This window comes from Methylobacterium aerolatum, assembly GCF_022179085.1.
Taxonomy (GTDB): Bacteria; Pseudomonadota; Alphaproteobacteria; order Rhizobiales; family Beijerinckiaceae; genus Methylobacterium; species Methylobacterium aerolatum.
The window spans coordinates 56,879-162,573 of record NZ_BPQE01000015.1; the positions used below are offsets into that span (position 1 = coordinate 56,879).

Sequence of the window (105,695 nt, forward strand, 5' to 3'; positions counted from 1 at the left end):
GCGGTCGATCTCCTCCTCGCGCTCGGGATGGGTGAGCGCGTCGCCGGTCGGCTCGCACAGCATCACGGGGTCGAGGACGGGATCCGAGCCCTTGCTGGCAAACAGAACCACATCGTGCCCGTGACGCCGCAGCGCCGTAGCGAGCAGATGGGTATGCATCTCCAATCCGCCGGCATGAGGTTGTCCGATCGGATACTTAAGATGAGCGAGGACTGCGATCTTCACGCGCGCACCGATACGGCAAAGGAGGAGAGTGGAAAGACCAGCCACGCGTCGATGACGAGAGGTCGGCCCGGGGCGGAAGCGGCGGTTAACACGCACATGTTCTCGTGGACGTTCCTGCCGCCGGCGGCGCCTCTCGATTCCACCCACGGCAAGTCTGTCCGTACGGTCTAGCCGCGCGGGTCTGAACGAGTGATGATCGTTTCGGTAAAGCGGGCGTTCAGGTGTCGACGCGCCACCCCGTCATTGCGCGCACGCTGCCCGGTGATCGCGAGTGGAACGAAGCAATCCAGGGGTGGAGGGCCGCTTTTCGACCGTAGCGCATCCCTGGATTGCTTCGCTTTGCTTACAATGACGGCGGAGGTTGCAGAGCCGAGGGCGTCGATCCAGACGGTGGCGTGACCCGAAACTGGAAAAACTGGGGCAGGAACAACCAGCTAGTGTGGGCACGCCGGGACGGAGTGAGTGCGTCGCTGCACTAGCCGAAAGCCCCGACCTCGTGCTGGATCATCCCTGAGATCTCGCGGACCTGTCCGAACATCCGGCGAATCGGCTGGAAGAGCGTGGCATGCTCCACCTCGTAGGTCCCCGTGTCGCGCGGCCCGGCGGGCTCGCCGAAGTTGAGACCGAGCGTCGGGTCCGGCTCGTTGGGGAAGATCTCGTCGAGGATCTTCAGGCAGCCCTCGATGTCGAGGCGCAGGAAGCGCTCCAGCATCTGCTCGCGGGTGATGCCCGCCTGGGGCCGGAACCCGGGGATGTGGACGGCGAGGAACCAGATCCGGTGGATCAGGGCGAGCCGCAGGGCGTGAAGCAGGGTCAGCCGGGCGGACATGCCCGAGAGGTCGGGCGCGGCGGCATGGAGGGCGAGCCAGTCCCGGGTGAGCCGCCCGAACAGGCGGCGCAGGTCCGAGGCGAGGTCGAGGCGCTCCAGGGCGCCCGCGATCACCACGAGTTCGTCCCGCCGGAAATCCTTCTGCGTCCGCCGCGCCCGCTCCAGCCACACCGCCGGATCGAGGGTGTCCACGTAGGCGCGCAGCACGTCGAGGTCGCCCACGGAGGCCGCGTGCTGCACGAGGCGGAAGGCGCGGGAGAAGCGCACCGAGTCCCGGCGCATGTCGCGGAACAGGTCCGGCCCCCGCGCCGCCGCCCGGCCGAGCCCGTGCAAAGAGTTCGCCAGGAAGCCGAGCTGGTGCAGGATCGCGTTGTTGGGGATCGCCCGCATCTGGCGCGGATGGGTGATCCGCGCCGGGCCGCCGGAATCCGTCTGGCGGGCGACGGGGCGGGAGCCCGTGCGGTCGAGGAGGCTCGGGCCGAAGGTGCCGAGCAGGGCGGCGTAGCCGGTGTCGTCGACCAGCGACTCCATCTCCTGCCGGACCACCGTGAAGAACTCCAGGGCGAAGTCCGGCTCGGAATAGATCGGGTCGTCGGCGGCCGCGGCCGTCCCGGTGGGCTTGGCCGCGCCCCTGACCTCGCGCTCGCTAAGGGCGTAGCCCGCGAAGGCATCCTCCTCGGCGATGTCGAGGGCGTAGACGTGCTCGGCGATCCGCGCGAGGCTCGCATCGGCCAACTCGCGGGTCCCGAAGAGCAGGTAGCCGTCGGTGCCCTGGAAGCTCGATTCGAGGCGCACCTTCAGCCCCGCCTTGCGGGCGCGGTCGCGGGCATCCTCGGGGGCGAGGTAGGCGAGGCGGTCGCGCAGGCTCGTCGGATGGGCGCCCCGGCCGATCGATTCGCCGTGGGTGTCGAAGATCGCGAGCTCCACCTCCGCGAGGCCGTTCTGCACCAGCATCTCGGTGATGCGCAGGCGCAGGCGCTCGATCCAGAAGGTCGCCGCGAGCTGGCCGACGTAGCGGCCGGAATCCGAGTAGCCGAACTGGACGGTCAGCCGCCCGATCCGCTTGATGTAGGCCCGCCAGTGTGGGTTGCGCAGGGCGTCGTCCAGCACCCGGATGCCCTGTTCCAGCGCGCTCGCCGTCTCGAAGAGGGGGGTGATCTCCAGCTTGTCGGCAATGCCGTAATGCCGGGCGAGCCACAGGGCCGCGAGCAGGGTGTAGCCGGTCTCCGTCTCGGCGATGAGGAAGCGCACCGGGTGGGTGCCGTCGACGTGCTTGAGGATCTGGGCGATCGTCATCATCAGGCGGGCGGCGGAGGCGCGCTCAGCGGCGAGCGCCCCGAAATCCACGGCCACCGGCCGCACGTCGTCGAGGAGCGAGTGGATCGTCGCGAGGTGCGAGCGGCGGCGGGCGGCGTCGGTGGGTTCGCCGTCGAGGTCGATCACCCGGCGGACGGCGTTGTGGATCTGCGAGGCGTTGAGCCGGAAATGCGGCAGGGCGTTCGACAGGCCGTGGGTCTCGACGCCGGCCCGCAGCACCGCGATGGCCCGGCGGTCGGCCTCGTCCTGTGTGCCCTCCAGCGCCGCGTTCAGGGCGGTGACGAGGGGCGCCGCGTCGGTCTGGGCCCGCTCCCGCTCGATGATCAGGGCCAGGGAGAACCGGTGCACCGCCTCCAGGGAGGGCTTGTCGCCGAGGCGGGGGGCGACGGCGAGCTGGCGGTTCACGGCGCTCAGCGCGCCCTCAGCGAGGCCCCGCGCCGCCCGGGCGGCGGGGATGTCGGGCAACTCGCGCATCACCCGGTCGAACTGCATCCGCTTCGAGATCAGGCGGTAGCGCAGGGTGTCCCACCATCCGATGTCGGTGCGTCCGTCCGTGTCGCAGCCGACCCAGCTCGCCACCGCGAAGGGGCGCGGGGAGAGTTCGGTCCAGCGCTCGGGCCAGCGGCGGCGGGCGGCATCGACGAGGGCGCCGTTGAAGGCGTCGAGGGCGAGGCGGGCGTTGTTGGCGGCGGCGCAGGCCTGCTCGAACTCCACGTCGAGGGAGATCGGCACGTCGGGCCGGGTCGACAGCGCGGCGGCCCTGTCCACGAGCTCCTCCCGGCGCCCGGTCTCGCGCGCGGTCGCGGCCTGGGCCAGCAGCGAGGCGACGGCCTGGGGCATCCCGAAGGTCGGGTGCGCGGTGAAGACCACGGCGAAGGCGGTGCGGTGGATCAGCCGGGCGAAATCCTCGAAGGCGCCGCTCCGGTCGGGCACGGCCGCCACCAGCTCGGACGCCACGGCGGCGGCGTCGGCTTGGTCGAGGCCCACGTAATCCCTGAGCCGCTGCGCCCGCGCCCCGAGGGAGGCTGTGCGCAGCCGGGCGAAGAGCCCGTCGAGGTCGGCTTCCGCGATCTCGCCCCGGTCGAAGGCGCGGGTGATGGCGAGGGTCACGGCCAGCACGGGATTGCGGAAGGGGTCCTCGCTCGCCTGCTCCCGCGCGCTGTCGATCAGCCCGAGGAGGTGCGCCTCCAACGCGTCGGAGCCTCGGCCGGTCTGATCGGTCATCGTGCGTTCCTGTATTCTTGCCCGCCTGCCATCCCGGCCCCCTACGCAAGAGGCGTTCCGCAGGTTCGGATGACGGGCCGCGCGCATCCGGGTATCACTGCAATCCTGATGGAGCGACTGCTGATCTTCCTCGCGGTCCTGATCGTCATCGCGATCGGGGTCCTCGTCCTGCGCACCGCCTCCCGGGGGCGGCGGCCACCGTTGCGCATGGACAGCGACTTCCACGACGACGCGACGGACCTGCTGGTCGGCCCGCTGCGCCGGCCGAAGGCGAGCCCGATCGACCGCTCGGCGGAGGTGATCGAGGCGTCCCCGCGGCCCCCCGTCGAGCAGCAGGAGCAGGGCCGATGAGGAGGATCGCGCGGGCCTGCGCCGCCTTGCTCGCCCTCACGGGGGGCGCGGCCGAGAGCGCGCCCTCGGCCGCGCCCCCCGTGCCTCCGGCAATGCCCGCCGCAGGCCCGGGCGGCATCACCTGCGACGCGCAGGCCGCCCGCTACGAGAGCGGCAAGGGCTTCGGCTTCCATGTGATACGCGCCGGCATGGTGCGCATCGACAACCCGCTGCGGCCGCTGACGCCGGACTTCACCCAGGTTTTGGAGGTGGTGATCGGCCACAAGCGGGCGACCGCCTACGGGCCGGATTTCACGAGTCTGCGACGGGGCGGCCCGCCGAACTCGCTGCAGGGCGTCCTGGGGGCGCCGATCCAGTGGGATCCGCAGCTGCCCATCCTGCCCGACAGCCTCGGCGTCGTCGGCGACGACGGGCGGCCCCTCGCGTCCCTCGGCTTCAAGGCCTGCGAGCCGGCCCCGGAGGCGCCGCCCGAGCCGCCCCCGAAGGTGGCGAAGGGGGATGGCAAAGGCGATGCGAAGGCGGCGAGCAAGGCCGCGAAGGGCGCCAGCGCCAAGGCGAAGGCGGCCAAGGCCGCCGGGCCTCAGACCGCCGGGGCCGGTGCGCTCGGCGGCGAAGCCGTGGGCGCCGAGCCGTCGGGCGCCCCCGCCGGCACCGGTCCGGCCGGCAGGAAGGCGCAGGTCAGGGCCCAACCCAAGGCGAAAACCCCGGACAAGACCCCCTCGGGCTTCACCATGCCCTCCGGCGCCCTGCCCGAATAGATCCCGCCGCCGCTACTTCTGCTTGGCGATGATCTTGTCCTTGATCGAGTCGTAGACGTTCTGCGGGATGATCTTCTTCTGAACGAGCTCGTCCTTGCCCTTGTAGGGGCGGCCCTTGATGATCGCGGCGGAGCGGGCGGCGCCGATCCCGGGGAGCTTGTCGAGGTCCTCGGCGCTGGCGCTGTTGATGTCGAGGAGCGGCGCCTTGGCCGCGTTGGGCGACCCGGCGACGGGGGCGCTCGGGGCCATCGGCTTGGCCGGGGCGGTGGGCGCGGCGGGGGCCGCCGTCTGCGCGAAGGCAGACCCGCCGAGGACGGGACCGGCGATCAGGGCCGAGGCGAGGGCGAGGGCGCGCAGGCCGGACAGGGTGGGCGTGAAGGAGGCCATGGGGGATTCTCCCGAAGTCACGGCCCGCTCGACGGTGCCGCCCCTGCGGTCTGCGCCTTCCGGTTTGAACCGGTGCTTAACGGTTCGGCGCCCTACCGATCGTCACCCGCGCGAGCGGCGGCCGATACTTGCTTTGTCGCGCCTGTGAGCAATCTAAGGAAGGCACGTATTTTCGAGGTGTGCCCGCCCCCTGCGCATGGACGCGTGGAATGGTATTCGTCACCAACGAGGCGGGGCTCTGCACCTTCCTCAGCAAGGACTGGACGAGCCTCACCGGCCAATCGCTGGCCGACGCGAGAAGCTTCGGCTGGACGCGTGTGGTGCATCCGGAGGACCGCGAGAGCGTCCGCAATCTCGTGCTCGCCGCCATCAAGGAGCAATGCGCCTTCAGCGTCCGCTATCGCGTGCGCGCGCCGGACCAGCGTCTCCTCTGGGTCCTCGCCGGGGCGGTACCCTCCTTCGGGCCGCCGGGGCGGACGTTCCTCGGCTTCCACGGGTCGGTGACGGTGCTGCCGGAGCCGCCGGAGGACATCGCCGCGGTCTCCGGGTGCCTGCGCCCGACGGAGCCCGGAGTGCGGCAGGGCTCGACCCTGGAGCGCGCGGCGGACCATCTGCTCGCCGCCCACAGTCTCGTCTCCGCCGCCGCCAGCGAATCGACGCTCGTCGCCGTCGAGCTGGCGTTGCGGCGCCTGGGCGAGGATCTCGCTGGCGAGGCGCTGACCGAGGGGATCGCGGCGGCGGGCTTGCAGTGAACGCTCGCGGTGCGGCGCACATTCGCCTGCATCGCCGCTCTAGCCAGAACGGGGCTCCGCCGCTATAAGCGCCGCCTCATCCGTATCCTGCGGTGTGTGTGGCGGCCCCTCGATCGAGGCACCGTCCGCGCGTCGCTTTGTCCGCCGATAGACCCGAAGGACCCGCGCCATGGCCGTTCCGAAGCGAAAGACTTCCCCCTCCCGCCGCGGCATGCGCCGTTCGGCCGATGCCCTCAAGGCCCCGACCTATGTCGAGGACAAGGATTCCGGCGAGCTGCGCCGCCCGCACCACATCGATCTCAAGACCGGTATGTACCGCGGCCGTCAGGTGCTCAAGGTCAAGTCGGCCGAGGCGTAAGCCGTCATCGCGGGAGGGCGCGACCAGCGCCACTGCGTCCATCGATCAGCCCCGGACAGCGCGCCGTCATCGGCCCCGCGCACCGGGGCTGATTCGTTTCCGGGGTACGGCAGGTCCGCGCGCCATCGGTAGCCGCGATATCCGCGGGGCACATAAAGACCGGGGCGGCGGGGCACCCGGAGTGCGCCGTGCCGGTCAGGCTAGGCGGCGGGCCATGGTCGCGTAAGAGGCGGCAGCTTGCCGGGTCCGGGCGAGGCGGGACGTCTGCAGGGTCGGGTCTGCCCCGACGAGCAGCTGCGTGACGAAGCCCGCCTCCGTGCGGCCGTCCCGCAGCCAGGCGGTGGAGCGGTCGTCCGTCTCGGCACGCCCGCCCCCGATCACCGTGAGGGCGCGCGACGGCGGCGTGGGCGACGCAGCCGCGCGATCGGCGGCGCGGCCGTCGATGACACGTTCCGTTCTGACACTTCCGACCGGCGTGATCCGTATCATCTCAGCACTCCCGCATGCCTCGATGGCGGGAGGAGCAAAGGTGGGGCCGCCGGTAACGGTTCGTCAACCTTTTCCGGTCACGGGCTGCGCCCGGCGTACCGTGACGGGCGCGGGCCTACTTCCGGGCGAGCTGTTCCAAGCGGGCCTGCATCTCCAGCATCTGCCGCTTCAGATCGTCGAGTTCGGTGCCCTGCACCGGAGCCGCCGCAGCCGGCGGGGTCACGCCGGCGCCGGGGGCGGCGAAGCCCGTGAACATCTTCATGGCATCGCCGAAGAAGTTCATGTTGGTGCGGACCTGCTGCTCGATGGCGTGCTGGAAGGCGGAGGGGCCGAAGCTGTGCGCGAACTTCTCGCGCAGCCCGTCCTGATCCTTGGCGAAGTTCGCCATGGAGAATTCGAGGAAGCTCGGCACCATGGCGCGCATGCTGTCACCGTAGAAGCGGATCAGCTGGCGCAGGAAGGCCACCGGCAGCAGATTCTCGGCCCCCGCCTTGTTCTCCTGCTCGAAGATGATCTGCGTCAGCACCGAGCGGGTGATGTCGTCCCCGGAGCGCGCGTCGTAGACGACGAAGTCTTCGCCGTTCTGCACCATCGTCGCGAGGTCCTCGAGGGTGACGTAGGTCGAGGTGCCGGTGTGGTAGAGACGCCGGTTCGCGTATTTCTTGATGACGGTCTGGGGGGACTTCATCGTATCCGCCATCGCAGAACGGCCTTTCTCCACTCGAACGTCCGGATGCCGCAGCGCACGACCTCGGCACCCGGCTGGTGCGCGTTTTCGCGCCCGCACACAACACATAAGAGCTTCGTCTCACGCAGAAAACAGCAAATTGCTGCCATCCCGTGCAGAATATTGCATCTGCGCGACGCAGATGCCCAGTTCCGGCGCTTCGCGGTGGCGGCGCCGCGGATTCCGGGCTTCGGGGATGCGAAACGGCGCGCCGCACGGCCGAAGCCGCCTTGACTTCACCGTGTCGGCGCACTTCATCGCTCCACGGCTCATGGAAGCGCGGCAAGACTGCTAATGCGACGCGCCAGCCGCGAGAGGAGAACGTCATGGCAGGCAACGAAGACATCGTCATCGTCGGGGCCGCACGGACCCCTGTGGGCTCCTTCGCTGGTGCCTTCGCGGCGGTGCCGGCCCACGAACTCGGGGCGACCGCGATCAAGGCGGCGCTCGAGCGGGCCCAGGTCTCGCCCGACGACGTGGATGAGGTCATCTTCGGTCAGGTGCTGACGGCGGGTGCCGGGCAGAACCCGGCCCGTCAGGCGGCGATCAAGGCCGGCATCCCCGAGAAGGCGACCGCCTGGGGCCTCAATCAGGTTTGCGGCTCGGGCCTGCGCACCGTCGCGGTCGGCATGCAGCAGATCCAGAACGGCGACGCCAAGGTGATCGTGGCGGGCGGTCAGGAATCCATGTCCCTCTCGCCCCACTGCCAGTACCTGCGCGGCGGGCAGAAGATGGGCGACATCAAGCTCATCGACACGATGATCAAGGACGGCCTGTGGGACGCCTTCAACGGCTACCACATGGGCACCACCGCCGAGAACGTCGCCCAGGCGTTCCAGCTCACCCGTGAGCAGCAGGACCAATTCGCGACCCGCTCGCAGAACAAGGCCGAGGCCGCCCGCAAGGAGGGCCGGTTCAAGGAGGAGATCGTCCCCGTCACCGTGCCGGGCCGGAAGGGCGACACCATCGTCGACACGGACGAGTACATCCGCGACGGCGCCACCGTCGAGGCCATGGCCAAGCTGAAGCCCGCCTTCTCGAAGGAGGGCACCGTCACCGCCGCCAACGCCTCGGGCCTCAACGACGGCGCGGCCGCCATCGTGCTGATGTCGGCTTCGGAGGCGCAGAAGCGCGGCCTCACCCCGCTCGCCAAGATCAAGTCCTGGGCGACGGCGGGCGTCGATCCGAAGATCATGGGCACCGGGCCGATTCCGGCCTCGCGCAAGGCCCTGGAGAAGGCGGGCTGGTCGCCCTCCGACCTCGACCTGATCGAGGCCAATGAAGCCTTCGCCGCCCAGGCGCTGGCCGTGAACAAGGACATGGGCTGGGACGACGCGAAGGTGAACGTCAACGGCGGCGCCATCGCCATCGGCCACCCGATCGGCGCCTCGGGCGCCCGCGTCCTCGTCACGCTCCTGCACGAGATGAAGCGCCGCGACGCCAAGAAGGGCCTCGCGACGCTCTGCATCGGCGGCGGCATGGGCGTCGCGATGTGTGTCGAGCGGGCCTGATCGATTTGTAACGGGGCCCCCTCGACAGCCTTCGAGGGGGCCCCAAAAGTTATCTTGCTTATCGGCGTGAAAAAAATGACGTGCGGAAGCCATCCGTACGCAGCAAGCAGGCGTGCGAACAGGAGGAAACGAGAATGGCTCAAGGACGCGTCGCCCTCGTCACCGGCGGCACCCGCGGCATCGGCGCGGCGATCTCGAAGCGGCTGAAGGACAAGGGCTACAAGGTCGCCGCGAACTACGGCGGCAACGACGAAGCCGCCCAGAAATTCAAGGACGAGACCGGGATCCCGGTCTTCAAGTTCGACGTGGGCGACATGGCGAGCTGCGAGGCCGGCATCAAGGCGATCGAGGCCGAGGTCGGGCCGATCGACGTGCTGGTGAACAACGCCGGCATCACCCGCGACGGCGCCTTCCACAAGATGACCTTCGAGAAGTGGCAGGCGGTCATCAAGACCAACCTCGACTCGATGTTCACCTGCACCCGTCCGCTCATCGACGGCATGCGCACCCGCGGCTTCGGGCGCATCATCATCATCTCGTCGATCAACGGCCAGAAGGGCCAGGCCGGCCAGACCAACTACTCCGCCGCCAAGGCGGGCGTGGTCGGCTTCGCCAAGGCGCTGGCGCAGGAGAGCGCCTCGAAGGGCATCACCGTGAACGTCGTGGCGCCGGGCTACATCGCCACCGAGATGGTGATGGCCGTGCCGGAGGACATCCGCAACAAGATCATCTCCACCATCCCGACCGGCCGCCTCGGCGAGGCCGACGAGATCGCCCACGCGGTCGAGTACCTCGCCAGCGACGAGGCGGGCTTCGTCACCGGCTCGACGCTGACCATCAACGGCGGCCAGCACTTCGTGTGAGGCTGAGACGGGCGGGGGCCACGGGCTCCCGCCCGATGCTTGATGCTTGCTCTTGCAAATACCGTCACTGAGAGCGACGCAGCCCAGGCACCCATGACGCTTTACCCCGGATCGCTTTGCTTGCACGAGTGGCAGCGCGACGAGAGGTGAGGCCGACATGACCGCTTACAGTTCCCTCGAAGCCCGGTTTTCCCGTCTGGCGGCCCTCGAAGGCGCGGCGGGCATCCTCGGGTGGGACGCGCAGGCGATGATGCCCGACGGGGCCGCGGAGTCCCGGGGCGAGCAGCTGGCCGTGCTGCACGGCCTCGCCCACGAGATCCTGACAGCGCCGGCCACCGCCGACGACCTCGCTGCGGCCGAGGCCGAGGGCGGGTTGGAGACGTGGCCCGCCGCCAACCTCTACGAGATGCGCCGCGCCCATACCCACGCCTCGGCGGTGCCGCAGGCCCTGGTGGAGGCGCGCTCGCGGGCGGTGTCCCGCTCCGAGATGGTCTGGCGCGAGGCGCGGCGCGATGCGGATTTCGCCCGGCTCGCCCCGTATCTGGAGGAACTGCTCCGCCTCCAGCGGGAGATCGGGCAGGCCAAGGGCGCGGCGCTCGGACTCGACCCCTACGACGCGCTGCTCGACGGATACGATCCGGGGATGCGGCGGTCGATCATCGACCCGCTCTTCTCGGACCTGACCTCCTGGCTTCCCGGCCTGATCGCGGAGGCCCGCGAGCGGCAGGAGTCGCGGCCGGCGCCGGTGCCGTTGGACGGGCCCTTCCCGATCGAGACCCAGCGGCAGCTCGGCCTCACCCTGATGCGGGCGCTCGGCTTCGACGAGACGCGCGGACGCCTCGACATCAGCCTGCACCCGTTCTGCGGGGGCGCCACGGACGACGTCCGTATCACCACCCGCTACGACGAGGCGGATTTCTCCCGCGCCCTGATGGGTGTGCTGCACGAGACCGGCCATGCCCTCTACGAGCAAGGCCGCCCGGCCGAGTGGCGGCATCAGCCCGTGGGCTCCGCGCGCGGGATGAGCCTTCACGAGAGCCAATCGCTCATCGTGGAGATGCAGGCCTGCCGGAGCCGGGAGTTCGTCGCCTACCTCGCGCCGCTCCTGCGTCACGCCTTCGGCCGGTCGGGACCGGCCTGGGAGGCGGAGAACCTGTACCGCCTCTACACCCGCGTGGTGCCGGGCTTCATCCGCGTCGATGCCGACGAGGCGACCTATCCGGCCCATATCCTCCTGCGCTACCGTCTGGAAACGGCGATGATCGCGGGCGACCTCGCCGTGGCCGACCTGCCCGGCGCCTTCAACGACGGGATGCGCGATCTCCTCGGCCTGGACGTGCCCGACGACCGCCTCGGCTGCCTGCAGGATATCCACTGGCCGAGCGGCGCCTTCGGCTACTTCCCGACCTACACCCTCGGCGCCATGGCGGCGGCGCAGCTCTTCCGCGCCGCGAGAACGGCGGAGCCGGCCCTGCCGGGATGCCTCGCGCAGGGCGATTTCGCGCCGCTGCGGACGTGGCTGCGCACCCACATCCACGGGCGCGGCAGCCTGCTCGGCACCGACGCGCTCCTCGCGGAAGCCACGGGCGCGCCCTTGGGCACGGCGGCGTTCCGGGCGCATCTGGAGGCGCGGTACCTGGGGGAGTGACTGTCGTGTCCCTTGGGGGCGTTGCGAAGCTCATCCTACGCTCGCCCTCATCCTGAGGTGCCCGCCTTGGCGGGCCTCGAAGAGAGCGCTCCAGATGGCCCTGCGATCCCTGGAGGTCTCCTTCGAGGCGGCTCCGCCGCACCTCGGGACGAGGTGAGGGCGGGGGTCAGCCGGGAAATTCCCCGAGGCGGGGGGCACCATCCCGCGGCTTAAGTCCACCGCAGCCATCCCGGACCCTGCTCCACGGCTCCGGGATAACGATCTGTTTTCAGCCATTCACCGCGCAGTGAATCTCAGTACACCCCGCCCGCCTGGGCGGCGCTGTCGGCGTCCGCCGGGACGGCGGCCGCGGCCGGAGCCGAATTGGCGGCGGGCGCGCTGTAGTCCGGCGGGGCGGTGCCCGGCTTGAACGCCTCCAGGATGGTGCCGGCGCCTTCGCCCGAGCCGGCGCGGGTGCCGGAGGCGAGGTTCACGCGGATCAGCTTGATGCCCGGCGGCACGCGGAACGGCGTCGGCGGCTTGTCCTTCAGCGCCTGCTTCAGGAAGTCCAGGGCGATGGGCGCGGAGAGACCGCCGCCCGTCGCCCGGTCGCCGAGCGAGCGGGGCTTGTCGAAGCCGATATAGATGCCGACCGCGAGATCGGGCGAGAAGCCCACGAACCACGCGTCCTTCGCGTCGTTGGTCGTGCCGGTCTTGCCGGCCAGCGGCTTGCCGATCTGCTTCAGGATCGTCGCCGTGCCGCGCTGGACCACGCCCTCCATGATCGAGACCATCTGGTAGGCGGTGAGCGGGTCGAGCACCTGCTCGGAATCGTCCACCAGCTTGGGCTCGTCCTGGCCGGACCACTTGTCCGCGTCGCAGCCGATGCACTTGCGGTTGTCGTGGCGGTAGATCGTCTCGCCGATCCGATCCTGGATACGGTCGATCAGCGTCGGGCGGATGCGGCGGCCGCCGTTGGCGAGCATCGAGTAGGCGGTAACCATCCGCATCACGGTGGTCTCGCCCGCGCCCAGCGACATGGGCAGCACGGGCAGCATGTCATCGTAGACGCCGAAGCGGCGGGCATACTCCGCGATCAGCGGCATGCCGATGTCCTTGGCGAGCCGCACCGTCATCAGGTTCTTCGAGTGCTCGATCCCGTAGCGCAGGGTGTGCGGGCCGCCGGACTTGCCGTCGTAGTTCGAGGGCGTCCACGCTTCCTGGCCGGGACCGGCCTCGATGGTGATCGGCGTGTCGAGGACAATGGAGGACGGCGTGTAGCCGTTGTCCAGCGCCGCCGAGTAGACGATCGGCTTGAAGGACGAGCCCGGCTGGCGCATCGCCTGCGTGGCGCGGTTGAACTCGGATTCGTCGTAGGAGAACCCGCCGACCATGGCGTGGACGCGGCCGGTGTTCGGGTCCATCGCCACGATGGCGCCGGAGACCTCCGGCCGCTGGCGCAGGCGGTACTGGTTCTTGCCGCCGTCCATGGCCTCCACGTAGACCATGTCGCCGGGGCGCAGGTTCGCCCGCCCGGCCCAGCGCATCCCCTCGGGCGGGATGACGCCCGTGTCCCGGTCCTTCGAGAACTGGCCGGAGGCCTCGCGCCGGGGCTGGAGCCCGACCTGGACGCCGCCCGCCGCGGAGGCGAGCACCACCGCGAGCCGCCAGGGCGCCACGTCGCCGAGCGCCGGCACCTCGCCCGCGGCCTGGCCCCAGTCCCGGCCCGCGAGCTCCACATGGGCCACCGGCCCGCGCCAGCCATGGGCCTGATCGTAGCGCACGAGGCCGTCCACCAGCGCCTTGCGCGCCCAGCCCTGCATCTTCGGGTCGAGGGTGGTGCGCACGGAGAGGCCGCCCTCGTAGAGCTTCTTCTCGCCGTAGCGCTCCGAGATCTCGCGCCGGACCTCCTCGGTGAAGTAGTTGGCGATGGTGCCGTTGGGGAAGGCCGGCCGGGGGTTCACGCCGAGCGGCTGCTTCTTGGCGTTCTCTTCTTCCTCGCGGGTGATGTACCCGTTCTCGCGCATCAGGCGGATGATCTCGTTGCGCCGGTCCAGCGCCGCCTGGGTCTTGCGGTAGGGGTGGTAGTTGTTCGGCCCCTTCGGCAGGGCGGCGAGGTAGGCCGCCTCGTTGATCGTCAACTCGTGGACGGACTTGCCGAAATAATCGAGGGCGGCGGCCGCGACGCCGTGCAGGTTCCGGCCCGGCACGATGGTGCCGAGGAAGATCTCGTTGAGGTAGAGCTCCAGGATCTTGTCCTTGGAGTAGGCGGCCTCGATCCGCAGGGCGACCAGCGCCTCCTTGATCTTGCGATCGTAGGTCTGCTCCGACGACAGGAGGAAGTTCTTGGCAACCTGCTGGGTGATCGTCGAGGCGCCCTGCCTCTTGCCCGACTTGGCGTTGGTGAGGAAGGCGCGCACGATCCCCTCGGGGTCGATGCCGCCGTGCTTGTAGAAGTTCTTGTCCTCGGCCGAGAGGAAGGCCGCCACCACGATCTTCGGCATGGCCTGGATCGGCAGGTAGAGGCGGCGTTCGCGGGCATACTCGGCGAGCAGCGACCCGTCCGCCGCGTGGACGCGGGTCATCACCGGCGGCTCGTAGTTGGCGAGCTGGGCGTGGTCCGGCAGGTCCTGGCTGTACTTCCAGTAGAAGTAGCCCGCGAAGACGGCGCCGACGCAGAACAGCACCGCGCCCGCGCTGAACAGAATCCCGAAGAAACGAAGGATCAGACGCATCCGGTGTTCCGCTCATGGCCGGCGAAGCCCGGAGCCGCGCCCTTCGCGGCGCGATCAGGTCCCGGACGCTGCCTTCAGGAGCCCGGCGAGGAGGACGTTACAACCTCGCGAACCGGGTCATCCGATCGACCCGTATCCACACCGTATCTATGGTGAAACTGGGGCGATGGCCGCCGATCGGCGGGCGCCCGCGCCCTGGCGACCGATACTCGTGCGGGTTGCAAAGAACTGGTCGACCGCCTTGGCCATCGAACCCGTCACCCCCGCGCGCCATTCCGGGTTCTGGAGCATCTCCAGGTCGCGCTTGCTCGACAGGTAGCCGAGTTCCACGAGGACGCTCGGCACGTCGGGCGAGCGCAGGACCACGAAGCGAGCCTCGCGGTGGGGCTTGGCGCTCATCTCCATCACCGGGCCGAGCTGGCCCATGAGGGAGCGAGCGAAGCCGGAGGAGAAGCCGCGCGTCTCCCGCAGGGTGAGTTCCTGGAGGATGTCGGCGATGTCCGGCGGCGCCTCCGACGCCTCGGCGCCCGCGGCGGCGTCGGCCCGGTTCTCGCGCTCGGCGAGCTTGGCCGATTCGGCGTCGGTGGCCTTCTCGGAGCCGGTATAGATCGTGGCGCCCCGCACCTGCGGCGCGGAGGAGATCGAATCCGCATGGATCGAGATGAACAGGTCGGCCTTCGCATCGCGGGCAATGCGGACCCGTTCGAGCAGGGGGACGAACACGTCCCGGTCGCGGGTCATCTGCACCCGATAGTGGCCGCCGGCCGAGAGCTTGCCCGCCAGGTCCTGGGCGAAGCCGAACACGATGTCCTTCTCGAACACGCCCGTCGAGGCGATGGCACCGGGATCGGTGCCGCCATGCCCGGCATCGATGACGATGAGCGGGCGAGAATCCGCCGGCTCGCTCACCGCCACGTGCGGCTGCGCCGGTGACGGATCGGAGGAGGCGGCGGCCTTGCGGAACGCCTCCCGCTCCACCTGCTTGAGGGGGATCGTCATGAGGACCGCCCCGTCGCGGGGCCGGGTCGCGGTCTCGATCCGGCCGACGATGGCGGGGGCGGCGAGGTCGATCACGATGCGCGAGCGGCCCGGCGCGAAGAGGCCGTAGCGGAAAGACTGGACCACGCCGTCGCGCCGCCGTCCCGTCTCGCCGTCGAGCTGGAAGTTGACCTCCGGCAGGTCGATCACGACCCGGTCCGGCCGCTCCATCACGAAGGCGCGGGCCTCGACGGCCTTCGACAGGGTGAGGACGAGCTTGCTCTGGGCGCCCTGGCTCGACAACTCGGCCGCGATGGCCACGGCCGAGGTCCGGCCGCGCTCGGTGTCCTGGGCCGGGGCGGGGAGGGCGAGGGCCAGGAGGGTGGCGAGCGCCGGGGCGGCGCCCGTGGCACTCCTCAGAGCGCCACCCAGGGTGGCCCTCAAGCCGGAAAATCGGATCACGTGCGCGCACTTCGGCATCGGACCATGTCGTTACCCATGCCCGTCGGAAGGGCAATAGGGGCGTGATGGTTAACGGATGCTTGCGGTCAACCGCAGGATCGCGCTCGTTTCAAGGCGAAGGCGTGCGCCGAAGGGCCCGCGCGGTGCGGAGCCCGGTCAACGGGCGGAGGCGGTCCGTCCGGCGGCGATGGTGAGGAGGCCCCAGCAACTCAGCGTCGCATCGGCGGCCCGCTGGAACTCACCGATCTGCAGGCGCACGATCTCGGCCATGCTGCGGGCACCGGCCAGCGCCCGCATATGCGCGGCGAAGGCTTCGCCCTCGGCGATGAAGTAGTTCACGACCGCCGTGCCCAGAGTCTCGGCCTGCAGGCGTGAAGTGGCGACGAGGGTCTGCGCAGCCTCGGGCATCACCAGCGGCGCGGGCGGCAGGACGGGCGGCGAGACGGGGACGGTCTGGGCAAGGATGTCGGAGGTGGCCTCGGCGGTATCGGCCAAGGCGTGCGCGGTGCTGGCGACAACCACGGCCGGCGACACGGCGGTGGCGGCCGTCCCGACCTGCTCCATGGTCTCCACCGCAGTCACCGTGGCGGCCTCGCCGGTGGCAGTAGACACCTCGACCGCGTGGCTCACGGCGCCCGGCATCTCGGCGGCCGATTCGACGAGAGCGGCCCCCTCGACACCTTCGGCGGGAGCCGAACCGGCCGGGGATTCGTTCGCCGACGTCTCGGCGGCTGCGGCCACGGCGTTCGTCGGAGCCCTGGAATTGACCGGAGGCTTGGCGCCCTGACGCGGGGGCTTGGACCGACGCACCTTGGACATCGCAACTCTCCCTTGCCGCGCGCGGGGGCACAGCCGTCGCCGGCCGTTCGCGGACAATCAGGGCCGGCCAGCGTGTGATGCGGCCCCGCGAGGGGCCCGCATCCTGGCCCGCCCGGGGCGGACCGGGGCTCCGTCTGCCCGAGGCAGACGAAGCCGGACGGGACTCAGCGAGCCGCGTTCTGGGCGAGGGTGGAGAACTCCTTCGCCTGGGTCTGCAGGGCCGTGAACTGGCTGCGCATGAACTCGGACTGGACCTCGAACGCCTCGCGCAGGTCCTTGGTGCGGACGAGCTTCTGCGCGTAGTCGAACGCCGCGTTGGCATTGTTCTGCGCGTGATCGAAACCCTTGGCGATCGCGGCGCTGAACGTCGACTGGAAGGTGTGACCGGCCGTCTGCATCTGCTCGCTGGTCTTGATGGCGTTGGCCATCATGGTGCCGACGGCGGTGCGGGCCTGATCGACGCTCTTCTCGGCGAAGTCGCGCATCTCGGTCGGGATCTCGAAGTTCGGGGTCTGCATGGGGGTCTCCAACCAGATAGAGATCGCTGGCGGGATCTGATGGCCCCGCCTCTGACGCGATCTACTTATGTTGCGCTGCAATAAAAGTCAACCCCGTTCGAAACCGGCGTTGTTGTGCAGGTCGCAAGACACCGGCAGAATTCGTAGCCCAACCGGATCCGGCTGTCTAGGCGGTGGCGCCATCGCGAAGGCCTGTCGCAAATCTTCGCGTGCCGAACCGTAGTTCCGGTCCCATCTTCGCGCTCTTGAAACAGCCGGTTTCACATCCGAAAGATCGCTGGCGAGCCCGAGCATTTGCGCGGCAGGCGCGACCTAAGCCGGAAACTGCATTCGGATGTCCATGGTCGGTGATTCGCCGCCGGGATATGAGTTCGTGACGATGGTGCGACGCAACCGAGAGACGCCCGCCCCGTCAGCGCATCGTGCCGAAGGCCGCGAATCACAGTCGCGACCGGAAACACCGGCAGCGCCCGGCGTTGACCGCCACCGGCACCGGCGACGGTGCCACGGAGGAGCACGGGCCATGAGCGACGACGACAAGAAGGACGAGGGTCAGGCGGGCTTCCGGCGTGACAGTGCCAGCCCGGGCGACAAGCAGCAGCCCGAGAACAAGCAGGAGAACCTCAACGAGCGCCTCGACGAGGCCCTGGAGGAGACATTCCCGTCGAGTGATCCCGTCTCGGTGAAGATCACGAAATAGGAGCCGCCGGCCCGGCACCGCCTCAGGTGGGGCGGGCGAAGCGGGCACAAAAAAGCCGGCCTCGGGTATGCCCGAGGCCGGCTACGGTAAAAGGGGTGGCGCCTTAGGCGGCGTCGAGCAGGCGGCGGGCGATGACCTGGGCCTGGATCTCGGCCGCACCCTCAAAGATCGAGAGGATGCGGGCGTCGCACAGAATGCGGCTCACCGGGTATTCGAGGGCGAAGCCGTTGCCGCCATGGATCTGCAGGGCGTTGTCGGCCGCCGCCCAGGCCACGCGGGCGCCGAGCAGCTTGGCCATCCCGGCCTCAAGGTCGCAGCGGCGCCCCTCGTCCTTCCGGCGGGCGGAGAAATAGGTGAGCTGCCGGGCGATGTTGATCTCCACCGCCATCATCGCGAGCTTGTCGGAGACACGGGGGTAGTTCACCAGCGCCTTGCCGAACTGCACCCGCTCCTCGGCGTAGCGCAGGCCGACATCCAGCGCCGCCTGGGCGACGCCGACGGCGCGGGCCGCCGTCTGGATGCGGGCGGATTCGAAGGTCTGCATGAGCTGGGCGAAGCCCTTGCCCTCGACCTCGCCGAGCAGGTTCGCCGCGGGCACGGCGAAGTCCTCGAAGGCGAGCTCGTACTCCTTCATGCCCCGGTAGCCGAGCACCTCGATCTCGCCGCCGGAAAGCCCCTGGACCGGGAACGGATCCTCATCCGTGCCGCGGGGCTTCTCGGCGATGAGGAGGGAGAGGCCACGGTGGCCCTTCTCCTCGGGCTTGGTGCGCACCAGCACGGTCATGATGTCGGCGCGGACAGGGTGGGTGATCCAGGTCTTGTTGCCGGTGATCTTCCAAGTGTCGCCCTCCTTCACCGCGCGGGTGCGCAGGGAGGCGAGGTCCGAGCCGGTGTTCGGCTCGGTGAACACTGCGGTGGGCAGGATGTCGCCGGAGGCGATCTTGGGCAGGAAGCGCTGCTTCTGCTCCTCGGTGCCGCCGCAGAGGATCAGCTCGGCGGCGATCTCCGAGCGGGTGCCGAGCGAGCCGACGCCGATATAGGCGCGGGACAGCTCCTCCGAGACCACGCACATGGCGGCCTTCGGCATGCCCATGCCGCCGTATTCCTCGGGGATGGTCAGGCCGAACACGCCGAGCTCGGCCATCTTCTCGATGATCGACATCGGGATGTAGGCGTTCTGCAGGTGCCACTCGTGGGCGTGGTCGGCGACCTCGGCCTTACCGAAGCGGCGCATCTCGGAGCGGATCGCCTCCATGTCCTCGTCGAGGCCGGAGATGCCGACGGTCGCGGCGCCGCCGCCGTCCCGCATCCGGGCGACCAGGGCGGCGCGGTTCTCCGGCGTGTTGCCCGTAGCGATCAGGGTTTCCACCGCCTCGGTGCGGAACTCCGCGGCCTCCTTGGCCGACAGACCGAGGGAGCCCACCGGGCGCACCATCTCGCCCTGGCTCATCGGGATGCCGGAGAACAGCTGGTCGAGGTACTCGCCGGCGCCGATGCGCACCAGCAGGTCCTCCGTCTCGCCGAACTGGCCGGCGGCGGTGAGGCGCTCGGCGTAGTCGCCGAGTTCGGCCACGGCCTCGGCATAGGTTGCGAGCCACGCAAGCCCATGAGCGGCGTGCTGCTGGGCTTCCAGCTTGGCCGAGTCGATCTTGCCGTCGGCCCCGATCAGGCGGCCGCGCACACGGCGGATGGCCTCGTCGGAGAGGCGCTTGGCGGCTTGACCGGCGGCCTTCGTCGTGGCGACGAGGTCGAAGGGCTCGGTCTGGATGGCGGGGGATGCGGACATGGCATTCTCTCGCGTCTGGCGTTTCTTATGTGGCCCTTCTAACCGTTTCCCGGCGAGAGCCGAAACAGATTCGATTACTGGACCGTTGAACCAAAGTTGAAGACGCCGATCAGCGCTTCACTTCGCAGCGGGTCTTCACGTAGGCACCGTCCTCACCCTTGAAGCCCGAATTGGCAGCGAGCACCGGCCCCTGGATCAGGCATTCCTGCAGGGAGTGGGCCGGCCCGGTGATGATGTCGAGGGCCGTATCGCGGGAGCAATCCTGTCCCTGGACGTTCGCGGCGCAAATCAGTGCGACGACGAGGATCTGGTTCATGGCCGTCCCCTTGAGGCGCCGGTCGTGGCGCAAGCACGGACAAGTGCGAGGCCGCGCCTTCCGTTCCCGGGCGCACTGACGCAGCCTTCGGCCTCCTCCGTGATCGCGGGCCACGGCGAAGCGGCGAACGGACCGGTGGCGCCCCGGGTGACGCGTCACCCGGGATCGCTGAAGCTCCAACCGCGAGGGCGGCGGGAGTATCGCGCCTAACGGCCGACCCGCACGCGCCGTCTCGCTCTCAGCCCCGCGCCAGGGCGACGAGGTCCGCCCCAGCCTCGATCTCGGCGGCGGGCGGCAGGCGGCCCTCGCCCAGGAGGTGGAGGAAGGCGGTGAAGGGGCCGTTGCGTCCGATGCTGCACGCCGCCGTCGCCCGGTCCCCGCGCACGTAGAAGGCGATGAAGTCGAGGGCGGAGGGATCGCCCTGCATCACGATCCGGTCGAAGCCGGGCGCGTATCCGCCGTAGTCCAATCGCTTGTCGCCTTGGTTGCTCCAGAAGAAGGGCGCGCCGGCAAACCGCTCTGTCGATCCGAGCATCGCGCGGGCCACATGCGCCCCGTGCTGCTCGGCGAGGCGCCAGTGCTCGATCCGGGCCGTCTGGCCGCTCGCCGTTTCGGGGAAGGCCGCGATGTCCCCGGCGATCCACACGCCCTCGGCGAGCCGCAGATCGCCGCCCACCGGCAGGCCGCCGTTCTCATCGGGCGTGACGCCGGAGATCACGCCCGTCTCCGGCTTCGCCCCGGCGCCGACGAGGACGATGTCGGCGGGCAGCGAGCCGCCCTCCTTCATCGCCACGGACTCGACGCGACCGCTGCCCTCGATCTCCGCGACGGAGCCCTGGCGGAAGGTCACGCCGTTTGTCTCGTGGTAGTGTTTGAGCGCCCGGCCGACCTCCTCGCCGAAGCGCTTGGCGAAGGGCACCTCCTCCCGGGCGAGCACGGTGACGGCGCAGCCGCGCTTCGTCAGGAAAGCGGCGGCCTCCATGCCGATGAAGCCCGCCCCGACCACGACCACGCGCTTTCCATCCCCGGCCGCCTCGCTCACGCGCACGGCGTCGTCGAGGCTGCGCAGGGTGAAAACGCCGTCGAGGTCCTTGCCGGGAAAATCGGGCATCGTGGCCCGGCTCCCGGTGGCGACGAGGATCGCGTCCCCGCCGACGTCCCGCCCGTCCGAGAGCGTCACCGTCCGGGAAGCGGGATCGACGCGGGTCACCTCCGCCGTGATGCGCTCCACGCCGTGGGCCTGGGCGAAGTCCGGCTCGATCACCGTCTTCTCCGGTGGGGTGGGCTTGGCCAGGAACTGCTTCGACAGCTTGGTGCGGTCGTAGGGTGGATGCGCCTCGCGGCCGACCATCGTGACCGGGCCGGCGTAGCCCTCCCGGCGCAGGGTCGTCACGCAGGCCACGGCGGCGGCGCCGGTGCCGACGATCACCACCCGGCCGGGCGTGGCTCCACCCGTCCGCGCTGGTTGCTTTACCGGCTCCGGCGTCAGGGTCGCCACCGCCTCGGCTCCCTCGATCCGGACGGGGTAGCGGGTCAGCCCGTCGAGGGCCGGGGGCTCCTCCAGGCCGCCGTCGGCGAGGGAGAAGGCGGCTTTGTGCCAGGGGCAGTAGATCCGCTTCCCGCAGATCTCGCCCTTGGCCAGCGGGGCGCCGAGATGCGGGCACTTCGCCTGGAAGGCCCGGACGCCCGAGGCGTCCCGGACGAACAGTACCTTGTCGTCGCCGGCCGCGCCCTCGGCCATGCCGCCCAGGGGAATCGCTTCCAGGGCGAGGCGGATCTCGGTCTGCGGCATGGCGATCTGTTCCCGTGGGCGAGGGGGCTCGGCTTCGGGGCAACAAGTCGCTCGGGCTCCCGCGGTTGCTCCCCGCGACGATGGGTGGGGGTCAGCCACGGTTCGCCACCGCGACGCCGAGGGCCGCGACCGCCATGCCGGCGAGCTGGAGCAGGGTCAGGGTCTCGCCGAACAGCACGTAGCCCATGGCGGCCGAGACCGGCGGGACGAGGAAGAACAGCGAGGCGACCCCCGCCACCGCGCCCCGGCGGATCAGGGCCAGCAGCAGCAGGATCCCCGCGACCGAATTCACCAGCACCGCCCAGGCGAGGCCGAACCACAGGGCGGGCGCCGGATCGAGATGCCCGCTGCCGAACAGCAGGGCCAGCGGCAGGGCGCAGACCGCGCCGCCCAGGAATTGCAGCACGGCGTTGGCCAGGAGGTCGCCCCCGCCGCCGGTGCGCTTCTGCCAGAGCGTGCCCAGGGTCAGGGCGGCCACTGCGCCGAAGCAGATCGCCAGCCCCGCGGGCGGGATGCCGGAGGTGTCCGCCACGCCGATCTTGGGCACGAGGACCATCGCGGCGCCGAGGAAGCCGAGCGCGATGCCGACGCCCCGGCGCAGGGTCACGCGCTCGCCGAGGACCGGCCCCGCCAGCGAGGCTGTCAGGAGCGGTTGCAGGCTGCCGACCAGGGCGGCGATCCCGGCGGGCAACCCGTGCGACACGGCGTAGAACACCCCCGACAGGTAGACCCCCTGCATCAGGAACCCGGCCACGAGGGGGCCGAACCAGCCCCTTCCCCCGGCGGGGAACCGCGCCCGGGACGCCAGGGCGATGAGCGCGAGCACGGCCGTCGCGCCGACGAACCGGATCGCGGTGAAGAGAAGCGGGTCCGCCAGCGGCGCCACCGCCCGCGCGGTGACGAAGCCCGTCGCCCAGATCACGACGAAGAGGCCCGGCACGGCGGCGGCCATACCGGGGCCGCGCCGGTCCGGCGGCGGTGCCGCCTCAGGGGCTGGTACGGCCCCGGCAGGGGGGGAGGCCGCGGAGCAAGAAAGGAACTTCACGCGGGGCTGAAGGCTTCGGAGCGGGAACGCGGCGAAAGGCCAAGCATGGCGACGCGCCTCCCGGCAACGGAAAACTTGCGGCCCCGCCCCGCCCCGGAGGCGTTGCCGCCATGCGTCACCGGAGGGGCGATCCGCCGGGAAACGGTGCGCGCCACATTGACGGATCGCCGCCCCGGCCCCCATCGACGGCGCGGCATTCGGAGCGGAGGCGGTCCAGGCCCGTGAAAACCCTTCGCACAGGACTGAACATCGCCGGACTGGCGGCGCAGCGCTTCGTCTCCCACGACGGCTGGGCGATCGCGAGCCACATCGCCCTGTCGATCCTGACCTCCCTGTTCCCGTTCCTGATCCTCCTGGCGGCGCTCGCGGGGCTGTTCGGCACGGCCTCGCTGGCCGACGAGGCGGGGGCGCTGATCTTCGAGGCATGGCCCCGGGAGATCGCTTCGCCCATCGTGGCGGAGGTGCACCACGTCCTCACCACCCAGCGGGGCGGGGTGCTCACCTTCGGCGCGCTCTTCGCCCTCTACTTCTCGTCCTCGGGGGTGGAGAGCCTCCGCGTCGGCCTGAACCGGGCCTACGGGCTCAGGGAGAGCCGGCCCTGGTGGCTCACCCGCCTCGAATCGATCGGCTACGTGGTCTGCGGCGCCTTCGCCATTCTGGCCTTCGCGCTCCTCGTGGTGCTCGGGCCGCTGATCTGGAGCCGGATGATCCTCGTCGCCCCCGGCCTCGAGCCCCTCGGGCTCACCGTGGCCATCGGCCGGATCGCGGTCACCGCCCTGCTCCTCGCCTTCGTGCTGGTGATCGCCCACAAGTTCGTCGCGGCGGGGCGCAGGACCATCACGGCCGTCCTGCCGGGCATCGCCGTCACGCTGGTCCTGTGGTTCCTGGCTGGGCTCGGCTTCGGCTTCTACCTGGAGCGCTTCTCGAACGCCTACGCCTCGACCTACGGCGGCCTCGCCACGGCGATGGTGTTCCTCGTCTTCCTGTACTGGCTCGCGGCGATGTTCCTGTTCGGCGGCGAGATCAACGGGACCGCCATCGCGGCGCGGCGCAGTCTCCTCCAGTCGAGGATGCGGGCGCGACAATTGGCAGCGATGGAGGGCAAGTCTTCCCCGGCGGAGATCGTCGCGAAACACGGCCGAGGCTAGTGCATCGATCCAGACGGAGGCGTCAGCCGGATCTGGGGAAATCGATGCAAAAACAAAATCCTCGTGCACGGGCGCACGAACGAGGTGTGTGCGCCCGTGCACGAGGGACACCCCCGCCGTCGCCGCCCCATATCCTGCGGCGGCGGCGCGCGAGCGTTTGACCACAACCCCCGGGGACGGCTAGCCCGGCCTCCCGCACAAACGACGAGGATCGCCATGACCGATGCCAATGCCGGGCTCGACGGACTTATCGTGCAGCCGTTCTCCCGGCGGGGCTTCGTGATGACGAGCCTCATGAGCGGCCTGACCCTCGCCACCACGCGGGTCGAGGCGCAGGTGATCCATACCGATGCGGAGGGGATCGAGGCCGGGGAGGTGGCGATTCCGGCGGCCGACGGGCCGATGCCCGCCTACCGGGCGGTGCCGAAGGGCGAGGGGCCGTTTCCGGTGGTCCTCGTCGTGGAGGAGATTTTCGGCGTCCACGACTACATCAAGGACATCTGCCGCCGCCTCGCCAAGGCCGGGTACTGCGCCGTGGCCCCCGAACTCTATGCCCGCCAGGGCGACCTCTCGACGATGACGGACGTGAAGCAGATCATCGCCGAGGTGATCTCAAAGACGCCCGACGCCCAGTGGATCGCGGATCTCGACGCGACGGTCGCCTGGGCGACCTCGTCGGCCAAGGGGGATCCGAAGCGCTTGGCCGTGATGGGCTGGTGCCGGGGCGGGCGGGCCGCGTGGCTCTACGACGCCCACCGCGCCGACCTGAAGGCCGCCGTCGCGTGGTACGGCCCCCTCGGCGGCGACCGCACCGCGATCCAGCCCCGCACCGCGGGGGACGTGGCGGCCGAGATCCACGCCCCCCTCCTCGCCCTCTACGGCGGCGCCGACACGGGCATCCCCGTCGCATCGGTGGAGGCGGCGCGCGACGCGGCCAGGGCGGCGGGCAAGGAGGTGGACTTGGTGGTCTACAAGGACGCACCCCACGGCTTCCATGCCGACTATCGGCCGAGCTACCGCAAGGAGGCGGCCGAGGACGGATGGGCCAAGGCGCTGGCCTTCCTCAAGGCCCACGGCGTCTGAGGGCCGCTCGGCTGCGAGGCGAGCGGCCGGGGGCAGTGCTGGCGCGTCGCGTCATCGTGTCTCGCGGCCGTGAGAACGGTTTTACCGTCTTGCGCCACAGCGTTTCCGGCTGTGCCGGACGATAGCCATAAATTTCTACCAGACGTTGGATCGTGCCTGTGTTCGGAATGACACGGCCGGGCCGCTGAATCTGTGCGAGGTTGCCGGCAGGATCTGTGCCTGCGCGGGTCCGGCCGCTGCGACGATGGTTGAGTGAACCGATCGCCGCGTCCGCCGTTCAGACCCAGTGGACATGCGGCTCCATGAGCAACGCGCAACAGCCCGGACGAAAGCCCGTCATCCTCGTCGTGGAGGACCAACCCGACGAGCGATTCCTCGCGGCCACGCTCTTGGAGGATACGGGCTTCACGGTGATCGAGGCCGAGACGGCCGACCGTGCCCTCACCATCCTGAACGACCGCGCCGACGAGGTCAGCGTCGTGTTCTCCGACGTGCGGACGCCGGGCCCGATCGGCGGGTTCGAACTCGCGCGCATCATCGGCGTCACCTGGCCCAAGGTGCGGGTGCTGCTCACCTCCGGCGATGCCGGCGATCAGCCGAGCGACCTGCGCGTCTCCGCGACTTTCATTCCGAAGCCCTGGCGGGCCGAGGACATCCTGGCTTGGGTGCAGGAGGCAGCTGGCCAGCCGCCGCATTCCGGCGGCCCCGCCGTGATCGGTCCGGGCGGGAGCCTGCTGCCGCAAACCTGACGGCTGCATAAAATTTCAGCGAGTTCGCTTGAAAAATCCGACCCAATACTAGCGGGCCGGTGAAACCTCGGGGGCGGCTTCGCGTTCGGACCATCTCAGTAGTTCGAATGCGCCGCGCCGCGGCCGCCGCCGCCGATTGGTCGTCATGAAGATCGTCACCGAAGATTATGCAGAGACGCTGGGGGTCGCGCGCGAGCGTTCGGGCAATGCCCTCGTCGCCGCCGTGATCGGCCAGGTGCTACGTCGCGATCTCGACGAAGACTTCGAGCTGCCAGCCCAATTTCTGGCCATGGTCCGCATCCTGGACAGGCTGCCGGAAGACCAGACGTCGCAATCCGGGCCGGGCTGAACTGCGCCGGGATCGCTGCGGCGCGAGCGAATTCCATTCAAGACGACCTCATCGTGCGCGAAGTGCGGGCAGCCCGCTCGTCACTCATCGCCTTCGGCGGCGAATCTGCTATGGGGACAACCGCCGGTGTCGCCGGTGCGGATGTACCCGTCAGCCGAGGCCGTCATGCGTGTGAAATCCCTGCGTGAACTTCTCGCCGTCGGCCTCGTGGCTGCCTCGGTCGGGGCGCACGCGGCGACGCCCCCGGCCCAGCCCGCCGAGGGCCCGGGCGGCGTGGGCGACCGCAAGGCCACGATCATGAAGCGCGGTCTCGGGCGGGCCGGCGCGCCGACCTATGCCTTCTACGCTGCCGCCCCGGCTCCGGAGGCGGGACGGCCCGTCGCGGTGTTCCTGCACGGCTGGGGCGCGGTGAACCCGCAGAGCTACGGCGGCTGGATCGATCACCTTGTCCGCCAGGGCTGGCTCGTCCTGTATCCCCGCTTCCAGGAGGTGAACCGCACGAGGCCCTCCGACGCGCCGGCCAACGCTGAGGCGCTGATCAAGGCAGCCCTGGACGAGGTGGCCACCGACAAGGAGGCCAAGCCCGACCTGTCGAAGGTCGCGTTGATCGGCCACCTCGCGGGCGCGCCGATGGCGATGGACATCGCGGGCTCGGCCCGCAAGTCGGGCCTCCCGGTGCCGAAGCTGATCTTCGCCGCCGTGCCCGGCGGCATCGCCAGCGGGCCGAAATCCCGCGGGATCACCCTTACCAACCTCGACGACATCGCCCCGGAGACGCTGATCGTCGCCATGGTCGGCGACAAGGATTCCCGCGCGGCCGACGCCGCCTCCAAGCGCCTGCTGCGCGAGGCGAGCGCGGTCCCGGCCGAACGCAAGCTGTTCGTGCGCGCGCTGTCCGACGACCACGGCTTCCCGGCCATGACGGCCACGCTCGCCGCCCCCGCCGGGGTCGACACCGCGTTCGACGCGGGCGCGATCAAGCTGCCGCCGGACCCCAAGGATGGACCCAAGCCCCCGCCGTTCCGCTGGTCGGCGGAGATGGCGCTCACGGGCGAGCAGCAGACTCTGGTCTCGCAGATCAACGCGGCACGGACGGACGCGCTGGATTACCTCGGCTTCTGGAAGACCTTCGACCTCGCGGCGGCGGCGGCCTTCTCCGGCTCGGATGCCGTGGCGCTCAAGGGCAATCCGCGCCTCGCGGACATGGAGCGCTGGAGCGACGGCTGGCCGGTGAAGCGGCTCTTCGTCGAGGTCCCCAAGCCCGTCAAGGCGCCCGCCGTGGCCAACGGGCAGGAGCCGGCCCGGCGCTGACACGCTCTGGCCTCTGGCGCGGCCTTTGCTAAGCTTCCCCTGCACGGCGGCGTGCGCCGCCCGTGCGCGAACGCGCACCAGAGGGGACGCGCCATGCCGGAATTTGTCGCGACGCTGCTCGCCACCGCTGCCTTCTGCGCCACGCTGCTGCTGCTCAACGCCCTGACCCGGTGCCTGCTGCAGGCGCATCTTGGCCCGCACGAGTTGTGCGAGAACGGCTTCGTGCAATACGGCGGCGCCCTGCTTGTCGCCCGCGCCGCCTACCGACGGGCGCCGGCGCGGTAGCCACCCTCCGTCAGTGCGGGCGTCAGCCAAGCAATCCGGGGTCACGCCACAATCTCAAGCGCCCCGCTGCCCTGGATCGCTTCGCCGACGCCCGCGATGACGACGGCGGCGCGGCCTACCGCAAGAAATCCCCGAAGGCCCGCGGCCCATTGCCGGTCTCGACGGTCCGGATGACCTTCAGGGTCGTTCCGTCGATCACCGTGAGCCGGTTGTCGCCCCAGTCCGCCACGTAGAGCCGCCCCGTCGCCGGGTCGGCGGAGATGCCTTCGGGGTGATCGCCGACGTCGATCTCGGCCACCGGCTTCAGCGTGGCAAGATCGAAGGCGGTCACGCTGTCGGCATATTGGTTGGTGACGAAGCCCCGTCCGCCCAGAAGCGCCACGACGTAGGGGCGCCGTCCCGTCGTCACCCGCCCGATCTCCCGGCCCGCCGCCACGTCGATGACCGACACGTCGTCGCTGGTGACGTTGGCGGTGTAGGCACGACCCGCCCTGGCATCGAGGGTGATGCCGAACGGGTGCTGGCCCACGGGGATCACCTTGGTCTCGCGCCGCGCAACCGCATCGACGACCGAGACGGTGTCCGCCTCGCGGTTGGCGACGTAGAGGGTCGCTCCGTCGGGGCTCACCGCCATGCCCGAGGGTGATCGCCCGACAGCGATCTCGCCATCGGGCACGAGGGCACCCCCGCGCTCGGTGAGGACGAAGACCCGGTTGCCGTACCAGTCGGCCACGTAGACCCGGCCCCCGCGCGGGTCGGCGGCCACCCCGAGGGGGCCGCCGGGCAGGGGAACCTCGCTCAGCACCGTGCCCGCGTCGAGGTCGAGCACGGCGAGGCCGTGGCCCTCGGGCCGGGTGACGTAGGCGCGTTTCCGGTCGGGCGAGAGGGCGATCCCAGCGGGAGCGCCATCGACGGCGATGCGCCGCAGAACCCGCCCCGCGGCGAGGTCGACGACCTCCACCGCGTTGCCGAGTTGCACCGTGACGATCGCCTCCCGCGCCGGACCGGGGTCGGCCGCGGTCGGCTTGGCCCAAACCGGCGCGAGGGCGAGGGCGGCGGCGAGGAAGCCGGCGCCGGGCCGGATCACGAGCCCTTCTCGACCTTGTTCTTCAGGTTGTTGAGGCTCGCCTTGATCCAGGCGCTGACGCCCTTCTCGGAGGCCTCGTCGTTCAGGTCCGGCGGCGGATCGTTGTTCATGTAGCCGCGGTAGAAGGCGGACTTCCACTCGACCTTGGACTTGTTGTCGCCCTGCGGCTCCACGGTGATGGTGCCGGAAAAGTCGTTGGCGGGCAGGTCCTTCACATCGACCTTGTCGATGTAGAACATGAACAGCTTGTCGTCGGGCTTATACTTCCCGCCGGTCTCGCTCATGGTGTTGCCGTTCTTGAGCGTCAGGACGCGCTTGGACTTGGCCGGGTCGTCGCCTTGCGTCTCGGTCTTCGTAACGTTCTCCAGCCAGTTCGCGTCCTTCCAGTCGCCGACCACGGCCCAGACCTTGTCGGCGGGGGCATTGATCTCGATCGACTCGGAGACCTTCCGCCGGGTCGGCCCGTGGGCTTGGGCGGTGAAGGCCACGAGGGCGGCCAGCGCCGCCGTCGCCAGGGTGGTTTTTCTCATTCTGCTCTCTCCTGCCGCGTTCCGCGGTCCTCCCGGTCGAGGATCCGGGCCTCGGGGCCGAGCGCCGCCGCGACCTTGTCCTCGATCCATCCCCACGCCTCACGCTCGCGGGGGCCCGCCGTCTTGGCGATGGCGATCGCGAGGTAGGACATCTCACTCAGAACCTTGGCGGGCTCCAGCATGTGCAGCCGGGTGGAGAGCACCGCCGCCTCCAGCACCGCCGCCTGCGCCCGGTTGTAGCCGATGAACGGCGCATGGGCCGCGAGGTGGCGGATCCGGCCGTGGTAGCGGGGGCGCTGCGCATCCTCCTCCACCGCCACGACCTCGAACTCGGCGTGGCCGAAGCTGTCGGCGAGCCGCCGGCCGGGGATGGTCTGGCAGGGTTCCGTCGACCAGTCGCGGCGCCCCGTGACGGCACCGGCGATGACCCGGATATCCCGGGGGCTCGAGGCCGCGAAACAGGGATTGGCACCCAGGTTCTCGATGGTCGGCGAGGGGCGGAACGGGGCGAGGACGTAGGTCTCCTTCCCGTCGGCCCCGTCCCCGCGAATCAACCCGAAGGGCACGAGGTGCAGGGCGCCCTCCGCCGAGAGCGTGGTGACGATCGTCTCGAGGATCAGCGGCATCCGCTCACGCCCCGTCCGAGGGGACGAGGCGGCCGCAGACGATCCGCTCCCCCGGCTGCCCGGCGTCGGGCTCCGTGCGGGCGCGGACCTCCCCGTCCTCCACCGTCTCGGGCGGCGCGGCATCCGCCTCGGGCAAGGCGGCGTCAGCTTGGCGAGCGCGGGCGTCGCGGGTGCCGGGGGGCGGCGCGTCGGGGCCGGAATGCTTGGTGTGCCCGGCCTTCTTGAAGGCGGTCGCATCCTCCTCCACCGCGTCGGCGGCGCAGCCCCAGTCGAGGGGCTCGTCCTGCACGTAGCGCTTGCCGAGCCGCCACGCGGTCTCGGCCTTGGCGAGTTCGGCGCCGAGGTAGAAGGCGTGCGCCCCGTCGCTCCTCACGTCCAGATCGGGGAAGAAGGCCATCGCGTCGGTGCCGACCCTGTGGATGTCGCGGTTGTAGACGTGAATACCGTCCTCGGCCACGGCAATCCGGTAGTTCGGGTCGCGGACCTCGGCCGCCGCCTGGGCGATCTCCTCAGGGCTCTGCACGAAGGGGCGCTTGTCGTGAAGTGCCAGTAATGCCCGGCCGTAGCCCTTGGGCAGGGCGGCGTCGGCGCGGGCGGCATACATCACCCGCCGGGCGGCATCGTGCTCCTCCACGGTGCGGCGGGTGTGGTTCGAGACCTGGACGATGAGCACGTTGCGGATCGCCAGCTCGGAGCACATCCCCATGAGGAGTGCCGTGACGCCGAGGCTGTCGGCCTCGGTCAGCTCGGTGAGGTTGCCGGTGCCCATCATCATCTCGATGTCGGGCCAGCGGGCGCGGGTGTCCCGGTAGCGCGCGACCGAATCGACGAGGCCGTGGTGGATCGGCTCCAGGATCGCGTCGGCGAGGAAGGGCTTGCCGGCGGCGATCATCCGCTCGATGGCCCGGTCGAGGGAGGCGAGGTCGTCCGGCCGGGTCGGCACGAGGACGGGCACCGCCTCGGTCTCGAAGGCGAGGTCCAGGGTGTCCTCGTTGAGGCTGAGCAGGAAGTCGGCCCCCGCCCTGGCCCCGCGCGACAGCTCGTCGCGGGAGAAGGAATCGACGCTGACCTTCAGCCCGGCCCCCTTCAGCGCCCGCACCGAGGCTTCGAGATGGGGGAAGGGCGTGTCCGGCAACCCGCCGAGGTCGATCACGTCGGCGCCCTTGGCGGCCAGCGACAGACCCTTGGCCAGGATCTCCTCCGGCGTCATCTTCGAGGCGTCGACGATCTCGGAGAAGATCCGAACGTCGTACTGCGACAGGTCGAGCTGACGCCCGGCGAGGCCGAGCCAGGCGGGGAGATCGACGATCTCGTCCGGCCCGCGCTCGACGGGCAGGCCGAAATGCGCCGAGAGCGCCTCCGGGTTGGCCCGGCAGCGGCCGGGCAGGACGATGCGCGTCGCGCCGTCCGGCACCTCGACCCGCCGCTTGATGATCTCCTCGGTCATCAGGGCGGCGACCTTCACGCCCGCATCCGCGATGCTCCAGCGGAGGTGCGCGGGCAGGCCGGCGGCGATCTTCTCCAGCCGGGGCCGGGCGAGGCGGCCGGTGACGAAGACGATGTGCTGCGGGTCGTTCGAGCCGGGCGCCGTCATGCCGCCCTCCTGTCCAGAACGGGCACCGGGCCGGCCGGTCCCCAGATCGCGATGGTCCCCGGGAAGGAACGCGCGAAGGCGGGGAAGGCCGCGTCCACGAGGCCGGTGCGCGCATGGGCCGCCGGGTCGAGGTCCGGCTGCGCGTCGGCGGATTTCACCAGGATGCAGGCGGGCGCGCCGATCCGTGCCGCGAGCCACAGGGCGAGGCTGTCGGAGGTGACGTCCCAGGTCTCGGGAATGTCGGAATGGCCCGCCCGCAGCAGCGCCGGGTCCCAGACGAGGGCCGCCTCGGGCCGCCCGCGATCGTTCCAGGGGGCGAGGGAGGCGACCAGCCGGGGCTCGATCCGGCGGAATGTCCCGGCCATGCGGCCCATCGCGTCAAGCGCCCGGCGGTGGGCCTCGGCATCGTCGAAACCCTCGGCGGGCTGGGCGGCGCGCACGGCGTCGGCATCGGAGCCGCCGCCGGGCACGATCACGCAGGCTCCGTGGGCGCCCTCCGCGAGGTCCGCGAGCAGGTGGCGGAGCCTGGCCGGATCCGCCTGCAGGCTCCCCCCGACCTTCACGACGCGCCTCACGCGGCGTCCTGCGCCTGGGGCCGCAGGGCGCGCACCGCCTCGGCGACGCGCAGCGGGTCGATGCCGTTGGTGCGGTCGAAACCCCGGCACAGGCCCCCCCGGAAGCCGAGATAGTCCGGCGCGGCGGCCGAAAGGGCCGGGATGTCGGTGATCCGCAGGGAGCCGGCGAGGCCGCAGAGCAGGCCGCTCGCCCGGCAGGCGGCCACGAAGGCCCGCAGCTCCGGCGGGGCGAGCAGGTCCGGCAGGCGCACGCCCGCCTTGCCGGCGGTGTCGATCATCGCCCCCGCGAAGCCCGCCTCGGCCAGGAGCGGGACGAGGTCGGCGCGGGGTTCGTCCTCCGCGAAGAGCACGGCGATCACCCGGCCGGGCACCGGGGCGGCGAGGCGGGCCAGCGCCGCCCCGTCATGCCAGATCGCCCGCCCCACACCGTGCTTCACCCAGCGCGCGCCGCTCCGCGCCATCGCCGCGAGGCTCTCGCCCGAATCGGCGACCGCGCTGGTCTCGACGTTCGCATCCGCCAAGCGCGCCATGATCTCCGCGACCGTAGACGGGTCGAGGGCGCCCAGCGCCCCGCGCTCGGGATCCTTGGCGTCGATCAGGTCGGCGCCCGCGAGCAGCGCGGCCTCGGCCTCGGCCGGGTCGCGCACGCTCACGAGGAGGCGAGGGGAGGGGAGGGGTGTCACGTGCGGGGGCATTCCGGAACCATGACCCTGGGCTAGCTCAGAGCGCGCCCGAGGGAAACACGTTTTGTCAGGGGGCGGGTGCCGGGACACCGCCGACACACGTGAAACGCCGATGGGTAACCTCAGAGTGATGCCGGGAAGGACCTCGCTCCACACGTCATCCTCATCCTGAGGTGCGGCGTCAGCCGCCTCGAAGGAGGGCTCCAGGTGTCGTAGAGCCTTCTGAAGGTCTCCTCCCAGGCCGCCGCTCCAGGGCGGTACCTCAGGATGAGGTCAGAGACCGGGAAATCAACCGACTTCGCGGTTGAACGGTCACGACTTCCCCGGCAGCGGCTCGGCCAGCAGGCGGTTCTTCACCAGCCAGCGCATTCCGTGCGCCCAGGTGTTGTCGTCGTCGGCGCGGATGGTCACCTGCCCGCCGCGCACGACCTTGCCCGTGGCGGCCTCCGCGATCGTGACGGTGAGGTTGAAGATCTGGTTGGCGCCGCGTTCGGCGTAGCCCGTCACCACGAGGTCGGCGCCGAGGCCCTTGGCGATGTCGGCGGCGCAGCCGTTGCACTTGAAGAGCGGCCCCTGCTTCTCGACCTCGGAGGCGGCGGGGGCGGTGTCGATGACGTCGAGCCCCGCCTTGTCCCGGAGGGAGGTCCGCAGTTCCCCCGTCACCAAGGCGAGCTTTTTGGCGTCGATGGGCTTGGTCCGGCTGCCGTAGGACGCCGCCGGATCGTGCAACTCCACGGGGAAGACCGCCGCCTTCTCGGCGGTCTGCGCCGCTCCCGCGAGGCCGACGATGGTCGCGGCGGCCGCGAAGCCCGGTGACAGACGCCTGAAAGCCCTCATGCCGCGTGTCCTCCGATGTCCGGCCCGTTGTCCCTCGGGCTCGGCCCGTGTCGATCGTCCCGACCGTTCAAGTCGGTCGTCGGGACGTTTTGGCAATGGACGGAATGCATGAGCCGCCCCAACTCTCGGTGCGGCACGCTGTTTTTCACGTCCCTGCACTCCCATGCAGGTTGAGCGCTCCCCTCGGATGCTGCTAGAGGCCGCCCGCATGCAAGATCGTGCATCCTTTCGACCGAGTCTAGCGAGCCGCCTGTCGCCCCTCGCGCTGGCCGCCGGGGTCGGGCTGATCGCGGGTCCGGCCGTGGCCCAGCAGCCGGCGCCCGGTCCGATCGAGACGACGATCGGCGTCATCTACCGGCCGCAGGAGGCGCCGGCCTCCTACGATGCCGAGGCGGTGCCGGAGGACGAGGGCGTCGCCGGCGCGCGCATGGGCATCGCCGACGACAACACCACCGGCCGCTTCACCAAGCAGACCTTCGCGCTGGCGGAGAAGCCGCTCGCCACGCCGGAGGCGGATCCCGTCGCGGCGGCGAAGGAGCTGGTCGACAAGGGTATCCGCTACCTCGTCCTCACCCTGCCGGCCGATCAGGTTCTGAAGGTCGCCGACGCGGTGAAGGGCACGGGAGCGGTGGTGTTCAACGCGGGCGCCCCGGACGACCGCCTGCGCGGCGCCGACTGCCGGGCCAACGTGTTCCACGTCCTGCCCTCGCGGGCGATGCTCACGGACGCCCTCGCTCAATACCTGACCGTGATGCGCTGGCGGAAGATCTTCCTCATCAGCGGACCGACCGAGGCGGACAAGGGCTATGCCGACGCCGTGCGCAACTCCGCCCGCAAGTTCAACCTGAAGATCACCGCCGACAAGCCCTGGACCTTCGGGCCCCTGGCCAAGGCCCGGGGCGACACGCCGACCCGCGCGGAGGCGATGGTCTTCACCCGCGGCCTCGATTACGACATGGCGGTGGTGGCCGACGAGGAGAACGATTGGGGCGACTACGTCTCGTACCGCACCGTCGATCCCCGGCCGGTGGGCGGCACGCAGGCACTGACGCCGACCACGTGGTCGCCGGTGCTGGAGACCTGGGGCGCGGCTCAGGCGCAGAACCGCTTCCGCCGGATGGCCGGGCGGCTGATGCGTCCCCTCGACTATCAGGCCTGGGTCGCGGTCCGCACCGTGGGCGAGGCGGTGACGGCGAAGAAGTCGAACGATCCGGCGACGCTGACACCCCTGCTGACCGATCCGGCCTTCGGCATCCCCGCCTACAAGGGCTCGTCCCTGAGCTTCCGGCCCTGGGACCACCAGATGCGCCAGCCGGTGATCGTGGTGCAGCCGAAGTCGATGGTCTCCGTGGCGCCGGAGCAGGGCTTCCTGCACCAGCGCACCCCCCTCGACACGCTGGGCGTGGACCTGCCGGAGACGACCTGCAAGTTCCCGTGAGCGGCCGGACCTGCGGCGATGGTCAGTCTCGCAACCGTTGGATAAGACCCTACACTACCGATGAGAAGCGCCCTCGACGGCGCTCCAGGGAGGAGAGCGGATGGACCGCAACACCATAGCGGGTCTGGGCACGGTCGCCCTCGGTCTGTGGCTGGCGTCGAGCCTGCCGTCCAACGCCTTCACGGCGTATGTGACGAACGAAAAAGGCAATTCCGTCAGCGTCATCGACACCAACACGATGGCCGTGACCGCGACGTGGAAGGTCGGACGCCGGCCCCGCGGCGTGACCCTCACGAAGGACGGCAAGGAACTCTTCGTCTGCGCGAGCGACGACGACCGGATCGACGTGCTAGACACCGCGACCGGCAAGGTCGTGCGCTCCCTGCGCTCCGGGCCGGACCCCGAGCAGTTCATCCTCGATGCCTCGGGCAACCCGCTCTACGTCGCCAACGAGGACGACAGCCAAGTCACGATCATCGACATCGAGAAGAACAAGGTGCTCGCCGAGGTGCCGGTGGGCGTCGAGCCGGAGGGGATGGGCCTGTCGCCGGACGGGAAGATCCTCGTCAACACCTCCGAGACGACCAACATGGCCCACTTCATCGACACCAAGACCTTCCAGGTGATCGACAACGTGCTGGTCGATGCCCGCCCGCGCTTCGCGGAATTCACCAAGGACGGGAAGTTCCTCTGGGTCTCGGCGGAGGTCGGCGGCACGGTGAGCGTCATCGACGTGGCCGCCCGCCGCGTCGTGAAGAAGATCACCTTCAAGATCCCGAGCGTGAACGACGAGGCGATCCAGCCCGTGGGCATCCGTCTCACCAAGGACGGCAGCAAGGCCTTCGTCGCGCTGGGCCCGGCCAACCGCGTCGCGGTGATCGATGCCAAGTCCTACGAGGTGCAGAAGTACCTGCCCGTGGGCCAGCGCGTCTGGCAGCTCGCCTTCACCCCGGACCAGAAGCAGCTCTTCACGACCAACGGCACGTCGAACGACGTCTCGGTGATCGATGTCGAGGCGGAGAAGGTGGTGAAGAGCATCCCCGTCGGGCTGCTGCCCTGGGGCGTCGCCATCTCCCCGAACTGATTCTCTTCGTTTTTTCGCCCCTTACCGACGGAGTGCGAATGCTCAGTCTCGGCCAGTCCTCCCGCCCGCGCCGTCATTGCAGGCAGAGCGAGGCGATCCAGCGGCGCCATGCCATGAAACGTCCCGCTGCCTTAAGTCGCTTCGCGTCGCTCGCGATGACGATGGCGCTGGTGATGGGTGTCGCTCCGGCCTCGGCCCTCGACCTCACCAAGAAGCGGGAGAACCTGCCCGATCTCGTGCTCGGCAACGACCAGGGCAACGACTTCGTGGTCGAGAACAAGGATATCGAACTCGAGTCCGGCAAGGCGTACCGCTTGAGGATCGTCGCCAAGGGCGGGCAGGAGTACAAGTTCTACGCGCCGGAGTTCTTCCGCTACATCTGGCTCAACCAGATCGTCATCGAGCACAAGGAGATCCATGGCGGCGGCCCGCCCGATCACCTGGAGTTCGACGAGCCGGGCGAGATCGCCATCGAGTTCGTCGCCATCAAGCCGGGCGCCTACAAGTGGGAGGCGCGCGGCCTGGAGGCGAAGGGCATGACCGGCACGCTGACGGTGAAGTGATGAGGGGCTTCGCGCTCGCGTTCCTGGCCGCCGGGCTGGCCTCTCCCACCCTGGCGGCGGACGACGCCTCGTCCTGTGCCGAGGGCATCACCATGATCCGCGATGCGCTGGTCACCAACCCGCCCGAGGCCGCGGTGCCGAAGCTCAGGAAGGCGCTGAAGAACGCCGAGCGCGAGCAGCGCGAGGGCGAATTCGACGAGTGCCTGGATGCCGTCGCCGACGCCCGGAAGGCGCTGGGCCGATGAGCGGCGACGCGCCCGCCCTCCTCGTCTCGCAGGTCGGCCACCGCTTCGGCAGCCGCGCGGCCCTGGACGACGTGTCCATGACCGTGCGGCGGGGGACCTTCACGGCCCTGCTCGGGCCGAACGGCGCGGGCAAGACTACGCTGTTCTCGGTGATCACCCGCCTTTACACCAACCAGAGCGGGCGGGTCGCGATCTTCGGCCACGGGCTCGACCGCGAACCCTCGCGGGCGCTCGCCCGCCTGGGCGTCGTGTTCCAGGCCCGCACCTTGGACACGGATCTGACCGTCGAACAGAACCTGATGTACCATGCGAGCCTGCACGGCATCGCGCGCAAGGCCGCCAGGGCGCGGATCGGTGAGTTGCTGGAGCGCGTCGGCCTCGCGGACCGGCGCGGCGAGAAGGTACGCACGCTCTCGGGCGGCCAGTCCCGGCGCATCGAGATCGCCCGCTCCCTCGTGCACCGGCCGGACCTGCTGCTCCTCGACGAGCCGACGGTGGGGCTCGATCTCGAATCCCGTGCGGGCATCGTCGCCATCGTGCGGGCGCTGGTGCGGGAGGAGGGGCTCTCCGTCCTCTGGGCCACCCACATCTTCGAGGAGATCCGTCCGGAGGACGACGCCGTGGTGCTCCATCTCGGCCGCATCGTCGCCCGGGGCACCGCCGGCACCATCGCGCAGGGCGCCGAGAGCCTGGAAGAGGCGTTCCGCCGCCTCGTCGGCGCGCAGGGGAGGAAGGCGGCGTGACGGTGGCTCATCCAATGGGCGCCTCTTCCTTCCTCCCTCTGCGGGGGAGGGTGGCCCTGCCGCCAGGCAGGGTCGGAAGAGGGGAGCGACGGTGCCGGATGGGGCACGCCGCTCGACATCTTAGGAACCGGCGATCCCCTCACACCCCCTGCGTCGGAGGGTACACTCCCCCGCAGAGGGAAGAGAGAGGACTCGCGGAGGTGTTGCGCCCATGAGTTCATCCCCGTCGGTCGTCGATCTCAAGCACGAAGCGAAGGCCATCCCCGGCCAGCTCGGGCGCCTCGATGCGCTCGGCTACCTCATCTGCCTCGGCGGCATCGTGCGCCGGGAACTGCTGCGTTTCTTCAATCAGAAGGAGCGCTTTTTCTCCGCGCTGGTCCGGCCACTGGTGTGGCTGTTCATCTTCGCGGCGGGTTTCCGCAACACGCTGGGCGTGTCCATCGAGCCGCCTTACCAGACCTACGTGCTCTACGAGGTCTACGTGGTCCCCGGCCTCGCGGTGATGATCCAGCTGTTCAACGGCATGCAATCCTCGCTGTCGATGGTCTACGACCGCGAGGTCGGCTCGATGAAGGTGCTGCTCACCTCGCCCTATCCCCGCTGGATGCTGTTGCTCGCCAAGCTGATCGCCGGCGTCTCGGTGTCCATCGTCCAGGCTTACGCCTTCCTGGCGGTGGCGTATTTCTGGGAGACCGACATCCCGCCGCTCGGCTACCTCGCGGCCCTGCCGGCCTTCCTGGCCTCCGGCCTGATGCTCGGGGCCATCGGCCTGTTCCTGTCCTCGCTGGTGCGGCAGCTGGAGAATTTCGCGAGCGTGATGAACTTCGTGATCTTTCCGATGTTCTTCGCCTCGTCCGCTCTCTACCCGCTCTGGCGGATCCGGGAATCGTCCGAGACGCTCTACTGGATCTGCGAGTGCAATCCCTTCACCCACGCGGTGCAGCTCGTGCGCTTCGCGCTCTACGTCCAGTTTGAGCCGCTGGCCTGTGCCGTGGTCGTCACGACGACTCTCGTGTTTTTCGCAATGGCCGTGATCGCCTACGATCCGGGCCGGGGCCTCATGGCCCGGCGCGGCGGGCCGGCCGGAGAAGCCCTATGATCGATCGCCTCGCCCTCGCGTTCCTCCTGACGGCGGGTGCCGCCGCGTTGCCGGCCGGCGCCGTCCTGGCGCAGCCGCGCCAGGACCCGGACTGGCCCTGCGTCCAGCGCAAGGTCGAGACCCTGAGCCCCGGCCAGTTCTGGACCGGGCCGGACATCGCCGCCGCGGGCGATTGGGGCAGCGACAACAAGGCCGCCGTCCTCGCCCAGAAGATCGCCTCCCGCCGCACGGACCTGTCGCAGGTCGATCCCCTCCTCGACGAGTTCGCCGGCCAGTTCGGCACCGACAAGGACGCCAAGGATCAGGCGCTGACCCGCGTCTACGCGGGCGTGTTCGAGGTCATCAACGGCGAACGCGGCAAGGTCATGAACGGCATCGCCCGCTATGCCCAGGGCCAGCGGCGCATGGCCGAGCGCATCCGCGACGAGGCGGACAAGATCAGCCAGACCAAGGACGCGCCAGGCCAATCCGACGCCACGGAGCTGCCGAAGGACCAGTCCGCGGCCGAAACCCAGTTCGCCTGGGACCGCCGGATCTTCCAGGAGCGTAGCCAGTCGCTGACCTATGTCTGCGAGGTCCCCCAACTGCTGGAGCAGCGCCTCGGCGACCTCGCCCGGAAGATTCAGGCCAAGCTCTGAGGATTGCCGAATCTTCCCAAAAAATTTTGCCGAAACATCCCTAAGTTTCTGATTTAACTTGCGAAACTGTGACAGTCCGGTCACGCTGACCTTGAGAGTATTCTCGAGAACGTGATTATCCTCGGTCGGTGCTGCCAAGCGGTTGCGGCCTGGGAGGCGACCAGACAACACTGAATTCAAGGCCCGCCAAGGGGGCCAAGAAATCGGTGTTGGGGGTTGGGGATGTCGCTTCGGTTGCTCAGGGGTTGCCTGACTGCCTCCGCATCGGTCCTGGTCGGATCGGCGCTCACGGGGCAGTCGGTGGCCCAACAATCGGTGACGCTCGGCGAGATCAGCGTCGTGGCGACGTCGCCGGTCGGAGCGGGCGGCGGCAATTCCAGCGCCGTGCAGAACTTCAACCAAGTCGCGCCGGTCACCGCCGCGCCGGTGCTCGCCCCGCGCCTGAGGGGCAGCGAGCAGCCGCTCTACAAGATCCCGAGCACCGTGGAGACGGTGACGGCCAGGGATATCGACGCCGACCTCGGCACCAACAACGTGGTCGCCTCGCTCGCCCGGCGCACGCCCGGCCTGAACCTATCCGATTCGCAGGGCAACTCGAACCGGGTGGACGTCACCTACCGCGGCTTCGTCGCATCCCCGGTGCAGGGCGTGCCGCAGGGTCTCGCCGTCTACCAGAACGGCGTGCGCATCAACGAAGCCTTCGGCGACATCGTCAACTTCGACCTGATCCCCCCGCAGGCAATCCAGCGGATCGACGTGGTGACGGGCAACCCGGTCTTCGGCCTCAACGCGCTCGGCGGCGCGGTGAACATCCAGATGAAGAACGGCTTCACGTGGCAGGGCACCGAGATCTCGGCCTGGGGCGGCTCGGATGCACGCACGGCGGGCTACCTCCAGTACGGTAAGGTCTCCGGCCCGTGGAGCTTCTACTTCACCGGCGACGGCCTGAACGATCGCGGCTGGCGCTACGAGAGCCCGAGCACCATCGGCCGTCTCTACGGCGACCTCGGCTATCGCACGCTGGACGCCGAGTTCCACCTCATCGGCATGGCCGCGCGGAGCTACTTCGGCGCCGCCGCCGCGACCCCGGTGGACTTCACCCGGAACGATCCGCGGGCGATCTTCACCTTCCCGCAGACCACGACGACCGAGGTCGGCACGATCCAGCTCACCGGCCGGGTCGATATCTCCCCCACCTGGGACCTCGCGGGCAACGCCTACTTCCGTCGCTTCAGCCAGACCTACATCGACGGCAACGACGGCAATTTCGAGCAGTGCAGCGGGCAAAGCAGCTTCCGCGGCTTCCTGTGCTTCGAAGATGACGGGTTCACCCGCGCTCCGAACCAGACCCAGCAGGCGTTCCGCAACCAGTTCCTGATCCTTGGCCAGCAGAACCGGCCGGTGCCCTTCACGGACAACGTGCCCTACGGCACTCTCGATGTGACGAAGACGGAAGCGACGGGCTACGGCGGCTCGTTGCAGGCGGCCAATCGCGACAGGATTCTCGGCTTCAACAATGCCTTCATCATCGGCGGCAGCATCGACGTGGCGAATTATTCGTTCAAGTCGTCGAGCACGCTCGGCGTGATCAACCCGAACCTGTCGATCACCGCCGATCCGAACAATCCGTTCTACGGCACCATTCCGGGCCTCGGCACACCGTTCATCCGCACGGCGGCCGCGCTCGGCATCGCGCCGAGCTCGGTCAACGGCTCGAACCTCTACATGGGCCTCTACACCCAGGACACGCTCGACGTGACCGACCGCCTGTCGCTGACGGCGGGCGCGCGGCTGAACTTCGCCCGTATTCAGAACGAGGACCTCACCGGGTTCTCGCCCGACGTGACGGGGACGCATTATTACAACAAGATCAATCCCGTCGCCGGCCTGACCTACCGCTTCTTCGATGCGCTAAACCTCTACGGCAGCTACTCGGAATCGAACCGGGCGCCGACGCCGCTGGAACTGGCTTGCTCCAATCCCGACCGGCCCTGCCTCTTGCCGAACTCCCTCGTGGCCGACCCGCCCTTGAAGCAGGTCACCGGCCGGACCTACGAGGTCGGCTTCCGCGGCCAACTGCCGAACACCTATGACGGCGGCGTCATCACCTACAAAATCGGTGCCTTCCGCACGGATTTGTCGAACGATATTCTGCAGCTTGCTACGCCCGGCAATGCAGCTCGAGGATACTTCGTCAACGTCCCCGCTACCCAACGGCAGGGCATCGAGGTCGGTGGCGAGTACACGGCCGACTACCTGCGGGTCTACGCCAACTACGCCCTCGTGGACGCGACCTTCCAATTCAACGGCACCCTGTCCTCGCCGAACAACCCGCTCGCGGTCGATGGCGCGATCCAGGTCACGCGGGGCAATCAGGTGCCGCTGGTGCCGAACCACCAGATCAAGGCCGGTTTCGATTACTACATCACGCCGCAATGGCAGGTCGGTCTCTATCTGCAAGCGTTCTCGTCCTCCTACTTCCGCGGTGACGAATCGAACCTCAATCGCAAGCTGCCGCCTTATTACGTGATGAACTTTCAAACCAAGTATCAGGTGACCAAGAACCTTGAGGTCTTCGGCCTCATCACGAACCTGACCAACAGTCGTTACGCGACGTTCGGGACCTTCGCCGAGCGGGGGCCCGTCGTGGGCAATCTGACGATCAACGATCCGCGTACGACCACGCTCGCACAGCCGTTTTCGGTCTACGGCGGCTTCCGGTACGCCTTCGGCGCCGACCCGGTGCCGATGTCACCGGAGCCGATCATCCGGAAGTATTGATCGCCCCGTCGCCCCCGCGCCATCTCCGCGGGGGCGACGACGGCTTCGGCTCGACGGGAAACGCCTCGCTTCGCTCACACCGGCGGCGTGGTTCTTCCAGCGGACTGCCAGAACGCCATCCAGGGAGACGCACCGCTTTCGGGCGGTGCCTTGCCCTGGATGGCGTCGTCTTTGTGGCGGGGCACGGGGTGCGTGCTGGCGAAGCGCGGCGTCCTGTCTCGGGAACGCGTTGGTGCCCACCGCGTCAGCCTTCCGCAGGCGCGCCGGCCGAATGATCCCTTGCCAGGCCGCCGATGGGAGTTCGCCGATGAAGCTTCGCCTCGTCCTTGCCCTCGCCGCCACTGCGACAGCCGTCGCCGGGCCGGCCCTCGCCACACCCTGCGCCGACGAGGTCAGCACGCTGGAGCGTCGCCTCAACAGCGCCGGCGCGGCCGAGGTCACGGGCACGACGCCCCCCGGCGGACCGACCTCGTCGAACTCCGACAAGGCCCTCGCCACCCCGCCGAAGCTGACGCCCGCCGACAAGGACGTGAAGCCCACCGCCGCGGGCGTCGAGGAAGCGAAGAAGCTCGTCGCGCAGGCCCGCGAGGAGGACAAGGCCGGCAAGGCGGAGGAGTGCCGCCAGACCATCATGAAGGCGAAGGAGAAGGCCGGCGCCCTGCCGTAGGGCGTCCGCCTCGCCGTTCTTGCGAGCGAAGCGAAGCACTCCGGCGGCGTGATATCCCAAGGCATCACGCCGCCCGACATCGCTCAGCCGACGCTCGCGGGAACGGACGCAGTTCGATCGACTGTCTCCCGAAGGAGCGCGCAGCCGTCCTTCAGCCCCGGCCGAAATCCCGCCGGTGCTCGCCGAGGATCCGGCGGATCGTTCCGGCCTCGGAGCGGTAGACCAGCGTCTCCGTCTGAATCCTGTCCTGGCGGAAGCGCACGCCGCGGAGCAGGGCGCCGTCCGTCACGCCCGTGGCGGCGACGATCACGTCGCCGCCGGCGAGGTCGGTCAACTCGTATTTCCGCTCCAGGTCGGTGATGCCCATTTCCTGAGCCCTGCGGCGCCGGTCGGGCGTATCGAGGATCAGACGACCCTGCATCTGGCCGCCGATGCAGCGTAGGGCCGCCGCGGCCAGGACGCCCTCCGGGGCCGCGCCCGTACCGAGGTAGATGTCGACGCCCGTCTCGTCCGGGCTCGCCGTGAAGATGATTCCGGCGATGTCGCCGTCGGTGATCAAGCGCACCGCCGCCCCGGCCTCCCGCACCTCCGCGATCAGCGCGGCATGGCGCGGCCGGTCGAGGATGAGGGCCGTGATCTGGTCCGGCGGACACCCCTTGGCCCGCGCCAGCGCCCGGATGTTGGCGCTCGGGCTCTCATCGAGATCGACGAGGCCGCTCGGATAGCCGGGGCCGATGGCGATCTTCTGCATGTAGACGTCCGGGGCCGCCAGCAGCGATCCGCGCTCGGCCAGGGCCATCACGGCGATGGCGCCGGGCATGTCCTTGGCGCAAAGGGTGGTCCCCTCCAGCGGATCGACGGCGATGTCCACCTCCGGTCCCTCACCGGAGCCGAGGCGCTCGCCGATGAACAGCATCGGCGCCTCGTCCCGCTCGCCCTCGCCGATGACGACGGTGCCGGCGATCGGCAGGCCGCTCAGTTCGGCGCGCATGGCATCGACCGCCGCTTGGTCGGCGGCCTTCTCGTCGCCCTTGCCGCGCAGGCGGGCGGCCGCCACGGCGGCGCGCTCGGTCACGCGCGCGAGTTCGAGGGCGAGCGTGCGCGGCACGGGCTGGGGCCGTGGCTGTCCGGTCTCGGTCATCGTTTCCTGTCCCTGGACGGGCCCGGTCTTGTCGTGCCGGTTCCCGGTGCGGCGAAGTCTGGTCCTGTCTTCGCCGCGAGATTCCATCGCATCAGAGCACCAATGCGCCTGAACATTCCCTGTCAAGACGACGGGCCGGGCCTCATTCGCGTTCGATCCGGATGACTTGCGGCGGCTCGGCGAGGAGTCCGTCCTGCGCGATGGCGTCGAGCGCCTCGCGGATCGTCCCCTCCGTGGCGGCGTAGGTGATGAGCACCAGAGGCACCGGACGGCCGGAACGGCCGCGCGGATCGTTGTCCGCATCCTCCACCCGGCGCTGCAGGATGCTCTCCAGGGAGATTTCCCGCTCGGCCATTCGCTGAGCGACGCCCGCCGCAACGCCCGGCCGGTCGTGAACGGTGAGACGGATGTAGTAGCCGCCCTCGTGCCGCTGCATCTCGGCGCGGGCGGGCGGCGCCATCGTGGCGGCGGCGATCCCGAAGGTCGGGCGCACGGCGCGGCGGGCCACGTCCGCGATGTCGCCGAACACCGCCGAGGCCGTCGCCTCGCCGCCGGCACCGGGGCCGATCAGGGTCAGCTCGCCCACCGCGTCGGCATCGATCGTCACGGCGTTGGTCACACCCATGACCTGGGCGATGGCCGAGGATTTCGGCACCATCGTCGGGTGGACGCGCTGCTCGATCCCGGCCGGCGTCGCCTGCGCGACCCCGAGCAGCTTGATGCGGTAGCCGAGTTCGTCGGCCATGCGCAGATCGAGGGGCTGGACGCGGGAGATGCCCTCCACCGAGACGCCCTCGGCATCGACCTGCGTCCCGAAGGCGAGGCTCGTGAGGATCGCGAGCTTGTGAGCGGTGTCGAAGCCCTCGACGTCGAAGGTCGGGTCGGCCTCGGCGTATCCGAGGGCCTGCGCATCCTTCAGGCAGGCCTCGAAGGTCAGGCCCTCGCGCTCCATCCGGCTGAGGATGTAGTTGCAGGTGCCGTTGAGGATTCCGTAGACGCGCTCGACCCTGTTGCCGGCCAGCCCCTCGCGCAGGGCCTTGATCACGGGAATGCCGCCGGCGACCGCCGCCTCGTAGGCGAGCGCCACGCCCGCCGATTCCGCGGCATCGGCCAACGCCGCGCCGTGCTTGGCCAGCAGAGCCTTGTTGGCGGTGACCACCGGCTTGCCGGCGGCCAGGGCCGCCTCGACGAGATCCTTCGCCGCGCCCTCGGCGCCGCCCATCAGCTCGACCACGCAATCCACGGTCTCGGCCTTTGCGAGGGCGATGGGGTCGTCGAACCACGTCACCCCGGCGAGATCGAGGCCCCGGTCCCGCGCCCGGTCCCGGGCGGAGACCGCCGTGACGGTGATATCGAGCCCGGCGGCGCGGAGCGCCTCCCGGCGGCGGGCGATCATGCGGACGACGGACGCGCCGACCGTGCCGAGACCGGCGACGCCGATGCGAAGAGACTGCGACATGGGACCTTCCGTGGCGCGGGCCAGGGCCGGCGCGCCGCGCCCCCCGCGATGCGGAGGGTCATCGCCTGCGGCGCAAAAATCCGCAAGCGTTTCCGCACGCTTGCCCGCGCGGGACGCTTGTCACCGGGGCACGAAGGCCCGATGACGGGCGCGCCCGCGGAACGAGGCCGATGCGCATCACCACCTGGAACGTCAACTCGATCAAGCAGCGGCTGCCGCACCTGCTGGGCTTCCTGGAGGAGGCCAAGCCCGATGTCGTCTGCCTTCAGGAACTGAAATGCCAGGACGAAGGCTTCCCCCGCGCCGAGGTCGAGGGGGCGGGTTACGCCGTCGAGACCCTGGGGCAGAAGGCCTATAACGGCGTCGCCCTCCTCGTGCGGGCGCCGCTGACGGCGAGCGAGATCCGGCGCGGCCTGCCCGGCGACGGGGAGGATGTGCAGGCCCGCTACATCGAGGCCGTCGTCTCGGGCGAGGGGAGCCCGCCGATCCGCGTCGCCTCGATCTACCTGCCGAACGGCAACCCGGTCGACAGCCCGAAATACCCCTACAAGCTCGCCTTCCTCGAACGGCTGCGGCTCCATGCGCGGGATCTCGCCCGCTTAGAGGTTCCCGTCGTGCTGGCGGGGGATTACAACGTGATCCCGCAGGCGGAGGATGCCGCCGATCCCGAGGCGTGGCGGCACGACGCCCTGTTCCTGCCGGCCTCCCGCGCGGCCTTCCGCGCGCTCCTGGCCGAGGGCTACACCGACGCCGTGCGCGCCTGCGATCCCCGGGACGGGCTCTACACGTTCTGGGATTATCAGGCGGGGTGTTGGCAACGGAACCAGGGGATCCGGATTGATCACCTGTTGCTGTCGCCCCAGGCCGCCGACCGGCTGGTCTCGGCCTCCGTGCAGAAGCATCTGCGCGGTCTCGACAAGCCCTCCGACCACGTTCCCGTGACGGTTCGGCTGAGCGACGGCTGACACCTGAGAGGAGAGAAATTTGATCGTCTACGGCACCAGCGTCTCGCCCTACGTGCGCAAGGTCCTCGTCTCGCTGTTCGAGAAGGACGTGGCGTTCGATCATAAGCCGGTCCCGTTCCACGCGGACGATCCAGGCTTCCAAGCCGCGAGCCCCCTCGGCAAGATTCCCGCCCTGGACGACGACGGCTTCCTGCTCGCCGATTCGAGCGCGATCCTGCACTACATCGAGGCGAAGCATCCCTCGCCGGTCCTGATCCCCACCGAGGCCAAGGCCCGCGGCCGGGCGGTGTGGTTCGACAAGTACGGCGACACGGAACTGTTTCCGGTCCTCATCGTGCCCTTCGTGGAGCGCTTCCTGAAGCCCCGGCTGATGAAGCAGGAGGGCGACGAGGCGAAGGCCCAGGCCACGATCAACGAGAAGTTCCCGCCGCTCCTGGACTACATCGAGGCGCAGATCGAGGGCGATTACCTCGTGGGCGGGGCCTTCAGCATCGCGGACATTGCGGTGGCGACGAACTTCCACAACCTGCGGCTGGCCAATTTCGAGGTCGATGGCGGCCGCTGGCCGAAGCTCGCCGCCTGGGTCGCCAAGACCCTGGACCGCCCCTCCTTCGTGAAGGCCATCGCGGCGGCGAAGAACTGAGGGCGTTCCTCTCCTCGTCACGGAGAGCGAGGCTCGTCACGACCTCATCCTGAGGTGTGGCGAAGCCGCCTCGAAGAAGGGCTCCCGGGATCGCGGCGCGGTCTGATGCCCTCCTTCGAGGCCACCGCTTCGCGGCGGCACCTCAGGGACTGGCCGAGAAGGTCCTGGCAGCCCAGGAAGCCCTCCTCGTCTTTGCGAGCGGAGCGAAGCAACCCAGGGCAGCGGGCCGTTTCCGACCGTGGCGCATCCCTGGATTGCTTCGCTCCGCTCGCAAAGACGCGGGGGAAGCGACCTTTCCGGCCAGACTTTCAGGATGAGAGCCTTGAACGGGATCGCCCGCCGACCAGCCTGACCCCTGTGATGGGGGAGAGAACGGGGCCGGCGATCCCGGTCGGTTGCCCAGACGACGCCCGTGGTGAGGGGAGGGCCGGCACCCGCCCCTCACCGCCGCTTGATCGACCCCACCGTCTGCAATTGCGTCTGCGCCTCGGTCCGGTCGTCGGCGCTCGCCGCTGCCCAGTTCTTCTCGTAGAGGGAGACGATCCAGTCGTCCTTGCGTCCCTGCGCGCCGTCGCGGGCCAGCGAGAGCCAGACGAGGCCCTTCACCCGCTGTTGCGGCACGCCGCCGGCCCCGTTGACGAGGAGGTCGCCGAGGAGCGCCTGGGCCGGGTGATGCCCCTTCTCGGCGGCGAGGTTGAACCACCGTGCCGCCTGACGGGCGTCGCTCTCCACGCCGGTCCCGTCGAGGTAGAGCCGGGCGAGATTGTACTGGGCGTTGGGGTCGCCGTAGTACGACGCCGCGTAGTTGAACATGTCGTAGGCCCGCTCGGGGTTCGGGCGGACATAGGTCCCCTTGATCCCGTCGAGGAAATACGAGCCCAGGGCCGTGAAGGCGCTGCCGGTGACGGCCGCGTTCTGCGTGTCCCCGCCCTCGTCCGGACTGGCGTCGGCGATGCGCGAGAAGAACTCGAACGCCTTCAAGTCGTCGTGGGGCACCCCGTCGCCCTCGGCATACATCCGGCCGAGCTTCCACAGGGCGAGGGCATGGCCCTGGCCCGCAGCGTATTCCAGGGCGCGGGCCGCGCCTTCCTTGTCGCCGGCGTTGTAGTCGCGCACGCCGACCCGCAGAGCCTCCCGTGCCGAGCGGTAGCTCTTCTCGGCCACCGGCACGGGCGTCCGGACGAAGGCGTCGAGGGCCTTCGTGGCTGGAGCCTGCGCGAGCAGACCGAAGGCCAGGACCGCGAGGGCCACCGCGCCGAGGCGGCGCGGGGCCATCCCCGCCGGACCGGGCCGGCCGCGTGCAGCCTTCGAGCCGCGCCCGATCGCGATGCCATCGCGCACGGCCAGAAGATCCTGTCTCGACGCGCTCTCCTGCGCCGAACCGGTGTCCACTTCGGCGGCGAGCGCTCTAGACGTCAGCATAGCTCTCCGTCTCCCGCGCCCCACCCGGATGGGTGACGGCGCCGTACACGGCCGGGCCGACGCCCTGCGCGTACTTCCAGAGGTAGCCGGAGGTCGCGCTGTTCTCGCGCGGTGCCCAGGCCTTGCGGCGCTCGGCCAGCTCCTCGTCGCTCAGGGCGACGCTCAGCGTGCCGTCGATGGCGTTGAGGGTGATCATGTCGCCGTCCTTGAGCAGGCCGATCGGCCCGCCCACGGCGGCCTCGGGCCCGACATGGCCGACGCAGAAGCCGCGGGTGGCGCCGGAGAAGCGCCCATCGGTGATGAGGGCGACCTTCGAACCCATGCCCTGGCCGTAGAGGGCGGCGGTGGTGGAGAGCATCTCGCGCATGCCGGGGCCGCCGCGCGGACCCTCGTAGCGGATGACCAGCACGTCGCCTTCCTTGTAGGAGCGCGACTGCACGGCGGCGAAGCACGCCTCCTCACCGTCGAACACGCGGGCCGGGCCGGTGAAGACCTGCGCCTCCGGCGGCATGCCAGCCACCTTCACGATGGCGCCCTCGGGGGCGAGGTTGCCCTTGAGGCCGACGACGCCGCCGGTCGGGGTGATCGGCTGGTTGGCCGGGCGCACCACGTCCTGATCGGGGTTCCAGGTCACCTTCTCGAGGTTCTCGGCGATGGTCCGGCCGGTCACGGTCAGGCAGTCGCCGTGCAGGTAGCCGTGATCGAGCAGGGTCTTCATCAGAAGCGGGATGCCGCCGACCTCGAACATGTCCTTGGCGACGTAGCGCCCACCCGGCTTGAGGTCGGCGATGTACGGCGTGCGACGGAAAATCTCGGCCACGTCGAACAGGGTGAACTCGATCCCGCATTCGTGGGCGATGGCGGGCAGGTGCAGCGCCGCGTTGGTGGAGCCGCCGGAGGCCGCGACGGTGGCGGCCGCGTTCTCAAGCGCCTTGCGGGTCACGATGTCCCGGGGACGGATGCCCTTGGCGAGCAACTCCATCACCTTCTCGCCCGCCGTGGCGCAGAACTTGTCGCGGATCTCGTAGGGCGCCGGGGCGCCGGCCGAGTAGGGCAGGGCGAGGCCGATCGCCTCGGAGACGGTCGCCATCGTGTTGGCGGTGAACTGCGCGCCGCAGGCGCCGGCCGAGGGGCAGGCGACCTGTTCCAGCTCGTCGAGGTCCTCCAGGCTCATGTCGCCGACGGCGACCTTGCCCACGGCCTCGAACAGGTCCTGCACCGTGACCGGCTTGCCCCGGAAGGAGCCCGGCAGGATCGACCCGCCGTAGATGAAGATCGACGGCACATTGAGGCGCACCATGGCCATCATCATGCCCGGCAGGGACTTGTCGCAGCCCGCGAGGCCCACGAGGGCGTCGTAGGAGTGGCCGCGCATGGTCAACTCGACGGAATCGGCGATCACCTCGCGGGACGGCAGGGAGGCGCGCATGCCGCCGTGGCCCATGGCGATGCCGTCGGTGACGGTGATGGTGCAGAACTCGCGCGGCGTGCCGCTGGCGGCGGCGACACCCTTCTTCACGGCCTGCGCCTGACGCATCAGCGAGATGTTGCAGGGTGCGGCCTCGTTCCAGCAGGAGGCGACGCCGACCAGCGGCTGGTGGATCTGCTCGCGGGTCAGGCCCATGGCGTAGAGGTACGAGCGATGGGGCGCGCGATCCGGCCCCTCGGTCACGTGGCGGCTCGGCAGTTTCGACTTGTCGTTCACACGCGCGTCCATGACCCACACCGCAGTTCTGCTTCGCCTCGGGCGGAGGATGCGGGACGGCGCCTCGCACCGCTCGTCGCGATGCGCCGATACTTTGCCCGCTCTCGCCGAAGGCTGACTTTTGCACCCGGTAAATCTTTGGCAAGACTGCCCTTTACCGTGGGTGCCGAAGTGGGCTTGGACTATGGCGGGATCGCGGCGCCCGCGCGTAGGATCGGGGGCGGTGCCGGGATGGTTTTGCGGTGTTGCGACCCCGCCACAGCCACGCTTCGGACGGGGGCGGCTCCGTCAACGCGCATCGTTTCGGGATGTCGGCTGAACCGCCGTCAGGGCGAGCGCCGCGAAGCCATCCAGTGGCGCAGGACCGCCGACAGAGGATGGCGCTTGCCAGAGCGTTTTCGGTTTGATCCGGATCGCCTGCTTGACCGTCTCTGCGAGCGAAGCGAAGCAATCCAGGGACCCGCCACGTCCGGTCAGGTCCCGCTGCCCTGGATTGCTTCGCTTCGCTCGCAAGGACGGGGCGGCGTATGATCCAGGCTTCCCGAAAACGCTCGAGGACCCGGAGCAACAGGCGTGCGGAGAAGGCCCGCGCGATTCGGGCTCGATTCGCTCGGCGCGCAGCTCTGAATTGAATGGCTTTGCCGGCAATGAAGTCTGCGGTTGGAAAGACGGCGAGGCCGGGTGCAGGCTCCCTCGGGAGGCCCGCCGGCCCCCCTTGACCCCCCTCCACAGGAACCGCTTAGGTAGCCCCAGGGCGGTACGCGTCGCCCCGGGGTGTGGAAATCCCTCACAAGACGGCTTGGCGCCCGCTGGCTTGGGCGCCGTTATCCTTGACCCTGCGGTCGGGGAGCCTGCGACGCATGTCCAGGCGCTCCGGTGCTAAGGGTCGTAGGAGCCGATCTTGTGCGGTTTTCCAACTCCCCGACTGGGGGTGGTCGAGGCTCGTCACGCGGGGGCGTACCGCTGACATGGGTTTGGCGGAAGTTGGCCATGGACACTGTCTACACCGCGGAAGAGCGACGGCTGCTCGTGTCGAGCCTTCGTCTTCTGTTCGACGCCCTGGTGCGGCAGCCGACGGACGATCCGCTGAAACACCAATCGCGGGAATCCCTCAGGCGGATCCTCTCCCTTCTGGAGGGGGAGGGCGCGCGGTTGCCGCCCTCTTGAGACACCACAAAAGACCCGGAGCCGTCGCCGATGGAGTTGAGCCACGCCCGTCGATGGCACCCTGCTCGTCCTCGACGCGCGAAAGCGAAGCAATCCAGGGATGCGAACCGTACGGAAGCGTCCCGTAGTCCTGGATCGCTTCGCTGCGCTGCGCGAGCGCTGACGACGACGAGCCTCTCACGAAACTCCCGGTGGACGCGGGTTTTGTGAAGGGCTGGAAGGCAGCGAAGGCCCCTCAGGCGGCGCCCGCATGGGGCGCAGGCACCTCCGTGGAGATCGCCTCGACGGTTCGCGGCGTCGGGCTGCCCTGGCCGTCCGCGCGCTGGATGCGGATCTGCTGGTTGACCGGCTGCATGTTGCCGTAGGGCGTGGAGAAGGCGATCTCGGCGGCGTCGCGGCCGACGCCGATCCGCACGAGGCCATCGGGATCGGCCTGCCGGGTCGCGTCGAACAGCCACCAGCGCCCGTCGAGATAGGCTTCGAACACCGCGTGGAAGTCGCTCGGCACGAGGCCGTGGGCGTAGCAGCTCACGAACCGGGCGGGGATGCCGAGCGCCCGGCAGAAGGCCGTGCCGAGATGGGCGAAATCCCGGCACACCCCCGCCCGCTTGAGGAGGGATTCGTGCGCCGTCGTCTGTTCGTCGCTGGAGCCGGGCTGGTAGGCGAGGTGATCGTGGATCCAGTTGCAGATCGCGTTCACCCGTTGGTGCCCCTTCGGCAGGGCGCCGAACTCGGCCTGGGCGAAGGGCGTCAGCCGGTCCGAGGAGACGAAGCGGCTCGGCAGCAGGTAGGGCAGGATGTCGATGGGGAGCTGCGCGATCGGCGTCTCGTTGATCGTCGCCGGGTCGGCCCGATGCACCGTCAACTCGACGTCGGCCTCGTATTCGAGGGAGAACGGCCCGGTCGGCACGTTGACGCCGAGGTAGCGGTTCTTCGTGTCGGGATGGATGTAGCTCTCCCGCCTCAGGTCCGGCGCGAGCGTCAGCGTCTCGCGGAGGATCTCGACGCTCTTCAGCTTCGCGACCTCGAGGTTGAAGATGAATGTCGTGTCCGCGAGGATCGTGTAGGACAGGCTGCAACCCAGCGTGTAGCGCATCGAAACTGTCCCTGTCGGCCCGGTGTAAGCTAACCCGGCAAAGCGGCATCGATGGCGACGGTTCCCCGGTCACCTGCCTGAAAAACCGCCGCCGGCTCAGCGTTTTGCCCTCATCGGCGGCAGGGGCGCCGATGGCCGCGTCCGTTCGGGCCGTAGCCCCTGCGGCGCCGCCGGGCGATCGGGTGGGACAGCCCGCGGCACTGCCCGCACGATGGGCAGGGGCGGCGCGTTCCCGGGGCGGCCGGCGGCACCCTCCGGGGGCTTTGGCGCGTCGGGCTGCTTGATTTCCCCGGTGGCAAGGCCGAAGGACGGTTTTGATTTCCTCTAAACGAGACGGGACCGATGGAAGAACTGCTCGCCCGCGTGTGTGACCGAACCGGCCTCGACGCCGGCACCGCGCGCACCGCGCTCGGACACATTCTGGCCTTCCTGCAGAAGGAGGGCCCGGAGGCCGAGGTGAACCAGCTCATGGCCGCCCTGCCGGGCTCCGAATCCCTCATCGCGGAGGCAAATGCCGGAGACAGCGGCGGCGGCGGCGGCCTCATGGGAATGCTCGGCGGCATGATGGGCGGCGGCGGCGTCATGGCGCTCGGCCAGAAGCTCATGGCGGCGGGCGTGCCGATGGGCCAGATGCAGGCGCTCGGTCAAGAACTGTTCACTGTCGGCCGTGAAAAGGCGGGTGAAGATGTAATGGGCCCTATCGTCGGCTCAATACCGGGTTTGAATCAGTTCGTATAATCGGGAACACTGTTTTCGCGGCGCGGAATCACTGTCGTCGCGGAAACCTGTGCGTTACCGCACTGCGGCGCGGGTCGGGGCTGGTAAACATTAAAAAAACATGATCCAGCCCGAACTTCGGCGGAACTGACAATCGGCTGTCCCCGTTATTCTCGGGTGCAGCGGTTCCCGTCGAAGTATCGCCGGCTGCCACGACCCCGCAGGCCGTCCATGCCCGTATTCGACGCCAAGCATCCGGAACAGGATTTCGAAGGCCAGGCGCTGCTGGGCGCTCTGCTCTATCCCTCGCGGGCGGCACGCATCCGGGCACTCCGGGCTGGGCAGCGGCGGCTGGAGCGCAACCCGTTCCTCATCGAGCCGATGACGATGGAGCCGCGTCTGCCCCTGACCGGCGACGACCTCGCACCGGTCGCGGCGCCGCAGCGGTAAGGGGACGTCGCCGCGCTTCCTTCATCCCATCGCGCCGTGCGCAGCGGCGTGTGCCTAGATGCCGAACGGCGCCATTACCAGGGTTGAGGCGTCACGACGCCCGTCCGGGTCACGACGACCCAGTTCCGGCCCTGCCTCTCGATCCCCTCGACCCGTCCCGCTCCCGGCAGGGTGTCGCCGGGCATCACCTGATACAGGCGGCGGTTGCGTGCTTCGACGATGGCCGCACCCTCGAACACGTCGCGGAGGGCGAGGTTCTCGAGCACCGGCGGCCGTCCCGGCGCGGCGGCCTTCACCGGCTCGGGCGCCCTGACCTCGACCTTGGCGTCGATGGGGCGCGCCTCCGGGGCCTTCGCCTCGGCCGGCTTCTCCGCGATCCGCTCGCGCGGTTCGGCGAGGCTTCCAGTCTGCGTGGGCTCCGCCTTCGCCACGGCGAGTTTCGAGAGGGCCGACAGGCGCGTCGCCTGCTCCCGCTCGGCCTGATCGATCCGCTCGCCCAGGCCCGCGATCTTCGCCGTCAGGCTCTTGTCGAGCTGGCCGATCCTGTCGGAGACGGCACCGCCCTTGCCGTCCTTGCGGGCGGCGTCGGTGGCGGCCTTCAACTCCGCGAGGCCCTGTTCCAGCTTGGCGAGGGTCGCGGCGACCTTGGCCGTATCGGCGCGATTGGCTTCCATCGCCGTCGCCAGGGAGAGTACGGCGGCGTTCGGCGTGGCCTCGTGCGCGCTGCCCAGGGACAGGGCGCCCGCCCCGAGGATCGCGCCGAGCACCAGGGCGGTGCCCGCCACGGCCGCGAGGCGTGGCTCGGTTCCGCGCAGGCCCGACGAGAGACGCCGTGCCGCCGCGAGCACCGAGGTGGCGGCGGCGCCCTCACGCCGTCCGGCCGCAGCCGACGTCGTCTCGGGCGGCCTCGCCCCGGTATGTCGGGACTCGGTCCGATCGGCGCCGACCTTGATCTCCATCGTCGGGCGCGGGGTGTCCGGGGCGGGCGCCTTCGCCTCCGCAGGTTGCGCGTCCCGTGGGGGCGCATCCGCCTGCGCCGCGTCCTTGGCGCCGATGGCTGCCTTGAGCAGATCGTCCGGCGAGGTCGCCGGTTTGGCTTCCGTCGTCGTCATCGCCCATCACTCCCGGTTGCCCTGACTGTCGCAACCGAGCGTTAAGGACGTTTCTTTACCGAAACCTTACCGTCCGAGATGCGCCTCAGGCGGCGAGCCCCCGCTTCTTCAGGAGCGGCTGGATGCTCGGCAGGCGTCCCCGGAAGGCGGTGTAGGCCGCGCGCGGATCGCGCAGGTTGCCCGCCCCGTAGATGTAGGTCCGCAGGCGCGCGGCGGTCTCGGGGTGGAAGATGTCCCCCGCCTCCCGGAAGGCGTCGAAGGCGTCCGCGTCGAGCACCTCGGACCAGAGATAGCTATAGTAGCCCGCCGCGTAGCCCTCCCCGCCGAAGATGTGCGCGAAGTGCGGGGAGCGGTGGCGCATGGCGATCTCCTGCGGGATCGCGATGCGGCGCAGGGTGTCCTCCTCGAAGGCCGGGATGTCGATCCCGCCCTCGCCCTCGGCGGAGAGGTGGAGCGTCATGTCGACGAGGGCCGAGGCCGTGTACTCCACGGTGGCGAAACCCTGGTTGAAGGTCCGCGCGGCCAGCATCCGGGCGAGCAGATCCTCCGGCATGGGCGCGCCGGTCTCATGGTGGCGGGCATGGGCGCGCAGGATCTCGGGCTGCTCCAGCCAGTGCTCGTAGAGCTGCGAGGGCAGTTCCACGAAGTCGCTCGACACGGCGGTGCCCGCCAGCATCGGGTAGGTCACGTCCGAGAGGAGGCCGTGCAGGGCGTGGCCGAACTCGTGGAACAGGGTGCGGGCGTCGTCGAAGGACAGGAGGGTCGGCTGGCCCTCCGGCGCCTTGGCGAAGTTCATCACGTTCACGATGATCGGCGTCACCGGCCCGTCGAGGCGTTCCTGGGAGCGGAAGGCGCTCATCCAGGCGCCGGACCGCTTGGAGGCCCGGGCGAAGTAGTCGCCGAGGAACAGGCCGACCTCCCCGCCATCGGCATTGCCCACGCGCCAGACCCGGAGGTCCGGGTGGTAGCGCGGCACGTCTTGCAACTCCTCGAAGGTCAAGCCGAACAGGCGGCTCGCCGTGTCGAAGGAGGCCGCGATCATCCGCTCCAGGGGCAGGTACGCCTTCACCTCGCTCTCATCGAGGTCGTGCTCCGCCCGGCGCAGCTTCTCGGCGTAGTGGCGCCAATCGTGCGCGCGCAGCGGGAAATTATGGCCCTCGGCCTGGACGATGGCCTGGAGCCGGTCGCGCTCGGACAGCGCCCGGGCGCGGGCCGGGGTCCAGACGTCTCGCAACAGCTCCATGGCGGCATCGGGCGTCGCCGCCATTGTGTCGTCGAGCTTGAAGTGTGCGTAGCTGTCGTAGCCGAGCAGCCGGGCGCGCTCGGCCCTGAGCTTCACGATTTCGGCCATTACCGACCGGTTGTCGGTGTCGCCGCCGGATTCGCCCCGGCGGATCCAGGCCTCGTAGGCGCGCTCGCGCAGGTCGCGGCGGGTGGAGAAGACGAGGAACGGCTCGATCAGCGAGCGCGAGAGGGTGATGACGTGCCCGTCGAGGCCGCGCTCCCTGGCGGCGCTGGCGGCGGCCGCGCGCAGGAAGGGAGGGAGGCCCGCGAGGTCGTCCTCGCCGTTCAGCGGCAGGGTGAAGCTGCTCTCGTCCGCCAGCAGGTTCTGGCTGAACTGCGTGCCGAGCTGCGACAGGCGCTCGGCGATGGCCGCCATGCGCGCCTTCGCCTCGGGGGCGAGTTCCGCCCCGGCCCGACGGAAGCGGATGCGGATGCGTGCCAGCACCCGCTTCTCCTCATCGGTGAGGGATTCACCCTCGGGGTCGATGGCGGAGATCCGGGCGAAGAGCTGCGGGTTGAGATAGATGGCGCTTCCGTGCCGGGCCAGCTTCGGGCCGATCTCGCGCTCGATCGCCTGGAGGTCCGGGTTCGTGTGGCTGCCGGTGAGGTTGTAGAAGACGCCCGCCACCCGGTCGAGGGCGCGGCCCGCCCGCTCCATCGCGGCGACGGTGTTGGCGAAGGTCGGCGCCTCGGGGTCGGCGGCGATCGCCGCGATCTCGGCCTCGTGGACGGCGAGGGCCGCGTCGAAGGCCGGGCGGTAATGCTCCGGCCGGATCCGCTCGAAGGGCGGCAGGCCGTAGGGCGTGCTCCAGCGGTCCTCCGAGAAGGGGTTGTCCTGCGGCAAGCGGTCGAGACCGGCGGCGAGATGATCCGGCATGCATGTCCCTCTTCGAGCGCGGGGCCGAACGGCCCGGAGGCCGGTCCGGGACCCGCAGGGGCCGTTGTCCACCCTTCCGCTTCCGCCCGCAACCGCGGAGCGGTGATCCGATGGCCGCTTCGGCCGTTATGTCCGGTCGGCGGCGGGGGGCGGAAATCGATGGCGTGGAGACTGTGGAGCGTGGCGGGCCTCATCGCCGCGACGGTGAGCGTGTCGGCTCTGGCCGCCGAACCGATTCCGGCCGAGGCCGTGCCGACGCCGCCCGAGCGCCCGGCCGGGCTGCTCCCGACGCCGCTGACCGAGCCCCCTCCGCCGCCCCCGGCGAGGCCCCCGGACCTGACCCCGGCCGCTCCGACCAAAGCGGTCGAGGACGGGGCGCCGCCTGCGGCGATGCCGGTGCCGCCGCCATCCCCACCCGAACGTCCCGCCGACCTGTCCGGCGAGGCGGCCCTCGCCCTCAAGGTCGCCCCGCCCGACGACGAGGCGTGCCGGATCCGGCTCAGGCGCCTCGGCGCCGCCTTCGAGCCCCTTCCGCCGATCGCCGAGGGCCAGTGCACCGCGCCCCTGCCGCTGAAGGTCACCGCGTTGGCCGACGGCGTCGCACTCAAGCCCGCCGCGACGCTCACCTGCCGGGCGGCGGAGAACCTCGCCCGCTGGACGACCGAGGTGCAGGTCTCGGCGCAGCGCACCTTCGGCCAGCCGCTGACGGGCCTGGAGATCGGCGGATCCTACGTCTGCCGCGGCCAGAACCACGACCTCGATGCCAAGCTCAGCGAGCACGCCTTCGCGGGCGCCGTCGACATCATGGGGTTCTCCGTGGCGGGGCGCGCGCCGATCCCCGTCCGGGGGGCGCCGCCGGACCAGCCCGAGGGCGCCTTCCTGGCATCGACCAGGTCCACGGCCTGCGCCTTCTTCCGCACGGTCCTCGGTCCGGGTTCGAACGCCGCCCACGCCAACCACTTCCATTTCGACGAGCGCGAGCGCACCGCCGGGCATCGCCTCTGCGAGTGAGCGGTGCGACAGCGCGGCCCCGGAACGGGACGCGCCTTCGGAAGCTTGTGGGCACCAGATCGTGGCGAGCCCCGAGCGTGGGCGGACGGAGCAAGAGGGCAATGCAAAGACCGTGGACGATGGCCGCGATCGCGCTGGCGGTGCTGTCCCTGCCCGCCGTAGCCAAGGATGCGCCCCGCAAGGACGCGGCCGGCGAGGCGCGCCCGGATGGCGGGCGCTCCGGGTCTCCGGCGAAGCCCGATACCGCCGGCCCGCTGACCGCGGAGGCGATCAACGGCGCGACCTTCGCCCCGCCGGCGACCGACAGGGCCGAGGACGGCAAGGGCAAGGACAAGGACAAGCGCGCCGAGAAGGCGTCCCGCCCGGATCCCAAGGCGAAGGAGGCCGGGGACAAGGCGCCGGACCCGCTCACCGTGAAGGCGCAGGTTCTCCTCGACCGCGCGCGGTTCTCGCCGGGTGCCATCGACGGGCTCCAGGGAGACAACTACCACCGGGCCATCGCCGCCTTCGCTGCCGCCCGGAACCTCCCCGCCACCGACCGCCTGACGCCCGAGGTCTGGGAAGCCCTTCAGTCCGGCGACAGGGAGCCGGCCGTGAGGGACTACACGGTGACGGAGGCCGACGCGGAAGGGCCCTACACCACGCGGATCCCGCGCAAGATGGAGGAGCAGGCCGACCTCGACGCCCTCGGCTACACCAACGCCCGCGAGATGCTGGCCGAGCGCTTCCATATGAGCCGCGATCTCCTCACCGCCCTCAATCCCGGCAAGCCCCTGGACAAGGCGGGCACCGTGCTGACCGTCGCCGCCGTGCAGCCGATGGCCGACGACAAGCCGAAGGGGAAGGATCTGCCGCAGGATCCGAAGGTCGAGCGCATCACCGTCGACAAGACGAATCGCGACCTGCGCGCATTTGGCGCGGACGGAAAGCTTCTGGCTTATTATCCCGCATCCATCGGGAGCGACGAGAAACCCGCGCCGAGCGGCGAGACGACCGTGAAGGGCGTGGCCTTCAATCCGACCTATACCTACAACCCGAAGTATGGGTTCAAGGGCGTCAAGACGAAGCGGAAATTCTCGATCAAGGCCGGTCCGAACAACCCGGTCGGCGTGGTGTGGATCGACCTCGCCATCCCGAGCTACGGCATTCACGGCACGCCCGAGCCCGAGCGCGTGAGCAAGACGGAGTCCCACGGTTGCATCCGCCTCACCAACTGGAGCGCCCGCGACCTCGCCCTGCACGTCGCGCGGGGGGCCAAGGTCGATTTCAAGGATGAGTGACCCGACTCCGGCCGACCGGTTCCCCGAGGCGGGTCGGCCGGCCGCGCCCCGCGCGGGCCTCCGCCGAAGTCCGCGCCGACTTCACGCTGAAGTTGCATTCGGGACGCAGGCGGCGGAAAATGTTTCCGACCTTAACATTGTGTGTCCCCTAACCCCCGGCGGTGTCAGCCAGTCGCTTGACACACTCGCGCTTGTGGGCGACCCAGCCTGAGGTCCCGTCGGCTCGGCGGTGGCATGACGTCCGCGGACATGCCCCGTGACCCGGGTCCTGGTTGATCGCTCCGAAACGACCCCGTCGGGGGACAACGAAGGGAAGACGGCCCGGCGTGACTGCTGACCCAAACGACGACCTGCTCAACGGTGTCCGCGTTCTCGTCGTCGAGGACGAAGCAGCCATTTCCATGCTGCTGGAGGACATGCTGCTCGATTTCGGGTGCACGGTCGTCGGGCCGGCGGCACGCCTCAACACCGCCCTCGAGATGGCGGCCCAGGAGTCCTTCGACATCGCCATCCTCGACGTGAACGTGGCGGGTGAGCCGATCTACCCGGTGGCCGAGGCCATCGTGGCCCGGGACAAGCCGATCATCTTCTCCACCGGCTACGGTGGCGCGGGCATCCGCGAGCCCTTCCGTGACCGCCCGGTGGTCCAGAAGCCGTTCAGCCAAGCCGATCTGAAACGCACGCTGATCGGGGCGGTCCGCAAGGCGAAGGGCTGAGACGAGGGGCGGAGGCCCGGCCTCACAGACCCTCGATCTCGAAGGCCGCCGGGCAATGCTCCGGCCAGCGCCGCCCGCCGACGAAGACCGCATCGGCCCGCAGGGTCATTGGTGCCGACCAGGGGTGGCGGGTCACCCAGGCCCGCACCGCCCGCGAGAATCGCCGCCGCTTCACCGCGTTGATCGCGAGCCGCGCCTCGTCGAGGGTGGCACGGGCCTTCACCTCCACGAAGACGATGGTGTCGCCCCGGCGGACGATGAGGTCGATCTCGCCTCCGGCCAGGGACACCCGGCGGCCGAGGGGCCGATAGCCGCGCAGCATCAGCGCGCCGAGGGCCAGCCATTCCGCCCGGTGGCCGCGCCGGTAGGCCGCCTGCCGCTCCGGCCGCGCCGTCCCCGCGCTCACGCGCCGTCGCCCTCCGCCTCGCGGGCCAGCACAAGGGCGCGGGCATAGACCTGGCGACGGGGGAGGGCGGTCTCGTCGGCCACGAGGCTCGCCGCGTCCTTGATGGAATGGCGGGCCAGCGCGGCGCGGAGCGCGGTGTCGAGGGCGGCATCCTCGTCCGGCCCGGCGGCGCTCTCCGTCGCGGGGCCGATCACCACCACGATTTCCCCCTTGGGCGGCCCTTCCTCGCCGAAGCGGGCCGCGAGGTTGCCCAGGGTGTCGCGCCGGACGGTCTCGTAGAGCTTGGTCAGCTCCCGGGTCACGGCGGCGGCCCGGTCCGCCCCCAGGGTGGCGGCGGCATCGGCAAGCATGTCGGGGAGGCGATGGGGCGACTCGAAGAGCACCAACGTGCCCGGCACCTGGGCCAGGGCCTCCAAACGGTTGCGCCGGGCGCCCGCCTTCTGCGGCAGGAACCCTTCGAAGAAGAAGCGGTCGGTGGGCAGGCCGGCAGCCACGAGGGCCGTCGTCACCGCCGAGGGACCCGGCACGGGCGTGATCGCGATGCCGGCCTCGATCGCCGCCTGGACTAGCTTGTAGCCGGGATCGGACACCAGCGGCGTGCCCGCATCGGAGACGAGGGCCAGGGCCTCCCCCGCCTGGAGGCGGGCGATCATCTTGTCGCGCACCGCCTCGGAGGAATGCTCGTGGTAGGCGAGTAGGGGAGTCGTAATCCCGTAATGCGCGAGGAGCGTGCGGGTGACGCGGGTGTCCTCGGCGAAGACGGCGTCGGCGGCCGCGAGCGTCGCCAGCGCCCGGATCGTCATGTCGCGCAGGTTGCCGATCGGGGTCGCGACGATGTGTAGGCCGGGGGCGAGCGGTTCGGCCTCGCTTGCGAGGCCGAAGGCCGTGAAGGTGGAGGTCCGGGGGGATGCCGGGCGGCCGGCTTCGAATCGACGGTTCATCGTCGGCGAGATTGCCACAGAGGCGCCCCGGCGTCGCGGCGCGGCCCGTGGAGAACGGGGGAAGACGGTGCCGCACCATTTACAACCTGTGCTCCGCCCGACAGGCTCGGGTCTGGAATCACCGGAAGGAATGCTCGGATGGCGCGAGGGTGGTGCGCGCGCGGGCTGATCGGACCGGCCGTCCTGCTCGGCACGACGGCGCTCTCGGCCTGCGTCGGCGGATCCGACACGGCGGGCTCCCGGCGGGTGCTCCCGCCCATGACCGAGGCGCCGCTGATCGAGGGCCAGCCTCCGGCCGCCGGGCGGGACATCCCGGTCGCCGCCGGCAACGGCGCGCGCATCGGCACGGGGTCGGTCAAGGTCGCGCTGGTGGTGCCGCTCACCGGGCAGGGCGCGGCGGTGGGCGCGGCGATGCGCAACGCGGCCGAACTTGCCTACGAGGACGCGCAGCAGCCCGACCTCGCGATCCTCGTGGAGGACGACCGGGGCAACCCGGAGGGCGCGCGGGAGGCGACGGACCGGGCGCTCAAGGGCGGTGCCGAGATTGTCCTCGGACCGGTCTTCGCCGCCAACGTCCAGGCGGCGGCCGGGCCGGCGCGGAGCGCGGGCAAGCCGATCATCGCCTTCTCGACGGATTCGAGCGTGGCGAGCAAGGGAATCTACCTGCTGAGCTTCCTGCCGCAGCCGGAGGTCGATCGCATCGTCGAGCAGGAGGTCGCGGGCGGGCGCCGCTCCTTCGCCGCCCTCATCCCCGAGACCGCCTACGGCAACGCCGTCGAGGCGCAGTTCCGGGAGGCCGTGACCCGCCGGGGTGCCCGCCTCGCCGGGGTGGAGCGCTACCCGGCGGGAACGCCGGGGCCGGCGATCCAGCGCCTCGCCGAGGTCGTCACCGGCCCCAGGGCCACCGCCGACACCCTCTTCATCCCCGAGACGGCCGACGGCCTGCCCGTGGTGGCCGCCGCCCTCACCAAGGCCGGCTTCTCCCCGGCCCGCGTCCGCCCCATCGGCACGGCGCCCTGGAACGAGCCCGCCCTGTTCGCGCTGCCCGCCTTGCAGGGCGCGCGCTTCGCCGCCCCCGACCGGACCGGCTTCTCCGGCTTCAGCGGCCGGTATCAGGCGCGCTTCGGCGCCACACCCCCGCGCGTCGCGTCCCTCGCCTACGACGCTGTGATGCTCACCGCGACGCTCTCCCGGCAATACGGATCGCAGCGCTTCGCCGAACCCACGCTCACCAGCGGCTCGGGCTTCGCCGGGCTCGACGGCACCTTCCGCTTCCGGCCTGAGGGCCTGAGCGACCGGGCGCTCGCCGTCTACGAGATCCGCAACAACGCCGCCACGGTGGTGAGCCCGGCGCCGCGGGTGCTCGGCAAGCCGGGATTGTAGGGGCTTAGGACCGTTCCGAGAGCCCGTGCGACGCCTTCCCGAACCCTCGCCGTCCCAGCGAGCGCGGGCAGCGCCATCCGCATCCGGGCCGGCGGGACGTTTCCGACCGGCGCGTGTCCCCGGATAGCCTCGCCTGTGCCCGCAAGGACGGCGATGCCGCCGCCGGCTCCGGCGGGGGTGTCGCGCCCCGCCGGGACACCCTTCAGTATGCGTTCTCGGTCTTCAGCAGCGCGAAGGGGGTCGTCAGCAGGATCTGGAGATCGAACAGGACCGACCAGTTCTCGATGTAATGGAGGTCGTGCTCCACGCGCCGCTGCAGCTTCTCCGGCGTGTCGGTCTCGCCGCGCCAGCCGTTGATCTGCGCCCAGCCGGTGATGCCCGGCTTGACCCGGTGGCGGGCGAAATAGCCGTCCACCACTTGGTCGAACAGCATGTTGGCGGCCTTGGACTGGAGGGCGTGCGGGCGCGGGCCGACGAGGGAGAGGTCGCCCTTCAGCACGTTGAAGAGCTGCGGCAACTCGTCGAGGGAGGTCTTGCGGATGAACCGGCCGACGGGCGTGACGCGCCGGTCACCCTTGGTGACCATCTTGTCACCGGTGGCGTCGCAGAGGTCGGTGTACATCGAGCGGAACTTGTAGACCTCGATCAGCTCGTTGTTGAAGCCGTGCCGCTTCTGGCGGAACAGCACCGGCCCCCGCGAGGTGAAGCGCACCGCCAGGGCCACGGCGATCATGATCGGCGACAGGGCCAGCAGCGCGAGGAGGGCGACGCACCGGTCGAACACCGCCTTCACCACCACGTCCCAGTCGGCGATGGGCTTGTCGAACACGTCGAGCACCGGCACCGAGCCGAGATAGGAGTAGCTGCGCGGGCGCAGCCGCAGCTTCGCCGCGTGGGCCGAGAGGCGGATGTCGATGGGCAGGACCCAGAGCTTGGCGAGCATCTGCAGGATGCGCGTCTCGGCCGTGATCGGGATCGTGAAGACGATGAGGTCGACCCGGTGGGTCCGGGCATAGGCCACGAGGTCGTCGACGTTGCCGAGCTTCGGATAGCCGGCCACGAACTCGGTCGACCGGTCGTCGTTCCGGTCGTCGAAGACGCCGACGATGCTGATGCCGGTCTCGGCCTGGGCCTCCAGGGCGGCGATGAGCGCCTCGCCGGCCGCCCCGCCGCCGACGATCGCCGTGCGGCGGTCGAACCGGCCGGCGCGGGTCTGCGCCTCCACGAAGCGCGAGAGGGCGACGCGACCGCCGAGCAGGGCGGCGAGCCCGACGCCGTAATAGGTCCCGAGCCACAGGCGGGAGGTTTGGTCCGCGAACTTCGCGAGGACGAGGGCGGCGGACAGCAGCAGGAAGGTCAACGTCCAGGCGGCCAGCGCCCGGATGGCGGATTGGCCGAAGGCGCGCATCGCCTGCAGCCGGTAGGCGCCGGCCGCCTGGGCGAGGCCGACGGTGGCCAGCGGCACAAACAGGATCGCCGCCGCGTAAACGGCGCTCGCCTGGGTGTGCCCGTGGAGCATGAGGGCGTAGAGGGCCGCGCCGATGGTCAGGATCGCGGCGCCCTCCAGCATCCGCACGGAACCGCACAGGACGAGGGGCGACAGCGCCTTGGGACGGGAGACCGCGCCGGTCTCCCCGGGTTGGGGCGCCGCATAACCCGCGACGGGGCGTGCCGCCTCCATGATGTCTCGGACGTCGAATGCACTCATCGGCCCGGTCTTTCAGTCTCGCGCCCCGCTGAACGGCGGGCAGACTGGCACGGGCGAATCTCTGAATGCTTAAAAGCAGCCAGATCATTGATACGATATGGTGGATTCGCGTGCTTCCGCTGACCGGTCCGGTCAGCTCACCGGGATGCTGCGCAGGCTCGACCAGATCGTGCCGTAATGGCAGACCGTGGCGACGAGGACGAAGGCGTGCCAGATCGCGTTCTGGAAGGGCAGCGTCCGCCAGACGTGGAACACCACGCCGATGGAGTAGAGGCCGCCGCCGATGGCGAGGAGGCACAGGGCCGTCGGCTGAAGGGCCGCGATGACCGACTCGTAGGCGAGGAGGCCGCTCCAGCCGAGGATCAGGTAGAGCGCGATGGAGAGCCGGTCGAACCGCCCCGGCAGCAGCAGCTTCACTGCGATGCCGACCAGCGCCACCACCCAGATCACCGCGAGCAGGGCGTAGGCCTTGGCGCCCGAGCCCACCAGGGCGACGAGGGGCGTGTAGGTCCCCGCGATCATCAGGTAGATCAGGGCGTGGTCCGCCCGGCGCAGCAGCCATTTGCGCGGGCCGACCGGGTACAGGTTGTACGTCGCCGAGACGGCGAGCATCAGGACCAGCGCCAGGGCGTAGACGAAGACGGCAGCCTGGGCGCCGAGCGCGAGATGGGTTCCCACCGCCGTGAGGACGAGAACCACCGCGCCTGCCAGCCCGAACAGCACCCCGAGACCGTGGATGATCCCGTCCGCGAGAATTTCCCGCGGCGTGTAGTTCCACGTCAGGGTCACAGGGCGCCCGTCTTCGGCGAGAGACATTGTTTAGCCTCCTGCTCAAGCAGGAGAGTAAATCTGTGAAGGGGCAGTCGTTCCACCGGTAAACTGCGCAACGTTGTCTTATCCTCCGGTTTTCAGCGGGTAAGGATAAAAATCCCCCGCCGAAGCCGGACGCGTTGCGCCGCGCAGCTCAGGCTCCCCGTGGCGCGAGGCCGGGAACGGGTGCTTCCCGCACCGTCCGCGCCGCCCCGGTGGCGGGCACGCCCCGGCACAGCCGGGCATGGACCGTCGCCATCGACAGCACCATCATCGCGAGCACCTGGTGCGCGAGGGCCGCCCAGAGCGGCACCGCGAGCAGCAGGGTCGCGATGCCGAGCGCCGCCTGCGCCAGGACGAGGCCCGCCACCACGGTGGCGCGGCGGGCGACCGCCGTCCCTCCCGCCGCGATCCGCGCGTCCACGACGTGGATCAGCGCGAGCGCGAGGAGGAGATAGGCCACGATGCGGTGATCGAACTGCACCAGCAGGTGGTTGTCGACGAAGTTCTCGATCCAGGGCCGCACCGCGAACAGGTTGTCGGCCGAGGGGATCAGCACGCCGTCCATATCGGGCCACGTGTTGTAGACGAGCCCTGCATGGGAGCCCGCCACGAGGCCGCCCAGAAAGATCTGCGCCAGGACGAGGACGGGCAGCGCCAGGGCCGTGGCGCGCAGCCGGGCCGGGGCGGCGGTCACCCGCGCCCGGGCCTCGCCGGTCGCGAGCCAGACCAGCACGGCCAGGATCAGGCTCGCCGTCGTCAGGTGCAGGGCGAGCTTCAGCGGCGCCACCGCCGTCATGCCCGGCTGGAGGCCGGAGGCGACCATGATCCAGCCGATCGCCCCCTGGAGGCCGCCCAGCGCGCCGAGGGCGAGGAGGCCGAGCCCGAGGCGGCGGCGGATCATGCCGCGCCACCAGAACACGATGAGGGGCAGGAAGAAGGCGAGGCCGAGGAGGCGGCCGAGGACCCGGTGCCCCCACTCCCAGGCGTAGAGCACCTTGAAGGAGGAAAGCCCCATGCCCTGGTTGAGGATCGCGTATTGCGGCGTGTCCCGGTACTTGGCGAATTCCGTGGCCCAGTCCGCCTCCGACAGGGGCGGGACGATGCCCGTGACGGGCCGCCACTCGGTGATCGACAGGCCCGAGCCGGTGAGCCGCGTCGCGCCGCCCACCGCCACCATCGCGATGACGAGACCGGCGACGATGAAGAGCCACAGGCGCACGGACGCGTGGCGCCCCTCCGCGATGCGATCCGTCCGACTGCCCATCGTGCCCTCCACGCGATCTCCCGTGCCTCGTTCCGGACGACGCGTTAAGGGATGCGGTCTCCGGCGGCAACGCGCGTCCCGACGCATGGGGCCTCCGCCAGCGGCAACGCGCCGGTTGCCTCGCCCCGGTCCGGGAGGGTAGCTCCGCCCCAGAGACGGAGCCTTGGGGGAACGAGAGATGCCGCGACGCATCCGCTTGCTGATCGGGACGGTGGCGATCCTCGTGTTCGTCTGCCTCTACGCGCCCCTGGCCATGGCCCTGGCCGACAGCAAGATCGCCGAGACCCCCGCGGCCATCCAGGCCGTGCTGTACTCGATCCTCGGGATCGCCTGGATTTTTCCCCTCATGCCGCTGATCAAGTGGATGGAGCGGCCGGACTGACCGGGACCGTCCGATCCCCTCGTTTTCGCCTCACTCGCGGACCATGGAGTGACAGGCGATTCGCGCACCGCAGTCGCAGTCACAAGTTGCGAGTCCCTGCTTCATGGTCTCCCCGCGTCTCGCCGCGTTCGTTGTCTGCCTGATCCCGGTCGGCGCGTTGGCACAGGGGACCCCCCGCAGCATTGGGGAGTGCGAGCGCCTCAAGAACGACCTCGCCTACAACCAGTGTCTCGCCATGTTCGGCCCAGCCGCCCGGAACGTCGCGGCGGGCTACGCCTCCGTCGATGCGGCGGCGGCGCCGGCCCTGCCCGAGGCCGCGCCCGCCGCGGAAGCCGAGGCGGAGGCGCCGTCCCGGGGCCGCCGCTATCGCGGGCGCCACCGCCGGCAATACGCGATGTTCTCGGCCAACGAGGGCGGCGGCTACCGCCGCAGGCACCGCCGCTGAGGCGCCCGCGACCCGCACAGGGACGGGATATTGCGCTGCGGAAGCTCGGCCATTACTTCGGTCATCAACCTCGTGTTATCTAATTCCAGTATTAGGCGCGGTTGAATGCCGCTCGAATCGCGCCGATAAACTATCGCTTCAGTTGCCTTGCCCCAAACCGGGCGAACCGCAGCGGAGAGAGCGATGGCGACGGTTCTGCATGGGGAGATGAGGCACGGCCTCCAGGCCGGCGAGGCCGGAACCGCCGCGTCGGCGCGGGACCGGATCGGCGCCGAGATCCTGCCCGGCCTGGAGCCGGCGGAGGCCCTGTGGCGCTCCCTCGATGCCTCGGGCGATTCCCTCGCCACCCCCTACCAGCGGTTCGACTGGTGCTCCGCCTATCTCGAGGCGATGGACGAGACGCCGATGGCGCGGGTCGCGGTGCTCCGCGACGGCACCGGCCGGGTCCGCCTGCTGCTGCCGCTGGTCCTGCGTCTGGAATACGGACTCGTCGTGGCCCATTCCGTGGGCGACGACCACGCCAACTACCATCCGCCGCTCTTCGCGGCCCGCGACGCGGCCGCCCTGACGCCGGAGGAGGTCCGCTCGGCCCTGGCCTCGGCGGGGAAGGCCGCCGGCATCGACGTCTTCCACCTGCGGCACCAGCCGGAAGCCTGGGAGGGCGTGCCCAACCCCTTCGCCGTCGGCGGGGAACCCGAGCGCAGCGCCGCCTACGGCCTGACCCTCGATGCCGACCCCGAGGCGACCACCAAGCGCCTGTTCAGCGGCGACGCCCGCAAGAAGCTGCGATCGAAGGAGAAGCGTCTTGTCGAGGCCCTCGGTCCGGTGGAACTGCGCCGGGCCGAGAGCGACGAGGAGGCCCGCGCGGTGCTCGCCGCCTTCTACGCTCAAAAGGCGGCGCGGTTCGCCGGCATGGGGATCGACGATCCCTACGCCCCGGAGGCGGTGAAGCTCTTTCTGGAGCGCTCCGCGTCCGGCGCCCATCCGGCCATGGAACTCCACGCCCTCTGCGTGGCCGAGACCGGGCGTATCCTCGCGGTGTTCGGCGGCGCGGTGAACGCCACGCGCTACAGCGGCATGTTCACGTCCTTCGACGCGGACCCCGAGGTCGGCCGGTTCAGCCCCGGCGACCTCCTGCTCTTCCATCTGCTGCGGGAGCAGAGCGCCCGGGGCCGGGTCGGCTTCGACCTCGGCATCGGCGAGGCCCGCTACAAAGCCAGCATCTGCGACCAGACCCTGCCCCTCGTCGAGGCGCTCGTGCCGGTGTCGGGACGGGGCCACGTCTTCGCCCTGTCCCGCGTCATGCTCCGGCGCCTCAAGCGGCGCATCAAGGCGGATCCCCGCCTGTTCGCGATGGTGAACCGGGTGCGGGCGCTGGTGCGCCGGCCAGCCTGACAGGAGCAACAGGCTCCCTTCGCGGCATCAGGCGGCGCGGTGGACCACCGTCCGCGCGCTCTCCGGGTTGGCCGGACGGTCCTGGGCGATCAGCACCTGCCCCGCGCCGGCATCGACCGCGATGGTGTAGAGGTCGGTGAGGGCGGGATCCGCCGGGTCCGCATCGGAGGCGATCACCACGGTGTCGCTGGTCGTGGCCAGGAGCGCCAGGATGTCGGCGAGGTCGGGACCCTTGTGGAGGCGGCAGACAACCCAGGAATAGGCCTCGGCCATCGCTTCCAGGGTGAAGGCCAGGGCGCGGGGCTCCTCGAACAGCGTCTCCGCCGGGGCGAGACCCGCCATCACGAGATGCGCGCCGTCGGGGCCGTCGGCCTGGATCGCGTCCGCGAAGTCGGCATGGCCGCCGATGATGTCGGTGAAGCCGGGGCGCGCCGGGTCGGCCTGGGGGGCGCCGAGATCGACGGCGATGACGCTCCCGGAGCGCAGCAGCGCCGCCGCCAGCGCCGCGTGCAGCGCGCCCGAGGCGGACATCCCGCCATCGACCACCACGATCTTGCGCCCGACCGACCCGTTCGCCGGCGCGGCGCGATGGGTGAGATGCATCAGGAGCGGATCGAGTTCGAAGCCCGTGTCCCGTTCGGTTTCCGGTGCCGGGATGATTCGATGCGGAGGCTCCTGGGCGGAGATGTCCCGGTCTGGCGATTCCGCTACCGTCTCGGCCGCGGGCTCGGCCTCGACCTCGGCGGTGGATCCGGCCTCCGCGACGGGTTCGGCCTCGACCTCCGGCGATGCGGGCTTCTCCCGGAGACGGGGGCCGACGGCTTCGGCCAGGGCGAAGGGGTTGATGGCCCGCGACGGAGCCTGCGCGTCCAGCGGCAGGCCCGCCTCCGGTTCGTCGCTCCGGCGCGTCCGGCGGCGGAAAAGCCGACCGAGCGTGCTGGCCAGGGAGAGCAGGAAGGCCGCCAGCGTCGTGGTCCCGATGATCGGCAGGGCGGCGGGGAAGGAAGCCGTGCTCGGCACGCTCGCCTCCGCCACGACCCGCGCGATCCCCTTGCCCCCGGCTCCGGCGGACTGGCCGAGGGCCTCGTCGAGGCGATCCCGCGCGGCCTTCGCCTCGCGCTCCAGGCCCGCGAGTTCTGAGCCCGGCCCGCCATTCGCACCCGCGCCGCGCCGTCCATCCACCGCCGCCTGCAGGTCGGCGATCCGGGCGTCGGCGTTGCGCGCCTCGGTCTCCATGGTCTGCTGGGCGCGCTCGGCCGCCAGCTTGATCTGCGCGTCGAGATCCGAGAGTTGCGCCTTCAGTCCTTTGATCCGCGGGTGGGCGGGCAGCAGCGTGCGCGACTCAAGCGCCAGCTGCGCCCGCGCGGCGATGCGGCTGTCGACGAGGCGGCGCAGGGAATCGGTGGTCGCGACGTCCACGAGTTCCACGGACCGGCCATCCTTCAGCAACTCCTTGATCGCCACGATCCGCCCGGCGAGGTCGGCACGCTGGAGGCGGGCCATGGAGAGCTGGTTCGAGAGTTCGGCGAGGTCCTGGGCGCCGGAGGCCTGGCCGCCGGCCGCGAGGCCGTGCTGGGCGCGGTAGGCCTCGACTCTCGCGTCGGTCTCCGCAGCCCTCCGCCGGAGCGTGGCGATGGCGGCCTCGGATGGGCCCGCGCCGACCGCCCTGTCGAGGGCGGCCACGGCGAGTTCCGCCGCGACGTTGGCGCCCTGGGCGGCGAGTTGCGGATCCTCCGACCGGAACGAGACGGTGGCGACCCGGCCGGTACCGGCGGCCGTCACCGAGAGATGCGAGAGGACGTTGTCCGCCGCCCCGTCCTCGGCGGGCTTGTCGAGGGGGTTCTGCCCGATGCCGAGCAGCATGAGCGCCTGCTGGAGCGGGCCGATCTCGGCGGCGGCGGGGTCGAATTCCGGTCTGCCGACGAGCTTCATCCGGCGCGCCGCCTCGCGGGCCACCTCGCGCGTCAGGGCCGCCTCGATCCGGTCCGCCGCCGGACGGCCGATGCCGGGCCCGCTTTCCTCGACGAGGACCGTCGCCTCACCCGTGTAGGACGGCGTCACGACGCTCACGTAGGTCGCCGCGCCGAAGGCCGCGAGGGCGGTGGGGGCGGCGATACGGGCGAAGGAGCCTCGCAGGGGCCGGGTGGCCGCTCCGGCGATCGCGCCGTCCGGGCGGCCGGAGGGCCGCCGATCGGCGTGTCGCGAGCGCTCGCTGGTCCGGGGCATGGGCTGCTCTTCAGGCACGGGCTAACATGCGGCTGGTGGGCCACCTCGACATTTGGCGCTGTTATGGTTGATCGAGGGTTAAATCGCCGTTCAATTCTGATGAAGAGCGCCGGTGCGGCGCGCGCATACAGTTCCTTAACCTTAATGGCCTAGCCGTTGCGCCATCAATTCCACAGGATGGCGATGCTGATGAACCGGCGCGCACTTGTCTTTGCCCTCGTTACGAGCCTCTCCCTCGGGGGCTGCCTCCGCCCGGATTTCCGGACCAGCGAACTGGATGCCACCGGCACCGGGTCGATCGGAAGCCGCTACACGCTCGCGTCCGGGGACAAGCTCCGGGTGATCGTGTTTGGACAGGACAATCTCTCGAACATCTACACCGTCGACGGCGCGGGTAAGATCGCCCTGCCGCTGATCGGCGCGGTCACCGTCGGCGGCCAGACCACGGGGCAGGCGGCCCGCCTGATCGAGGGCAAGCTCGCCGCCGGGTTCGTGCGTGAGCCGCACGTCACGGTGGAGATGGACGTCTATCGGCCGTTCTACATCCTCGGCGAGGTGACGACATCCGGCCAGTACGCCTACGTGAACGGCATGACCGTGGAGACGGCGGTGGCCATCGCGGCCGGGTTCAGCCCCCGCGCGGCCCGCGACTACGCCGTCCTCACCCGGACGACCCCGGCCGGGCTGGTGAGCGGCATCGTGCCGATGACCTACTCCGTGCGCCCCGGCGACACGATCGTCGTGAAGGAACGCTTCTTCTGACGGCACGCGGACGGGGCCGCGCTCCGTCGCAGCGCGAGTCAGGGCGCCGTGCGCCAGGGATTGATGATCCGCATGTCGGCCGAGCGCGTCACGGGCGTCGCGGCGGTGGTGGCGGCCTTCGCCCCGGCCACCTTCCGGCGTGCCTCGGACGGCAGGAGCGCCCCGGCGGGCTGCGTCATCCGGGCGAGGAGCTGGCGGGTCTTGCGGTCAATGGCGGCTGAGCGCTGCACCGGCTCGAAATCCCGCATGGAGTGCGTCTGCCGGGTCTCGCCCTCGAAGACGTGCGCACCCGTTTTCAGGATCACGATATCCCCGGGCCGCAGCGTCTCGTCGCGCAGCAACGCGGCGGCGGCGCCCTGGCTCATGTCGAGGGGCTTCTGCCGTTCGGACACATGGATTTTTACCGGCAGAGCCGCGTAGCGGATCTTCAGCTTCCTGCGCCCCAGCCGGGCGCGGTAGGACGGGACGGGCAGGCCGGAGGCTTCCGGCATCGGCGCGGCTTGCTGGACCGCCGGGCGGCGGCCGAACAGCATTTCGAGGAAGTTCACCTCCTGCGCGTGGACCTGCGCCACTTCGACCGCGCAGACCGCGACGAGCGTCATCGCGGCCATCTGGGCCGCCCGTGTCGTCCCGAATGCCATCGTCCCGTTCCCGATCCACCACCTGGCGCTTTAACCTGGGCCGGGGAAGATGCGTTCCGGACGGCGCTTCAACTCCGAAGCGAAAATTCAACCAGATCGCGAAGCGTGGCCGCATGGCGCGCATGGTGGGTCGCTGGTCGCGGTGGGGCCGGACGCGTCCCGCCGTGCCGGATCGCTCCGCCCCGCCCGCAAGGACGGGGCGCCTCTGCGGGGGCTGAGCGGTCAGAAGGGGGCGACCTGCTCGCCTTCGCCGATGCAATCGAGGGCGTTCTCCACGGCGGAGACAGCATCGAGGAGATGCTGCACCGTCCGCTCGACCTCCTTGGCCGGGCGGCCCATCGCGGCGGCGCGGGCGCTGACATCCTCAAGCTGCTCGAGGAGGGCGAGGAGGTCGCCCGCGACGGCCACGACCTCGCAGCGGGCGAGGGTTGCGACGGCCGGACGGGGGCGGAAGGGCAAGATGTTGCTCATCACCATCCCTTCTCACCCGAAACGCGCCGACATTTCCAGGGGGCATAGCCAGGACGCCACCATCTAATCAGGGTTGCACGCCTGGAAAGCGAGGTTGTGGTGTGTTTTTCGTGGCAGCGGAGCCTCACAGACCCCCGATCTGCTTCATCGGACGGGAAGAACTCTTGACGGGTCCCGCCCCGCCCTGACCATGCCGCCATTCTGGCGGATGCCGGCTCGCACGTCGCGCGCCGAGGGCGAGCCTCAACACCGGGAATTGTGATGCGTCCTCTTCTGCTGATCTCCGCCGCCGCCGCCGCCCTCGCCGTGGGCGCCTGCAGCAGCTCCAACGGCGAGCGCAGCGGCCTCGCCGAAAGCCTGAGCCTCGACAACTACCGGGCGGCGAGCAACACGAACGGCACCCAGACCCGGCGTGACGTGAACCGCTCGTACACCCAGCCCTCGATGCCGACCATCGCGAACCGGGGCATGTAAGAGCCTCTCACAAAACTCCCGCTGCGCCGCCGAGGTCAGAGGGAGAACTCCCGGTGATCGGGAGTTTTGTGAGGAGCTCTCAGCGCGGTGAGCCGCCCGCTTCCGGCGCCCGTCACCGCTTGGCCACCGCATCCGCGAAGGCGACGATGCGGTTGCGGGCATAGACCGGCAGTCCGGCGCTGATCGAGGTGCCGGTGTTGAAGGTCGAGTTGCCCATCAGGACCTGTGCCGGCAGCAGGTTCTTCAGCACCGGCACGCGGGCGTACTCGGCTTTCCGGTCGAGGACGTCGCCCTTGATCGCGAGCGCGACGTAGGCCGTCACCACCGACTTGTCGGGATTGCCCGGCAGGGGCTGGACCACGGCGAGGAACTTGCCGAACCGCAGGATCTGGTTGACCCAGAAAATGGTCTGCTCGATCCCGCCCGATGGCGGCGTGTCGATCTTCGTCAGCGCCGTGAGCGGCGCGGCCTCCTCGGGCGAGAGGCGGCGCAACTCGCTTTGGAACGAGACGAACTCGGCGATCTTCTTGGCCGAGCCCTCCTCAAGCTTGTTGGCGAGGCGCACGCCGAGCGGCAGCTTGCCCTCCAGATCGTAGCGGGAGTCGATGCACGCGGCGGCACCCTCGCACCAGGGGCGGTCGGGGCGCTTGGCGAAGGCGGCCGCCGGGTCCTTGTTCGGCGTCACATCGGCGATGTCGAGGGTCTTGTGCTTGATCGCCGGGTCCATGGCCTGGACGAAGGCGAGGTTGGCGAAGGCGGCGGGGTCGATAGCGGCGGCCGGCTTCGGCACGACGAAGCGGCCCTCCGCGACGTAGACCTTCAGGGTCTCGTGACGCGGCTTCGTCACGCCGTTGAGCGTCACGGTGTAGTCAGGCTCCTTGTAGCCGGGGAAGGGCGAGAGGGCCTGCGCCTCGGCCGGCCGGACCTTCAGCCAGTCGAGGTAGGGGATCAGCCCGTTCTCGGGAACGGTCGGATTGTCCCGATGGTCGGTGAACAGGATCTCGCCGGGCTTGAGGCTCGCGGGATCGACGGCGGTCACGGAGGGCACGTCCCGGACGCGGTTGGGCGCAGCCGTGTTGGCGGCAGGCGTCTGGGCCTGCGCGGCGCCGCCGAGGCAGATCACGAGGGCGACGGAACTCAGAAGACGCGGCATCGGTAACTCGCGGGAAAGGTCATGGATTCCAAAGGGCGAGCCCTCTGGCGGGTGCAGGGCAGCGCCCTGCCGGTCCGGCGTCAGTAGCTGAGCCCGTCGCCGAAGAGGTAGTCGGGGTCGCGGCGGCGGGGACGCGGCGGGGCGTCGTCGTCGCCGAAGGGGGAACGGCCCGTCTGGCCGGGCCAGGGCCGATAGGGATCCGAGCCGTAGGGGTCGGCGCCGGCCCGGCGGCTGCGCTGGGCGGGGCGCTCGGCGAAGGGATCGAAGGGCTCGGAGGGGTTCCGGTCGCCGGTCATGTTGCCGAAGACGTCGCCCGCGACGTCGGCCCCGTCCTCCGCTCCGGCCATGTCGCCATCCTCGGCGTCGGGGCGCATCGCGTAGAGATCCTCCCGGGGCACGAGCTTGTAGCGCGTGTCGGCCATCTGGCCGTTCCCGGCGGTGCGGAAGTGCTCGACGAAGCTCCCCGCGCCCGGCACGCCGCTGCGCGGATCGATGCCGATGTCGGCGATGAAGGGGCGCGCCTCGGGGGAGGGGCCGCGAAGCGGCGTGCGCGGCACGCCGTTGGCCCAGGCGGCCTTGAAGATCGCCCCGGCGATCGGCACCGAGACGTGCCCGCCGGTCTGGCCGCGCCCGAGGGTGCGGCGTGTCCCGTCGGCATTGTCGTAGCCGACCCAGACGACGACGGTGATCTCGTTCGAGAAGCCCGCGAACCACGCGTCGTTCTCGTTCTCGGAGGTGCCGGTCTTGCCCGCGACGCTAGATGAGATCCCGGCCAGGGCGGCGGCGGTGCCGTGCTGGGTCACGCCCTGGAGCATCGTCTTCAACTGGTAGAAGGCCACCCGGTCGGCGGAGCCGATCCGCACCGGCTCGCGCGGCGCGTGGGTGAAGACGGCTTGGCCGCCCTTCTCGACGGATTCCAGCGTGTAGGGAGTCGGCCGCGCGCCCTCGTTGGCCACGGCGGCGTAGAAGCCGGCGAGGTCGAGCATCCGCACCGGCTGGGCGCCGAGGACGAAGGGGTAATAGGGCTCGCACTCGGCGTAGATCTGCGCTTCGAGGGCGATGTCGCAGACCTTCTTCAGGCTCGCCGGGGCCTTCGGCTCGATGCCCCCCTGGAGCAGCCGGGCGGTGACGAGGTTCTTCGAGAACTCGAGGCCGCGGCGCAAGGTCGTGGGCCCGGCCCCGCCGCCCTCGTAGTTCTTCGGAGACCAGGAATCGCCCGCCCCGCCGATGGGCGGCAAGGTGATCGGCGAATCGAGCACGAGGGTGTTGGGCTGCAGGCCCGCCTGGAGCGCGGCGAGGTAGGTGAGGGGCTTCAACGTCGAGCCCGGCTGGCGGATCGATTGCGTCACCCGGTTGAGCTGGCTCAAGGGGTAGGAGAACCCGCCCGCCATGGCGAGGATGCGGCCGGTCTTGTTCTCGAGGACGAGGGCCGCCCCCTGGACGCCGGGACGCACGCGGATCTGGGCGCGGGGCGCCCCCCGTCCTTCGCTGAGCTTCACCCGCACCACGTCGTAGCGTTGCAGCTTGCCCCGCGCGATGCCGGGGTCGAGGGTGGCGATCCGCCCGTCCTCCAGCCCCACCTTCAGGGGGCCGCGGCCGGGTTCGAGCACCACCGCCAGGGGCCAGTGGACGTCGTAGAGGACCGGCCGGGCGCTCTCCAGCGCGCGCTGCCAGGAGGGCTTGCCCGCGATCAGCGCCGGTTTCGGGGCCGCCGGGGCCTTGCCCGCCCGCTTCGGTGCCGGCTTCCCGCTCTCCGGCTTCGGCGCCTCCGGCTTCGCGCCCGTCACCAGCGGCGCGGCTTGGGGCGCCGCTTCCGGCGCGGGGGAGGCCGCCTCGATCCGGGCGATGCTGTCGGCGAGGTTCAGTTCCGGCCCGTTGAAGGTCTGCCGCCCGGTGCCGCGCTCATAGGTGGCGAGCCCGTCCTGCAGGGCGCTCTCCACCGCCCGTTGCAGGGGCGCGTTGATCGTCGAGCGGACGGTGAAGGAGGCGGCGGTCAGGGAGTCGAGCCCGGCCACCGTGCGCGCCTCGCGCCCGAGATAGTCGACGAGGTAGAAGCCGGAATCGCGGCGCGCGGTCTCGACGGGTTTCAGCCCGAAATCGGCGGTGTTGGCGCTGACGAGTTCGGCCTCGGTGATGACGCCCTCTTCCTTCAGCCGCGCCAGCACGTAGGCCCGTCGCTCGCGCGCGCGCTCGGGGTATTTGTCCGGGCTGTAGAAGTTCGGACCCTTCGGCATCCCGGCCAGCAGCGCGGCCTCCGGCAGGGTCAGCTGGCCGACACTCTTCCCGAAATAGCTCTGCGCCGCCATCTCGATCCCATAGGCGCCGCGGCCGAGATAGATGCCGTTGAGATAGAGGCCGAGGATCTGCGGCTTCGGCAGGAGCTTCTCCAGCCGGGCGGCCACGATCATCTCGCGGATCTTGCGCTCGTAGGTGACGTCGTCGCCGACGGAGAGGTTCTTCACCACCTGCTGGGTGATCGTGGAGCCCCCGGCGGGGCGGCCCGGCGAGGCGAGGTTGCTGATGAAGGCGCGGATCACGCCGCGCTCGTCGATGCCGTGGTGGCTGAGGAAGCGCTTGTCCTCGGCGGCGATGAACGCCTTCTGCACCAGGGGCGGCACCGCCTCGACCGGCACCACCACCCGGCGGGCATTCGGCTCCGAGGTCTCGGCGAAGGGCTTACCGGAGGAGTCGAGGATGCGGCTCATCCCCGGCAGGGGCTTGTCGCGCAGGGTCTCGGCGGCGGGCAGGTCCTTGGTGGCGTTGTCGTAGAACTCGATCACCGCCCTCGCGTCGAAGGGTGAGTTCGTCGGATCCTCGCCCTTGCAGAACTGCTTGTAGCTCGTATTCAGCTCGTTGATGTCGAGCCCGTGGAGGATCTTGGGCGCCGAGGCGCCGGCCACGGTGGACGGGTCCTCCATCGCCGTGGAGATCAGGTCGTCGAGGTTGATGTCCTCGATGTCGAAGGCCTTGCGCATGTGGGCGCAGCCGTCGCGCAGGATCCTCACCACCTCCGGCCCGTCGGTCGCCGGGTCGAACTGCGTGCGCACGTTGTCCGGCCGGGTTGTCACCTGGCTCAGGGTCAGGGCGGTCGCGAACAGCTTGATGAGGATCGTGTTCATTCAGCCCGAGGAGGCGGCACCCGAGGCCGGCCGATGCCATCATCGCCGACGGCGCGACAGGGCGAGCACAAGGCGGCTGATTTAAGGTCGCGCCGGGCGGTGGATAACCGGGAGCCGGGCCGGCTTGTGGCGTCCGCCGACAGCCGCTAAGGTCCGCGCGGACAGAAAAAAGGCCACCCCCGGAGAGGGGCGGCCCGAAGTCTAGGGAGGAAACGCCCAAGAAGGGCAACAAGGCCGCGACGCCGTCGCGTCCTTGCAAGGACTTAGCTAGATTGATGCGCTGCAGCAATCAAGCGTGTCCGTGTCGCGCCACCCCTGCATGGAACGCATGGGGCGGCGGTGTCGAGGTCCTCACGGCGTCGCGACGGTCTCCGTCAGCCGGTCGATCGACAGCAGGTAGGCCACCAGGGCGCGCTGGTCGTCGTCGGAGAAGCCCGCCTCGCCGTCCACCCAATACGCGTGGCCGCGCCCCGTCACCCGCGCGGTGCGGGCCTTCTCGGAAGCCCCGTTGGCGGCCACCACCGCCTCGCGCAGGCGGCGGTCTAGGAGGGCGCGCAGGCTGTTGCCCGGATCGGGCGTGACGCCCCGGTCGAGGGTGCCGGGCACGCCGAGGTCGTTCGTGAGGTCCGGGCCGACCGCCACGCCGGAATCGTGGAGATACGGCGCGGTCCAGGCGAGGCCGACGAGGTTCGGCACCTTGTAGCCGCCCTCGGTGCCGCCCTGTCCCCAGGCGAGGAGCACCTGCGGCAGCCGGTCGTCGGCGATCGGCAGCGGCACGAGCTTCGGGTCGGCGGGCAGGGGGAAGGGCGTGTCCGTCGCGAACATGGCGGGCGGCGAGAGCCGCGCCTCCATCTTCGCGCCCGCCTTCGCCCGGGTCGGCTCGGTGCCGATCTCGGCCACGGGGATGACCCTATGGTTCGTGAGCGCCGGGCCGGCATGGCAGGCGCCACACCCCGCCTTCTCGAACACGGCGCGGCCCCCTTGCGCGGCCGGGTCCGCCTTCGCCTCCGGCGGGCGCAGGAGGTTCTGGAAGGCGGACATGGCGTTGTTGGCGAAGTTGGCGGGTTCGCCGGGCACGGAGGCGAACAGGCCGTTGTCGGTCATGTAATTCGTCGCCGGGTAGGTGGGCAGGACGGCGTAGCTGTTGAGGCCGGGTGAGGCGGGCGTCGGGTCGGCGGCGCGCAGCACCTGCGACGGCCGGTGCGGGCCGGCCGGATCGTAGCGCAGCGCCCCCTCGGGCGCGCCGCGCAGGACGATGCCGAGGTAGGTTTCGGGATCGAGGCCGAAGAGCCAGGGCGCGGCGGCGGCGAGCTGGGTGGTGTCGGAATTCGCGGCGTGGACGTTGTTGTTGAGGGAGGAGAGCCCGGCGAAGGGGCCCAGCGTCTCCCGCCCGCTCCAGCTGTAGGGCTCGCCATAGGCCGAGAAGCTCGATGGGATCGAGGTCGGGTTCGTCACCCGGTCCGCGGAGGAATCGAAGCTGCCCGGCGGCCAACTCGCCACCTGCACCTTGGTCGCGGCCTCGACCGCGGCGGCATCCGGCAGGACGGGGCGGTTGCCCTCGGCCGGGGCGCCGCCGTCGGCCTGCGGCACGCTCGCATGGGCGAAGTAGGCGGACGAGTTCCTGGCGAGCGCCATCAGGAGCCCGGCATTGAGGTCCGCGTTCGGCGCACCCTCGACCACCTTGCCGCTCGCCGGGTCCACCGCCGCGTGACACAGCGCGCAGGTGATGCCCATCCGCAGGTGGCCGCGGTCGTAGAAGCTCCGGATGCCGATGATGAAGGCGCCGCCCTTGGGCACGTCGAGGCCGGTGGGCACCTCCTCGCCCCGGCGGTAGGTGCGCTCGCCGATGGTCACGTCGCGCGCCATGCGCACCTTGAGGTTGGTCGTGGCCTCGCCCTTCAGGGCGGCGACGGCGCGGACCACCTCGAAGGGGGTCAGACCACCGTCGAGCATCCCCATGACGTCGGTGAGGAACACCTCGTCCCCGAAGGTCTCGCGGTAGAAGGCCTCCCGCCCGCGCGCGATCACGGCGTCGTCGATGGCCACGGCCCCGGCCTGCGGCGACAGGGTGCGGCGGCCGTCCTCGGTCGCCCGCAGCCGATCCGCCTCGTCCCTCAGGATGCGCCGCCCGAGGACGTCGAAGACGGTGGTCATCGGCGAGCGGCCGGGGTTGGCGAGGTCTTCGACCGCCGGCATCGGCGCGTAGCTGAACCGGCCGAGGAGCGCCGTCGCGCCCAATCCGACGGCGGCGACGCCCGCGAGCGCGACCACGATACGACCTCGACCCACGCGACACCCCATCCTCCGGCCAAGCAGGCCGCCGCCCCTCAAACAGCCGAGGCCGGGGGAAGTTCGCCGATCCCGGCCACGGATGGGTGCGACCGATGGGAAGGCGCGTTAGATAGGGGGCATTCTCACCCCATTGCCGAGTACCGAGCCGATGCCAGGAACGCCCCGCGCCGGAATCATCCCGGTCACGCCCTTCCAGCAGAACTGCACCCTGATCTGGGACGACGCGACCAAGGTCGGCGCCGTGGTCGATCCCGGCGGGGACCTCGACCGGATCCAGGCGGCGATCGCGGAGCAGGGCGTGACCGTCGAGAAGATCCTCCTCACCCACGGGCACGTGGATCATGCGGCGGGCGCCGACGAACTGCGCGAGCGCCTGGGCGTGCCGATCGAGGGACCGCACCTCGCGGACAAGTTCCTGCTGGATTCCCTTCCCCAGACCGCCGCGCAATACGGCCTGGAGGCCGCCCGCCCCGTGACGCCGGACCGCTGGCTCGAGGAGGGCGACGCGGTGCAGGTCGGTGCCCTGTCCTTCGACATCCTGCACTGCCCCGGCCACTCTCCGGGTAGCGTGGTGTTCATGAGCCGCGACGCGCGCTTCGCCCTGGTGGGCGACGTGGTGTTCAAGGGCTCCATCGGCCGCACGGACCTGCCGGGCGGCAACCACGATCAATTGATCCGCGCCATCAAGGACAAGGTGCTGCCCCTTGGCGACGACGTCGCCTTCATCCCCGGCCACGGCCCGACGAGCACGCTCGGGGAAGAGCGCGTCTCCAACCCCTTCCTGCAGGGCTGATCCGATGGACAAGCGCCGCATCGGCCGCTCACCCCTCTCCGTCGCGCCCTTCTGCCTCGGCGGCAACGTCTTCGGCTGGACGGCGGACGAGGCCACCTCCTTCGCCATCCTCGACCGGTTCGTGGAGCAGGGCTTCGACTTCATCGACACGGCGGACGTCTATTCCCGCTGGGCACCGGGCCACCGGGGCGGCGAGTCCGAGGCGGTGATCGGCCGCTGGCTCGCCGCCCGGCCGGGCGCGCGCGAGCGCATCGTGCTCGCCACCAAGGTCGGCATGGACATGGGCGAGGCGGGCCAGGGTCTCTCGGCCGCCCATATCGAGAAGTCCTGCGAGGCCTCGCTCCGGCGGCTCCGGACGGACCGGATCGACCTCTACCAGTCGCATCTCGACGATGCGTCCGTGCCGTTGGAGGAAACGCTGTCCGCCTATGACCGGCTGGTGAAGGCCGGGAAGGTCCGGGTGGTCGGCGCCTCCAACTTCGAGGCCGGGCGGCTGAAGGAGGCGCTGGGCGTCTCGGCGGCGAAGAGCCTGCCGCGCTACGAGTGCCTGCAGCCGGAATACAGCCTCGCCGCGCGGGGCTACGAGGCGGAGCTGGAGCCCCTGTGCCGCGCGGAGGAGATCGGCGTCATCGGCTATTTCTCCCTGGCGGCGGGCTTCCTCACGGGCAAGTACCGCGAGGCCGGATCGGCGGCGGGCCGGGCCCGGGAGAACCGCGTGGCGCCCTACCTGAATCCGCGCGGCTTCGCCCTCCTCGACGTCCTCGACGCCGTGGCGCAGGAGCAGGGGGCGAGCCCCGCGCAGGTGGCGCTCGCCTGGATCATCGCCCGCCCCGGCATCACCGCGCCCATCGCCAGCGCGACCTCCGTGGCGCAACTGGACGAATTGCTCGGCGCCGCGCGGCTGACCCTGTCACCGGACTCCGTGGCGCGGCTCGACGCGGCAAGCGCGGGCGGGATCGCGGCGGGCTGACCGCCCCATCACCCGCTCCGTCATCGCGAACGGAGCGGAGCGAGCCGGGACAGCGGAACGTCTCCGACCGTGGCGTGTCCCCGGATGGCTTCGCTCCGCTCCCAAGGACGGCGGCTGTCGTGGCGTTTCAAACACCCACGTCCCCCTCCGTCCAGCGCGCGTCCACCGACCGTGCAAAGCCCCATCCGGCACGGCCATAAGTGCGTGCATCGGCAGCACAAAACCCCTATATTGGGAGAAGTGGAAGCAAGAGCAGGCAGGCGCCCTCGCCGCGTGCACGCACAGCGCGAGCAGACTCTCGCCTGCCCGAGGAAATTGATGTCCGACACCCCTTCGAACCAGCCCGCCGAGTACGGCGCTGAATCCATCCGTGTTCTCAAGGGGCTCGACGCCGTCCGCAAACGCCCCGGCATGTACATCGGCGATACCGATGACGGTTCGGGCCTCCACCACATGGTCTACGAGGTGGTGGACAACGCCATCGACGAGGCGCTCGCCGGCCACGCCGACCTCGTCACCGTGACGCTGAACGCCGACGGGTCCTGCACCGTGACCGACAACGGGCGCGGCATCCCGGTGGACATCCACAAGGAGGAGGGCGTCTCGGCGGCCGAGGTCATCATGACCCAGCTCCATGCCGGCGGGAAGTTCGACCAGAACTCTTACAAGGTCTCGGGCGGCCTGCACGGCGTCGGCGTCTCGGTGGTCAACGCCCTCTCGCAGTGGCTGCGCCTGCGCATCTGGCGCAACGATCAGGAGCATTCGATGGAGTTCCGCCACGGCGATGCCGTGGCGCCGCTGAAGGTGGTGGGCCCCGGCGAGGGCAAGCGCGGCACGGAGGTGACCTTCCTGCCCTCCACCGACACCTTCACCATGATCGAGTTCGATTATCCGACGCTGGAGAAACGCCTGCGCGAGTTGGCCTTCCTCAACTCCGGCGTGCGCATCGTCCTGACCGACGCGCGCCATGCCGAGAAGAAGCGCGAGGAGCTGTATTACGACGGCGGCATCGAGGCCTTCGTGCGCTACCTCGACCGGTCGAAGAAGCCGATGGATGGCCTCACGGCGCCCGTCGTCGTCCGCGCCGAGCGTGACGGCATCCGGGTCGAGTGCGCCTTCTGGTGGAACGACTCCTTCAACGAGACGGTGCTGCCCTTCACCAACAACATCCCGCAGCGCGACGGCGGCACCCACATGGCGGGCTTCCGCGCCGCCCTGACGCGCCAGATCACCGGCTATGCCGACAGCTCCGGCATCACCAAGAAGGAAAAGATCTCGCTCACCGGCGAGGATTGCCGCGAGGGGCTGACCGCCGTCATCTCCGTGCAGGTGCCCGACCCGAAATTCTCGTCGCAGACCAAGGACAAGCTCGTCTCCTCCGAGGTCCGCCCGGCGGTGGAGAACGTGCTGAACGAGGGGCTCTCCACTTGGCTGGAGGAGAACCCGCAGCAGGCTCGCGTGGTGATGAGCAAGGTCGTGCTGGCGGCCTCCGCCCGCGAGGCGGCCCGCAAGGCCCGCGAGACCGTGACCCGCAAGGGCGCGCTGGACATCGCCTCGCTGCCCGGCAAGCTCGCGGACTGCCAGGAGCGCGACCCGTCGAAGTGCGAGATCCTGCTGGTGGAGGGCGACTCGGCCGGCGGCTCGGCCAAGCAGGGGCGCGACCGCGCCTTCCAGGCCGTGCTGCCGCTGCGCGGCAAGATCCTCAACGTCGAGCGCGTCCGGGCGGACCGGATGCTCTCCTCGGCGGAGATCGGCACGCTCATCACGGCGCTCGGCGCCGGGATCGGCCGCTCCTCGACGGACCGCGAGGGCTTCAACCCGGACAAGCTGCGCTACCACCGCATCATCATCATGACCGACGCGGACGTGGACGGCTCTCACATCCGCACCCTGCTCCTCACCTTCTTCTTCCGGCAGATGCCGGAACTGATCGACCGGGGGCACCTCTATATCGCGCAGCCGCCGCTCTATAAGGCCGAGCGCGGGCGCCGGGCGATCTACCTGAAGGACGAGCGGGCGCTGGAGGACTACCTGATCGAGCAGGGCGTCGAGGGTGCGGTGCTGCGCCTCTCCACGGGCGCCGAGTTCGCCGGCCCGCAGTTGCGGGCGCTGGTCGACGAGGCGCGGACCTTCCGGGGCATCCTGCAGGGCCTCCACACCCGCTACGACCGCTCGGTGGTGGAGCAGGCGGTGCTGGCCGGCGCCTTCGAACCCGGCGCCGCCGAGCAGGCGAGCGAGGCCGAGGTGCTGGCGGACATGACCGCCAAGCGCCTCGACACCATCGCCGACGATATCGAGCAGGGGTGGCAGGGCGAAGCCTTCGAGGGCGGCTACCGTCTGAACCGGACGCTGCGCGGCGTGAAGCAGGTGGCCACCCTGGATGCCGGGCTCGTGACCTCGCAGGAGGCCCGCCGCCTCGCCGAGCGCGCCGACGCCTTCCGCGAGATCTACGGCGAGGCCGCGACCCTGGTCCGCAAGACGGACGAGACCGTGATCCACGGCCCCGTCGCCCTGTTCGAAGCGGTGATGGCCTTCGGCCGCAAGGGCCTCCAGCTCCAGCGCTACAAGGGGCTGGGCGAGATGACCGCGCAGCAGCTCTGGGAGACCACCCTCGACCGCGACGTGCGCTCGCTGCTGCAGGTGAAGGTGAAGGACGCGACCGATGCGGGCGACCTGTTCGTCAAGCTGATGGGCGACGTGGTGGAACCGCGCCGGGAGTTCATCCAGGAGAACGCGCTGAGCGTGGCAAACCTCGACGTGTGACCGGTGCCGGTCTTTTCCCTCCCCCTTGCGGGGAGGGGCAGGGGTGGGGGTGGTGCAGGAGGCACCTCGCGCCCTATCCGGCGCCACCCCCACCTCCACCTCCTCCCCGCAAGGGGGAGGAGAGCGCGTCGTGTTCCCGCCGCCGCTCCTGCGCCCGCCCCAGCCACAGGCTGTTGACGAGCCACGCGACCGAGAGTGGCACCGCCACAATGGACACGCTCGCCGTGCCGAGGCCGAGCGCGCCGATGCCGGTGAAGGACCACGCCCCCGCTTGGTCGCCGAGGCGGTAGACCACCGTGTCGATGAAGCTCTTCGCCTTGTACCGGTCCTCCCGGGGCACCACCGTGAACAGCACCTCGCGGATCGGCCGGGCGATGGCGAAGTTGCCCGCCCGGCGCAGCACCTGGAACGCCACGATCACGCCGATCGTCGGTGCGAAGGCCAATGCGGCGAAGCCGAGGATGCTGAAGGCCGGCAGGATCGCCAGCGTCGCCCCGACCCCGATCCGCGCGACGATCCGCCCGGTCAGGAAGAGCTGGATGCCGAGCGTCAGCACGTTCACCGCGAGATCCACGCTGGCGAAGAAGGCCGTCTGCGAGGCGCGGTCGGGGAAGCTGCGCTTCGCGATGCCCGCCTGCTCGAAATAGAGAAAGGTCGAGGTGATCGAGAATAGGAGCAGGAACAGGGAGATGTTGAGGAGGTAGGGCGAGGCCAGCGTCCGGGTGATGCCGGACCAGATGCTGCCGCCGATGGCGGAATCCCTCGCCTCGCCCTCCACGCCGGAGCCCGGCACCTCGTGGAGTTGCCGCGCAAGACGGGCGAGTCCGCGCATGGAGAACACCGCCGCCTCGAGGAGCACGACGGCGCAGAGCATCAACCCCCAGGTCGGAACGTTCTTGGCGAGCCCCGCCGTGGTGGCCGACCCCGCGATGGCGCCGAGCGTCGCCCCGGCCGCGATGAAGCCGAACAGGCGCCGGCCCTGCTCGTTGGTGAACACATCCACGATGGTCGCCCAGAAGATCGAGACGACGAACAGGTTGAAGATCGACAGCCAGATGAAGAATACCCGGCCGATCCACACGTCCCAGTCCGGCGGCGCGAGGTACAGCGCGGTGGCGAAGCCGAGGATGTTGAGGGCGAAGAAGCGATAGGTCAGCGGCACGAACCGGGCGCGCGGCATCCGCTTCACCAGCCACGCGAAGGGGATGTTGAGGGTCAGCATCCCGACGAGGGTCGCCGTGAACAGCCAGGGCAGGTTCTCGATCCCGCCCGCGATGCCCATCTGGTCGCGGATCGGCCGCAGGACGTAGTAGGCCGCGAGGATCGAGAAGATGTAGGCCCAGGACCATGCCAGCGCCGGGCCCTCACCCGGCCGGATGTCGATCAGCCGGGCGAGGGTGCCCCGGGCGGGGGTGGCGTCGGTCATGGGGAGGGTTCGTTTCCGGCTCTTCTCAAGGGGCCTCCACAACCACTCCGTCATCGCGAGCCTCGCGAAGCGATCCAGGGCGGCGGGATGTCTCAGGCACGGCGTGCCCCTGGATTGCTTCGCTTCGCTCGCAAAGACGGCACGGGTGAAGGGGGCGAGGCGCCCTTACTTCGCCAACCCGAGCTTCTCCTTCAGCTCCGGCGCCGTCACGTCGTGCCCGAAGCCCGGCGTGCCCATGGCGAACTTGTCGGCATCCTTGAGGGAGCCGACCACCACCGGATCGAACCCGGCATCGCGCACCAATCCTTCGGCCACCTTCAGCGCCTGGGGATCGTCGCCGGCGATGGGAATGCCCATGCGCCCGCCCGCCCGGTCTTGGCCGCCGTTGGCGCCGGCCTTCGCGAAGATCTTGTAGTTCGCCGCGTTGAAGGCCCGCACCAGCTTGGCGCCGGGGAAATACTTCGCGGAGGTCAGGCCGATGCCGTCCTTCTGCGCCTCGGCGAAGAGCGCGCCGTCGCGGCGCTCGGTGGCGTTGCCGGCATCGAGCACGACCTTGCCCTTGAGGAGCGGGCCGATCTCCTTCGACAGGTCGGGATACGCCTTGTAGGGCACGGCCAGGAACACCGCGTCGGCGAATTGGATCGCCTGCTCCGGCGTGCCGGCCTTCGCCTTGGGGCCGAGCTCATCGACGAGGGGCTTCAGGTTCTCCGGGTGGCGCGAGGCGAACATCACCTCGTGCCCGTCCTTCACCCACAGACCGCCGATCGTGCCGCCGATGTTGCCGCCGCCGATCACGCCGATCCTGATCTTGCCCGCCCCGTCCTGGGCGAGGGCGGGGAGCGCCGTGAGCGTGAGGGCGGCCCCGAGGGCGAGGGCGGCGCGGCGGGAGAGGGTGTCAGAGCGCATCGATGAAGGCCTCCATCTGCTTGCGCTGCCCGGCATCGGGCAGCGGGTCGTGGGCGGCGCCGAGATTGTCTTCGACGTAAGCAACCTTGGCCATGCCGGGGATCGGGCAGGTCACCGCCGGGTGGCCGAGGACGTATTTCAGGAAGAATTGCGGCCAGCTCGCGCAGCCGATCTCCTTCGCCACGGGGGGCAGCTCCTTGCTCTGCACCGCCTTGAACAGCCGGTCGCGGCCGAAGGGCACGTTCACCATCACGGCGATGCCCTTCTCGGCGGCGAGCGGCAGGATGCGCTCCGCCGCCGCCCGGTTGTCGATGGCGTAGTTCACCTGGATGAAGTCGAGGGGCTCGCTGCTCATCACCGGCTCCAGCCCCTCGAACTGGTTGTCGCGCCAGATCGTGACGCCGACATAGCGGATCTTCTTCTCGCCCTTCAGGTCCCGCAGAACGGCGAGGTTGTTGGCCGTGTCGATGAGGTTGTGGACCGCCACGAGGTCGATCCTGTCCGTCCGCATCCGCGCGAGGGAGCGCGCGAACTCGGCCTTCGTCTCCTCCCGGCCGCGCGTGTCGACCTTGGTGGCGAGGAACACCTTGTTGCGCAGGTCGCCCTCTGAGAGGATCAGGCCGAGCACGTCCTCGGCCGTGCCGTAGCTCGGTGCCGTATCGATCACCGAGCCGCCGAGCCGCAGGAAGGTCTCCACCGCCTCCCTAAGGGGCTTCACGGCCTCCGGCGTCGGCTCGACCTCGTAGCGGCGCGACGTGCCGATGCCGAGGGCGGGTAGCGTCTCGCCGGTGGAGGGGATCGGCCGGCGGATGAGCGCCGTGTCGGCGCGGGCCGCGCGGGGGGCGAGCGGTGAGAGCGCGACCGGGGCGAGGGCGGCGGTCGCCAGGAGGGCACGTCGGGATACCGGCATCGGGCTTCAGGTCTCCAGGCGGGGGCGGGGTCGCTCAGTCTTCCTCGGGCGGGTCCTCGAACTCCGCGCCCTCCGTGTCGGGGGCGATGCGGAAGCGGTACTCGTCGATGGCGAGGAACGCCCGATGGGCGGCCTGCACGTCGATCCCGTCGCGGACCACGAGGGTCTGGAAGTCGATGAACAGACGTGCGATCCGCGCCTCCTCGGACAGGCTGGCAAGGGCCGACGAACTCGCCCCCGCCCGCATGGCGTAACGTTTGGCGGTCGCGGCCTCGGCGAGCGGCAGAACCACGACCTGCCCGGCGGTGTCCGGCCGCAATTCGGCCCAACGGGCCGGCGTCCAGGCGATAATGGCCTCGAGTTGCTTCATTGTGTCGGATGTCCGCATTGCCGCCGCCTTGGGGGGCTGACGGGCGTGCCTTCCTGTCGCGGAGGACAGATAGGGGAACCCCGGCGGCGGGGCCATGCCGTTGTGGCGCCACGCCATCCGTGATGTCCTGCGCCACCGGACACGGGACGGGGGGACGATGAACGCCAGGAACGAGATCGCCCGTGAAACAGCCGGGTCCGGCCGGCACGGTCGGGAGATCACCCTGCGCGGGATCCTCCTCGGGGCGGCGATCACCGTCGCCTTCATGGCGGCCAACATCTACATGGGCCTGAAGACGGGGATGACGTTCTCGTCCTCCATTCCCGCCGCCCTGCTCTCCATGGGGGCCCTTCGGCTCGCGGGCGGCGGCATCCTCGAGAACAACATCGTCCAGACGCAGGCTTCGGCCGCCGGCACCCTGTGCAACGTCATCCTCGTCCTGCCGGGCCTCGTGCTGATCGGGACGTGGCATGGCTTCCCCTTCTGGGAGACGAGCCTCGTCTGCCTCGTCGGCGGCTGGCTGGGCGTCGCCTTCTCCATTCCGCTCCGCCGGGCCCTCGTGAGCGGCAGCGCGCTGCCCTATCCCGAGGGCGTTGCGGCGGCCGAGGTGCTGCGCGCGGGCCATACCGAGGAGGGCAAGGGCGGGCTTGCCGTCCTGATGGTGGCCGCCGCCGGCTCGGGGGCCGTCGCCTTCCTCACCAACGGGCTGCGCCTCCTCGCGGAGGGCGTGCTCACCGCCTTCGCGGTGGGGGGCGCCGCCTTCAGCGTCGGCAGCGGGTTCTCCCTCGCGCTCGTCGGGGTCGGCTACCTCGTCGGCATCGGCGCTTGCCTCGCGCTGCTGAGCGGCGTCGTCATTGCCTGGGGCCTCCTCGTGCCACTCCTCACCGCCCTGGCGCCGCAGGCCGGGGTGCCGCCGGGCGAGGCGGCGCAGGCCGCCTGGGCAGGACAGGTGCGCCTCGTCGGCGCGGGAATCATCGCCGTCGGCGGGTTCTGGACCGTCGCGGCGCTGGTGCGGCCGATCCTCGCGAGCATTGCCGCGGCGACCTCCGCCGCCCGCCGTCCCGCCCGCGACCTGCCGCGACAGGAGCGCGACCTGCCGATCCTCTGGGTCGCGCTCGGTGCCCTGCTCCTCGCCGTGCCCCTCGGCGCCCTGTTCTGGAGCTTCAGTCTGTCGGCGGGCCTCTCGGGGGCGGCGGCGGCGGGCGTGAGCGCGGCCGGCATCCTGTTCTGCTACGTCTTCGGCGCGGCGATGGCGGCGGTGTGCGGCTACCTCGCCGGCCTCCTCGGCTCGTCCACGAGCCCGATCTCCGGCATCGGAATCCTGGCGACGATGGTGGGTGCCCTCGCGGTGCCGGCCATGATCGGCGTCTCGGCCAATACGGAGTTGCAGCGCTTCGGCCTCGCCGCCGTGCTGCTCGCGGCCTCGGTGGTGGTCACGGCCTCGTCCATCGCCAACGACAACCTCCAGGACCTGAAGACCGGCCAATTGGTCGACGCGACCCCGTGGCGGCAGCAGGCGGTGCTGCTGCTCGGCGTGGCCGTCGGATCCCTGGTGATCGTGCCCCTGCTGTCGCTGCTCTACAACGCCTACGGCTTCGTCGGCGCCCTGCCGCGCCCCGGCATGGACCCGCGCGAGGCGCTGGCGGTACCGCAGGCCTCCCTCGTGACGCAGATCGGCCAGGGCATCGTGCACGGGACACTGCCCTGGCCGATGCTGGCGCTCGGCGGCGTCATCGGGCTCGGGGCGGTCGGCCTGGAGGTGCTGTTCAAGCGGCGGGGCCTGAGCTTCCCGGCGCTCACCGTCGGCATCGGCATGTACCTGCCCCTGTCGGTGGAGGTGACCATCGGCATCGGCGGGGTGATGGGCTTCCTGTGCGAGCGCGCCCTGCGCCGTCGCGACCCCGGCACCCTCGAACCGTCCCGCCGCCGGGGCGTCCTCATCGCCTCCGGGCTCCTCGTCGGCGAGAGCTTCGTCGGCGTCGGCCTCGCGGCGGTCGATGCCTCCGCCGGCCGGACCGGAACGCTGTCCCTGGCCGACACGGCGCTCGCCGCCGGCGCCCCCTGGCTCGGCCTTGCGGTCTTCGGGGCGGGCCTCGGCCTCTTCGCCGCCGCCCTCCTGCGGTCGCACGGGAGCGATCCGCGATGATGCTGCACGGGGGCGTTGACACCGGCCGCCCGCTCTCCCTATAGACCGCCCACGCGCACCGCCCCGGACGGGGTGGCGTTGCTTTTGGGGCGGGGTAGCTCAGCTGGTTAGAGCAGAGGAATCATAATCCTTGTGTCGGGGGTTCAAATCCCTCCCTCGCTACCAACATGGTTTGACACGCACGCTGCAAAGCCCTGGCCAGGATGCCGGGGCTTTTTCGTTGCGGGGTGGTCCCCGCTCGGCTCGCCGGAGGACGCATCCGGCCCGCCGTTACGCCGACACGCTGTACCCTCAGTGGGACATCAGGCAGCAGACCGGCGTCTCCTCGATGAGGGTGCGCGTGACCCCGCCGAAGAACCACTCCCGCATCCGGCTGTAACCGTAGGCGCCCGCCACGATCAGGTCGGCGCCGAACGCCCGCGTCTCGCCCCGCAGGTCGTCGGCGACGCTCGAGCCGGAGGGCGTCGCCATGTGGGCGCTCCCGGCCACGTCGTGCAGCGCGAGGTAGCGCACCACGTCCTCGACCTCCGTCCGATCCTCGCCCCTTCCGATCCGAACCACGCGGACCGCCTCGGCCCGGCGGAGGAGGGGCATGGCATCCGACAGCGTCCTGCGGGTCTGCGGCGTGTTCTTCCAGCCGATGATCACGCGCTTGGCCGCGAGGCCGTCGATGCCGGCCGGCACCACCAGGACCGGCCGCCCCACGCCCATCAGCGCATCGCCGACATCGACCGCCATGCCGGGCGACACGCCCTCATTGTCCGCGGGGCGCCCCACGACGACGAGGTCCGCCGCGCGGGCCTGCCCGGCCAGGAACTTCAGCGGGACGCCGACGTCGGAGCGCCACTCGATGCGTCCCACCGCCCCGGCAGCCTCGCGAAAGACCTGCTCCGCCTCGGCGAGCCTGCCGAGGGCGGTCTGGCGAATCGCCTCGATGACCATCCCCATGGGCACGGCGGTCTCGCCGTAGCCCCTCGGGTAATCGGGCAGACAGGCGGCTGCGCCAATGAGGCGGGCCCCGTGGCGCTCCGCCAAAGCAGCGGCGAGCCGCACGCGAGCCGCTGCGTGGAGCCCGTCATCGACCGCGACCATGATGCTGGCAATGGACATCGGAGCCTCCCAAGACCCGGAATGGATGGCGGGCACAGTGAAGGCCCGGGCGGGGGACCGCTTTGACCTGCCGCAACGCGCCGTCGTGTCGGATGCCGGGCTCGGAGCCGCCCGCCGCGGCGGGTGACGCCCGGTCCTGCGGGCGGCCTTGCGCTGGATCAAGGCCGTCCGGCCGATCCGGCCCCAAGGTCCCCTCCACCGGCAAGGGGAGGGGAGCGATGCGCGAATACCTGGTCACCTTTCGCAAGACCGTCCCGGACGACAGCGGCCACGACCATCGCGTCTTGCAGCGCCGGGCGGTCGTCACCGCCTGCTCCGAGGTCGCCGCCGCCTTCGCGGCCAAGGCGATGCTGTGCGAGGCCGACGGCATCGTGGATTGGCGGCTGCGGGCCGACACCTGCGAGGTCGCCGCGATCGACAGGCATGCGGCCTGAGGAGGCGGGCATGAGTCGCGGGCCGGACGGGGCGAGGGCTGCCGCATGGAGGGCGGCGGCATGAGCGCCCCGTCCGCCGCCGCCGCCGCCGGGGGAGGGGACGACCCGGAGGCGGCGAGCCCCGCCATCGGCCCCTCGAAGCCGCGCCTGCTGCGGGTGCTCGGCCCTGGGCTGATCACGGGGGCCTCCGACGACGACCCGAGCGGCATCGCCACCTACGGGCAGGCCGGAGCCCAATTCGGCTACGGATTGTGCTGGACCATGCTCTACACGCTGCCGCTGATGGCGGCGGTGCAGATGGTCTCCGCCCGGATCGGCCGCACCACCGGGCAGGGCATCGCCGGCGTGCTGCGCGCGCACTACCCGAACGGCCTGCTGCAGGGCGTGGTGGTCCTGCTGCTGGCCGCCAACGTCCTGAATCTCGGGGCCGACCTCGGCGCCATGGCCGATGCCCTGAACCTGCTCCTGCCGGGGCCGCGCTGGCTGTACGTGGCGCTGTTCGCCGGCACCTGCGCGTTCCTGCAACTCGCCCTGCAGTACACCCGCTACGTCGCCGTCTTGAAATGGCTGACGCTGAGCCTGTTCGCCTATCTCGGGGTGGTGATCCTGGCCCGGGTCTCGTGGCTGGATCTCGGCCTGGCCATCGCCCTGCCGCGCGTCGACCTCGGCGAGGGCCTCACCACCCTGGTGGCACTCTTCGGCACCACGATCAGCCCGTACCTGTTCTTCTGGCAGGCGGCCGAGGAAGCCGAGGATCTCAGGGCGTACCCGCGTCGACGCGATCTCCTGCGGGCGCCCGAGCAGGGCGGAAGCGCCCTGCGCCGGATCGAGATCGACACAGTCGTGGGCATGACCTTCTCGAATCTCGTGGCGCTGGCCATCATGGTCACCACGGCGGCGGTCCTGCACGCGAACGGCGTCACCGACATCCAGACCTCCGCCCAGGCGGCGGAGGCACTGCGCCCCTTGGCCGGCCCGTTCTCCGCCACGGTCTTCGCCCTCGGCATCATCGGCACCGGCCTGCTCGCGGTCCCCGTGCTCGCGGGCTCCGCGGCCTACGCGGTCGGCGAGGCCCGGCGCTGGCCAGTGGGCTTCGGACGGCGCTTGCTGGAGGCGCGCGCCTTCTACGGCACGGTCGCGCTGGCGACCCTGGTCGGCATGGCCGTCAGCCTCGGCGCGGTCGATCCGATCCGGGCGCTGTACTGGAGCGCGGTCGTCAACGGGGTCATCGCGGTGCCCGTCATGGCCTTGATGATGCTGGCGGCGGCCCGCGCCGACATCATGGGCGCCTTCGCCATTCGCGGATGGCTGAGGGCGCTCGGTTGGCTCGCCACGGCCTGCATGTCGCTCGCGGTCCTCGGGATGCTGGCGACCGCGCTGTTCCCCTCGATCGCGCGCGTCCCCTGATCCGGGGATCAAAGGACACGCCTCCGATCCCCGGCCGGCACCGCGTTTCCCCCCCTCGGGGCCGTAGCTCGGACGAGCGGGACGGACACCCCGCGGCGGGGAACCGACGGGTGAACGACGCGCGGGCGGCGGCCCCGCGCATCAATGGCTCATCAGGCAGCAGAGAGGCGACGTCGTCAGCAGGTCGCGGGTGACGCCGCCGAAGGCCCACTCGCGCAGGCGCGTGTGGCCGTAGGCGCCCGTCACGATCAGATCGGCCTCCTCGCGCTCCGCGAACCGGAGGATCTCGTCCGCGGCACCGATCTCCGGCTTGTGCAGCAGATGCGTGGTGACGCCGACGCGGGGGCCGGCGAGGAAGGCGGCGACGTCCTCGGCCCCCTCGCGGTCGGCGCCGGGGCCGACCGCCACCACCTTGACCTCCTCGGCCCGGCTCAGGAACGGCAACGCGTCGTGGATGGCACGGCGCGCCTCGCGCGTGCCCTTCCAGGCCACGACGATCCGCCTCGCGGCGAGCGACGCCACGCCGGGCGGCGCGACCAGCACGGGGCGTCCGGCCTCCATGAGGAGCGCCCCGGGGAGAACGCCCATCGGGCCGGGATCGGCATCCGCCGGGCCGTGCCGGCCGACCACCACCACGTCGGCCGCCCGTGCCTGCGCGGCGAGGTAGGTCGAGGGCCCCATTGAGGCGGAGCGCCATCGCGCATCGCGGGCCGCCGTGGCCTCGCGGGCGAAGAGGGCCCTGGCCGCCGCGATCTGCTCACCGGCCAGCCGCTCCTCGATGGCCCAGACACGTTCGACCTCCAGCCTGTCGCCGACCGGCATGACCGTCAGGACCGGACGCGCGGCGACACCGGTCAGCGTGGCCTCGAACCCCTTCGCGAGGCCCGCCGCGAGGCGGATGCGATCCGCCGCCGCGGGTCCGAGATCGACCGAGACCATGATGCTGGAGATCGTCATGACCGCCTTACTCCGCCGGAGCCCCTGCGCCGCTCTGGGACCGTGGTCCCGGCTCGCGGCGGCGGCCTTGATCCAGCGCAAGGGGCGGCCACGTCGCGAAGCGCGTCCAGGGGGCGCCGCCTCGCGAGATGCCCCCCGTCCGTGATGCCTCGCGCTTCGCGCTCTGGGACGGTGCAGCGCAGCGATCCAGGCGGAACCGAACCTGCGCGCGCAGGCCGCCGCCCCGCCTTCGCCCGGGCCGCTTGAGGTGGATCAAGGCCGCGCCGCCGGGATGGGACCAAGCATGGGACACGCTCAGACGGGAGAAAACCCCATGTCCAAATCGCATCCTTCACCCCTCGCCGGGATCCGCGACGTCTTCGTCGGTACCGCCGTCGAGGTCGAGCACGAGGAAGCCTCCTCCGCCATCGGCTACGGCCTGACCCTGGCCAAGGCCGCCGGTGCCCATCTCACGATCCAGTCGGCCTCCTGGCGCCTCTCGGGCGACGACGCATGGCTCGGCAGCTTCGACGGCGAGGGCGCCTCGCTGATCGACCGTCGGCTCGACGCGTTGGCCCGGTCCATCGCGGAGCACTCGGCGGGGGAGGCCGCGCAGGTCGGCGTCATCTGCACGACGGAGGCGCCGAGCCTGCCCTATCCGGACATCGTAAACCGGCTGGCCATGCGCGCTCGCCTGCACGACCTGACGGTGCTGGACATCGGCGCGCGCACCTTCGACCTCGACCGCGAGATGATCGAGAAGGCCCTGTTCCACAGCGGGCGGCCGGTCATCGCGGTCCCGCCGGGCCACGATGCCTTCGCCGCACGCCGGATCGTCGTGGCCTGGGACGGCAGCGCGCAGGCCGCCAGAGCCGTCAACGACGCGCTGCCCTTCCTCCGCGCGGCCGAGGCGGTGGAGATCGTCTCCGTCGGCTCCGAGGCGGAAATCCAGGCCATGCTGCCCGGCGCCGAGCTGGCGCCCCACCTCGCGCGGCATGGGGTGGCCGTCTCCCTGAACGACCTGCCCGAGGGTGAGAGCGTCGCCGACACCCTGCGCGCCCAGGCCGGCCTGTTCCGGGCGGACATGGTCGTCATGGGCGCATATCGGCATTCCCCGACCCGCGAATACTTCCTCGGTGGCGTCACGCGCTCCTTCCTGCGGGGGAGCCCGGCACCGCTGTTCCTGGCCCGCTGACCCCGGAGATCGACGATGAGCGAGCGAGACACGGGGCGCGTCGGCACGGACGGTCGTATCGTGCGCCCGCGCAGGCCGAGGCGCCCGGCCCCGCCGGCCCGGACTCCGACCGAGACCAGGGAGGTGACGCCCCAGGAGCGCGCACCGAACCGGAGCGCATGGCCGGGACCGCTCGACGACGAGGAGCGCGCCGCGCTGGAGGCCGGCTGGGGCTTCGTCGAGTGAGCGCGCATCGCCGCCGGCCCAGGGGTCGGCGGCGATCGCCCGGATGCGCGTCGAGGACGACCCGGGCAGCGCCAACGGCGGGGCGCCTCAATGGCACATCAGGCAGCAGACCGAAGCGCGGTCCAGAACCTCGCGCGTGACGCCGCCGACGATCCATTCGCGCAGGCGGGAATGCCCATAGGCGCCCATCACGATGAGGTCGGCGTCCTGGCGCGCGGCGTAGGCGAGGATCTCGTCGCCGTCGCATCCGCCCGCCGGCAACCGGCTGGCGGTGACATGGGCGCCATGGCGCGCGAGATGACCGGCCACCGCCTCCACACCTCCTTCAGGCTCGGCGCCCACCGTCGCCACGCAGACCCGATCGGCCCCGTGGAGGAACGGCAGCACCGCCGTGATGGCCCGCCGGGCTTCCGGCGCGTCCTTCCACGCGACGACGATCCGTTCCGCCCTCAGCGACGCGACCCGCGGCGGCACGATGAGAACGGGGCGGCCTGCCTCCATGAGGACCGGTCCCGGCCGCACGCGGAGGGGCCCGGGATCGCCGTCATCCGGCCCGTGCCGGCCCACCACGACGATATCGGCGGCCCGCGCCTGCTCGACGAGGTGGGTGATCGGGTCGGTCAGGGCGGCCTGCCAATCGGTGCGGATGCCGTCGCCGGCGCCGTGCGTGAACAGGGCGTGGGCCTCGTCGAGGATCTCGCGGACGAGCGCCGTGTTGCGCGCCTCCTGCCGGGCAGCGTCGTCGAGGTCGCTCACCAGGATTGGGGCCGCCACCGTATGGGCCGCCGCCCCCGTGAGGCTGGCCGAGAACCGCCGCGCCAACCCCGCAGCCAGACGAACCCGGCCCGGCGCGGCGTCGCCGAGGTCGACCGCCACGAGGATGTTCGCGAAATCCATGGCCCTCTCCCCCAGGCGTCGGTTCCGATGCGGAACCCTGGCCCGGCGTGGATCGCCCCACCTTGATTCAGCTCAAGCCCACCACGCCGCCGACCGGCCATTGCCCAGGGCCGTCACCGCATCGGGGTGCCGTCTCGCGCACCCCTGGCCCTGATCACGCCCGAAGTCACGCCAAATCCACGCCCTCGGTCATTCCCCGGGAAATCCAGGATGGATCGCTCCGCAGGGCGGGCCAACCCGTTGCGGGGGAGGGCGAATTTTCCCGATCGGAAGGGGAGGGGCGGAGACGGAGGGATTTGCCGCCGTGACCTGGAAACCATTGCGAAGATTAGGCTCTTTCGAGCGCTCGGTTTCAGTTCGTAGCGGGGGTTTTGGGGCACTCGTCAAAGGGGAGGCTTGAGCTTCTCAAGTCCCGCAGCGGCGGCGGAATGCGGGCGGGCGCCCCGTTCTTCAAACGCTGCCATCACTCCTTGCCTCGGGGCGCCGACCAAGCGAAAAAACAGGGAGCCTGAACGGCAAGGCGAAACCGATCTTCGGCTTTGCGCATGAGCCGACATCACTTCGCTGCCCGAAACCGGACGTTCAGCTTCGCGCTCATCCCGGTCATTCGTCGATACGCGCCGTTCGTCATACGAGTGGACATGGCCTGTAGCGGTGTGAGCGCCCTCCGGCGGGAGAAAATCGTCGCCGCGGAATGGCGATCAACGGAAACAATTGCCTTCGTCTCGCCGAAAGTTCGGCAACCAGTACTCTTGAAGATCATCGGCAAATTCAAGATACAAAGGCGACCGTTAATCTTCGAACTGATCGCGAAAAGCCAGCGCCGTGCCTGTATCGACCCGTCGCGTCTTTCTGTCCGGCGCCCTTTCCTTGAGCATGGGATCGGCCCGTGCCGCCCCGGCGCCGTTGCGGGTCGTGGCGTCCTCGTTACCCCATGCCGAAATTCTGGACTTCGTGGCCGGGCAATTCGGCCCCGAGTTGCCGCTGAAGATCATCGAAATTTCCGGTGATCTCCGTCCGAATGCCCTGCTCCGTGACGGGGACGCCGACGCGAACTTCTTCCAACACGTGCCCTTCCTGCGATCGGAGGAGGCCTCGATGGGGATGCGCTTTGCCGTCGTCGCAGCAGTGCATATCGAGCCGCTGGGCTTGTACAGCCGCCGGGCCAAGTCCCTGGCGGATGTGCCGGCTGGCGGGATTGTTTCTCTTTCGAACAGCGTCTCCAACACGAGCCGCGGCCTCTTGCTGTTGCAGGCCAACGGGCTGATCCGGCTGCGTTCCACGGAACCCGGCGTCGACCTCACCCTGGACGATGTGGTGGAGAACCCGAGGAAGTTCCGTTTCGTCGAGATCGCGCCCCCGCAATTGCCGCGCTCCCTCGATGACGTGGCGCTTGCGGTGATCAACGGCAATTACGCGCTGGAAGGCGGGTTGGACCCCGCGCGGGATGCGCTGGCCCTCGAAAGGGCCGAGGGCAACCCGTATGCGAATGTCCTCGTCACGACGGAGGGCCTGGCCAAGGACCCCCGCGTGTTGCGTCTTGCCGCCTTGCTGACTTCGGCCGAGGTCGCCGCCTTCATCCGCACCCGCTACCGCGGCTCGGTCATCCCCGTCCGCCCGATCTGACCGGTGCCGGGTGGCCGAGGCCACTGTCTTCCCTCCCGACCTGACCACGCCGCCCCGGCCTTTCCCGCGGCGGCAGACCGGAGCCTACCACCGATGCGCTTCCTGAAGACCCTCGCCGTCGCCCTGCTCTGCACAGGTGCGCTGGCGGCCCACGGTCAGGCCGGGGCCGAGACCCTGAAGATCGGCACCGTGCCGGGCGCCTACAGCGACGCCATCACTGCGGTCGCCAAGGAGGCCAAGGATCAGGGCATCGACGTGAAGGTCATCGAGTTCAGCGACTGGACGACGCCCAACGTCGCCCTCGATGCGGGCGACATCGACCTGAACTTCTATCAGCACCGGCCCTTCATGGAGAACGCCTCCAAGCAGAAGGGCTACCGGTTCGACATCGTCGGAATTGGCATCCTGCAGAATATCGGGCTGTTCTCGCTCAAGCATAAGAGCTTCGACCAGATCCCGGTGGGCGGCAAGGTCGCCATCGCCAACGATCCGGTCAATCAGGGACGTGGTCTGCTGCTGTTGCAGAAGGCCGGGCTCATCAAGCTGAAGGACGGCGTCGGCTTCCTCGGCACGGTCGACGACATCACCGAGAACCCCAAGAAGCTGACATTCACCGAGGTCGAGGGCCCCCAACTCGTGCGGATCACCGGCGATGTCGACCTCGCCCAGGGCTACCCGCACTTCATCGTGGCGGCCGGGACCTTCGATCCGACGAGCGGGCTCATCTACTCCGGTATCGAGGACAAGCTGTTCGCGGTGAGCTTCGTCACCAAGGAGTCGCGTAAGGACGATCCGACGATCAAAAAATTCGTGCAGATCTTCCAGAACTCCGAGGCGGTCAAACAGCAGATTCACAAATCCTTCGCCGGGAGCGATAAGCTCTACCTGCTCGCATGGCAGAAGTGACGATGGCCGGATTGGCTCTGGACAGTGTCGGCACCGCATCTCCAGCTGCATCGATCGCGGTCGGTGCTCAGGTGGCTCCCGTTGCCCATGCGGCCGTGGGTCCGCGGGGTACTGGAACAGTGCGGTTCGATCGCGTCTGCAAGACGTATCGTTCGGCAGCGGGCGAGGTTCGAGCCCTCGACGACGTGAGCCTCGACATCCCGTCCGGGGCGATCTTCGGCATCATCGGCCGCTCCGGCGCGGGGAAGAGCACGTTGCTCCGCACGGTCAACCGGCTGGAGGAGCCCAGTTCCGGCCGGGTGCTCGTCGATGGCGGGCCCATTGCCGCCCTCGGCACGGATGGCCTCGTCGCCCTGCGCCGCCGCATCGGCATGATCTTCCAGCACTTCAACCTGCTCTCGGCCAAGACCGTGCGGCAGAACGTAACCCTGCCGCTCACGGTGGCGGGCGTGGAGAAGCGAGAGATCGCCCGGCGGGTGGAGGAGGCGCTGCGCCTCGTCGGCCTGGAAGGCAAGGCGGAGACGTATCCGTCGCGCCTGTCCGGCGGCCAGAAGCAGCGGGTCGGCATCGCCCGTGCCCTGGTGAGCGATCCGGAGATCCTGCTCTGCGACGAGGCGACCTCGGCGCTGGATCCGGAGACCACCCTGTCGATCCTGGGCCTCCTGCGGGACATCAACCGGCGGCTCGGGCTCACCATCATCCTCATCACCCACGAGATGAGTGTGATCCGCGAGATCTGCACCGACGTCGTGGTGCTGGAGGCTGGGAAGGTCGCAGAAGCCGGGCCGGTCTGGCGGGTCTTCGGCGCACCGGAGCACCCGGCGACCCGGGCGCTGCTCGCGCCCCTCACCCGCGACGTGCCGGACGATCTGGCCGCGCGGCTGAGGCCGCATCCGGTACCGGGCGGGATGGCCGTCCTGCGGATCTCCTATTCCGGTGCGATGCCGCCCGACCTCTCGGCCCTCGTCGCGGCGACGGGCGGAGCGGTGAACCTCCTGCAGGCGGGCGTCGAGCGCATCCAGGGGCATGCGGTCGGCCGGATGCTCGTCGCCGTGGGGAGCACGGACGCGGAAGCCCGGTTGAGGGCCATCGGACTGGATGTCGAAGGGATCGGCTATGTCGCCGCAGATGATTGACCGCCTCTGGCAGGCGGCGTTCGACACGCTGTTCATGGTCGGCGTCTCGGCGGGGATCGCGGTCCTCGCGGGCATCCCGCTGGCGCTGTTCCTCGTCACCTCCGGTCCCGGCGGCATCTTCCCCGCGCCGCGGGCCAACCGCCTCGTCGGCCTGGTCGTGAACGGCTTCCGGGCCGTCCCCTTCATCGTGCTGCTCGTGGCGCTGATCCCCTTCACCCGGCTCGTGGTCGGCACCACGATCGGCGTCTGGGCGGCCATCGTCCCGCTTGCGGTGAGCGCCACGCCGTTCTTCGCGCGGATCGCCGAGGTATCCCTGCGGGAAGTCGATCCCGGCCTCATCGAGGCGGCGCAATCCATCGGATGCCGCCGCCGCCACATCCTGCTCCACGTCCTGTTGCCGGAGGCCCTGCCGGGCATCGTCGGCGGCTTCACCATCACCGTCGTCTCGATGATCGGCGCCTCGGCGGTGGCCGGAGCTGTCGGTGCGGGTGGGCTCGGCGACGTGGCGATCCGCTACGGCTACCAGCGCTTCGACACCACCGTCATGTCGGTGGTGATCGCGATCCTGATCGTCCTCGTCTGCCTCGTGCAGTTCACGGGCGACACCGTGGTGCGGAGGCTGCGCGCGCGATGACGTCCCCCCGAAAGCAGATCCGGCTGAACGCGTTCAACATGAACTGCGTCGGCCACATCAATCACGGCCTGTGGACCCATCCGCGCGACCGCTCCGGCGAGTACAACACGCTGCGCTACTGGACCGATCAGGCGAAGCTCTTGGAACGCGGCCTGTTCGACGGACTGTTCATCGCCGACATCCTCGGCGTCTACGACATCTATGGCGGCGGCATCGACGTGACGGCGCGGGAAGCCGTGCAGTTGCCGGTGAACGACCCGACGCTCATCGTCCCGGCCATGGCGGCGGTGACGGAGCATCTCGGCTTCGGCATCACGCTCAACGTCTTCGCGGAGGCGCCCTACACCTTCGCCCGGCGGATCTCGACGCTGGACCACCTCACCGGCGGCCGGGTCGGCTGGAACATCGTCACCGGCTATCTGGAGAGCGCCCATCGCGGGCGGGGCGAGGCGCTTCCCGCCCATGACCGGCGCTATGACTATGCCGACGAGTATCTGGAGGTGCTCTACAAGCTCTGGGAGGGAAGCTGGGACGACGATGCCGTCCGCCGCGACCGCGAGGCGCGGGTGTTCAGCGATCCGGACAAGATCCGCTCCATCTCCCACCGTGGCGAGTTCCTGGCGGTCGACGGCTATCACCTCTGCGAGCCTTCGCCCCAGCGGACGCCCGTCCTGTATCAGGCGGGCGCCTCCGGGCGGGGCCGGGCCTTCGCCGGGCGCCATGCCGAGTGCGTGTTCATCTCGGCGCGGGACAAGCCCTCCGCCCGCGAGGCCGTCCGCGCGATCCGCGCCGAGGCGGTTGCCGCCGGGCGAGATCCGCAGGACGTGAAGGTGTTCATCGGCATCGCCGCCATCCCCGGCCGCACCCGCGCCGAGGCCGAGGACAAGCGCGATCAGTACCTGCGCTACGCCAGTGCCGAGGCGGGGCTGGCGCACTTCTCCGCCTCCACCGGCATCGATTTCGCCCGCTACGGTCTCGACGAGGCGATCCCCTACGCGCCGGGCAACGCGATCCAGTCCGCCACGGCGGCGGCCGCGAAGCGGGGGCTCACCAAGCGCGACCTGCTGGCGGAGATGGGCCTGGGCGGGCGTTACGCCGTGCTCACCGGCGACGCGACCTCCATCGCGGACGAGCTTCAATCCTGGGTCGAGGAAGGGGAGGTGGATGGGTTCAATCTCAGCCGCATCGTCGTCCCGGAGAGCTTTTCGGACTTCATCGACCTCGTGATCCCCGCGCTTCAGGACCGGGGCCTGTACAAGACCGCCTACGCGCCCGGCTCCCTGCGCGGGAAGCTCTTCGGCGAGGGAAATCGCCTTCCCGCCCGCCATGCCGCCAACGCATTCCGGCATGCGGACCGGCCCGTTCCAGCGTGACAGGCGAAATCGTCTCTCGGACCGCCAGGTGCGGAAAAGACTCGCACCGGATCGGACGCAACAAGAGTTTCTAATGCTTTTGACTGCGGTTCGAATGGCGTCGTAAATATCCGCAGCTGATCGCTCAATGTATTTTCAAAAATATTTACGTCGGACAAGGTTTCGGTCCGGCGACCTGAACTGCTCGCGAGCGTTTTCGGTTGAGCATGCGTCACATCGCTGTGTCGTCTTTGCGAGCGTCAGTGAAGCAATCCAGGGATCCGCCACTTCCGGTACCGTCCCGCTGCCCTGGATTGCTTCGCTTCGCTCGCAATGAGGGGTAGCAAGAGTGAACCAGTATTCTCGGAAAATGCTGTAGCCGCCGCAGATTTTACCAGGGCGATCGCCTTACCCGCCTTCCTTACCCCCCGGATGCGGCAGGCTCCGACGGCGGCACAGCCCCCACAGTCATCGATTGCACCCAAAGGAGCCTTTGCCGTGATCACGACCAGACGCCGCGCCGCCTCCCTTCTCGGATTCCTGGCTCTGGGCCTCTCCCTCGGGGCGGGTGCCCTGGCGCAGAGCGCTCCGAAGGAATTGAGGATCGGCTATCAAAAGGTCGGCCTCGTCGTCGTCGCCCGTCAGCAGGGACTGATCGAGAAGCAACTGGCATCGCAGGGCGTGGCCGTGCGCTGGGTCGAGTTCCAGGCGGGGCCGCCCCTGCTGGAAGCACTGAACGCGGGCGGCATCGATTTCGGCTATACCGGGGACGCCCCGCCCATCTTCTCCCAGGCGGCGGGGGGCAACCTCGTCTATGTCGGCGCGGCGGCACCGACCCGCGACGGCGAGGCCATCTTGGTCAAGGCGACGTCGCCGATCCGGTCGGTGGCCGACCTGAAGGGCAAGACCGTCGCCGTGGGGCGCGGGACGAGCAGCCATAACCTCCTCATCGCCGCCCTGGAGAAGGCGGGACTGAGCTTCTCCGACATCAAGCCGGCTTACCTGCTGCCCTCCGATGCCGGCTCGGCCTTCGCAAACGATAGCGTCGACGCCTGGGTGATCTGGGATCCCTATCTCGCCCTGGCGCAATCGCGCGGCGAGACGCGCGTGCTCGCGACCACCGGGCAGACCCACGACGTCTCGTCCTTCTTTCTCGCCAACCGGACCTTCGCGGAGAAGAATCCCGGCCTCATCGCCGGCGCCCTGTCGGGCCTGACCGAGGCAGCGGGCTGGGCGCGGACGCATCGCGACGAGGTCGCGCAGTCACTCGCCGCCGTCACGGGTGTTCCCTACCCCGTCCAGAAGGTCGCCGCCGACCGGACGGAGTTCGCCGTCCGCCCGCTCTCGGACGAGATCCTGACCGCCCAGCAGACCACCGCCGACCGGTTCTTCCGGCTCGGCTTGATCCCCCGCCCCATCAAGGTGCGGGACATCGTGTGGTCCCCGCCGAGGACCTGAGGGCAGCTTCGACAATCCAACCCCCGCCAACCCCCGCAGAGGAGTCTTCTCGATGAGTGCCGTCCTCCATTCGCTCCACCCCGCCGCGCCCGCCCTGGACATCCGCCGCGTCGCCGGGCGCATCGGCGCGGAGATCCGCGGCGTCGCGCTCTCCGGCGACCTCGACGCCGCGACGGTCGCGGCGATCCGGCAGGCGCTTGTTCGGCACAAGGTGGTCTTCTTCCGCGACCAGACCCTGGACGAGGCCGGTCACGAAGCCTTCGGGCGGCTGCTCGGCGATCTCGTCCCGCACCCGACCGTGCCCTCCCTCGACGGCACGGCGGGCACCCTCGACATCGACGGCAGCCGGGGCGAGCGTGCCAGCTCCTGGCACACCGACGTGACCTTTGTGCCGAACTATCCGGCGATCTCGATCCTCCGCGCGGTGACGCTTCCGGCCTATGGCGGCGATACGCTCTGGGCCAACACGGAAGCCGCCTATGCCGAATTGCCGGAGGCCCTGCGCGACCTCGCCGACCGGCTCTGGGCCGTGCACTCGAACGTCTACGACTATGTCGGCGGGCGCGTGACCGTGTCCGATGCCGGACGGCGGCGGTACGACGAGGTGTTCACCCGCACCGTCTACGAGACCGAGCACCCCTTGGTTCATGTCCACCCGGAAAGCGGCGAGCGCTCGCTGATCGTCGGACATTTCATCCAGAGGATCCTCGGCCTGACGACCTCGGATTCGCAGCACCTGCTCGCGATCTTCCACGATCACGCCACGCGGCCCGAGAACACCGTCCGATGGTCCTGGCGGCAGGGGGACGTGGCGATCTGGGACAACCGGGCGACGGTCCACCGCGCCGTGGACGACTATGACGACGAACCGCGCGTGGTGCGGCGCGTGACGATCCAGGGCGTCGCACCGGTCAGCACGGACGGGCGCCGCAGCCGGGCCCGGGAGACGCAGGCGGGCAAGGCTGCCTGAGACGCCGCTCCGCCGCGAGGGTTCAGCAAGGACGCAATCATGCAGCCGCGGCGGGCCTGGCTCGCCGCGGCTTTGCTGTAATCGCAATCACGCCGAGAGAGGGCACGGCGTCGGCGCGGACCCTTCGGCCCACACCGGCCGACACTCAGGGCTTCACATCCGGCCTCGGGTCCGGGACGAAGCCGTCGCGGTTCGGCATCCGGACGGCCGCGAGCGAGTGCGCATCGAACACGGCGTCCTCGGGCGCGAGCCCGTTCAGGTGCAGGACGTAGCCCGAGACGGCGTAGACGTCGTCGTCGCTGAGCGATTGCGGGGCGTTCATCGGCATCGCCCGGCGGATGTAGTCGAACAGCGTCGGCGCGTAGGGCCAGAAGCTACCGACAGTCTTGATCGGCTTCGCGGAGGCGAGCGTGCCCTGTCCGCCCGCGAGCCGCTCGCCCGTGCCGCCTTCACCCCGGCTGCCGTGGCAGGAGGCGCATTGGGCCTCGAACACCGCGCGGCCATGGGCGACGCTGCCGTGGCCCGGCGGAAGCTTCCGGCCGTCCCGGTCGATGTCGATGTTCCAGGCGGCGATCTCGGCCTCCGTCGCCGGGCGGCCGATTCCGAAGCGCTCCGCGCCGTGAGCCGCGCCGCCGATGCCGAACGCGCAGAACGCGGCGGCGAGCGCCCGGACGTTACGCGTAGCCATTGGCGACCTCCCCGTCCGCCGCGATGCGCCAGGGCACCACCGCGTTGTTGTGGTAGAAGGACTTGAGACCCCGCACCGCCGTCAAATCCTCGAAGCTCGGCTGGACGTAGCCGGTTTCGTCGATGGCCCGGCTCGCGATGGTGGTCGGCTGGCCGTCCCAGGTCCAGGGCAGACGGAAGCGGGTCAGCGCCCGGTTCAGCACCGGCTCCTGCAGGGCGGCGTCCCGCCAGCTCCTGCCCCCGTCCGTCGTGACCTGCACGGCGCGGATGCGACCGCGCCCGGTCCAGGCGATGCCGGTGATCTCGTGGAAGCCCTGGGCGATCCGCTGCGTGCCGGAGGGCCGGGTAATGATCGATTTCGCCTCCATGACGAAGGTGAATTGCCGGGCCGTGCCGTCCGGCATCAGGTCCGTGTACTTGGCGGTCTCCTCGCGGGAATAGGCCGGCTCCGCGCTGACGTTGAGGCGGCGCAGCCACTTCACGCTCATGTTGCCCTCGAAGCCGGGCAGGAAGACGCGCAGCGGGTAGCCCTGCTGCGGGCGCAGCCGCTCGCCGTTCTGGCTGTAGACCAGCAAAGCGTCGTCGAGGCATTTCTCGATCGGGATGCTGCGGGTCATCGCGGCGGCATCCGCGCCCTCCGCAACGACCCATCGCGCCTCCGGCTTCAGCCCGGCCTCCCGGAGGACCGTCGCGAGGCGCACGCCCGTCCACTCGGCGCAGCTGACGAGCCCGACGAGGTCGGAGGCCGTCTTGCCCTTGATCGCCTCGAAGCCCGGATTGCCCGAGCATTCGAGGAAGTGGATGTGCGATTCGCTAGGGTGTGAACCGAACCAA

Annotated in this window: 99 protein-coding genes and 1 tRNA gene (1 of these 100 cut by a window edge); 53 read left to right on the forward strand and 47 right to left on the reverse strand. The window is 70.2% G+C overall.

Annotated features, from left to right (window positions below; translation table 11 throughout):
- Both MFF06_RS10720 and MFF06_RS10725 read right to left on the reverse strand, forming a co-directional pair.
- On the reverse strand, positions 1-225 hold the beginning of the coding sequence (locus tag MFF06_RS10720) for a glycosyltransferase family 4 protein (RefSeq protein WP_283207263.1). Its footprint begins 873 nt before the window's first position; only the first 225 of its 1,098 coding nucleotides appear in the window; its start codon is at positions 223-225; its stop codon lies off the left edge, out of view.
- A 475-nt stretch (positions 226-700) separates the two neighbouring features.
- A complete protein-coding gene (locus MFF06_RS10725; RefSeq protein WP_238203647.1) occupies positions 701-3,595 on the reverse strand; it encodes a phosphoenolpyruvate carboxylase in 2,895 nt (964 codons plus the stop codon).
- Positions 3,596-3,664: 69 nt separating this feature from the next.
- Between MFF06_RS10725 and MFF06_RS10730 the strand changes: the two genes are divergently transcribed.
- Both MFF06_RS10730 and MFF06_RS10735 read left to right on the forward strand, forming a co-directional pair.
- Positions 3,665-3,946: a hypothetical protein gene (locus MFF06_RS10730; RefSeq protein WP_238203648.1), complete on the forward strand. Its 282-nt coding sequence runs from the start codon at positions 3,665-3,667 to the stop codon at positions 3,944-3,946.
- The gene (locus tag MFF06_RS10735; RefSeq protein ID WP_238203649.1) at positions 3,943-4,704 is read left to right on the forward strand and encodes a hypothetical protein; all 762 of its coding nucleotides are present in this window, start codon (positions 3,943-3,945) and stop codon (positions 4,702-4,704) included. The genes MFF06_RS10730 and MFF06_RS10735 overlap by 4 nt, the downstream gene beginning before the upstream one ends.
- Positions 4,705-4,716: 12 nt before the next feature.
- Here MFF06_RS10735 and MFF06_RS10740 read toward each other — a convergent pair whose 3' ends face one another.
- Positions 4,717-5,091, reverse strand: a complete 375-nt coding sequence (locus tag MFF06_RS10740; protein ID WP_238203650.1) for a ComEA family DNA-binding protein — start codon at positions 5,089-5,091, stop codon at positions 4,717-4,719.
- 209 nt (positions 5,092-5,300) lie between these two features.
- On the opposite strand from MFF06_RS10740, the gene MFF06_RS10745 reads away from it, so the two are divergent.
- Positions 5,301-5,843, forward strand: coding sequence for a PAS domain-containing protein (locus tag MFF06_RS10745; RefSeq protein WP_238203651.1), 543 nt, complete (start codon positions 5,301-5,303; stop codon positions 5,841-5,843).
- A 169-nt stretch (positions 5,844-6,012) separates the two neighbouring features.
- On the forward strand, positions 6,013-6,201 hold the full coding sequence (gene rpmF, locus MFF06_RS10750) for a 50S ribosomal protein L32 (protein WP_003601373.1): 189 nt from the start codon (positions 6,013-6,015) through the stop codon (positions 6,199-6,201).
- Positions 6,202-6,396: 195 nt separating this feature from the next.
- Here the strand turns inward: rpmF and MFF06_RS10755 are convergent, their stop codons facing one another.
- Entirely contained in the window at positions 6,397-6,690 is a 294-nt protein-coding gene (locus MFF06_RS10755) for a hypothetical protein (protein ID WP_238203653.1), read from the reverse strand.
- A 115-nt stretch (positions 6,691-6,805) separates the two neighbouring features.
- The gene (gene phaR / locus MFF06_RS10760; RefSeq protein WP_238203655.1) at positions 6,806-7,390 is read right to left on the reverse strand and encodes a polyhydroxyalkanoate synthesis repressor PhaR; all 585 of its coding nucleotides are present in this window, start codon (positions 7,388-7,390) and stop codon (positions 6,806-6,808) included.
- A 353-nt stretch (positions 7,391-7,743) separates the two neighbouring features.
- On the opposite strand from phaR, the gene MFF06_RS10765 reads away from it, so the two are divergent.
- The 3 genes from MFF06_RS10765 (at position 7,744) to MFF06_RS10775 (ending at position 11,439) form a co-directional block, all read left to right on the forward strand.
- The gene (locus tag MFF06_RS10765; protein ID WP_238203656.1) at positions 7,744-8,928 is read left to right on the forward strand and encodes an acetyl-CoA C-acetyltransferase; all 1,185 of its coding nucleotides are present in this window, start codon (positions 7,744-7,746) and stop codon (positions 8,926-8,928) included.
- Positions 8,929-9,062: 134 nt separating this feature from the next.
- Positions 9,063-9,791: an acetoacetyl-CoA reductase gene (phbB, locus tag MFF06_RS10770; protein WP_238203657.1), complete on the forward strand. Its 729-nt coding sequence runs from the start codon at positions 9,063-9,065 to the stop codon at positions 9,789-9,791.
- 157 nt (positions 9,792-9,948) lie between these two features.
- Positions 9,949-11,439 (forward strand): carboxypeptidase M32, encoded by a 1,491-nt coding sequence (locus tag MFF06_RS10775; protein WP_238203658.1) that lies wholly within the window; start codon positions 9,949-9,951, stop codon positions 11,437-11,439.
- 293 nt (positions 11,440-11,732) lie between these two features.
- On the opposite strand, the gene MFF06_RS10780 is transcribed toward MFF06_RS10775, so the two are convergent.
- The 4 genes from MFF06_RS10780 to MFF06_RS10795 form a co-directional block, all read right to left on the reverse strand.
- The gene (locus tag MFF06_RS10780; RefSeq protein ID WP_238203659.1) at positions 11,733-14,153 is read right to left on the reverse strand and encodes a penicillin-binding protein 1A; all 2,421 of its coding nucleotides are present in this window, start codon (positions 14,151-14,153) and stop codon (positions 11,733-11,735) included.
- Between the two features lie 147 nt (positions 14,154-14,300).
- A complete protein-coding gene (locus MFF06_RS10785; protein ID WP_238203660.1) occupies positions 14,301-15,611 on the reverse strand; it encodes an N-acetylmuramoyl-L-alanine amidase in 1,311 nt (436 codons plus the stop codon).
- Positions 15,612-15,749: 138 nt separating this feature from the next.
- Complete coding sequence (locus MFF06_RS10790; protein ID WP_238203662.1) at positions 15,750-16,412, reverse strand: hypothetical protein; 663 nt, start codon at positions 16,410-16,412, stop codon at positions 15,750-15,752.
- 164 nt (positions 16,413-16,576) lie between these two features.
- Positions 16,577-16,930 carry a phasin gene (locus tag MFF06_RS10795; RefSeq protein WP_238203665.1) on the reverse strand — a complete coding sequence of 118 codons (354 nt, stop codon included), beginning with the start codon at positions 16,928-16,930 and terminating at the stop codon, positions 16,577-16,579.
- 523 nt (positions 16,931-17,453) lie between these two features.
- On the opposite strand from MFF06_RS10795, the gene MFF06_RS10800 reads away from it, so the two are divergent.
- Positions 17,454-17,630, forward strand: a complete 177-nt coding sequence (locus tag MFF06_RS10800; RefSeq protein WP_238203667.1) for a hypothetical protein — start codon at positions 17,454-17,456, stop codon at positions 17,628-17,630.
- Positions 17,631-17,733: 103 nt separating this feature from the next.
- On the opposite strand, the gene MFF06_RS10805 is transcribed toward MFF06_RS10800, so the two are convergent.
- From MFF06_RS10805 to MFF06_RS10820, 4 genes are all read right to left on the reverse strand, one after another.
- Positions 17,734-19,416 carry an acyl-CoA dehydrogenase family protein gene (locus tag MFF06_RS10805; RefSeq protein ID WP_238203669.1) on the reverse strand — a complete coding sequence of 561 codons (1,683 nt, stop codon included), beginning with the start codon at positions 19,414-19,416 and terminating at the stop codon, positions 17,734-17,736.
- A 109-nt stretch (positions 19,417-19,525) separates the two neighbouring features.
- Positions 19,526-19,732, reverse strand: coding sequence for a hypothetical protein (locus tag MFF06_RS10810; RefSeq protein WP_238203672.1), 207 nt, complete (start codon positions 19,730-19,732; stop codon positions 19,526-19,528).
- Positions 19,733-19,970: 238 nt separating this feature from the next.
- Positions 19,971-21,524, reverse strand: coding sequence for an FAD-dependent oxidoreductase (locus MFF06_RS10815; RefSeq protein WP_238203674.1), 1,554 nt, complete (start codon positions 21,522-21,524; stop codon positions 19,971-19,973).
- A 91-nt stretch (positions 21,525-21,615) separates the two neighbouring features.
- A complete protein-coding gene (locus MFF06_RS10820; protein ID WP_238203676.1) occupies positions 21,616-22,476 on the reverse strand; it encodes a DMT family transporter in 861 nt (286 codons plus the stop codon).
- Positions 22,477-22,790: 314 nt separating this feature from the next.
- On the opposite strand from MFF06_RS10820, the gene MFF06_RS10825 reads away from it, so the two are divergent.
- The 6 genes from MFF06_RS10825 to MFF06_RS10850 all read left to right on the forward strand — a co-directional run bounded on the left by MFF06_RS10825 (position 22,791) and on the right by MFF06_RS10850 (position 27,494).
- Positions 22,791-23,717 carry a YihY/virulence factor BrkB family protein gene (locus tag MFF06_RS10825; protein ID WP_238203678.1) on the forward strand — a complete coding sequence of 309 codons (927 nt, stop codon included), beginning with the start codon at positions 22,791-22,793 and terminating at the stop codon, positions 23,715-23,717.
- Between the two features lie 216 nt (positions 23,718-23,933).
- Complete coding sequence (locus tag MFF06_RS10830; RefSeq protein ID WP_238203680.1) at positions 23,934-24,800, forward strand: dienelactone hydrolase family protein; 867 nt, start codon at positions 23,934-23,936, stop codon at positions 24,798-24,800.
- A gap of 302 nt (positions 24,801-25,102) precedes the next feature.
- Positions 25,103-25,549 (forward strand): response regulator, encoded by a 447-nt coding sequence (locus MFF06_RS10835; RefSeq protein WP_238203682.1) that lies wholly within the window; start codon positions 25,103-25,105, stop codon positions 25,547-25,549.
- Between the two features lie 145 nt (positions 25,550-25,694).
- On the forward strand, positions 25,695-25,898 hold the full coding sequence (locus MFF06_RS10840; RefSeq protein ID WP_238203684.1) for a hypothetical protein: 204 nt from the start codon (positions 25,695-25,697) through the stop codon (positions 25,896-25,898).
- A gap of 165 nt (positions 25,899-26,063) precedes the next feature.
- Positions 26,064-27,209, forward strand: coding sequence for an alpha/beta hydrolase family protein (locus MFF06_RS10845; protein ID WP_238203687.1), 1,146 nt, complete (start codon positions 26,064-26,066; stop codon positions 27,207-27,209).
- A 93-nt stretch (positions 27,210-27,302) separates the two neighbouring features.
- On the forward strand, positions 27,303-27,494 hold the full coding sequence (locus MFF06_RS10850; RefSeq protein ID WP_238203689.1) for a hypothetical protein: 192 nt from the start codon (positions 27,303-27,305) through the stop codon (positions 27,492-27,494).
- 115 nt (positions 27,495-27,609) lie between these two features.
- Here the strand turns inward: MFF06_RS10850 and MFF06_RS10855 are convergent, their stop codons facing one another.
- The 7 genes from MFF06_RS10855 to MFF06_RS10885 all read right to left on the reverse strand — a co-directional run bounded on the left by MFF06_RS10855 (position 27,610) and on the right by MFF06_RS10885 (position 33,426).
- The gene (locus tag MFF06_RS10855; protein ID WP_370876745.1) at positions 27,610-28,578 is read right to left on the reverse strand and encodes a YncE family protein; all 969 of its coding nucleotides are present in this window, start codon (positions 28,576-28,578) and stop codon (positions 27,610-27,612) included.
- On the reverse strand, positions 28,578-29,111 hold the full coding sequence (locus MFF06_RS10860) for an SRPBCC family protein (protein ID WP_238203691.1): 534 nt from the start codon (positions 29,109-29,111) through the stop codon (positions 28,578-28,580). Before MFF06_RS10860 ends, MFF06_RS10855 begins: the two co-directional genes overlap by 1 nt.
- Positions 29,108-29,737, reverse strand: a complete 630-nt coding sequence (locus MFF06_RS10865; protein WP_238203693.1) for a DUF447 domain-containing protein — start codon at positions 29,735-29,737, stop codon at positions 29,108-29,110. The genes MFF06_RS10860 and MFF06_RS10865 overlap by 4 nt, the downstream gene beginning before the upstream one ends.
- Positions 29,738-29,741: 4 nt before the next feature.
- Entirely contained in the window at positions 29,742-31,331 is a 1,590-nt protein-coding gene (locus MFF06_RS10870; protein WP_238203696.1) for a DUF6513 domain-containing protein, read from the reverse strand.
- The gene (locus MFF06_RS10875; RefSeq protein WP_238203698.1) at positions 31,328-31,906 is read right to left on the reverse strand and encodes an amino acid kinase family protein; all 579 of its coding nucleotides are present in this window, start codon (positions 31,904-31,906) and stop codon (positions 31,328-31,330) included. Before MFF06_RS10875 ends, MFF06_RS10870 begins: the two co-directional genes overlap by 4 nt.
- Entirely contained in the window at positions 31,903-32,601 is a 699-nt protein-coding gene (locus MFF06_RS10880; protein ID WP_238203700.1) for a (5-formylfuran-3-yl)methyl phosphate synthase, read from the reverse strand. The genes MFF06_RS10875 and MFF06_RS10880 overlap by 4 nt, the downstream gene beginning before the upstream one ends.
- A gap of 300 nt (positions 32,602-32,901) precedes the next feature.
- Positions 32,902-33,426 (reverse strand): DUF3280 domain-containing protein, encoded by a 525-nt coding sequence (locus MFF06_RS10885; protein WP_238203702.1) that lies wholly within the window; start codon positions 33,424-33,426, stop codon positions 32,902-32,904.
- A gap of 208 nt (positions 33,427-33,634) precedes the next feature.
- Between MFF06_RS10885 and pedA1 the strand changes: the two genes are divergently transcribed.
- From pedA1 to MFF06_RS10930, 9 genes are all read left to right on the forward strand, one after another.
- A complete protein-coding gene (gene pedA1 / locus MFF06_RS10890; protein WP_238203704.1) occupies positions 33,635-34,864 on the forward strand; it encodes a lanthanide ABC transporter ABC transporter substrate-binding protein PedA1 in 1,230 nt (409 codons plus the stop codon).
- Between the two features lie 100 nt (positions 34,865-34,964).
- Positions 34,965-35,948: a YVTN family beta-propeller repeat protein gene (locus tag MFF06_RS10895; RefSeq protein WP_238203706.1), complete on the forward strand. Its 984-nt coding sequence runs from the start codon at positions 34,965-34,967 to the stop codon at positions 35,946-35,948.
- A 155-nt stretch (positions 35,949-36,103) separates the two neighbouring features.
- Positions 36,104-36,511: a cupredoxin domain-containing protein gene (locus tag MFF06_RS10900; RefSeq protein ID WP_370876746.1), complete on the forward strand. Its 408-nt coding sequence runs from the start codon at positions 36,104-36,106 to the stop codon at positions 36,509-36,511.
- Positions 36,511-36,756: a hypothetical protein gene (locus MFF06_RS10905; RefSeq protein ID WP_238203710.1), complete on the forward strand. Its 246-nt coding sequence runs from the start codon at positions 36,511-36,513 to the stop codon at positions 36,754-36,756. The genes MFF06_RS10900 and MFF06_RS10905 overlap by 1 nt, the downstream gene beginning before the upstream one ends.
- The gene (pedB, locus tag MFF06_RS10910) at positions 36,753-37,499 is read left to right on the forward strand and encodes a lanthanide ABC transporter ATP-binding protein PedB/LutE (protein WP_238203711.1); all 747 of its coding nucleotides are present in this window, start codon (positions 36,753-36,755) and stop codon (positions 37,497-37,499) included. The genes MFF06_RS10905 and pedB overlap by 4 nt, the downstream gene beginning before the upstream one ends.
- 211 nt (positions 37,500-37,710) lie before the next feature.
- Positions 37,711-38,598 carry a lanthanide ABC transporter permease protein PedC gene (pedC, locus tag MFF06_RS10915; RefSeq protein ID WP_238203712.1) on the forward strand — a complete coding sequence of 296 codons (888 nt, stop codon included), beginning with the start codon at positions 37,711-37,713 and terminating at the stop codon, positions 38,596-38,598.
- Complete coding sequence (locus tag MFF06_RS10920; protein WP_238203713.1) at positions 38,595-39,236, forward strand: hypothetical protein; 642 nt, start codon at positions 38,595-38,597, stop codon at positions 39,234-39,236. Before pedC ends, MFF06_RS10920 begins: the two co-directional genes overlap by 4 nt.
- A 222-nt stretch (positions 39,237-39,458) precedes the next feature.
- The gene (locus MFF06_RS10925) at positions 39,459-42,017 is read left to right on the forward strand and encodes a TonB-dependent receptor (RefSeq protein ID WP_238203714.1); all 2,559 of its coding nucleotides are present in this window, start codon (positions 39,459-39,461) and stop codon (positions 42,015-42,017) included.
- A gap of 307 nt (positions 42,018-42,324) precedes the next feature.
- Complete coding sequence (locus tag MFF06_RS10930; RefSeq protein WP_238203715.1) at positions 42,325-42,684, forward strand: hypothetical protein; 360 nt, start codon at positions 42,325-42,327, stop codon at positions 42,682-42,684.
- A gap of 151 nt (positions 42,685-42,835) precedes the next feature.
- Here MFF06_RS10930 and glpX read toward each other — a convergent pair whose 3' ends face one another.
- Positions 42,836-43,825: a class II fructose-bisphosphatase gene (gene glpX / locus MFF06_RS10935; protein ID WP_238203717.1), complete on the reverse strand. Its 990-nt coding sequence runs from the start codon at positions 43,823-43,825 to the stop codon at positions 42,836-42,838.
- A gap of 142 nt (positions 43,826-43,967) precedes the next feature.
- Positions 43,968-45,284 (reverse strand): homoserine dehydrogenase, encoded by a 1,317-nt coding sequence (locus MFF06_RS10940; protein ID WP_238203719.1) that lies wholly within the window; start codon positions 45,282-45,284, stop codon positions 43,968-43,970.
- 170 nt (positions 45,285-45,454) lie between these two features.
- On the opposite strand from MFF06_RS10940, the gene xth reads away from it, so the two are divergent.
- Both xth and MFF06_RS10950 read left to right on the forward strand, forming a co-directional pair.
- Positions 45,455-46,249, forward strand: coding sequence for an exodeoxyribonuclease III (gene xth / locus MFF06_RS10945; RefSeq protein WP_238203721.1), 795 nt, complete (start codon positions 45,455-45,457; stop codon positions 46,247-46,249).
- A gap of 19 nt (positions 46,250-46,268) precedes the next feature.
- Complete coding sequence (locus MFF06_RS10950) at positions 46,269-46,892, forward strand: glutathione S-transferase family protein (RefSeq protein ID WP_238203723.1); 624 nt, start codon at positions 46,269-46,271, stop codon at positions 46,890-46,892.
- Between the two features lie 441 nt (positions 46,893-47,333).
- Here the strand turns inward: MFF06_RS10950 and MFF06_RS10955 are convergent, their stop codons facing one another.
- Together MFF06_RS10955 and ilvD are read right to left on the reverse strand one after the other, a co-directional pair.
- The gene (locus tag MFF06_RS10955) at positions 47,334-48,167 is read right to left on the reverse strand and encodes a tetratricopeptide repeat protein (protein WP_238203819.1); all 834 of its coding nucleotides are present in this window, start codon (positions 48,165-48,167) and stop codon (positions 47,334-47,336) included.
- A gap of 133 nt (positions 48,168-48,300) precedes the next feature.
- Positions 48,301-50,031: a dihydroxy-acid dehydratase gene (ilvD, locus tag MFF06_RS10960; RefSeq protein WP_238203725.1), complete on the reverse strand. Its 1,731-nt coding sequence runs from the start codon at positions 50,029-50,031 to the stop codon at positions 48,301-48,303.
- A gap of 978 nt (positions 50,032-51,009) precedes the next feature.
- Between ilvD and MFF06_RS10965 the strand changes: the two genes are divergently transcribed.
- A complete protein-coding gene (locus MFF06_RS10965) occupies positions 51,010-51,186 on the forward strand; it encodes a hypothetical protein (protein WP_238203726.1) in 177 nt (58 codons plus the stop codon).
- Between the two features lie 235 nt (positions 51,187-51,421).
- Here the strand turns inward: MFF06_RS10965 and MFF06_RS10970 are convergent, their stop codons facing one another.
- A complete protein-coding gene (locus MFF06_RS10970) occupies positions 51,422-52,282 on the reverse strand; it encodes a transglutaminase-like domain-containing protein (protein ID WP_238203728.1) in 861 nt (286 codons plus the stop codon).
- Between the two features lie 342 nt (positions 52,283-52,624).
- Here MFF06_RS10970 and MFF06_RS10975 point away from each other — a divergent pair, with 342 nt between their 5' ends.
- On the forward strand, positions 52,625-53,020 hold the full coding sequence (locus MFF06_RS10975) for a DUF2267 domain-containing protein (protein ID WP_238203730.1): 396 nt from the start codon (positions 52,625-52,627) through the stop codon (positions 53,018-53,020).
- Between the two features lie 210 nt (positions 53,021-53,230).
- Complete coding sequence (locus MFF06_RS10980; protein ID WP_238203732.1) at positions 53,231-53,449, forward strand: hypothetical protein; 219 nt, start codon at positions 53,231-53,233, stop codon at positions 53,447-53,449.
- 74 nt (positions 53,450-53,523) lie between these two features.
- Here MFF06_RS10980 and MFF06_RS10985 read toward each other — a convergent pair whose 3' ends face one another.
- Positions 53,524-54,561, reverse strand: coding sequence for a hypothetical protein (locus tag MFF06_RS10985; protein WP_238203734.1), 1,038 nt, complete (start codon positions 54,559-54,561; stop codon positions 53,524-53,526).
- Between the two features lie 85 nt (positions 54,562-54,646).
- Complete coding sequence (locus tag MFF06_RS10990) at positions 54,647-56,722, reverse strand: M3 family metallopeptidase (protein WP_238203736.1); 2,076 nt, start codon at positions 56,720-56,722, stop codon at positions 54,647-54,649.
- A gap of 159 nt (positions 56,723-56,881) precedes the next feature.
- Between MFF06_RS10990 and MFF06_RS10995 the strand changes: the two genes are divergently transcribed.
- The 3 genes from MFF06_RS10995 (at position 56,882) to MFF06_RS11005 (ending at position 59,729) form a co-directional block, all read left to right on the forward strand.
- Positions 56,882-57,733, forward strand: coding sequence for an extensin family protein (locus tag MFF06_RS10995; RefSeq protein ID WP_238203738.1), 852 nt, complete (start codon positions 56,882-56,884; stop codon positions 57,731-57,733).
- 101 nt (positions 57,734-57,834) lie between these two features.
- A complete protein-coding gene (locus tag MFF06_RS11000) occupies positions 57,835-59,013 on the forward strand; it encodes a L,D-transpeptidase (RefSeq protein ID WP_370876743.1) in 1,179 nt (392 codons plus the stop codon).
- Between the two features lie 326 nt (positions 59,014-59,339).
- Entirely contained in the window at positions 59,340-59,729 is a 390-nt protein-coding gene (locus tag MFF06_RS11005; RefSeq protein WP_238203739.1) for a response regulator, read from the forward strand.
- 22 nt (positions 59,730-59,751) lie between these two features.
- Here MFF06_RS11005 and MFF06_RS11010 read toward each other — a convergent pair whose 3' ends face one another.
- Positions 59,752-60,135, reverse strand: a complete 384-nt coding sequence (locus MFF06_RS11010; protein ID WP_238203741.1) for a YraN family protein — start codon at positions 60,133-60,135, stop codon at positions 59,752-59,754.
- Positions 60,132-61,076 (reverse strand): 16S rRNA (cytidine(1402)-2'-O)-methyltransferase, encoded by a 945-nt coding sequence (gene rsmI / locus MFF06_RS11015; protein WP_238203743.1) that lies wholly within the window; start codon positions 61,074-61,076, stop codon positions 60,132-60,134. Before rsmI ends, MFF06_RS11010 begins: the two co-directional genes overlap by 4 nt.
- Before the next feature lie 138 nt (positions 61,077-61,214).
- Here rsmI and MFF06_RS11020 point away from each other — a divergent pair, with 138 nt between their 5' ends.
- Positions 61,215-62,459, forward strand: a complete 1,245-nt coding sequence (locus MFF06_RS11020) for a penicillin-binding protein activator (protein ID WP_238203745.1) — start codon at positions 61,215-61,217, stop codon at positions 62,457-62,459.
- A gap of 202 nt (positions 62,460-62,661) precedes the next feature.
- On the opposite strand, the gene MFF06_RS11025 is transcribed toward MFF06_RS11020, so the two are convergent.
- The 3 genes from MFF06_RS11025 to MFF06_RS11035 all read right to left on the reverse strand — a co-directional run bounded on the left by MFF06_RS11025 (position 62,662) and on the right by MFF06_RS11035 (position 66,244).
- A complete protein-coding gene (locus MFF06_RS11025) occupies positions 62,662-64,167 on the reverse strand; it encodes an undecaprenyl-phosphate glucose phosphotransferase (protein WP_238203747.1) in 1,506 nt (501 codons plus the stop codon).
- A 132-nt stretch (positions 64,168-64,299) separates the two neighbouring features.
- Positions 64,300-64,983 carry a PAQR family membrane homeostasis protein TrhA gene (trhA, locus tag MFF06_RS11030; protein ID WP_238203749.1) on the reverse strand — a complete coding sequence of 228 codons (684 nt, stop codon included), beginning with the start codon at positions 64,981-64,983 and terminating at the stop codon, positions 64,300-64,302.
- Positions 64,984-65,131: 148 nt separating this feature from the next.
- Entirely contained in the window at positions 65,132-66,244 is a 1,113-nt protein-coding gene (locus MFF06_RS11035; protein ID WP_238203751.1) for a COX15/CtaA family protein, read from the reverse strand.
- Between the two features lie 178 nt (positions 66,245-66,422).
- On the opposite strand from MFF06_RS11035, the gene MFF06_RS11040 reads away from it, so the two are divergent.
- The 3 genes from MFF06_RS11040 to MFF06_RS11050 all read left to right on the forward strand — a co-directional run bounded on the left by MFF06_RS11040 (position 66,423) and on the right by MFF06_RS11050 (position 68,466).
- Positions 66,423-66,626, forward strand: coding sequence for a DUF2842 domain-containing protein (locus MFF06_RS11040; protein ID WP_238203754.1), 204 nt, complete (start codon positions 66,423-66,425; stop codon positions 66,624-66,626).
- Between the two features lie 103 nt (positions 66,627-66,729).
- Positions 66,730-67,071, forward strand: a complete 342-nt coding sequence (locus MFF06_RS11045) for a hypothetical protein (RefSeq protein WP_238203755.1) — start codon at positions 66,730-66,732, stop codon at positions 67,069-67,071.
- 183 nt (positions 67,072-67,254) lie between these two features.
- Entirely contained in the window at positions 67,255-68,466 is a 1,212-nt protein-coding gene (locus MFF06_RS11050; protein WP_238203756.1) for a GNAT family N-acetyltransferase, read from the forward strand.
- Positions 68,467-68,493: 27 nt separating this feature from the next.
- On the opposite strand, the gene MFF06_RS11055 is transcribed toward MFF06_RS11050, so the two are convergent.
- On the reverse strand, positions 68,494-70,692 hold the full coding sequence (locus MFF06_RS11055; protein WP_238203757.1) for a GumC family protein: 2,199 nt from the start codon (positions 70,690-70,692) through the stop codon (positions 68,494-68,496).
- Positions 70,693-70,875: 183 nt separating this feature from the next.
- Between MFF06_RS11055 and MFF06_RS11060 the strand changes: the two genes are divergently transcribed.
- Positions 70,876-71,454 carry a polysaccharide biosynthesis/export family protein gene (locus tag MFF06_RS11060; protein WP_238203758.1) on the forward strand — a complete coding sequence of 193 codons (579 nt, stop codon included), beginning with the start codon at positions 70,876-70,878 and terminating at the stop codon, positions 71,452-71,454.
- A gap of 38 nt (positions 71,455-71,492) precedes the next feature.
- On the opposite strand, the gene MFF06_RS11065 is transcribed toward MFF06_RS11060, so the two are convergent.
- A complete protein-coding gene (locus MFF06_RS11065; RefSeq protein ID WP_238203759.1) occupies positions 71,493-72,095 on the reverse strand; it encodes a hypothetical protein in 603 nt (200 codons plus the stop codon).
- A 222-nt stretch (positions 72,096-72,317) separates the two neighbouring features.
- Entirely contained in the window at positions 72,318-72,566 is a 249-nt protein-coding gene (locus MFF06_RS11070; protein ID WP_238203761.1) for a hypothetical protein, read from the reverse strand.
- Between the two features lie 261 nt (positions 72,567-72,827).
- On the opposite strand from MFF06_RS11070, the gene MFF06_RS11075 reads away from it, so the two are divergent.
- Complete coding sequence (locus tag MFF06_RS11075; protein ID WP_238203763.1) at positions 72,828-73,040, forward strand: hypothetical protein; 213 nt, start codon at positions 72,828-72,830, stop codon at positions 73,038-73,040.
- A 112-nt stretch (positions 73,041-73,152) separates the two neighbouring features.
- Here the strand turns inward: MFF06_RS11075 and MFF06_RS11080 are convergent, their stop codons facing one another.
- From MFF06_RS11080 to MFF06_RS11090, 3 genes are all read right to left on the reverse strand, one after another.
- Positions 73,153-74,193, reverse strand: a complete 1,041-nt coding sequence (locus MFF06_RS11080) for a hypothetical protein (RefSeq protein ID WP_238203765.1) — start codon at positions 74,191-74,193, stop codon at positions 73,153-73,155.
- Between the two features lie 80 nt (positions 74,194-74,273).
- On the reverse strand, positions 74,274-77,312 hold the full coding sequence (locus tag MFF06_RS11085; RefSeq protein ID WP_238203767.1) for a penicillin-binding protein 1A: 3,039 nt from the start codon (positions 77,310-77,312) through the stop codon (positions 74,274-74,276).
- Positions 77,313-77,663: 351 nt separating this feature from the next.
- On the reverse strand, positions 77,664-79,508 hold the full coding sequence (locus MFF06_RS11090; RefSeq protein WP_306421658.1) for a cytochrome C oxidase Cbb3: 1,845 nt from the start codon (positions 79,506-79,508) through the stop codon (positions 77,664-77,666).
- A 244-nt stretch (positions 79,509-79,752) separates the two neighbouring features.
- Between MFF06_RS11090 and MFF06_RS11095 the strand changes: the two genes are divergently transcribed.
- The 3 genes from MFF06_RS11095 to gyrB all read left to right on the forward strand — a co-directional run bounded on the left by MFF06_RS11095 (position 79,753) and on the right by gyrB (position 84,130).
- Positions 79,753-80,397, forward strand: coding sequence for an MBL fold metallo-hydrolase (locus tag MFF06_RS11095; protein ID WP_238203772.1), 645 nt, complete (start codon positions 79,753-79,755; stop codon positions 80,395-80,397).
- A gap of 4 nt (positions 80,398-80,401) precedes the next feature.
- Positions 80,402-81,367, forward strand: coding sequence for an aldo/keto reductase (locus MFF06_RS11100; protein ID WP_238203773.1), 966 nt, complete (start codon positions 80,402-80,404; stop codon positions 81,365-81,367).
- Positions 81,368-81,685: 318 nt separating this feature from the next.
- A complete protein-coding gene (gene gyrB / locus MFF06_RS11105; RefSeq protein ID WP_238203775.1) occupies positions 81,686-84,130 on the forward strand; it encodes a DNA topoisomerase (ATP-hydrolyzing) subunit B in 2,445 nt (814 codons plus the stop codon).
- A 73-nt stretch (positions 84,131-84,203) separates the two neighbouring features.
- Here the strand turns inward: gyrB and MFF06_RS11110 are convergent, their stop codons facing one another.
- The 4 genes from MFF06_RS11110 to MFF06_RS11125 all read right to left on the reverse strand — a co-directional run bounded on the left by MFF06_RS11110 (position 84,204) and on the right by MFF06_RS11125 (position 87,742).
- The gene (locus MFF06_RS11110) at positions 84,204-85,556 is read right to left on the reverse strand and encodes an NTP/NDP exchange transporter (RefSeq protein WP_238203777.1); all 1,353 of its coding nucleotides are present in this window, start codon (positions 85,554-85,556) and stop codon (positions 84,204-84,206) included.
- A gap of 165 nt (positions 85,557-85,721) precedes the next feature.
- Positions 85,722-86,462 carry an NADPH-dependent F420 reductase gene (locus MFF06_RS11115; protein WP_238203779.1) on the reverse strand — a complete coding sequence of 247 codons (741 nt, stop codon included), beginning with the start codon at positions 86,460-86,462 and terminating at the stop codon, positions 85,722-85,724.
- Positions 86,452-87,372, reverse strand: a complete 921-nt coding sequence (locus tag MFF06_RS11120; RefSeq protein ID WP_238203781.1) for an aldo/keto reductase — start codon at positions 87,370-87,372, stop codon at positions 86,452-86,454. Before MFF06_RS11120 ends, MFF06_RS11115 begins: the two co-directional genes overlap by 11 nt.
- Before the next feature lie 34 nt (positions 87,373-87,406).
- Positions 87,407-87,742, reverse strand: a complete 336-nt coding sequence (locus MFF06_RS11125; protein WP_238203784.1) for a hypothetical protein — start codon at positions 87,740-87,742, stop codon at positions 87,407-87,409.
- A 157-nt stretch (positions 87,743-87,899) separates the two neighbouring features.
- On the opposite strand from MFF06_RS11125, the gene MFF06_RS11130 reads away from it, so the two are divergent.
- Both MFF06_RS11130 and MFF06_RS11135 read left to right on the forward strand, forming a co-directional pair.
- Positions 87,900-89,888 carry an OPT family oligopeptide transporter gene (locus MFF06_RS11130; RefSeq protein WP_238203786.1) on the forward strand — a complete coding sequence of 663 codons (1,989 nt, stop codon included), beginning with the start codon at positions 87,900-87,902 and terminating at the stop codon, positions 89,886-89,888.
- 88 nt (positions 89,889-89,976) lie between these two features.
- Positions 89,977-90,053: transfer RNA gene (locus tag MFF06_RS11135), tRNA-Met, on the forward strand.
- A 126-nt stretch (positions 90,054-90,179) separates the two neighbouring features.
- On the opposite strand, the gene MFF06_RS11140 is transcribed toward MFF06_RS11135, so the two are convergent.
- Positions 90,180-90,998 carry a universal stress protein gene (locus tag MFF06_RS11140; protein WP_238203787.1) on the reverse strand — a complete coding sequence of 273 codons (819 nt, stop codon included), beginning with the start codon at positions 90,996-90,998 and terminating at the stop codon, positions 90,180-90,182.
- 218 nt (positions 90,999-91,216) lie between these two features.
- On the opposite strand from MFF06_RS11140, the gene MFF06_RS11145 reads away from it, so the two are divergent.
- Together MFF06_RS11145 and MFF06_RS11150 are read left to right on the forward strand one after the other, a co-directional pair.
- Positions 91,217-91,432, forward strand: coding sequence for a hypothetical protein (locus tag MFF06_RS11145; protein WP_238203788.1), 216 nt, complete (start codon positions 91,217-91,219; stop codon positions 91,430-91,432).
- Positions 91,433-91,492: 60 nt separating this feature from the next.
- The gene (locus MFF06_RS11150) at positions 91,493-92,839 is read left to right on the forward strand and encodes an NRAMP family divalent metal transporter (protein ID WP_238203789.1); all 1,347 of its coding nucleotides are present in this window, start codon (positions 91,493-91,495) and stop codon (positions 92,837-92,839) included.
- 141 nt (positions 92,840-92,980) lie between these two features.
- Here MFF06_RS11150 and MFF06_RS11155 read toward each other — a convergent pair whose 3' ends face one another.
- Positions 92,981-93,796 (reverse strand): universal stress protein, encoded by an 816-nt coding sequence (locus tag MFF06_RS11155; RefSeq protein WP_238203790.1) that lies wholly within the window; start codon positions 93,794-93,796, stop codon positions 92,981-92,983.
- Between the two features lie 313 nt (positions 93,797-94,109).
- Between MFF06_RS11155 and MFF06_RS11160 the strand changes: the two genes are divergently transcribed.
- Both MFF06_RS11160 and MFF06_RS11165 read left to right on the forward strand, forming a co-directional pair.
- Positions 94,110-94,970, forward strand: a complete 861-nt coding sequence (locus MFF06_RS11160; RefSeq protein ID WP_238203791.1) for a universal stress protein — start codon at positions 94,110-94,112, stop codon at positions 94,968-94,970.
- A 15-nt stretch (positions 94,971-94,985) separates the two neighbouring features.
- Positions 94,986-95,195: a hypothetical protein gene (locus tag MFF06_RS11165; RefSeq protein ID WP_238203792.1), complete on the forward strand. Its 210-nt coding sequence runs from the start codon at positions 94,986-94,988 to the stop codon at positions 95,193-95,195.
- Between the two features lie 87 nt (positions 95,196-95,282).
- Here the strand turns inward: MFF06_RS11165 and MFF06_RS11170 are convergent, their stop codons facing one another.
- Positions 95,283-96,092, reverse strand: a complete 810-nt coding sequence (locus MFF06_RS11170; protein WP_238203794.1) for a universal stress protein — start codon at positions 96,090-96,092, stop codon at positions 95,283-95,285.
- A gap of 825 nt (positions 96,093-96,917) precedes the next feature.
- On the opposite strand from MFF06_RS11170, the gene MFF06_RS11175 reads away from it, so the two are divergent.
- From MFF06_RS11175 to MFF06_RS11205, 7 genes are all read left to right on the forward strand, one after another.
- A complete protein-coding gene (locus MFF06_RS11175; protein ID WP_238203796.1) occupies positions 96,918-97,718 on the forward strand; it encodes a MetQ/NlpA family ABC transporter substrate-binding protein in 801 nt (266 codons plus the stop codon).
- A 93-nt stretch (positions 97,719-97,811) separates the two neighbouring features.
- Positions 97,812-98,624 (forward strand): MetQ/NlpA family ABC transporter substrate-binding protein, encoded by an 813-nt coding sequence (locus tag MFF06_RS11180; protein WP_238203798.1) that lies wholly within the window; start codon positions 97,812-97,814, stop codon positions 98,622-98,624.
- Between the two features lie 2 nt (positions 98,625-98,626).
- Positions 98,627-99,760: a methionine ABC transporter ATP-binding protein gene (locus MFF06_RS11185; protein ID WP_370876744.1), complete on the forward strand. Its 1,134-nt coding sequence runs from the start codon at positions 98,627-98,629 to the stop codon at positions 99,758-99,760.
- A complete protein-coding gene (locus MFF06_RS11190) occupies positions 99,741-100,394 on the forward strand; it encodes a methionine ABC transporter permease (protein ID WP_238203802.1) in 654 nt (217 codons plus the stop codon). Before MFF06_RS11185 ends, MFF06_RS11190 begins: the two co-directional genes overlap by 20 nt.
- Positions 100,391-101,767 carry an LLM class flavin-dependent oxidoreductase gene (locus tag MFF06_RS11195; RefSeq protein ID WP_238203804.1) on the forward strand — a complete coding sequence of 459 codons (1,377 nt, stop codon included), beginning with the start codon at positions 100,391-100,393 and terminating at the stop codon, positions 101,765-101,767. Before MFF06_RS11190 ends, MFF06_RS11195 begins: the two co-directional genes overlap by 4 nt.
- 477 nt (positions 101,768-102,244) lie before the next feature.
- Positions 102,245-103,204, forward strand: coding sequence for a sulfonate ABC transporter substrate-binding protein (locus MFF06_RS11200; protein ID WP_238203806.1), 960 nt, complete (start codon positions 102,245-102,247; stop codon positions 103,202-103,204).
- Positions 103,205-103,256: 52 nt separating this feature from the next.
- Complete coding sequence (locus MFF06_RS11205; RefSeq protein ID WP_238203808.1) at positions 103,257-104,174, forward strand: TauD/TfdA dioxygenase family protein; 918 nt, start codon at positions 103,257-103,259, stop codon at positions 104,172-104,174.
- Between the two features lie 145 nt (positions 104,175-104,319).
- Here MFF06_RS11205 and MFF06_RS11210 read toward each other — a convergent pair whose 3' ends face one another.
- Entirely contained in the window at positions 104,320-104,862 is a 543-nt protein-coding gene (locus MFF06_RS11210) for a c-type cytochrome (RefSeq protein ID WP_238203809.1), read from the reverse strand.
- Positions 104,849-105,695, reverse strand: an 847-nt coding sequence (gene soxC, locus MFF06_RS11215) for a sulfite dehydrogenase (RefSeq protein WP_238203810.1), incomplete at its 5' end; no start/stop codon positions are given. The genes MFF06_RS11210 and soxC, both read right to left, overlap by 14 nt.

What these genes read in the sequence shown, in the direction of transcription:
- MFF06_RS10820 (WP_238203676.1), bottom strand. Translation starts at nt 22,476, where the DNA reads ATGGCCGCCGCCGTGCCGGGCCTCTTCGTCGTGATCTGGGCGACGGGC.
- rsmI (WP_238203743.1), bottom strand. Translation starts at nt 61,076, where the DNA reads ATGAACCGTCGATTCGAAGCCGGCCGCCCGGCATCCCCCCGGACCTCC.
- MFF06_RS11140 (WP_238203787.1), bottom strand. Translation starts at nt 90,998, where the DNA reads ATGTCCATTGCCAGCATCATGGTCGCGGTCGATGACGGGCTCCACGCA.
- MFF06_RS10745 (WP_238203651.1), top strand. Translation starts at nt 5,301, where the DNA reads ATGGTATTCGTCACCAACGAGGCGGGGCTCTGCACCTTCCTCAGCAAG.
- MFF06_RS11000 (WP_370876743.1), top strand. Translation starts at nt 57,835, where the DNA reads ATGCAAAGACCGTGGACGATGGCCGCGATCGCGCTGGCGGTGCTGTCC.
- MFF06_RS10880 (WP_238203700.1), bottom strand. Translation starts at nt 32,601, where the DNA reads ATGCCCCCGCACGTGACACCCCTCCCCTCCCCTCGCCTCCTCGTGAGC.
- MFF06_RS10845 (WP_238203687.1), top strand. Translation starts at nt 26,064, where the DNA reads ATGCGTGTGAAATCCCTGCGTGAACTTCTCGCCGTCGGCCTCGTGGCT.
- MFF06_RS11050 (WP_238203756.1), top strand. Translation starts at nt 67,255, where the DNA reads ATGGCGACGGTTCTGCATGGGGAGATGAGGCACGGCCTCCAGGCCGGC.
- MFF06_RS10815 (WP_238203674.1), bottom strand. Translation starts at nt 21,524, where the DNA reads ATGCCGCAGACCGAGATCCGCCTCGCCCTGGAAGCGATTCCCCTGGGC.
- MFF06_RS11055 (WP_238203757.1), bottom strand. Translation starts at nt 70,692, where the DNA reads ATGCCCCGGACCAGCGAGCGCTCGCGACACGCCGATCGGCGGCCCTCC.
- rpmF (WP_003601373.1), top strand. Translation starts at nt 6,013, where the DNA reads ATGGCCGTTCCGAAGCGAAAGACTTCCCCCTCCCGCCGCGGCATGCGC.
- MFF06_RS11130 (WP_238203786.1), top strand. Translation starts at nt 87,900, where the DNA reads ATGAACGCCAGGAACGAGATCGCCCGTGAAACAGCCGGGTCCGGCCGG.
- MFF06_RS10790 (WP_238203662.1), bottom strand. Translation starts at nt 16,412, where the DNA reads ATGTCCAAGGTGCGTCGGTCCAAGCCCCCGCGTCAGGGCGCCAAGCCT.
- MFF06_RS10805 (WP_238203669.1), bottom strand. Translation starts at nt 19,416, where the DNA reads ATGTCCGCATCCCCCGCCATCCAGACCGAGCCCTTCGACCTCGTCGCC.
- MFF06_RS11120 (WP_238203781.1), bottom strand. Translation starts at nt 87,372, where the DNA reads ATGCCGGTATCCCGACGTGCCCTCCTGGCGACCGCCGCCCTCGCCCCG.
- MFF06_RS11100 (WP_238203773.1), top strand. Translation starts at nt 80,402, where the DNA reads ATGGACAAGCGCCGCATCGGCCGCTCACCCCTCTCCGTCGCGCCCTTC.
- MFF06_RS10765 (WP_238203656.1), top strand. Translation starts at nt 7,744, where the DNA reads ATGGCAGGCAACGAAGACATCGTCATCGTCGGGGCCGCACGGACCCCT.
- MFF06_RS11145 (WP_238203788.1), top strand. Translation starts at nt 91,217, where the DNA reads ATGCGCGAATACCTGGTCACCTTTCGCAAGACCGTCCCGGACGACAGC.
- MFF06_RS11170 (WP_238203794.1), bottom strand. Translation starts at nt 96,092, where the DNA reads ATGGATTTCGCGAACATCCTCGTGGCGGTCGACCTCGGCGACGCCGCG.
- MFF06_RS10755 (WP_238203653.1), bottom strand. Translation starts at nt 6,690, where the DNA reads ATGATACGGATCACGCCGGTCGGAAGTGTCAGAACGGAACGTGTCATC.
- MFF06_RS10925 (WP_238203714.1), top strand. Translation starts at nt 39,459, where the DNA reads ATGTCGCTTCGGTTGCTCAGGGGTTGCCTGACTGCCTCCGCATCGGTC.
- MFF06_RS11115 (WP_238203779.1), bottom strand. Translation starts at nt 86,462, where the DNA reads ATGCGCTCTGACACCCTCTCCCGCCGCGCCGCCCTCGCCCTCGGGGCC.
- MFF06_RS11060 (WP_238203758.1), top strand. Translation starts at nt 70,876, where the DNA reads ATGCTGATGAACCGGCGCGCACTTGTCTTTGCCCTCGTTACGAGCCTC.
- MFF06_RS11070 (WP_238203761.1), bottom strand. Translation starts at nt 72,566, where the DNA reads ATGAGCAACATCTTGCCCTTCCGCCCCCGTCCGGCCGTCGCAACCCTC.
- MFF06_RS10730 (WP_238203648.1), top strand. Translation starts at nt 3,665, where the DNA reads ATGACGGGCCGCGCGCATCCGGGTATCACTGCAATCCTGATGGAGCGA.
- MFF06_RS11165 (WP_238203792.1), top strand. Translation starts at nt 94,986, where the DNA reads ATGAGCGAGCGAGACACGGGGCGCGTCGGCACGGACGGTCGTATCGTG.
- MFF06_RS10830 (WP_238203680.1), top strand. Translation starts at nt 23,934, where the DNA reads ATGACCGATGCCAATGCCGGGCTCGACGGACTTATCGTGCAGCCGTTC.
- MFF06_RS10990 (WP_238203736.1), bottom strand. Translation starts at nt 56,722, where the DNA reads ATGCCGGATCATCTCGCCGCCGGTCTCGACCGCTTGCCGCAGGACAAC.
- MFF06_RS10795 (WP_238203665.1), bottom strand. Translation starts at nt 16,930, where the DNA reads ATGCAGACCCCGAACTTCGAGATCCCGACCGAGATGCGCGACTTCGCC.
- pedB (WP_238203711.1), top strand. Translation starts at nt 36,753, where the DNA reads ATGAGCGGCGACGCGCCCGCCCTCCTCGTCTCGCAGGTCGGCCACCGC.
- MFF06_RS11110 (WP_238203777.1), bottom strand. Translation starts at nt 85,556, where the DNA reads ATGACCGACGCCACCCCCGCCCGGGGCACCCTCGCCCGGCTGATCGAC.
- MFF06_RS11190 (WP_238203802.1), top strand. Translation starts at nt 99,741, where the DNA reads ATGTCGCCGCAGATGATTGACCGCCTCTGGCAGGCGGCGTTCGACACG.
- MFF06_RS10965 (WP_238203726.1), top strand. Translation starts at nt 51,010, where the DNA reads ATGGACACTGTCTACACCGCGGAAGAGCGACGGCTGCTCGTGTCGAGC.
- MFF06_RS11040 (WP_238203754.1), top strand. Translation starts at nt 66,423, where the DNA reads ATGCCGCGACGCATCCGCTTGCTGATCGGGACGGTGGCGATCCTCGTG.
- MFF06_RS11160 (WP_238203791.1), top strand. Translation starts at nt 94,110, where the DNA reads ATGTCCAAATCGCATCCTTCACCCCTCGCCGGGATCCGCGACGTCTTC.
- MFF06_RS11020 (WP_238203745.1), top strand. Translation starts at nt 61,215, where the DNA reads ATGGCGCGAGGGTGGTGCGCGCGCGGGCTGATCGGACCGGCCGTCCTG.
- phaR (WP_238203655.1), bottom strand. Translation starts at nt 7,390, where the DNA reads ATGGCGGATACGATGAAGTCCCCCCAGACCGTCATCAAGAAATACGCG.
- MFF06_RS11075 (WP_238203763.1), top strand. Translation starts at nt 72,828, where the DNA reads ATGCGTCCTCTTCTGCTGATCTCCGCCGCCGCCGCCGCCCTCGCCGTG.
- MFF06_RS10930 (WP_238203715.1), top strand. Translation starts at nt 42,325, where the DNA reads ATGAAGCTTCGCCTCGTCCTTGCCCTCGCCGCCACTGCGACAGCCGTC.
- MFF06_RS11095 (WP_238203772.1), top strand. Translation starts at nt 79,753, where the DNA reads ATGCCAGGAACGCCCCGCGCCGGAATCATCCCGGTCACGCCCTTCCAG.
- MFF06_RS10800 (WP_238203667.1), top strand. Translation starts at nt 17,454, where the DNA reads ATGAGCGACGACGACAAGAAGGACGAGGGTCAGGCGGGCTTCCGGCGT.
- pedC (WP_238203712.1), top strand. Translation starts at nt 37,711, where the DNA reads ATGAGTTCATCCCCGTCGGTCGTCGATCTCAAGCACGAAGCGAAGGCC.
- MFF06_RS11045 (WP_238203755.1), top strand. Translation starts at nt 66,730, where the DNA reads ATGGTCTCCCCGCGTCTCGCCGCGTTCGTTGTCTGCCTGATCCCGGTC.
- MFF06_RS11025 (WP_238203747.1), bottom strand. Translation starts at nt 64,167, where the DNA reads ATGAGTGCATTCGACGTCCGAGACATCATGGAGGCGGCACGCCCCGTC.
- MFF06_RS10865 (WP_238203693.1), bottom strand. Translation starts at nt 29,737, where the DNA reads ATGCCGCTGATCCTCGAGACGATCGTCACCACGCTCTCGGCGGAGGGC.
- MFF06_RS10835 (WP_238203682.1), top strand. Translation starts at nt 25,103, where the DNA reads ATGAGCAACGCGCAACAGCCCGGACGAAAGCCCGTCATCCTCGTCGTG.
- MFF06_RS10740 (WP_238203650.1), bottom strand. Translation starts at nt 5,091, where the DNA reads ATGGCCTCCTTCACGCCCACCCTGTCCGGCCTGCGCGCCCTCGCCCTC.
- MFF06_RS11080 (WP_238203765.1), bottom strand. Translation starts at nt 74,193, where the DNA reads ATGCCGCGTCTTCTGAGTTCCGTCGCCCTCGTGATCTGCCTCGGCGGC.
- MFF06_RS11035 (WP_238203751.1), bottom strand. Translation starts at nt 66,244, where the DNA reads ATGGGCAGTCGGACGGATCGCATCGCGGAGGGGCGCCACGCGTCCGTG.
- MFF06_RS10940 (WP_238203719.1), bottom strand. Translation starts at nt 45,284, where the DNA reads ATGTCGCAGTCTCTTCGCATCGGCGTCGCCGGTCTCGGCACGGTCGGC.
- MFF06_RS10785 (WP_238203660.1), bottom strand. Translation starts at nt 15,611, where the DNA reads ATGCCGAAGTGCGCGCACGTGATCCGATTTTCCGGCTTGAGGGCCACC.
- MFF06_RS10970 (WP_238203728.1), bottom strand. Translation starts at nt 52,282, where the DNA reads ATGCGCTACACGCTGGGTTGCAGCCTGTCCTACACGATCCTCGCGGAC.
- MFF06_RS10860 (WP_238203691.1), bottom strand. Translation starts at nt 29,111, where the DNA reads ATGAGAAAAACCACCCTGGCGACGGCGGCGCTGGCCGCCCTCGTGGCC.
- MFF06_RS11195 (WP_238203804.1), top strand. Translation starts at nt 100,391, where the DNA reads ATGACGTCCCCCCGAAAGCAGATCCGGCTGAACGCGTTCAACATGAAC.
- MFF06_RS11125 (WP_238203784.1), bottom strand. Translation starts at nt 87,742, where the DNA reads ATGAAGCAACTCGAGGCCATTATCGCCTGGACGCCGGCCCGTTGGGCC.
- MFF06_RS10780 (WP_238203659.1), bottom strand. Translation starts at nt 14,153, where the DNA reads ATGCGTCTGATCCTTCGTTTCTTCGGGATTCTGTTCAGCGCGGGCGCG.
- MFF06_RS10775 (WP_238203658.1), top strand. Translation starts at nt 9,949, where the DNA reads ATGACCGCTTACAGTTCCCTCGAAGCCCGGTTTTCCCGTCTGGCGGCC.
- MFF06_RS10900 (WP_370876746.1), top strand. Translation starts at nt 36,104, where the DNA reads ATGACGATGGCGCTGGTGATGGGTGTCGCTCCGGCCTCGGCCCTCGAC.
- MFF06_RS11090 (WP_306421658.1), bottom strand. Translation starts at nt 79,508, where the DNA reads ATGCCGGCGGTCGAAGACCTCGCCAACCCCGGCCGCTCGCCGATGACC.
- gyrB (WP_238203775.1), top strand. Translation starts at nt 81,686, where the DNA reads ATGTCCGACACCCCTTCGAACCAGCCCGCCGAGTACGGCGCTGAATCC.
- MFF06_RS10905 (WP_238203710.1), top strand. Translation starts at nt 36,511, where the DNA reads ATGAGGGGCTTCGCGCTCGCGTTCCTGGCCGCCGGGCTGGCCTCTCCC.
- glpX (WP_238203717.1), bottom strand. Translation starts at nt 43,825, where the DNA reads ATGACCGAGACCGGACAGCCACGGCCCCAGCCCGTGCCGCGCACGCTC.
- MFF06_RS11185 (WP_370876744.1), top strand. Translation starts at nt 98,627, where the DNA reads ATGGCCGGATTGGCTCTGGACAGTGTCGGCACCGCATCTCCAGCTGCA.
- MFF06_RS11205 (WP_238203808.1), top strand. Translation starts at nt 103,257, where the DNA reads ATGAGTGCCGTCCTCCATTCGCTCCACCCCGCCGCGCCCGCCCTGGAC.
- MFF06_RS10810 (WP_238203672.1), bottom strand. Translation starts at nt 19,732, where the DNA reads ATGAACCAGATCCTCGTCGTCGCACTGATTTGCGCCGCGAACGTCCAG.
- MFF06_RS10870 (WP_238203696.1), bottom strand. Translation starts at nt 31,331, where the DNA reads ATGACGGCGCCCGGCTCGAACGACCCGCAGCACATCGTCTTCGTCACC.
- MFF06_RS11210 (WP_238203809.1), bottom strand. Translation starts at nt 104,862, where the DNA reads ATGGCTACGCGTAACGTCCGGGCGCTCGCCGCCGCGTTCTGCGCGTTC.
- MFF06_RS10995 (WP_238203738.1), top strand. Translation starts at nt 56,882, where the DNA reads ATGGCGTGGAGACTGTGGAGCGTGGCGGGCCTCATCGCCGCGACGGTG.
- xth (WP_238203721.1), top strand. Translation starts at nt 45,455, where the DNA reads ATGCGCATCACCACCTGGAACGTCAACTCGATCAAGCAGCGGCTGCCG.
- MFF06_RS10955 (WP_238203819.1), bottom strand. Translation starts at nt 48,167, where the DNA reads ATGGCCCCGCGCCGCCTCGGCGCGGTGGCCCTCGCGGTCCTGGCCTTC.
- MFF06_RS10725 (WP_238203647.1), bottom strand. Translation starts at nt 3,595, where the DNA reads ATGACCGATCAGACCGGCCGAGGCTCCGACGCGTTGGAGGCGCACCTC.
- MFF06_RS10920 (WP_238203713.1), top strand. Translation starts at nt 38,595, where the DNA reads ATGATCGATCGCCTCGCCCTCGCGTTCCTCCTGACGGCGGGTGCCGCC.
- MFF06_RS11150 (WP_238203789.1), top strand. Translation starts at nt 91,493, where the DNA reads ATGAGCGCCCCGTCCGCCGCCGCCGCCGCCGGGGGAGGGGACGACCCG.
- ilvD (WP_238203725.1), bottom strand. Translation starts at nt 50,031, where the DNA reads ATGGACGCGCGTGTGAACGACAAGTCGAAACTGCCGAGCCGCCACGTG.
- pedA1 (WP_238203704.1), top strand. Translation starts at nt 33,635, where the DNA reads ATGCAAGATCGTGCATCCTTTCGACCGAGTCTAGCGAGCCGCCTGTCG.
- MFF06_RS11085 (WP_238203767.1), bottom strand. Translation starts at nt 77,312, where the DNA reads ATGAACACGATCCTCATCAAGCTGTTCGCGACCGCCCTGACCCTGAGC.
- trhA (WP_238203749.1), bottom strand. Translation starts at nt 64,983, where the DNA reads ATGTCTCTCGCCGAAGACGGGCGCCCTGTGACCCTGACGTGGAACTAC.
- MFF06_RS10850 (WP_238203689.1), top strand. Translation starts at nt 27,303, where the DNA reads ATGCCGGAATTTGTCGCGACGCTGCTCGCCACCGCTGCCTTCTGCGCC.
- MFF06_RS10980 (WP_238203732.1), top strand. Translation starts at nt 53,231, where the DNA reads ATGCCCGTATTCGACGCCAAGCATCCGGAACAGGATTTCGAAGGCCAG.
- MFF06_RS10985 (WP_238203734.1), bottom strand. Translation starts at nt 54,561, where the DNA reads ATGACGACGACGGAAGCCAAACCGGCGACCTCGCCGGACGATCTGCTC.
- phbB (WP_238203657.1), top strand. Translation starts at nt 9,063, where the DNA reads ATGGCTCAAGGACGCGTCGCCCTCGTCACCGGCGGCACCCGCGGCATC.
- MFF06_RS10975 (WP_238203730.1), top strand. Translation starts at nt 52,625, where the DNA reads ATGGAAGAACTGCTCGCCCGCGTGTGTGACCGAACCGGCCTCGACGCC.
- MFF06_RS11155 (WP_238203790.1), bottom strand. Translation starts at nt 93,796, where the DNA reads ATGACGATCTCCAGCATCATGGTCTCGGTCGATCTCGGACCCGCGGCG.
- MFF06_RS10885 (WP_238203702.1), bottom strand. Translation starts at nt 33,426, where the DNA reads ATGAGGGCTTTCAGGCGTCTGTCACCGGGCTTCGCGGCCGCCGCGACC.
- MFF06_RS10735 (WP_238203649.1), top strand. Translation starts at nt 3,943, where the DNA reads ATGAGGAGGATCGCGCGGGCCTGCGCCGCCTTGCTCGCCCTCACGGGG.
- MFF06_RS10895 (WP_238203706.1), top strand. Translation starts at nt 34,965, where the DNA reads ATGGACCGCAACACCATAGCGGGTCTGGGCACGGTCGCCCTCGGTCTG.
- MFF06_RS11065 (WP_238203759.1), bottom strand. Translation starts at nt 72,095, where the DNA reads ATGGCATTCGGGACGACACGGGCGGCCCAGATGGCCGCGATGACGCTC.
- MFF06_RS10840 (WP_238203684.1), top strand. Translation starts at nt 25,695, where the DNA reads ATGAAGATCGTCACCGAAGATTATGCAGAGACGCTGGGGGTCGCGCGC.
- MFF06_RS11180 (WP_238203798.1), top strand. Translation starts at nt 97,812, where the DNA reads ATGCGCTTCCTGAAGACCCTCGCCGTCGCCCTGCTCTGCACAGGTGCG.